The organism is Streptomyces sp. NPDC104814, assembly GCF_055583185.1.
On record NZ_JBVJOL010000003.1, the window covers coordinates 56,302 to 169,139 of the forward strand.

Sequence of the window (112,838 nt, forward strand, 5' to 3'; positions counted from 1 at the left end):
CGCCGCTGATGGGCGAGGAAGGCCCGGGTGAGCACGGTCTGGGCGTAGGCGGCCGGGTTGTCGGCGCGGCTGACGCGTCCCCAGCGCACGTAGATCCGCCCGAGCGTCTCCTGGACCAGGTCCTCGGCGAGGTGGGTGTCCCCGGCGGTGAACAGACACGCGGACCGGTACAGATGACCGGCCCGTACCGCCGCGAACTCCGCGTACTCCTCGGCGCGGGCCTGTCTCATCTGCTCCCCCTGGTCCTGGCGTCACTCGTGACGAGGCGTGTGCCGTGCCGGCGCCTCCACCTCATCGATGCGGTGGGGGACGGAAATGTTTCACCCCGTTTCCGGTTTCGTGTGGAGAACCTCGCGGGCCTGCTCCGCGGCGCGGGCGATGGCCTCGGAGACGAACTCGACGAAGCGGGCGATGTTCTCCAGTCGCGTGGCCGCGGGAGTGCCCCGGCCGAGGATGCCGACGCCCTGGCGGGCGGTGTCGGCGAGCTGGGCGGTGCCGCGGGCGCTGGCCATCATCGACTGGTAGAAGACGTCGTCGTCGACGACGTAACGCTCGCGGCGGCCCTCCCGGCGCTCGCGGCGGACGAGGCCCTGCTCCTCGAGGAACGCGACCGCCTTCGACACGGACGCCGGGCTGACCTGGAGGCCGCGGGCGAGTTCGGAGGCGGTGAGGCTGCCGGCGTCGGTGGTGTAGAGGCAGGTCAGCACGCGGGCCATCATCCTGGGCAGGCCCTGGGACATGAGGAGCGCCGTGAACATCTCCTCGTACGCGCGTACGGCCCCGGCGTCGCGGCCGTGGGTCACGGCAGGCGCCTGCGGCGCACGGGGCGGCGTCTGCCTGCGCCGGTGCGCGCGCTGCTCGGTCGCGCGGTGGGCCAGGTCGGCGCGGTAGGCGGTGGGTCCGCCGTTGCGCATCACCTCGCGGGTGACCGTCGAGGTCGGGCGGTCGAGGCGGCGGGCGATCTCCGCGTAGGCGAGACCGTCGGCCAGCCCCAACGCGATCCGCTGCCGTTCCTGCTGGGTGAGCCTGCCTCCCGGCATCGCGGCCTCCTTCGTGCTCCGGTGAGGGGCCCAGCGTAGCGTTCACCACCATCTCATTGCAACGGAATCTGACGGTCCGTTGCATTCTTGTCAGAACCGTTGCAACGAAATGACCACAGTGACCTGCATAAACCCGGGAAGCTGGCACTGAATCCGTTGCCGAAATCCTGAACGCAACGTAGCGTTTCCATCATCGGAAACAGCGAGTCCAAGGAGAGCACGATGCAGAAGTTCGACACCCCCGCCCCGGTCTCGGTCGTCCTCGACATCCCTGCCGGACGCATCCAGTTCATCGCCGCCGACCGGACCGACACGGTGGTCGAGGTGCTCCCCGCGAACGCCGCGAAGAGCCGCGACGTGAAGGCGGCGGAGGGCACCACCGTCGAATACGGCGACGGAGTGCTGCGGATCGCGGCCTCCCCGGCGCAGAACCGGATCCTCGGCCCGTCCGGGAACGTCGAGGTGACGGTCCGGCTGCCCGCCGGCTCCCGGGTCGAGGCCACGGCAGCCGCCGCCGACTTCCGGGGCGTCGGACGGCTCGGCGAGGTCGTCTTCGAGGGCGCGCAGGGCCCGGTCAAGCTCGACGAGGCCGCGAGCGCCCGCCTCGCCGTCGCCGCCGGCGACGTCTCGATCGGCCGGCTGAACGGCCCGGCGGAGATCGCCGTCCAGAAGGGAGGCATCCGTATCGCCGAGGCCGTACGCGGCACGGTCACCCTGCGCACGGAGTCCGGCGACATCACGGTCGACGCCGCCCGCGGCACCGCCGCCACCCTGGACGCCGGCACGGGCTACGGCCGGATCACCAACGCCCTGAAGAACACCGACGGCGCGGAGGCCACCGTGGACATCCACGCCACCACGGCGTACGGCGACATCACGGCACGCAGCCTGTGACAGGCGCACGCCCGAGCCCCGCCCGCGACGACGCGGACGGGGCTCGTGCGCGCAGCGACCTACGGCAGCGCGTGCACGTGCGCGCCCACCTGCGACGACCACGTGTTGCCCGCCGTCGCGTCCCAGTTGGTCGACCAGGTCATCGCACCCCGCAGGTCGGGGTACGTTTTCGACGGCTTGAAGGTGCCGCAGTTGGTCAGCTTCGTCAGGCAGTCCAGGGCGTTGTTCACCACGGTGGGGGAGACGTAGCCGCTGCCCGCCCCGCGGGTGGAGGCCGGGAGACCGAGGCCCACCTGGGAGGGTGACAGGCCGCCCTCGAGCTGGATGCAGGCCAGGGCCGTGAGGAAGTCGACCGTGCCCTGGCTGTAGACCTTGCCGTCGCAGCCGAGCATCGAACCGCTGTTGTAGTACTGCATGTTGACGACCGTGAGGATGTCCTTCACGTTCAGCGCCGTCTGGAAGTAGCCGGCGGACGTCGACTGCATGTCGATCGTCTGCGGGGCCATGGTGAGGATCAGGGACGGCCCGGCCTTCGCCGCGAGCGCCCGCAGCGCCTGCGTCATGTAGGTGGGGTTCAGTCCGTTCTCCAGGTCGATGTCCACGCCGTCGAAGCCGTACGTCTGCATCAGCGCGTACACGGAGTTGGCGAAGTTCGTCGCGGAGGCGGAGTCGCTGATCGACACCGTGCCGTTCTGGCCGCCGACCGAGACGATGACCTTCTTGCCGGCCGCCTGCTTGGCCCGGATGTCCGCCTTGAACTGGTCCACGGTGTAGCCGCCCAGGCCGGCGGAGTCCAGCGTGAAGCTCACGGCGCCCGGTGTGGTCGTCGCGTCCGCGAAGGCGACGGCGATGATGTCGTAGGCGGCGGGCACGTCCGACAGCTTCTGCACGGTCGCGCCGTTGTTGAAGTTCTGCCAGTACCCCGTCACCGCGTGCTTCGGCAGCCCCGTACCGCCTCCGCCTCCGCCGCCACCGGTGCCGGCGGTCGTCGCGGACACGGCCGCCGACTTCGCCGACTCACCGGCCGCGTTGGACGCCGTGACCTGGAAGGAGTACGACGTGGCGGCGGAGAGGCCGGAGACGGTGGCCGACGTGCCCGTCACCGACGCCGCCTTCGCGCCGTCGCGATAGACGGTGTAACTCGTCGCGCCCGACACGGCGTTCCAGGACAGGGAGACGGAGGAGGACGTCGTACCGGAGACGGACAGGCCGGCCGGGGCGGCGGGAACGGTCGGGGCCGGGCCGGAGCCTCCGCCACCGTCGGGGCCGTACACCTGCACGTCGTCGGCGTAGTACGCCGCCTGGCCGTACCAGCCGTGCAGATACAGCGTCACCGAGGTCGTCGAAGAACCCGTGGTGAACGTCGTCGTCAGCTGCTTCCACGTCGGCGAGTCCGGCGTCCAGGTCGAGACGTCGGTCGTACCCGTGCCCGTCACGCCCAGGTAGGCGTACCCGCCCTGGACCCACGCGCTCAGGCTGTACGTCGAGTTGGGCTTGACGGCGACGGTCTGGGCGCACCGGGCGTTGTCCTGCCCGGCGGGCGTGGCCTTCAGCGCGGCCGCACCGCTGTGCGCGGGCGAGGAGACGGTCGTCCCGCTGTTCGCGGAGCAGCTCCAGTTGCCGAGTCCGGCCTCGAAACCGGCGTTCTGGACGTTGTTGACGTCCGCTGCGGACGCCTGGCCCGCGCCGGCGAGACAGAGGGCGAGGGCGGCGGTGACGGCACCGGACCAGAGCCGGGCCGATCGGTTGTGTGGGGGCATGGACTTAAGTTGGTCCAGACCAATATGACTGTCAAGAGGTCCAGACCAAATCGGTGAAACGCGTGACTGATCGCGCAACCTGCCCCGTTTTGGCGTGACTTGTGCGACGGCAGTTCCCTCTCAGCTCCACAAACGCTGTTCTCCGGTCACAGAGGCGTGGTTACAGTGCTCACGTAGTCACGCAGTGAAGTCACGCCGGTGCGCTCACGTGACCGGTGGGACCGGCCGGTGTGGAGCGGGGACGTGAGGGGGGAGCTGCGCGTGCCAACTGCCGTCGCCGTGACCAGTGCCGAGCTGGCGCTGCCGGCGCAGGACGAGCGGACCCTGCCCGCCGCCGTCCTGCCGCACCTCGACCGGCAGCCGCTGGAGCAGGCGGTCCTGAGCCTGCACGCCCTCGTCGAACAGTACGGACATGTCGTCGTCGTGTACTCACGCGGCGCCCCGGCCGGCGTCGAGCAGCGGCTGCACACCGTCCGGTCCCTGCTCGAAAGCGACCGGATCGCGCTGTTCCGGCCGGAACTGCCGCCCCTCGGCGTCGCCGTCCTCGCCCGCCAGCTCCGCCAGCTCGCCTCCTGCGACCTCGCTCCCGGCGTCCTCGCCTCGGCCGGACGCCTGCTCACCCACTACCTCCACGCCGGCGCCCTGCTCGGCTCCGTCGCCCGCCTCGACCGCGTCCCCGTCGACCTCAAGGCACACGCCCGCTCCTGGCTGCCGGGCAGTCAGTTCGCCGTCCTCGCCCACCCCGAGCCGCAGCTGGTCCGGCTGGGGCCCGCGGCCGCCCTGAAGGGCCCGGAGTTCGCGACGCGCCTGGTGCACGCCAAGGGACAGCTCACCTCCGACTGGGTCACCGGCACCCTCGCCCCCGCCTGGAACGTCCAAGGCCTGCACGAGACGCCACTGCCCGCCGAGTCCGCCGCCTGGTGGGGCACCGGCAAACTCGTCGAGTTCTGCTCCTACCTGTCCGACCTGTCGGTGCTGTACCAGCTCGTCACCTCCGTACGGCAGAGCACCTGCCACTGGTGCGGCATCCACGTCATCGGGGACCGCTGCGTCTTCTGCTCCGCCGCGCCGCCGCCCGCCCACGACCTCCCGGTCCCCGCGGGCTGAGCCCGTGCGACCCTCCCCGCCACCCCCCTCGCCCACCATCCGATGAGGTTGCACGGTCCATGAACTCCCGTCAGCGCCGCGGCGTCATCCTCCTGCTCCTGTCGGTCCTGTGCGCCCTCGGCGCGTTCGCCGGCGTCCTCTCGGTCGTCGACGACGTGAAGTCCAAGGTCGGTCCCGAGGTCACCGCGTACGAGGTCAAGAGCGACGTGGCGCCCTACACCGCGCTCAGCCCCGGCCAGTTCACCCAGGTGCGGATGCCGAAGCGGTGGCTGTCGGACACCGCCGTCACCGACCTGTCCGCCCTGCGCGGCAAGATCGCCGTCACCACCCTGCGCGCGGGCTCCCTGCTGCAGCGCGACATGATCGTCGACCAGCCGGCCCTGCGGCCCGGGCAGCAGGAGGTCGCCATCATGATCGACGCGGCCACCGGGGTCGCCGGCCAGATCACCCCCGGCGCGTCCGTCAACGTCTACGCCACCTTCGAAGGACAGAAGCAGGGCGACCCGGACCAGTCCCGGGTCATCGTCACCGGCGCCAAGGTCCTCGACGTCGGCAAGCTGACCGCCCTCGAACCCGACGCCGACCGGCGCACCCGCGCCACCGAGGCCGTCCCCATCACCTTCGCGCTCTCCGCGCTCGACGCCCAGCGCATCACCTACGCCGAGTCGTTCGCCAAGCGGGTCCGCCTCGCCCTGGTGGCGCCCGGCGGCGACGCGAACGTGCCCCCGCAGGCCCGGACGTACGAACTCGCCAAGGACAAGTGAGAGGCCCGCATGCCCACGAGGATCCTCCCCGCGGTCGGCGACACCGACGCCGTCCGGTCCCTGACGACCCTGCTCAGCCAGCTGCCCGACGCCGAACCCGCCGCGCCCGTGGTCGACTCCACCCAGCTCGTCGACACCCTCGCCCGCCTCGCCGCCGAGTCCGTCGGCGAACTGCCCGAAGTCGTCGTCGTCCACGAACGCATCGGCCCCGTCCCCGCCCTGGAACTCATCCGCGAAGTCGCCCTGCGCTTCCCCTCGGTCGGCGTCATCCTGGTCACCACCGACGCCAGCCCCGTGCTCTTCTCCGCCGCCATGGACGCAGGAGCCCGCGGCCTGGTCGCGCTGCCCCTGTCCTACGAGGAGCTCGCCAGCCGCGTCCAGGCCGTCGCCCAGTGGTCGGTGGGCGTCCGGCGCCACCTCGGGCACGGCGGCGACGTGTTCACCGGCTCGGGCGGCACCGTCGTCACCGTCAGCGGGGCCAAGGGCGGTGTCGGCACCACCGTCACCGCAGTCCATCTCGCCCTCGCCGCGCAGGCCGCCGGGCGCGCCACCGCCCTGGTCGACCTGGACCTGCAGACCGGTGACATCGCCTCCTACCTCGACGTGCAGTTCCGCCGCTCCGTCGTCGACCTCGCCGCCATCACCGACATCACCCCGCGCGTCCTCGCCGACGCCGTCTTCAACCACGACACGGGACTGGCCCTGCTGCTCGCCCCGGCCGAGGGCGAACGCGCCGAGGACGTCACCGACCGCGCCGCCCGCCACCTCGTCAGCGCCCTGCGTTCCCGCTACGACGTCGTCGTGGTCGACTGCGGCGCACAACTGTCCGGCGCGGGGGCGACCGCCGTGGAGATGGCCGACACGGCCCTGCTGGTCACCACCCCCGACGTGGTCGCCGTCCGAGGCGCCAAGCGGGCCGTACGCCTGTGGGACCGGCTCCAGATCCGCAAGGCCGAGGAGACCACCGTCGTCGTCAACCGCCACACACGCGGTACCGAGATCCAGCCCGCCCTCATCCAGAAGATCACCGGCACCGCCCTCGCGGCCACCGCGGTCCCCGCCCACTTCAAGGAACTCCAGGCCGTCGTCGACGCCGGCCGGCTGCACGAGCTGGAGAACAAGTCGGCCGTGAAACAAGCGCTGTGGAGCCTCGCCGGCGAACTCGGCCTCGCCCGCCCGGCCGAGGGCGGACACCGGGCGGGCGGGCGCGGCGCGCTGGTGCTGCGCAGGCGGAGGGAGGGCGGGTGAAGCGCTGGAAGGACGGGGGACAGGTCACCGTCGAGTTCCTCGGCATGACCCCGCTGATCATCGTCACCCTGGTCGTGCTGTGGCAGTGCGTCCTCGTCGGCTACACGTTCAGCCTCGCCGGGAACGCCGCCGACGAGGCGGTGCGCGCGGGCACGGCGGCCGACCGGGGAGCGCGTGACGGGGCCTGCCGGCGGGCGGGCACGGACAAGCTGTCGGGCCCGTGGCGGGGCGCTGCGGAGGTCGGCTGCACCACGGCGGACGGCTATGTGAAGGCCCAGGTCTCCCTGGAGGTCCCCGTCCTCTTCCCGGGCGTGATCGGGTTCCCGCTGCGCGTCCACGGCACGGCGGGCGCGGTGGAGGAGGCGAAGGAATGACGCGGTACGTCGGTGGCGCCCGCGACCGGGGCCAGGTGGCGATCGAGTACCTCGGCTTCCTGCCGGTCCTCCTCCTCGTCGCCCTCGCCGGCATCCAGCTGGGCCTGATCGCCTACGCCGCCCAGCAGGCCGGCACCGCGGCCCGGGCGGGGGCGCGCAGCGCCTCGCTGGACGACGACTACCAGCGGGCCTGCCAGGACGCCGTCAGCGACGCCCTGGCAGACGGCACCAGCTGCGCGAAAGCCGACCTCGGCGAGGCCGTCCAGGTCACCGCCACCGTCCACATCCCCACCCTGGTCTGGGATTTCGGCAACGCCACCCGCACCGCGACCATGCCGCTCGACCACCGACCGAGGAGCACCTGAGATGAGCCTGCGGGCCCGCGTCAGCTCCCCCGAGGAGCACCGCAGCCGCGGCGAGGACGGCCACCTGGTCGCCTCCTACCGCGCCAAGCTGCTGGAGGAGATCGACCTCGCGGAGATGGGCGCGCTGGCCGCCGCCGACCGCCGGGCCCGCCTCGAACGCGTCCTCGGCCACATCATCAGCCGTGAGGGACCGGTCCTGTCCACGGTCGAACGCTCGCAGCTGATCCGCCGCGTGGTCGACGAGGCGCTCGGCCTCGGCATCCTCGAACCCCTCCTCGAGGACGCCTCCATCACGGAGATCATGGTCAACGGCCCCGACGCGATCTTCGTCGAGCGGGCCGGCCGCGTCGAACAGCTCCCGCTCCGCTTCGCCAGCGCCGACCAGCTGATGCAGACCATCGAGCGGATCGTCTCCACGGTCAACCGCCGCGTCGACGAGTCCAACCCGATGGTCGACGCCCGCCTCCCCTCCGGCGAACGCGTCAACGTCATCATCCCCCCGCTGTCCCTGACCGGCCCGACCCTCACCATCCGCCGCTTCCCGCGCTCCTTCACCCTGCACGAGCTGGTGGGCTTCGACTCCCTCGACGAGCACATGGTGTTCCTGCTGGCCGGCCTGGTGCAGGCCCGCTTCAACATCATCGTCTCCGGCGCCACCGGCACCGGGAAGACGACCCTGCTCAACGCGCTGTCCGGGCTGATCCCGGCGAACGAACGCATCATCACCATCGAGGACTCCGCCGAACTCCAGCTCCAGCAGTCCCACGTGATCCGCCTGGAGTCCCGCCCGCCCAACGTCGAGGGCAAGGGCCGCATCACCATCCGCGACCTCGTCCGCAACTCGCTGCGCATGCGGCCCGACCGGATCGTCGTCGGAGAGGTCCGCGGCGGAGAGTCCCTCGACATGCTCCAGGCCATGTCCACCGGTCACGACGGCTCCCTGGCCACCGTGCACGCCAACAGCGCCGAGGACGCCCTCACCCGGCTGCAGACCCTCGCCTCCATGTCCGACGTGGAGATCCCCTTCGCCGCCCTGCACGACCAGATCAACAGCGCCGTCGACGTCATCGTCCAGCTCACCCGCTTCCCCGACGGCGCCCGCCGCATCACAGAGATCGCCCTGCTCGACAGCCACGGCGGCGAGCCGTACCGGCTGGCCACCGCCGCCCGGTTCCAGGCCCAGCCGATGACCGGCGACGGCCGCGTGCACGGCACCTTCCAGTACTTCCCGCTGCCGCGCCGCACCGCCGACCGCCTCTACCTGGCCGGCCAGCCCATCCCCCAGGCCTACGGCGTCGCCCACAGCGCCGAACAGCTGGCCACCCGAGAGGCGAGGTAGCCCATGGACCTGAGCACACTGGTCTCGCTCACGACCGGCGTCACCCTGCTGACCTGCGTCCTCGCCGTCGTCGGCCTCCACCTGTACGCCCGCGGACGGGCCGAACGCGCCGCCCTCGTCGACCGCCTCACCCACACCGGCCGGCTCCCCGCAAGCGGCCGTACCCGCCACTTCCGGGGCCTGGACCGCCGCCTGCGCCGCACGAAACCCGGACGGAAGCTGGAGCTGCGGCTGGCCGCGACGGGTCTGGACGTGACCCCGGGCGAGTTCACCGCCGCGATGCTGGCGGCCGTCGCCGGTCTGTGGCTGCTGGGCCAGGCGGCCCTCGCGCCGTTCTTCGGTCCCCTCGCCGGTCTGCTCGGCGTCTGGGCGGCCCTGCAGTTCCTCACCTGGCAGCGGCAGAAACGCATCGAGAAGTTCATCAACCAGCTTCCCGAACTCGCCCGCATCCTGGCCAACGCCACCCAGGCCGGGCTCGCCCTGCGCACCGCGATCGGCATGGCGGCGGAGGAACTGGAGGCACCGGCCGGGGAGGAGCTGTCCAAGGTGGCCGACCAGCTGGCGGTGGGCGTGTCCTTGGACGACGCCCTGGGCGAACTCGCCGACCGCCTCCCCTCCCGCGAACTGGTCGTCCTCGTGACCACCCTCGTCCTGTCGAACCGGGCGGGCGGCCAGGTCGTCGGCGCCCTGCGCAACCTGACCGAGACGCTGGAGGAACGCAAGGAGACCCGGCGCGAGATCCGCACCCAGCTCTCCCAGGTCAGCATGACGTCGTACGCCGTCCCGGTCATGGGCATCGGCTCGCTGTTCCTCATGAACGGCGTCAAGGACGGTGCCCTGGACCGCATGACGGGCTCACCCGTCGGCCAGGCCTGCGTGATCATCGCGTTCGTGCTGTACGCGATCGGCTTCGTCCTCATCCGCCGTATGTCCCGCATCGACGTCTGAGGAGACACCGGCATGGCAATCGGACTTGCGCTGCTGATGGCGCTGAGCGTGGCGGGCATCTTCACCGGCATCCGCATGTACCGGGCGGAGGCCAAGCTCCCCGGCGACCTCGCCCTCGCCCTGGAGGTCGGCTCGACCCGCACCGGCGCGGTCGACTCCCTCATCGACCGCATGGGCATGCGGTACGCCCCTGCCGTACTGCGCCTGATGGGCCCCCGGCTCGTCGCGCGCTACCGCCGCAAGATCGACCTGGCCGGCAACCCCGGCGGCCTCACCCTGGACCGCTACGCGGCCCGCAGAGCCGTCTACGGCTTCCTCGGCGCCGTCGGCTTCCTGGTCTTCCTGCTGCGCGGCCAGTACCTGATCGCGCTCCTCCTGCTGGCGTTCGGCGCCTTCTGGACGGAGGTCGGCATCTGGGCGGCGATCCGCGTCCGCAAGGACGTCATCGAACGCACCCTGCCGGACTTCCTGGACGTCCTCGCCGTCGTCGTCAGCGCCGGCCTCGGCTTCCGCCAGGCCCTGGACCGGGTGGCGTCCCGCTACGAGGGCCCCTGGGCCGACGAGATCCGCATCACCCTGCGCCAGATGGACCTCGGCATGAGCCGCCGCGAGGCGTTCGCGGCACTGCGCCGCCGCAACGACTCCGAACAGGTCGCCATGTTCGTCACCGCCCTCCAACAGGGCGAGGAGCTGGGCGCGCCGATCGTCGACACGCTGGTCTCCCTCGCCAAGGACATGCGCCGCACCGACGCGCAGAACGCCCGGCGCAAGGCGGCACGGGCGGTCCCGCGGGCCACGCTCATGATCACGACGTTTATGGTCCCGGCGACGATGCTGCTGCTCGGAGCGGGCCTGCTGCTGGGCTCGGGCACCGACTTCGGGTCGATCACCGGGGATTAGAGGGGAGGGACGATGGCGCTGACGGAACACAGGAAGACGCACGTGGGGAAGGCCCCCCAGAGCGAGAAGGCCCCCACGCGGCCTTCCGCACCCACGCCCGCACCCGCAGCCGCGCCAGCGCCCGAACGCAACGCCCTGCAAGCCCTGTGCCGTCAGGTCTTCGGCTTCCGCCTGGCCATGATCGCCCTCGCCTCCCCCTCCGCTCTCCTCCACGCCGCCCCCGGCTGGGGCACCCGTCTGGTCGGCGCAGCGGTCGTCGTCACGTTCATGGCCTCCTACGCCCTCTTCCGCGACTGGGAACGCTTCGGCCCCCTCCTCCTGCGCCACCCCACCCTCCTCGCGGTCGACACCCTCTTCGGCTCGCTCCTGCTGATCTCCGCCGGCCCCGACACCACCCTCGCCTACGTCAGCGTCTGCACCCCCCTGCTCGCCGGCATCGTCTACAGCTGGCGCGGAGCGGCCTGCTTCGCCAGCCTTCAGTCGCTGATCCTGCTCCTGGTCCACGCCACGGCCCACGACCTGCACACCAACCCCGCCGAGGCGCTCCTGCTGCCCGGCCTGTGCGTGGTGACCGGGGCCCTCGGCTCCACCCTGCGCAACCTCCTCCTGCGCTTCGGTGCCGCGACACAGGCCCTCGCCCAGGCCCGCTCCCGGCTCGCCGCGCGCGAGGCGACGGACGCCGAACGGGCGCGCCTCGCCCGCGAGATGCACGACTCGGTGGCCAAGACCCTGCACGGTGTCGCGCTGGCCGCGGACGGCCTCGCGGCCTCGGCGAGCCGGCCGCACACGGACCCGGTGGTCGTCGCACAGCAGGCGGAGCTGATCGCACGCGCCGCCCGCAGGGCCGCCACGGAGACCCGCGCGCTGCTGAGGGACCTGCGCAGTGGGGTGGCCGCGGACACGGACCTGATCGGCGAACTGGACGCGCGCGTGCGCGACTTCACCAGCCGCACGGGCATTCCCGTGGAGTGCCGGGCCACCGCGCCGCCCCGACCGCCGGCGCTGCCGCCCGCGACGACGCACCACCTCCTGAAAATCTGCGACGAGGCGCTGGAGAACGCCCACCGCCACGCGAGTCCCGGCCGGATCGAGGTCCGCACGGATGTGTGCGAGGACCGCCTCCGCATGACCATCAGCGACGACGGGCCCGGCCTCCCCGCGGGCACGGCTCTCGAACACCTCCGCACCGCAGGCCACTTCGGCCTCCTGGGCATGGCCGAACGCGCCACCTCCATCGGAGCCAGCCTCGCCATCGGCCAAGGCGACCGGGCCCGGGGTACCCGCATCAGCGTGGAGGTCCCCCTGCACCCGACAGCCGGAGAAGCCTGATGTCACCGCCCGAGACGGCAGCCCTGCGCGTCCTGATCGCGGACGACAACCCGGTCGTCCGGGCCGGCCTGACCGCACTGCTGTCCGGCCACGAGGACATCACGGTCGTGGCGGAGGCGTCCGACGGCCGCCAGGCCCAGGACGCGGCACACCGGCACCGGCCCGACGTGATCCTGCTGGACGTCCACATGCCCGGCGTCGACGGCCTGACGGCCCTCCCGCACCTCACCCCGCTCGCCCCGGTCCTCATGCTCACCTACAGCGGCGAACCGGAGACCACGCTGGAAGCGCTGCGCAGGGGAGCGGCGGGATATCTGGTCCACGGCGAGTTCACGGTGGACCAGCTCCTGACGGCGGTACGGGACGCGAGCCGGGGCCGCCCACATGTGTCTCCGACGGCCACGGAGGCGCTGCTGGGGCATCTGCGGGGTGACGGCGCAAGTGCGACTGCACACGGCAACGCGGCGAACGTGGCGCAGAATCGCGGCACTTATTCCTCTACCCCTTCACAATTGCAACTCGATGTGGGACAGTCGACGCCGTTGGGTGCTCAACTCAGCGCGCGGGAAGCGGAGATCATGGACCTCATCGCCACGGGCCTGACGAACCAGCAGATCGCCGCGGCCTGCTTCATCAGCGAGAAGACGGTCAAGAACCACATCAACCGCATCTTCGCCAAGCTCCACAGCACCAGCCGCGCGGAGGCGACGGCCAAGTGGCTGGGCACGGCCCCCCGGGAGCAGAGGTGAACGCCTGGGCCCGCTTTTGGGCCCACGGACCCTCGGCCGACGCCCCGTCACGCCCCTACGCTCCCGGTGCCGACAGAGGGGAGCACCATGAGCAACTGGATCAACCGCACCGCCCGCGACGACAGGGGCCAGACGGCGGTGGAGTATCTGGGCATCATCGCGGTCGTGGTCGCCATCGTGTTGGCGATCACGGGCACGGACATCGGCAACACCATCTATACCGCCATCACGGACAAGATCAACGAGGTCATCGGCGGCTGATGCCCCGCCGGCCGTACGGCGACGCAGGGCAGGCCTTTCCTGTCTACATCACGGTGATAGCGGGCCTGCTTCTGCTTGCGTTCGCGTATCTTGCGGTCGGCCAGGCCGCGGCCAGGAGGAGCGACGCCCAGACCGCGGCGGATGCGGCGGCTCTCGCAGCGGCCCAGGACACCAGGGACCAGCTGGTCGACCTGTGGGTGGAGAAGCTGCGCGATCCGACCACCTGGCCGGCCATCCTCGACGGAGACGTTCACACCGCCGACTCCTGCTCACGCGCATACGAACTCGCCGCACAGAACGACGCCTCCGTCGGCCTGTGCACGCCCGTAGAGCCACTGGGCTACGAAGTCGACGTCAAGACCGACAAACCCGTGGGCGACTCCGTCGTCCCTGGCACGGAGAACCGGTACGCGGTGGCTTCCGCAAGGGCCGCGGTCGAGCCGCTCTGCATCTTCAAGGCTGCGCAGAAGGACACCGTGAAGGGGGCGCTTCCTCACCTCATGTGCAAGGACCGCGACTGGGACATCGACCCCGAGGATCCGGAGGGTCTCCCGGAACCGAAGGACCTCTTCGACGTCCACCTGGTGTCGAACGAGTAGCGAACGACGAGTGGAGAAGGAAGCGGAGCGATGAGCATGCGCAGGGGGATGGCCGCACTGGCCGTGGCGGTCGGGCTGGCAGTCGGTGTGTCCGCCTGTGGCGGGGGAGGCGACGACAAGCCGAAGCCGAAGTCGTCAGCGTCTGCTTCGCAGAACGGCGACTCGAAGCCAACCGCTCAGGAGGGCCAGTCGGACGCCCCCATGGCCGAGATGAAGGGCCCGAACGGCCTGCTGCTCCAAGTCACCTCGGCCCAGCGGGACGCGGGCGGATTCGTCACCGTGAACGGGAACCTGAAGAACGACGGTGCCCAGCGTGTGACCGTCCCCGCCGGCGTGCGAGGGGACGAGACGGAGATCGTGCGACACGGCATGTCCCTCGGCGGCGCGACCTTGGTGGACAGCAAGGAGAAGAAGCGGTACTACGTGCTGCGTGACACCGACGGAAGGCCGCTCACCACCACCGGCTTCTCCTCGCTCAAGCCCGGGGAGACACTTGCCTTCTTCATTCAATTCCCCGCTCCACCGGCCGGCACCACAGAAGTGACCTTCCAACTGCCCATGTTCGCCAGTGGCGCGATCCAGATCTCGGGCTGAGGCACCCCCATGACTCTCACCCGGACCCTCTCCCTCACTGCCGCCGTCCTCCTTCTCACCGTGACCACGGCCTACGCCGACGGCGGGCCGAGCGTGCCGCCCGGTGCCGAGGCCACTGCCGCCGCCCCTGTGCAGGTGGACCCGCGCGACCCCGACCTCAAGCTGCCCGAAGGGGCCACGCTGGCCGCGCCCAAGGTGCTGGACATCAAGTCCGTCGTCGAGGACCAGTCGGGAGACGAGCGCCGTGAGGACACCAACGCGGATGTGAAGTTCGCCCTGCAGGCCGAGGTGCTGTTCGGCAAGGACAGCGCCAAGCTCGGCCCGGACGCGCGGGCGCGCATCGCCGCCATCGCCGGGGAGATCAAGAAGCAGCACGCCACCCGCATCCGCGTCTTCGGCTTCACCGACAACCTCGGCTCCGCCGCCCACGGCGACGTCCTGTCCCGGCAGCGCGCCAACGCCGTACAGGAAGCCCTGGACACAGACCTGAACGACCCGGGCGTCACCTTCGAGGTCAGGGGATACGGCGAGGACTACCCGATCGCCTCGAACGCCACGGAGGAGGGCCGCCGCAAGAACCGCCGCGTCGAGGTCAGTTTCCCGCGCTCGGAAAGCTGACCCGCACCCCCACCCGCACCCCCCACCGGGCCATCGCGCCCGCCTCCGCCTCCAGCACGTGCCGCGCCCGCAGCCGGGGCCTGCCCAGCCGCCCCGGCCGCATGGTGCGCACGGCGACGACGCGCAGGCGCCGGTCGAGGTAGGCGACGTCGATGGGCATCCGCATCCGGAAGGTGTGGACACTGTTCGCGGGGGAGAGCAGCATCGCCCCGTCCAGGGCGGTGCGCCCCAGCAACCCCTTCGTGCGGGCGCGATAGGAGGCCGCGATCTCCAGCGGTACCCGGACCGCCCCCGCGCCCTCGCCGACCGTCAGTACGCCCCGCCCGTCCCGCAGCTCCCGCCGCAGTCCCATGGCGCCCTCCCCGTAAAGCAGTTGTCCCCCCGGCCACCCCAGGATAAGAACCTTCCATGACTGCACTCGGCGTCGTCTTTCGTCCTCAGCTTCCGCCCGAGCGGTTGCGCGCCGTGGCCGGGGTCGCCGATGCGTGCGGGCTGGAGGAGTTGTGGTTGTGGGAGGACTGCTTCCTGGAGGGCGGGGTGTCCACGGCCGCGGCCGCGCTGGCCTGGACCGAGCGGGTGCGGGTCGGGATGGGACTGCTGCCCGTCCCGCTGCGCAACGTCGCCGTCACGGCCATGGAGGCCGCCGCGCTGGAGCGCATGTTCCCCGGCCGCTCGATCCTCACCGTCGGACACGGTGTGCAGGACTGGATGGCGCAGGTCGGGGCGCGCGCCGCGTCGCCGGTGACGCTGCTCGGCGAGTATCTGCGGGCCCTGCGCGCCCTGCTGGCCGGTGAGCGGCTGAGCACCGAGGGACGCTATGTCCGTCTCGACGACGTCGCGCTCGACTGGCCGCCGCCGGCGCCCGTGCCGGTGCTCGCCGGAGTCACCGGGCCGCGTTCCCTGCGGCTGTCCGGCGAGGCCGCCGACGGCACGCTGCTGACGATGAACAACTCGCCCGACGCCGTGCGGCGGGCGCGCCGCATCGTCGACGAGGGGCGTGCGGCGGCCGGGCGGCTCGGCGACCCGCACCGGATCGTCGTCTACCTCCTCGCCGCCACCGGAGCGGACGCCCGGGCCCGGCTGCGGGCCGAACTCGTGGCCGAGGGCGTCGCCGACGTCCCCGGTCTGGGGGTCGCCGGGGACGCCGTGACCGTCGCCGAGGCCGTCCGGGAGTTCGCCGCGGCCGACGCCGACACCGTCGTACTGCAGCCGACGGCGGACGAGCCCGACCCGGAGGGGTTCGTCCGGTTCGCCGCCGAACAGGTGAAGCCCCTGCTGGTCTGAAGGCGGCCGCCGGGGCCGCTCATCCCGCCGTGCCGTCCCCCGTCGCGCCGTCGATCAGCTCCCGCACGATGTCCATGTGGCCGGCGTGCCGTGCCGTCTCCTCGATCATGTGGACCAGCACCCAGCGCAGGGACACCTCGCGGTCCTTGTGCCACTCCGGGTGGCCCACCGCGTCCAGCGGCAGTTCGGTGATCGTGCGGTCGGCGGCGGTGCGGGCGCGGCCGTAGAAGGCGACGATCTGTTCCGCCGTCTCGTCGTCGGAGGCGTACATGTCCTCGTCCGAGTACGGGTCGAACCACAGCGGTTCCACCTCGCGGCCGAACGTGCCGACGAACCAGCCGTACTCCACCGAGGCCAGGTGTTTGACCAGCCCGAGCAGATTGGTGCCGGTGGGTGTCATGGGGCGGCGCAGCCGCTCCTCGTCCAGTCCCCGCAGCTTGCCGAGCACCGCGTCCCGGTGCCGGTCCAGGCTCGCCCGGAGTGTCTCCTTCTCGCCGCCCGCGTAGGGCATGCCCGCGTCCGCGTCACTCACCTCGTCGTTCGCCATGCCGCCGAAATTAGCAGCGGCCACTGACAACGCCCTGCGATCATCGCCCGTATGAACGCACACCCGCACGGCCGTACCTTCGAAGACCTCGTCTCCGAGGCGGTCGCCGCGCCCACCGAGGGCTGGGACTTCTCCTGGTTCGAGGGGCGGGCCACCGAGGCACGGCCGTCCTGGGGGTACGCCACGTCGATGGCCGAGCGGCTCGGCTCGGCCACCGCCGTCCTCGACCTGCAGACCGGGGGAGGGGAAGTGCTCGACTTCGCCCTCGGGCGCGCGGCCGGCGCCCCCGCCCTCGTCGTCGCCACCGAGGGCTGGCCGCCGAACGTGGCCAAGGCGACCGCGCTGCTGCGGCCGCGCGGCGTCGCGGTGGTCGCCTCGCCGGACGAGGCGCCGCTGCCGTTCTCCGACGCCGCCTTCGACCTCGTCGTGAGCCGGCACCCGGTGCGGCCGCACTGGGCGGAGATCGCCCGCGTCCTGGAGCCCGGCGGCACGTACTTCGCGCAGCACGTCGGTCCGAGCAGCGTCTTCGAACTCGTCGAGTACTTCCTCGGGCCGCAGTCCCGGGAGATGCGCGGCGCCCGGGACCCGCGGAGCGAGCGCGCCGACGCGGAGGCGGCGGGGCTGGAGGTCGTGGACCTGCGGGCCGAGCGGCTGCGGATGGAGTTCCACGACATCGGGGCCGTGGTGCACTTCCTGCGGAAGGTGGTCTGGATGGTCCCCGGTTTCACCGTGGAGGCGTACGAGCCGCAGCTGCGCGCGCTGCACGAGCGGATCCAGGCCGAGGGGCCCTTCGTCGCGCACAGCAGCCGGCACCTCTTCGACGCGCGCAAGGCGAGTCACTGACGTCACTTGCCTCACACGGTTTCCACATCGTTATCGCGAGCGGCTCGCCTTCACCCGGCTGCCTCACATAGGTTCAGACCAAGGCGATTCGCGTGAGCAAAGCTGCGCGGGCGGTACCGCGCAGTGGAGGGGGCTGCGCGGTACCGGCGCCGTCAAGGACGCGGACCCGTCAACGATGCGGACCCTTCAACGATGCGGACCCTTCAAGGGCGCTGACCCGTAAATGGCGCTGACCCGGCAAGGGCGCCTGACCCGTCAAGGACGCTGACGCGCCGGGTCGCCCATCGGAGGGACGGCCGCAGGCATGTTCCCCCTCACCCCGAAAACCGCGCCCACCACGCCTTCTTCCCCCAGCGGGCTGTCGCCGGCCGGATTCGGAGAGTAGTTGTGGCACGCCGATGCACACACCTGCCCTTACGAAGGGTTATGGTGGAAACCCCCCCCTCGGGCCGGTCCGTCTCCCCCCCACGGACCGGCCCGTTTTCTTTTCCCCTCCGCGCCCGCTCCAGCAGGGCGCCCGGGGGCGCCGCCGCAGCCGCCGTACGCCGGACACCCGTTGGCGGCCACCCGGGCCGGCGGGGGTAGGCTTCGCCATCGGGGACCGCCATACGGACAGGTGCCGCGCCCGGCCGAGCCCGGCGCGCATGTCCGATCCGCACCGGAGGGGCTGACAATCACGTGAACCTGCGCGACAAGCTGCGCGGCCTGCTCGTCAAGCTGTACGCGCGGCGGGTGGAAGGCCACCTGGACCACGCTCAGGTGCCCAAGCACATCGGCGTCATCATGGACGGCAACCGGCGCTGGGCGAAGGCCGCGGGCTCGACCACCGAGCAGGGACACCAGGCCGGGGCCGACAAGATCGAGGAGTTCCTCGGCTGGTGCAGCGAGACCGACGTCGAGGTCGTCACCCTCTGGCTGCTGTCCACGGACAACCTCAGCCGCCCGGAGGACGAGCTGCGCCCGCTGCTCGGCATCATCGAGGGCGTCGTGCGCACCCTCGCCGCCGACGGCCGCTGGCGCGTGCACCACGTCGGCACCCCCGACATCCTCCCGGCCGGCATGCAGCGCACCCTGAAGGAGGCCGAGGAGTCCACCGCGCACGTCGAGGGGATAGTGGTCAACGTCGCCATCGGCTACGGCGGCCGCCAGGAGATCGCCGACGCCGTGCGCTCCATGCTGTTCGACGCCCACGAGCGGGGCATGGCGATGGACGACCTCGCCGAGCAGGTCGACGTCGACATGATCGGCCGTCACCTGTACACCAGCGCCCAGCCCGACCCCGACCTCGTCATCCGCACCAGCGGAGAGCAGCGGCTGTCCGGTTTCATGCTGTGGCAGACCGCGCACTCGGAGTACTACTTCTGCGAGGTCTTCTGGCCGGCCTTCCGCAAGGTCGACTTCCTGCGTGCCCTGCGCGACTACGCGGCCCGCCACCGCCGTTACGGCGGCTGACACGGCGGCACGCCGCCGTCCCCCCGGGGAGAAATCCCCGTGTACCCCGTTTCGCGCGGAAGTAACACGGAGTTCACCGCTGCGCCGCCCTGCCCTGTGGCATGGCGGCGCATTTTCGAGGGCATAAGGCAAGCAGGTCGACACCCGAACCACGGGCGTCGTATCTCAGCGGACGGCACGGGGCCGTCCGCCCGGGAGGCCCTTTGCACCAGCCCGACCGTGCGGCCACCGCGCGGAAGCAGCCGCGGAGGGCCGGTTCACGGCCCGCCGCATGCGAGGGCGAGCCACCGGCCCAGCTCCACTTCGTCGCTCCCCGACCTCATCCGAGGGGGTACGTCCTTCCGTGGTGACCAGCACAAAGCGCCCCAAGCCAGACCGGCGCACCTACGTTCTCGACACCAGCGTCCTGCTGGCCGACCCGAACGCCTTGAGCCGCTTCGACGAGCACGAGGTCGTGCTCCCCATCGTCGTGGTCACGGAGCTGGAGGCCAAGCGGCACCATCCCGAACTCGGGTATTTCGCCCGGCAGGCCCTGCGTCTGCTCGACGACCTCCGGGTACGGCACGGCCGCCTCGATGCCCCCATTCCGACCGGGGACCTCGGCGGGACCGTACGGGTCGAGCTCAACCACTCGGACCCCAGCGTGCTGCCCAGTGGCTACCGGCTGGGGGACAACGACTCCCGCATCCTCGCGGTCGCACGCAACCTCCAGGCGGAGGGGTTCGACGTCACCGTCGTCTCGAAGGACCTCCCGCTCAGGATCAAGGCGTCCTCGGTGGGTCTGCTCGCCGAGGAGTACCGGGCCGAACTGGCCATCACGGAGAACTCCGGCTGGACCGGGATGAGCGAACTCACCCTGCCGGCCGAACAGGTGGACATCCTCTTCGAGGAAGGACACCTGTACGTCCCGCAGGCGGCCGACCTGCCCGTGCACACGGGGCTGACCATCCACTCCGAGCGCGGCAAGGCCCTCGGCCGTGTCACGCCGGACGGCAACGTCCGCCTGGTGCGCGGCGACCGGGAGGCGTTCGGCATCAAGGGCCGCAGCGCCGAGCAGCGCATCGCGCTGGACCTGCTGCTCGACCCGGACGTCGGGATCGTGTCCATGGGCGGCCGGGCCGGCACCGGCAAGTCGGCGCTCGCCCTGTGCGCCGGTCTGGAGGCGGTCCTGGAACGCCGCCAGCACCAGAAGGTGATGGTCTTCCGCCCGCTGTACGCGGTCGGCGGCCAGGAGCTGGGCTATCTGCCCGGCTCCGAGGCGGAGAAGATGAGCCCGTGGGCGCAGGCCGTCTTCGACACGCTCTCGGCGGTCACCTCGCGCGAGGTCATCGAGGAGGTCACCGCGCGCGGGATGCTGGAGGTCCTGCCGCTCACCCACATCCGCGGCCGCTCGCTGCACGACGCGTTCGTCATCGTCGACGAGGCCCAGTCGCTCGAACGCAACGTCCTGCTGACCGTGTTGTCCCGGATCGGGGCGAATTCCCGGGTCGTTCTGACCCATGACGTGGCCCAGCGGGACAATCTGCGCGTCGGGCGCTACGACGGTGTCGTCGCCGTCGTGGAAAAGCTGAAGGGGCATCCGCTCTTCGCGCACGTCACGCTCAACCGGTCCGAGAGGTCCCAGATCGCGGCGCTTGTGACCGAAATGCTGGAGGACAGCAGCATCTGATCCGGAATTCCCGGAGGTTGGCGCCGTCCCGCAAAGGTGGAGAGCCTAGCGGGGCGGCGCCGCCGTATGTGGGAGTTCGATGAAATCCCCGGGCTCAAACGGGATGTGAGCTTTCACACGCGACTCGGAATTGCGGTGCGGCGCCGGGTTACGGCTAGAGTCTCACTCCTGTCAGGCCCCGCATACGACACACTTGTACCCCCAGCGGTACGGCACCACAGCAGGAACCCAACTCCATAGCAGCCGTCGTATGCCGCCCGAGCACCACGCGGCGCTCCCCAGCAGGGAGTTGCCCACCGGGCCCGCGCCTCCCGTGACCCCGCAGTTGGGGAGGCCAGTGTTCAGGGGCACGATTGCGTCCGCCAGGGTCACCGAAGCGGGCGATGCTGGAAGGAAACCGTGTGAGCCGGATTTCGGTCCGGGGATTCGCAGTGGCCTCCGCCACCGCGGTCACCGCTGTCGGAAGCGTCGTCGGCGTTGCCTCGGGCAGCACCGCGCAGCCCAACGACGCCGAGGCGACGGCATCCGAGGTCACGCTCCTCGCGGACATACCCGCGGGTCAGCAGGCCCAGGTGCAGACCGCGTCCCTCGCGCAGCAGGCCGACGCACAGGCCATCGCCGCGGACGCGAGCGCCAAGAAGACCGCCGAGGAAGCGGCCCGCAAGGCGGCCGCCGAGACCGCGATCGCGAAGAAGGAAGCCGCCGAGAAGGCGGCCAAGGAAGCCAAGGAGCGCGAGGAGGCCAAGAAGGCCGCCAGCCGCAGCGCCGTCCGGGACGCCTCCACCTTCGCCGTCCAGAGCTCCTACACGGTCTCGCAGATCCAGGCGATGGCGCGTCAGATGGTCGGCGGCGGCCAGTTCCAGTGCTTCAGCAACATCGTGGACCACGAGTCCAGCTGGAACTACCAGGCCGTCAACGCCTCCTCCGGCGCCTACGGTCTCTTCCAGGCTCTGCCCGGCTCCAAGATGTCCTCCGTCGGCGCCGACTGGCAGACCAATCCGGCCACCCAGATCAAGTGGGGCCTGAACTACATGAACAGCCGGTACGGCAGCCCGTGCGACGCCTGGTCGTTCTGGCAGGCCAACCACTGGTACTAGGTCCGCCCGGCCCGGTACACCCTTTCGCTCAACCTCGCGCAGCCCCTCCCCGTCCTAGGGGGAGGGGCTTTCGCCCTGTACGGTCGTACGCGACGGCTCCGGGGGGAGTGGTGAGGGCAGACGGGGGAAGAGGACGGATCATGTCGCGAGTGCCAGGGTGGCTCGGCCGGCTCGGCGCCGGACTGACCGGAATAAGCGAGCGGCTCGACGAGCGCCGCGCCGAGTTCGAGCGGGAGGACGACGACCACGAACCGGTCGCGCCCGCCGAGCACGTGCCCCCGCCCCCCGACTACGCGCCCACGGTCCCGGCCCGCCCGGACCCCGCGCAGGCCGTCCCCTGGGGCGTCCGCGTCGCGGCCGAGGCCGGCTGGCGGCTGCTGATCCTGGCCGGCACGCTGTGGGTGCTGATGCGGGTCATCAGCGCCGTCCAGCTCGTCGTCCTCGCCTTCGTCACCGCGCTGCTCATCACCGCGCTGCTCCAGCCGTCGGTGGCGCGGCTGACCCGTATGGGCGTGCCGCGCGGCCTCGCCACGGCGATGACGGCGATCTTCGGCTTCGTCGTGATGGGGCTGATCGGCTGGTTCGTGAGCTGGCAGGTCATGGAGAACATCGACAACCTCTCCAGCCAGATCCAGGACGGCATCGACGAGCTGCGCAAATGGCTGCTCAACAGCCCGTTCCACGTCACCGACAAGCAGATCAACCAGATCGCGAAGAACCTGCGCGAGGCGATCGGCGCCAACACCGACCAGATCACCTCGGCCGGGCTTGAGGGCGTACAGGTCGTCGTGGAGGCCCTCACCGGCATCCTGCTGACCGTCTTCTCCACGCTCTTCCTGCTGTACGACGGCCGCCGCATCTGGGAATGGACCATGAAGCTGGTCCCGGCCGCCGCCCGCCCGGGCGTGGCCGGCGCCGGCCCGCGCGCCTGGCGCACCCTCACCGCGTACGTGCGCGGCACGGTGATCGTCGCGCTCATCGACGCGATCTTCATCGGCCTCGGCATCTACTTCCTCAATGTGCCGATGGCCGTGCCGCTCGCGGTGTTCATCTTCCTGTTCGCCTTCATCCCGCTCGTCGGCGCGGTCGTCTCGGGCGCGCTCGCGGTCGTGGTGGCGCTCGTGACGCAGGGCGTGTTCACGGCCGTGATGGTCCTGGTCGTGGTGCTCGCCGTGCAGCAGATCGAGGGGCACATCCTGCAGCCGTTCATCCTCGGCCGGGCCGTGCGGGTGCATCCGCTCGCGGTGGTGCTGTCGGTGGCGGCCGGCGGCATGATCGCCGGGATCGGCGGCGCGGTGGTGGCGGTGCCGCTCGTGGCGGTGACCAACTCGGTCGCCGGCTATCTGCGGGCGTACTCCCACGAGGCGGCGACCCGGCACACGCCGCGGCCGCGCGGCGCGACGGCGTCGGACGTGGCGGCGGCGAAGGCGGCCGCCGCGGAGCCGGCCGCCACGCCGGAGCCCGCAAGCGAGACGCCGCCGGCCTGAACCCCGGCCCGCGGCGCGGCGCGCTCGGCCGGCGACGGCGCTCGGCCCGAGGCTCGCGGCGGCGCTTGGCCGGAGGCTCACGGCGGCGCTCGGCCCGAGGCTCGCGGCCCGCGCTCGGTTTGAGCCGTACGTTCGGTGGGTCCCACGCAGACGAAGGCCCCGCCCACCCGATGGTGGACGGGGCCTTCGCGGCAGGCGCTGGCCCGGGCCCTACTCGGCCAGGACCGCCTCCGCCTCCAGCGTCACGCCGACGGCCTGGACGACCGAGGCGATCTTGAAGGCCTCCTGGACGACCTCGCGCTCGACGCCGGCCTTGCGCAGCACCTGCTCGTGCGAGTCCAGGCACATGCCGCAGCCGTTGATCGCGGAGACCGCGAAGGACCACAGCTCGAAGTCGGTCTTGTCGACACCGGGGTTGCCGATGACGTTCATCCGCAGGCCCGCGCGCAGGTTGCCGTACTCGTGGTCCGACAGCAGGTGGCGGGTGCGGTAGAAGACGTTGTTCATCGCCATGACGGCCGCGGCCGCCTTCGCGGCCTGGTACGCCTCAGGCGTCAGGTTCGCCTTCGCCTCCGGCTCCAGCTCGCGCAGCACGATCGGGGAGCGCGAGGCGATCGCGGTCGCCAGCACCGTGCCCCACAGCTGCTGCGCGGGCAGGTCGGAGTTGCCGATGACCGAGCCCAGGTTGAGCTTCAGGTCCTTGGCATAGTCCGGGACGCGGGACTTCAGGGAGTCGAGGGACATGCCTCACTCACCAGCCAGCAGCTTGACCGGGTCCAGGGTCTCGTCGCCCTTGCTCCAGTTGCACGGGCACAGCTCGTCGGTCTGCAGGGCGTCCAGGACCCGCAGGACCTCCTTCGGGTTCCGGCCGACGGAACCCGCGGTCACCATGGTGAACTGGATCTCGTTGTTCGGGTCGACGACGAACACGGCGCGCTGCGCGAAGCCGTCCTCGCCCTCGATGCCGAGCTCGCGCATCAGCTCGTGCTTGGAGTCCGCCATCATCGGGAACGGCAGGTCCGTCAGGTCCGGGTGGTCCTTGCGCCAGGCGTGGTGGACGAACTCGGAGTCACCGGAGAAGCCGAGGATCTGCGCGTCGCGGTCGGCGAACTCGTCGTTCAGCTTGCCGAAAGCGGCGATCTCGGTCGGGCACACGAAGGTGAAGTCCTTGGGCCACGCAAAGACGACCTTCCACTTGCCCTCGTAGGTCTTGTGGTTGATCGTGTCGAACTCCTTGCCCTTCTCCAGCGAGACGCAGGCGGTCAGTTCGAACTCGGGGAACTTGTCACCGACAGTGAGCACACGCTCTCCTTGCAGCGAAGAAACACCCCTTTTGAGGGTGTTTCCCATGGGTTGGACGCTGTTGATGTTGGCACACCGTGCATTGATTACGGAAATAGCTACACTCGGTCGAGTTGATCGGAGGGAGTTATCAGTGAGCGTCACGGGTGTGACCGGCGGGGCCGGCGGCAAACGGAAACAGCCCAGCCTGGCGCAGTTGCGGGCCTTCGCCGCGGTCGCCGAGCATCTGCACTTCCGCGATGCCGCGGCGGCGATCGGGATGAGCCAGCCGGCGCTCTCCGGCGCGGTGTCCGCGCTGGAGGAGACACTCGGTGTCACCCTCCTCGAGCGTACGACGCGCAAGGTGCTGCTGTCGCCGGCCGGTGAACGGCTCGCGGTGCGCGCCAGGGCCGTACTCGACGAGGTCGGGGCGCTGCTGGAGGAGGCCGAGGCGGTACGGGCGCCGTTCACCGGGGTGCTGCGGCTCGGGGTGATCCCGACGGTCGCGCCGTATCTGCTGCCGACGGTGCTGCGGCTGGTGCACGAGCGGTATCCGGCGCTGGATCTCCAGGTGCACGAGGAGCAGACGGCTTCCCTCGTGGAGGGGCTGAACTCCGGGCGGCTGGACCTGCTGCTGCTCGCGGTGCCGCTCGGGGTGCCCGGCGTGGTCGAACTCCCGCTGTTCGACGAGGACTTCGTGCTCGTCACGCCGCTGGACCACCGGCTCGGCGGGCGGGAGGGGATCCCCCGGGAGGCGCTGAAGGAACTGAATCTGCTGCTGCTGGACGAGGGTCACTGCCTGCGGGACCAGGCGCTCGACATCTGCCGCGAGGCGGGGCGCGAGGACGCGCCGGTGACGACCACGGCGGCCGGGCTGTCCACGCTGGTGCAGCTGGTCGCCGGGGGACTGGGCTGCACGCTGCTGCCGCGGACGGCGCTGAAACTGGAGACGGCGCGGAGCAGTCAGCTGCTCACGGGGTACTTCGCGCCGCCGGCGCCCACGCGGAGGGTGGGGTTGGCCATGCGGACCGGGGCCGCGCGTTCCGGGGAGTACGGGGAGTTGGCGGGGGCGTTGCGGGGGGCTCTGCGGTTGTTGCCGGTGCGGGTTGTCTCTGACGGGTAAGCATCTGCCGTTCAGTTGTCTGTCGTCTGCGGCTGCATCGTGGCTGGTCGCGGTTGCCTGCGGCGCCGGTTGCCTGCGGCGCCGGGTGCCTGCGGCGCCGGGTGCCTGCGGCGCTGGGTGCGTTGTTGTCTGCGGGTTTCGTTGTGGCTGGTCGCGGTTGCCTGCGGCGCCTGGTCGTGTTTCGTCTGCGGGTTTCGTTGTGGCTGGTCGCGCCGTTCCCCGCGCCCCTTTTTTGCCTGCGGCGGCCCCTCGCTGTCCGGTGGGTGGTTGCGGTCTTCGCCTCCGGCCGGTGGGTGAGTCGGGGACGGGGTGGGGGGTGTCCGTCCTCGGTCCGGCCGGCCGTTTCCGACGAGGGCGCCGTGTCACGGTGCCGGACGCTGCGGGCGGACACCCCCCACCCCGGCCCCTTCCCGCCGTACGCGGCTACTCCGTGCGCAGGCCTTCCGGGCGCATCAGTTTCAGCAGGGGCGGCAGGCTGAGGAGCGTCACGGCGAGGACGATCGCCGCGCCTACGCCGGACATCGACAGGACGCTCGGCCAGTCCACGTGGATCGGGGTGGCCGTCATCCTGAGCAGGACCGCGCCCAGGGTCATGCCCACCGCCGCGGCCAGCAGGAGGCCGAGGGCGATCGGGATCGCCGTCTGCCACAGGACCGACAGGCTCAGCGTGCGGCGCCGGGTGCCGAAGGCGACCAGGGACGACAGCAGTGTGCGGCGTTCGCGCAGCTGCTCCAGCTGGGAGACCAGCAGGCTCGCCCCGATCAGGGCCAGCACGCAGGTCGCGCCGACGAAGAGGCCGGTGCGGATCGCGGCGAACTTCGGGGACTGCAGGGTCGCCGACCACAGCATCGCGTCGGCCCTGGGGTCGATACGGGCCGCGGTGTTGCGGGCGTACTCGACGGCGTCCGGTACGGAGTGGTCGAAGCCGAGGAAGAGCTGCCCGGTCAGTGCCGGGGCCGCCCGAGGGGGCAGGGCGCTCGGCGTGAGCAGGAAGCCGGAGCGCTTGATGCCGTTGGGGTCCTTGATCGAGTCGGCCTGCCTCAGGTGCGCCGGCACATGCCAGGGGAGCTCCCGGCCGTGGTTGTCGCCGTAGGACGGGTCGATGAACAGCGTGCGGCCCGGGTGGGCGAGCTTCGCCGTCTGGCCGTCCTCGTACTCGCCGCCGCGCAGGGCGAAGACGTCGCCGTCGCGGCAGGACGGCAGTGCGGCCAGCTCCCGCAGGGCCGCGCAGTCGCCGACCATCAACTCGGTGCCCAGTTCGGGCTCCTTGCGGCCGTCGCCGACGGAGACCTGGGACAGCGCCGTCACCTGGCTCACGCCCCGGGTCCGCCGGAACTTCTGCGCCGCGTCCCCGAGCGCGTCGCCGGCGGGGAACGTCACCTGCATCTGAGCCCGTGTCACGTCCTTCCCGGAGGAGCGGGTGTAGTCGCCCTCGACGCCCGCGAACAGCATCTGCAGAGCGATCGCGCCGGCCACCGCCACCGCGATCCCGTTGACCATCCGGGCCGCGGTGCCGCTGCTCAACTGCAGGCGTCGCACGGCAAGTTGCCAGGCGATGCCGCCGGAGCCGAGGCGGGCGACGACCGTCTCCACCACCCACGGCAGCAGGGCGGTCACCCCGACCAGGAGCAGCAGCACACCGCCCGAGACCAGGTACTGGTTGAAGTTCCCGTTGCTGCGGCCCTGGCCGACCATCGGGTAGAGCATCGCGAGGCCCGCCAGCGGCAGCAGCAGCCGCCACCACAGTCTGCGCCGCGCGGGCTTCGCCGTGCGGATCACGCCCAGCGGCTCGATGACGACCCCGCGCAGCGCGAACAAGGTGACGAGTACGGCTGCCGCGGGCACCGCCACGGCCACGAGCACGGCGAGCAGCGGGGTGGGGTTGAGAGAGCTGGGGAAGACGCTGATGTCCAGTACGTCGAAGGTCCCGGCCAGCTGCCGGCCGAGCACGAAGAACCCGCTGCCGAGGACCAGCCCGAGCAGGGCGCCGCCGAGCGCCTCACCGGCGGCGATACGCCGGGTCATGCCGCTGTCGGAGCCGACCAGCCGTAGCGCGGCCAGCCGGCGGTCGCGCTGCTCGCCGCCGAAGCGCACGGCCGCGGCGATGAACACCGCCACCGGCATCAGCAGGATGAGGAAGATGACGAGGACGAGCAGCAGCAGAACGGGGTCCATGCGCTCGGAGGTGGCGTTGGGGTTGCCGAAGTGTTCGAGGCGCGTCACCCGGCCGCCGTCGACCTGGGACGACAGCCCGTCCGCACCGCGGTAGAAGAGGAGTTCGGCCGGCCCGAGCAGCCCGCTCTCGCCGATGGTGCCGACGATCCGCTCCGGCAGCCGCTCCCGCAGCAGCCGGCCGTCGTCGGACTCGAGCAGCCTCTTCAGCGCGGGGGAGACCACCATCTCGCCCTTGGCGGGGAAGGCGTCCACGCCGGGCGGCAGCGGCGCGTGCGGGCCCTCCGGCTGCACCGCGCGCCCCAGCACGTCCTTGTCCCGGAACGACGTCCCCGCGTCCGCGACCACGAGGGAGCGGTCCGACTTCTTGACACCCTCACCGGTGTACAGGCTGGCGCGCGCCTCGCTGCGCTCGTGCCGTACCGCCAGCGCGCTCGGGATCGCGGTGGTGAGCAGCAGCAGCGCCACGCCCAGTCCCACTCCCACGGCCGTCAGCACGGCCCGGATCCATCCCTCGCGGCCGCCGCTGTAGGCGAACCGCACCCCCATGGCCAGGTCCCTGGCCCACTGCCGCAGGCTCATACCGCGCGCTCCATGTCCCGGGACTTGCCGTCGCGTACGACGACCTCGCGGTCGGAGTAGGCGGCCACCCGGGCCTCGTGCGTGACGAGGACGACGGCGGCGTTGGCGGAACGGGCCGCGTCGGTCAGCAGCTCCATCACGCGCTCGCCGTTGAGGGAGTCCAGGGCGCCGGTGGGCTCGTCGGCGAAGACGACACGGGGGTTGGTGACCAGCGCACGGGCGACGGCGACGCGCTGCCCCTGCCCGCCGGACACCTCACCGGGCCGCTTCTTCCTCAGATCGTCGACCTCGAGCCGCTCCATCCACCCGAGCGCGGCCCGCTCGGCCTCCTTGCGGGAGGTGCCGTTGAGCCGCAGCGGCAGGGCCACGTTCTCGACGCACGTCAGCTCGGGCACGAGCTGGCCGAACTGGAAGACGAACCCGAACTCGCTCCGGCGCAGCGCGCTGCGCTGGGCGTCGCTCATGGCCGACAGCTCGCGCCCGGCGTACCTGATGGTGCCGGCGTCGGGCGGGACGATACCGGCGAGGCAGTGCAGCAGCGTCGACTTGCCGGAGCCGGAGGGGCCCATGACGGCGACGACCTCACCGGGATGGATGGAGAACGAGGCGCCGTCCAGGGCGACGGTGGGCCCGTAGACCTTGCGCAGCTCATCGGCGGCGAGCAGGGAACCGGCGGGGGCGTTCACGGGGCCACCACCGCCTGACGCAGCTTGTCCAGACGGGCGGCGGTCAGCTCGAGCCAGCGCAGGTCGGCCTCCAGGTGGAACAGTGCGTGATCGCAGATCAACTGATCCGCCAGATCACCCTTGCGCTTGCGCTCGGTCAGGATGCGCATGCTGCGCAGATGCTCCGAACGCTGCGTGTCAAGAATGTCGGCGGCGTCGCGGCGGGTGAGCAGCGCGAGGACGACCTTGGTGTACAGCGTCGACTGCAGATACGGCTCGGGCTTCTCCGGCGTCGCGAGCCACCGCTCCACGTCGGTGATACCGGCCTCGGTGATCGCGTACCGCTTGCGCTCGGGGCCGCCGCCGGCCTCGATGCCGTCGACCTCGACGAGACCGTTCTTCAGCAGGCGGGACATCGTCGAGTAGACCTGGCCGTAGTGCAGCGGCCGGTCGTGACCGAACTTCTCGTCGAAGGCCCGCTTGAGGTCGTATCCGTGCCGCGGACCGGACTCCAGGAGCCCCAAAAGGGTGTGACCGATGGACATGACGACGACTGTACACACCGTGTATACGCCCCGTGTATACACGGAGTGCGGACCCCATGGCAGCGAGTGCGCCCCCGCAGGTCGGAGACGATTGTCACGGTTCAGAAACACGCCGGCGCGCAGCCGACGACGGCGGGCAGCCGCGTACGGCGGTGAGGGGACGGGGTGGGGGGTGTCCGCCCGCAGCGTCCGGCACCGTGACACCGAGCCCTAGTCGGAAACGGCCGGCCGGACCGAGGACGGACACCCCCCACCCCGGCCCCGACTCAGAAACCGGCCGCAGGCGCAGACAGCAACCGCCCACCGGACGGCAACGGGCCGCCGCAGGCACAAAAGGGGCGCGGGGAACGGCGCGACCAGCCCCCACGCACCCGCAGACAACAACGCACCCAGCGCCGCAGGCACCCGCGCCGCAGGCGCCACGCACCCGCAGACGAAACGAACCCCTCAGGACTGCCCCCGCGGCCGCCCCCGCCGAGGCATGGGCCCGGCGTCCCGCGGCAACCGCCCCGCCTCCAGCAACGCCTTCCGCAGCAGAAACTCGATCTGCGCGTTTGCCGACCGCAACTCGTCCGACGCCCACCGGGCGAGCGCGTCGTACACAGCCGGATCCAGCCGCAACAGCACCTGCTTGCGCTGCTGCGGCCGCCGCCGGCGAGAAGCCTCCGGCGGCTCCGGCGGCTCCGGCGTCCCCGAGGACTCGGAAGACGTCACTGGTAGAGCGTCCCGGTGTTCAGCACCGGCTGCGGCGCCCGGTCCCCGCACAGCACCACCATCAGGTTCGACACCATCGCCGCCTTCCGCTCCTCGTCCAGCTCCACGATGTCCTGCTCGGCGATCCGTGCGAGCGCCGCCTCCACCATGCCGACGGCCCCGTCGACGATCTCCCGCCGCGCCGCGACGACCGCGCCGGCCTGCTGCCGCTGGAGCATCGCGGAGGCGATCTCCGGAGCGTACGCGAGATGCGTGAACCGGGACTCGATGATCTCCACGCCGGCCGCGTCCACCCGCGCGTGCAGCTCCGCGGCCAGCTTCTCGGTGATTTCCTCGGCGTTGCCGCGCAGCGAGAGCCCGCCCTCGTCGTGGGCGTCGTAGGGGTACTCGATGGCGATGTGCCGCACGGCCGCCTCGGTCTGGGTGGCGACGAACTCCAGGTAGTTGTCGACCTCGAACGTCGCCTGCGCGGTGTCGTTCACCTTCCACACCACGACCGCGGCCAGCTCGATCGGGTTGCCGTAGGCGTCGTTGACCTTGAGGACGGCCGTCTCGTGGTTGCGCACCCGCGTCGAGATCTTCTGCCGCGAGGTGAACGGGTTCACCCAGCGCAGCCCGTCCTCGCGGATCGTGCCCCGGTAGCGCCCGAAGAGCTGCACCACCCGCGCCTCGCCCGGCGCGACCGTGTTCAGCCCGCACAGCGACAGGAAGGACGCGAGGCCGATCAGCACGCCCAGGGTGATCAGTACGCCTTTCACGGCCGCCGCCGTGGCGACCGCGCCGCCCCCGATCGCGCCGACGGCGACGAGCAGCCCCACCAGCCCGAGCAGCAGCGCGAACCCGCCCCCGATGCTGTGCGCGGCGAACTCCCGCACCCGAGGCGCGGGCATGTCCGGCATATCGGCCGAATCCACAGGCGTAGGTGTCGCGGACATGGAGTCCCCCCGTTTCTCGAAGCGGCGCTTCCGTGCCGCCGAAGCTTACGTACGTCTATCTAAGTGATATCACTTTTCCCCGCCGGGGCAACCCTCAACCGCCCCCGAGCGTCGGTTCCCCAGGCAGGGGTGCTCATTGTCACGTCCGTAAAAGACCGGATCGGACGCCCTTTGTCACAACCAGCGGTGTTAGCTTTCTGAGCTGACCTGAGCCCCCGGAACGAGCGGAGCGAGGAAGCACCCCATGGGACGAGCGGAAGAGAGACGAGCGCGGCAGCGTGCGGGACGCCGCGCGGCGCCGGGGCGCCGCCGTTCGTCGCGGACGGCCGGCAAGAGCGGTATACGCCGGCTGTTCACCTGGAAGAAGATCCTCGGCACGATCCTGGGTCTCCTCCTGCTCGGCATCGGCGCCTTCGTCGTGCTCTACATGATGATCGACATCCCCGAGGGGAACGCCGACGCCAAGAAGCAGAGCAACGTCTACAAGTACAGCGACGGCTCGATCATGACCCGCGACGGTGACGTGAACCGCGAGGTCGTCGACCTCGCGCGCGTCCCGAAGAAGGTGCAGCTCACCTTTGTCGCCGCCGAGAACAAGACCTTCTACAAGGACTCCGGCATCGACGTGCGGGGCACCGCGCGCGGCATCCTCAACACGCTCTCCGGCAAGGGCGCGCAGGGCGGCTCGACGATCACCCAGCAGTACGTCAAGAACTACTACCTGACCCAGGAACAGACCGTCAGCCGCAAGCTGAAGGAAATGGTCATCTCGCTGAAGCTGGACCGCGAGAAGTCCAAGGACTACATCCTGGCCGGGTACATCAACACCAGCTACTACGGCCGCAACGCCTACGGCATCCAGGCCGCCGCGCAGGCCTACTACGGCGTCGACGCCGACCAGCTCAGCGTCGAGCAGGGCGCCTACCTCGCCGCACTGCTCCAGGCGCCGAGCCAGTACGACTGGTCCTCCGCCACCGACACCGGCAAGAAGCTGGTGACGCAGCGCTGGAACTACGTGCTGGACAACATGGTCCAGGAGCACTGGCTGGACGCCTCCCAGCGCCAGGCGATGAAGTTCCCCGTCCCCAAGGACCCCAAGCCCTCGCCCGGCCTCAGCGGCCAGAAGGGCTACCTGGTGGCGGCCGCCAACAAGGAGCTGGAGAAGCGGCTCGTCGCCCAGGGCACCGCCGCGAACATGAAGGAGGCCGAGGACCTCGTCGGCCGCGGCGGCTGGACCCTGACCCTCAACATCAACAAGAAGAAGCAGGCGGCGCTGGAGAGTTCCGTCAAGGACGAGCTGACCAGCAAGCTGAAGCCGAAGACCCGCAAGGTCGACGGTGACGTCCAGGCCGGCGGGGTCTCGGTCGACCCCAAGACGGGCGCGGTCGTGGCGATGTACGGCGGCCTGGACTACTACAAGCACTACACGAACAACGCCACCCGCACGGACTACCAGCCCGCCTCCACCTTCAAGCCGGTCATCCTGGCCGCCGCGATCGACGAGGCCGCGACGACCCAGAAGGGCCAGGCGATCGCTGCCGACACGATCTACGACGGCACCAGCAAGCGCCCCGTCGTGGACCACGGCACCCCCGTCGGGTTCGCCCCGGAGAACGAGGACGACCAGGACTACGGTCCGATCAGCGTGCAGAACGCGATGAACCAGTCCGTGAACTCGGTCTTCGCGCAGATGGGTGTCGACGTCGGCATGCCGAAGGTGATGGAGGTCGCCGGCAAGCTCGGCATGGACACCAAGGACTTGCAGGCGGTGCCCGCGCAGACGCTCGGTTCGATGGGCGCGAGCCCGCTGCAGATGGCCGGCGTCTACGCCACCCTCGACAACCACGGCAAGAAGGTCACCCCGGCGCTGCTGAAGAAGGTCGAGTCCAGCGCCCACACGGTGAACCTGCCCGACCCGATCGGCGACCAGGTCATCAGCCGCAAGGCCGCCGACACGGTCACCTCGGTCCTCACCGGCGTGATCGACGACGGTACGGCCCGTACCTCGGTGCGGGAGAACCCGCTGCGCAACGGGCAGAAGGTGGCGGGCAAGACGGGTACCTCCGACGACAACAAGTCGGCCTGGTTCACCGGTTACACGCCGGACCTGGTCACCTCGGTGGGCCTGTTCGGCGAGTCCGTGGCGGAGAACGGCAAGCACGTCTCCATGCACGGCGCGGCCGGCCTGCCCCGCATCAACGGCGGCAAGTTCCCGGCGCTGATCTGGGCCGACTACACCTTCGGCGTCCAGAAGGAGGTCAGCGAGTTCGACCTGGACACCGACCAGGGCGCCGCGGTCGAGCCGTCGTTCACGCCGACCCCGTCCACGACGCCGACGACCCAGGCGCCCTCGCAGACGCCGACGACCGAGCCGCCGTCGCAGACACCGACGACGAGGGAGCCGTCGCACACGCCGACGACCCAGGAGCCGTCCCAGACGCCGACGACCGAGCCGCCCTCGCAGACGCCGTCCGGGACACCCAGCGGCCAGCCGGACAACCCGATCTTCGGCGGGTCCGGCACCGGCACCGGCGGCGGCAACACCCGCCCGTGACAGACGAAGAAGGGCGCCCGGTCCACACCGGGCGCCCTTCTTCGTCGTACGGAAGCGGTCAGCGGTTCAGCTCGAACCACACCACCTTGCCCGTGCTCAGCCGGGTCGCGCCCCAGCGGCGGGCCATGCGGTTCACCAGGTACAGCCCGCGGCCGCCCTCGTCCGTGGCGCGCGCCTGCCGCAGCCGGGGCAGCTGCGGCACGTCGTCGCCCACCTCGCAGCGCAGCACGTCGGTGCGCAGCAGCCGCAGCGTGACCGGGCGGGAGGCGTACCGCACGGCGTTCGTGACGACCTCGCTGACCAGGAGCTGCACCGAGTCGATGTGCTCCTCCAGGCCCCAGCGCTCCAGCTGGCGGCGGGCCAGACGGCGCGCCTTGCCGGGCGCGGCGTCCTCCGGCTCCAGGAACCAGTACGCCACGTCGCTCGGCGCGATCCCGTCGAAGCGGGCGGCGAGCAGCGCGATGTCGTCGTCCCGGTCGCCCGGGCCGAGCATGTCCAGCACCTCGTCGCACAGGGCTTCCAGCGGCGGCGGATGGTCCGGGCCGGTCAGCTGTGCGGTCGCGGCGAGCTTCTCCCGCAGCTGCTCTATGCCGGTCCACACGTCCCGCAGCCGCGACTCCACCAGCCCGTCGGTGTACAGCAGCAGCGTCGCCCCGGCGGGCGCGTCCAGCTCGACGGCCTCGAAGTCCACGCCGCCCACGCCGATCGGGGCGCCCGCGGGCACCCGCAGCACCTCCGCCTCCCCGCCCAGGTGCAGCAGGACGGGCGGCGGGTGGCCGGCGTTGGCGATGGTGATGCGGTGCGAGACCGGGTCGTAGACGGCGTACAGGCAGGTCGCCATGCGGTCGGTGCCCAGGCGCTGCGCCTGTTCGTCGAGGTGGTGCAGCACCTCCTGCGGCGGCAGGTCCAGCCCGGCCAGGGTCTGCGCGGTGGTGCGCAGCTGGCCCATGATGGCCGCGCTGGTCATGGAGTGGCCCATGACGTCGCCGACGACGAGGGCGACGCGGCTGCCGGGCAGCGGGATCGCGTCGTACCAGTCGCCGCCGACCCGCGCGGTCTCCGCGGCCGGCAGGTACCGGGACGCCAGCCGCACGCCCGTGGGCCGGGGCAGGGTCTCCGGGAGCATGGTGCGCTGCAGCTCGTCGGCGATGTACGCCTCCCGGCCGTACAGCACCGCCTTGTCGATGCCGAGGGCGCTGTGCGTGGCGAGCTGGGCCGCCACCAGCAGGTCGTCCGCCTCGAACGCGATGCGGTCCGGGCGGCGCAGGAACACCGCCGCGCCGATCACCCGCCGCCGCCCGCGCAGCGGCGCGAGGATCGCCCGCTGGCCGCTGGGGATGACGAGGTCGCCGCCGGCGCCGAGGAGTTCGGGCAGCGCGGCACGCGCGGCGGGCGCGTCGGCGAACACCGGGCGCACCCCGCGCAGCACCTCGGCGAGCGCGCCGCCGGGACGCACCTCGCACAGTTCGGCCGTCACCGACGCGAGGTCGGCGAGCTCCCACGGCTCCGGCTGCTGGGATTGCGGCAGGGGCGCGAAACCGCTCTCGGTGTCCCGGTCCTCCGGGATCCGGTCGGTACGGCGCAGCCGCAGCACGACGGGGCCCATGGGCCGTTCGTCGCCGACGGGCAGCGGATCGCGCAGGTACACCAGGATGGCGTCGCTGAACGTGGGCACGGTGGCCCGGCACAGCCCCATCACGATCTCGTCCAGGTCCAGGCCGCGGGCGATCCGCCGGGTCGCCGCACCCACGAACCGCAGGCGGTCGCCGTCCCGGCGCATCGGTGTGGGCCGGCCCGGCGCGGGACCCTGTCCGGTGCGCCGCTCCTGGCCGCCGTGCACGCCCTGTTCACCTCCCGGCTGCAGCGGTATCGCCTCCGGTACCGGGCGCGGCCGCAGCGTGTCCGGCTCGGGAGCCGCCGCGGGCTGCGCGTGTTCCGGGCCGGAGCCGGCCGGCCCCGTCCCGCTCGGCGTGGCCGTGCCGGGGGTGTCCCCGGCACGGGCCTGGGCGCCCCGCAGCGGTAAGGCCCCCGCGCCGGGCGTACGTGCCGGCGTGGAGGCACGCAGGAGCGCCCCGCGGGGATCCGCGGGGCCGGCGCCCTGCTGGGGGCGTTCGTAGGTGGGGTGCTCCGTCACGCGTGTCGCATCCATCCGTCCGGGGCTGCGCGCCGGGCACGCAGTTCCGCCCGCCGACATGCCGATACCCGCAATACGTGCCCCAGGAACGGAATTCCGGCGGCGCCCTGGTTGCCCTCGCTCACGTCCTGCCCGCCCCTCGGTGACGTCGGATCAGACTCGGTACACGCACCGGTGGTTGCCCCGCGCGCCCTTGCGGAGGACGATCCTACGTTTCCTGCCCGGGGGCGCATCAAGGGTCTCATGAGGACACATGCGCGGGCGTACGATCCCAGTCGTCCGGCAGCCGCGGCACCGGCCACGACGGATCGGGCCGCCAGTGCTGCCAGCCGTCCGAGAAGGGCGCCTGCCAGGCACGGATCGCCTCGACCGCGTCCCGGCCCGCCGCCCGGACCCGCTCGGCGAGTTCGGCACCCATCAGCCCGTCCCGCTGCGCCTGCGCGAACTCGTCCTCGTCCCGCCACTGCCAACGGCCGTCCGGTCCCACCTCGATGTCCAGGAAGTGGTCGGTGGAGTCCACCCCGCCCGCCCAACGGGCCAGCGGGTCCTCCAGGTTGACGTAGAAGTTCTTGAACCGCCAGCCCGGATCCCAGAACAGCCACACCGACCACGGCTCGCCCGGCCGGGCCAGCTTCAGCACCCCGGTGCCGAACCAGCGGTCGCGCAGCACCGTGCGCGGCTTGGTGTAGCGGGTCGCGAGCGGCTCGCGGTGCACGGGCGTGCCGTCGGCGAGGACCGGCTTGACGCACTCGGTGCCCGGCGCCATCCAGGCGGCGAGCACCTCTTCGTCGTCGCGGACGACGGTGACGGGCCGGGCGATGTGGAAGCCCTCGCCGCCGTTGACCCGATAGCGCCACAGGACCTGTGTCCCGGGCGCCCAGAAGCCCGCCGCAGCACCGCCGTCCCCGTCCGCGCGTCTCATCACATCACCGTCTGCCATGCACAGATATTAGGTGGCATGGCCATGTGACGCTGCGGTTCGCGTCACGGTTCGCCGTCCCGGCCCCGCATGTTACGGCCGTGTCATCCGCAGGACATCCAGCGCCTCGTCCAGTTGCTCCTCGGTGAGGTCGCCCCGCTCGACGTATCCGCTCTCCAGCACGACCTGCCGGATCGTCCTGCGTTCCGCCAGCGCCTTCTTGGCGACCTTGGCGGCCTCCTCGTAGCCGATGTACTTGTTCAGCGGGGTCACCACCGACGGGGAGGACTCGGCGTACTCCCGGGCGCGTTCGCGGTGCGCGACGATCCCGTCCACGGTGCGGTCGGCCAGCAGCCGGGAGACGCCTGCGAGGAGCCGGATCGACTCGAGGACGTTCTTGGCGATGACCGGCAGCATCACGTTCAGCTCGAAGTTGCCGGCGGCGCCCGCGGTGGCGACCGTGACGTCGTTGCCGATCACCTGCGCGGCGACCATCAGGACGGCCTCGGGGATGACCGGGTTGACCTTCCCCGGCATGATCGACGAACCGGGCTGCAGATCGGGCAGGGAGATCTCGGCGAGGCCGGTGCGCGGCCCCGAGGACATCCAGCGCAGATCGTTGGCGATCTTCGTCAGGCCGACCGCGATGGTCCGCAGCTGCCCGCTGGTCTCGACGATGCCGTCCCGCGCGCCCTGCGCCTCGAAGTGGTCGCGGGCCTCGGTCAGCGGCAGCCCGGTGGCGCGGGCGACCTCCTCGATGACGGCGGCGGAGAATCCGGGCGGGGTGTTGATGCCGGTACCGACGGCCGTGCCGCCCAGGGGGAGTTCGGCGAGCCGGGGCAGCGAGGCGTTCAGCCGCTCGACGCCGTAGCGCACTTGGGCCGCGTAGCCGCCGAACTCCTGGCCCAGGGTGACGGGCGTGGCGTCCATCAGGTGCGTGCGCCCGGACTTCACCACGTCCGCGAACTCCTCCGCCTTGCGGGTGAGCGCGGCGGCGAGATGGTCGAGGGCCGGGATCAGGTCCCGGGTGACGGCGGCGGTGGCAGCGATGTGGATCGAGGACGGGAAGACGTCGTTGGACGACTGCGACGCGTTCACATGGTCGTTGGGGTGCACGTCCCGGCCGAGCCGCTCGCCGGCGAGGGTGGCGATGACCTCGTTGGTGTTCATGTTGGACGAGGTGCCGGAGCCGGTCTGGAAGACGTCCACCGGGAAGTGGTCGTCCCACTGCCCGTCGGCGACCTCCCGGGCCGCCTCCTGGATCGCCTCCGCCACGTCCTTGTCCAGCACGCCGAGCGAGGCGTTCACCTTGGCCGCGGCGCCCTTGATCCGCGCCAGCGCCTCGATGTGGGCGCGCTCGATGCGCTGCCCGGAGATGGGGAAGTTCTCCACGGCCCGCTGCGTCTGCGCCCGCCACTTGGCGTGGGCGGGGACGCGCACCTCGCCCATGGAGTCGTGCTCGATGCGGTAGTCGGTGCCGCTGCTTCCGGTCGTCGTCATCGTCGTACCTCCACGAAGATCAGCAAGGGTCCGGGGACACCTATTCCCCGCTCGGGTACGGCGTTCCCGCCCCCGCCGCGTTCAGCAGTCCGTCGACCAGGGCGCGCAGGCCGGCGGCGTAGGTGTCCTCGGCGGTCAGCTCCGCCCAGCGCGCTCCGAGCGCGGCGAGGCGGGGCAGGGCGGACGGATCGAGGCCGGCGAACACCTGGTCACGGTAGGTCGGCCGCTCGTCGGTCGCACGCCGGCGGGCGGCGGTCGCGCGGACGATCAGCTCGCCTGCCGTGTAGTACCAGATCGACCGGTAGGCGTGCACGGCCTGCTCGGGGGTGAGTCCGCAGGCGATCGCCGCGTCCACGACCTGCTCGACGAACCACAGGGCGGAGGGCGCCAACAGGTCGTCGGCGGTGAGGACTTCGACCAGCCAGGGGCAGCGGGCCAGCAGGTCCCGCATGGCCGTCGCCGCGGCGAGCAGCCGCTCGCGCGGGCCGGCCGGCAGCGACGGCCGGGGCGCCTGCCCGGCGAAGTCCTCCAGCAGGAGCAGCAGCAGCTCCTCCTTGTCCCGCACGTGGTGGTAGAGGGCCATCGGGGTGCTGCCGATCTCCTTGGCCAGCCGCCGCATGGTGAGCTTCGCGACCCCCTCCTCGTCGATGATCCGGCGCGCCGCGGTGACGATCTCCGCGCGGGAGAGCCGGGGCGGTCTGCCGGGGCGGCCGGGGGGCGAGGGGGCGGTGGACATGGGCCCCATCATGGCGCACCGGCCGGCGGGGGCTGGACGGACGGGGGAGCGGAGGGCTAGTTTTCTTACGTGTACAAAAACTTACCGAGCCGACCGGAGGGACTCCCGTCATGACCACGCTCACCCCGATCGACCTCTTCACGGCCGCCGTCCACGTGGGACCCGGCGCCGGCGTCAGCGCCGGCGAGCGCCGGATGACCGAGGGCCGCCCCGGCTCCTGGCAGCTGGCGGCCTTCCATGCCGCGTCGGACGCCGACGTCCACGCCGACCACTGGGAAATGCACCCCGAGGCCGACGAACTGGTCTGCGTGCTCAGCGGCCGGGTGCGCTTCTTCCTCCGGCCGGACACCACGGACGAGCCGGAGCGGGCGACCACCCTGACCGGCGGCACGGCCGTCGTCGTCCCGCGCGGCAGGTGGCACCGTATGGAGGTCGATGGCCCGGTCCGGCTGCTGTCGCTGTCACCTCGGGAGGGGACGCGGCTGGAGCCGGTACGGCCCTGACCCCCCGAACGCGGAACGGCCCCCGCCGTGACCGGACGGGGACCGAACGCGGAACGGCCCCCACCCGTCGCCGGGCGGGGGCCGTTCCGGCCTGCTTCAGGAACGCGTCACGCGAGACCCGGCCCACGCACGGGGATCGAAGTGAACGTCGGCGCCGGGGCCGGGTCCTGGAAGAAGTCGTTGCCCTTGTCGTCCACGACGATGAACGCCGGGAAGTCCTCGACCTCGATCTTCCAGACCGCCTCCATGCCCAGCTCCTCGTACTCCAGGACCTCGACCTTCTTGATGCAGTCCTGGGCGAGGCGGGCGGCGGGGCCGCCGATGGAGCCGAGGTAGAAGCCGCCGTGGGCGTTGCACGCGTCGGTGACCTGCTTGGAGCGGTTGCCCTTGGCCAGCATCACCTTCGAGCCGCCCGCCGCCTGGAACTGCTCCACGTAGGAGTCCATGCGCCCGGCGGTCGTCGGGCCGAAGGAACCGGAGGCGTAGCCCTCGGGGGTCTTCGCGGGACCCGCGTAGTACACCGGGTGGTCCTTCAGGTACTGCGGCATCTCCTCGCCCGCGTCCAGCCGCTCCTTGATCTTGGCGTGCGCGATGTCACGGGCCACGACCAGCGGGCCGGTCAGCGACAGACGGGTCTTCACCGGGTACTTGCTCAGCTCGGCGAGGATCGTGTCCATCGGCTGGTTGAGGTCGATCTCGACGACGTCGCCGGCCTCGTCCAGGTGCTCGTCCGTGGTCTCCGGCAGGAAGCGCGCCGGGTCGGTCTCCAGCTGCTCCAGGAAGACGCCCTCGGCGGTGATCTTCGCGACGGCCTGGCGGTCGGCCGAGCAGGACACGGCGATGGCGACCGGGCAGGACGCGCCGTGCCGGGGGAGTCGGACCACGCGCACGTCGTGGCAGAAGTACTTGCCGCCGAACTGCGCGCCGATGCCGATCTTCTGCGTCAGCTCGAAGACCTTCTGCTCCAGCTCCTTGTCGCGGAAGCCGTGGCCGAGCTCCGAGCCCTCCGCCGGGATCTCGTCCAGGTAGTGCGCGGAGGCGTACTTCGCGGTCTTCAGCGCGTACTCGGCGCTGGTGCCGCCGACGACGATCGCCAGGTGGTACGGCGGGCAGGCGGCCGTGCCGAGCGACCGGATCTTCTCCTCCAGGAACTTCATCATGGAGGTCTCGTTCAGGACGGCCTTCGTCTCCTGGTACAGGAAGGACTTGTTGGCGCTGCCGCCGCCCTTCGCCATGAACAGGAACTTGTAGGCGCCGCCGTCGGTGGCGTACAGCTCGATCTGGGCGGGCAGATTGGAGCCGGTGTTCTTCTCCTCCCACATGGTGAGCGGAGCCATCTGCGAGTAGCGCAGGTTGAGCCGGGTGTAGGCGTCGTAGATGCCGCGGCTGAGCGCCTCCTCGTCGCGGCCCCGCGTGAGCACGTTCTGCCCGCGCTTGCCCATGACGATGGCGGTGCCGGTGTCCTGGCACATCGGCAGCACGCCGGCCGCCGCGATGTTCGCGTTCTTCAGCAGGTCCAGCGCGACGAACTTGTCGTTGCTCGACGCCTCGGGGTCGTCGATGATGCGGCGCAGCTGGGCGAGGTGGGCCGGGCGCAGGTAGTGCTGGATGTCGTGGATGGCCTCCTCGGCCAGCTTGCGCAGCGCCTCCGGCTCCACCTGGAGGAACGTCCGCCCGTCCGGTCCCTCGACCGTGGAGACGCCCTCGGAGGTCACCAGCCGGTACGGGGTGGTGTCCTCGCCCTGGGGGAGCAGATCGGTGTACGCGAACTCAGGCATCTCAGCCCATTCCTCACTCTACGGACGGCGGCCCGCCGACGCTGGCGGGCCCCACCAGCGTAGAACCTGCCGCCGGCGCGAAGCCTGTGAGGTAAGGCTCAGTTCGTCCCGGGCGGGCGGGGCCCGGTTCACCCCCAGCGGGGCTATCGCGATCTATCGTGTTTCGCTATGCTGCGGTCGTGGACCTTCAGAAGCAGGTGGACCCCCACGCGCAGACCGCCACTCCGGTCGCCGAGCTGCGCGCCTCCGACGCCGACCGCGACCGCATCGCCGACATCCTGCGGGACGCCCTCGCCGAGGGCCGGCTCACCGCCGAGGAGCACGCCGAGCGGGTCGAGGGCGTGCTCGCGGCGAAGACGGTGGGCGAGCTGGAGATCTACGTCCGCGACCTGCCCGCCGGCCGGCGTCCGGCCGCCCCGGCCCATGCCGCCGCCCCGCAGCGGCCGGCCCCGGGCGTCGTCCCGGTCGACCCGGACGAGAACCTGGTCGCCGTCTTCAGCAGTTCCGTCCGCCGGGGCCGCTGGCGCGCGGGCCGCCGGATCCACGCGTACGCGATCTTCGGCAGCGTCGAGATCGACCTGAGCGAGGCCCTGTTCGAATACCAGCAGGTCGTGATCAAGGCCTTCTCGGTCTTCGGCAGCGTCGAGGTGCGCGTCCCGGAGAACGTCTCGCTGCGCGGCACCGGCGGTGGCGTGCTCGGCAGCTTCGAGGTGGACACCCTCGACTCCGCCGACGCCGACGCCCCGGTCGTCTACGTCGACGGCTGGGCCGTGCTCGGCAGCATCGAGGCGCGCCCCAAGCGCGGCAAGCTCGTCGCGGACATCCTCGACAAGGTCCAGCGCAAGGTCGACCGGAGTGTGGGCAGGTACCTGGACCGCTGACGGGGGCGCGGCGGGGGCCGTCGCGGACCGGGCGGTTGGGAACTCAGTGCATAGGCGCGCGTACAGCGGGTAGGGCTTGCTGCATCGTCGCTCGCTCGCGAAGCCGTCGTCAGGAGTAGACCGTGCTGCAACCGCCGCATTCGTCTCTGCAGGTAGCTGCTGTTCCGGCCCAGCGGGGGCCGGCGCGAGACAGGGAACAAGACGCCCCCTGGCACACCGAGGCGGTGTGCCGGCGCGACGAGGCCGGCCTGTTCTTCGCACCGTCCAAGGAACCCACCGCGGCCCGGCTCTCCCGCGAGGAGGCCGCCAAGCGGGTCTGCGCCCGCTGCCCGGTCATGGTCGAGTGCCGCGAGCACGCCCTGCTCCAGCCCGAGCCGTACGGCGTCTGGGGCGGCCTGACGGCGGCCGAACGCCGCGTGGTCCTGGCCCGGCGCCGCCGCCGCGACATGGAACTGAAGAAGACGGCGACGACGACGGGCCGCATAGCCGCAGCGGGCTGAGCCGGCCCGGAAGCCGAGGAAGGGGCGCCCCTCCGCACAGGGGCGCCCCTTCTCGCATGCCGGGCAGGGCTCTCGAACGCCGGGCGGTCAGGGCCGCCCCGCGGCGCTACTTCGCCCGGTCGAAGTCGATCGCGCTGTACGCCCGCAGCTTGCGCAGCCGGTGCTCGGAGTCGATCTTCCGCACCGTCCCCGACTTCGACCGCATCACGATCGACTCGGTCAGCGCGGTGTCGGACCGGTAGCGCACACCCCGCAGCAGCTCACCGTCGGTGATGCCGGTCGCGACGAAGAACACGTTCTCCCCGGACACCAGGTCGTCGGTCGTCAGCACGCGGTCCAGGTCGTGCCCGGCGTCGATGGCGCGCCGGCGCTCCTCGTCGTCCTTGGGCCACAGCTTGCCCTGGATCGTGCCGCCCAGGCACTTCACGGCGCAGGCCGAGATGATGCCCTCCGGCGTGCCGCCGATGCCGAGCAGCAGGTCGACGCCGGTGCCCTCGCGCAGCGCGTAGACGGACCCCGCCACATCGCCGTCGGAGATCAGCTTGATGCGCGCCCCGGCCTCCCGGACCTCCTTGATCAGGCCCTCGTGGCGCGGCCGGTCGAGGATGACGACGGTGACGTCCTCGGGCGTGGCCCGCTTGGCCTTGGCGATCCGGCGGATGTTGACCGCGACGGGCGCGTCGATGTCGACGAAGTCCGCGGCCTCCGGGCCGGTGACCAGCTTGTCCATGTAGAAGACGGCGGACGGGTCGAACATGGCGCCGCGCTCGGCGGCGGCCAGCACCGCGATCGCGTTGGGCATGCCCTTCGCGGTCAGCGTGGTGCCGTCGATCGGGTCGACGGCGATGTCGACCTCGGGCCCGGTGCCGTCACCGACGCGCTCGCCGTTGAAGAGCATCGGCGCCTCGTCCTTCTCCCCCTCGCCGATGACGACGACGCCGTTCATCGACACGGTGGAGACGAGGGTGCGCATGGCGCGCACCGCGGCGCCGTCGGCGCCGTTCTTGTCGCCGCGTCCGACCCAGCGGCCGGCGGCCATGGCCGCGGCTTCGGTCACCCGGACGAGCTCCAGGGCGAGGTTGCGGTCGGGGGCCTCGGACGGGACGTCCAGCTCGGACGGCAAGTGATGATGCTCGGTCATCGGAGCGCACCTTTCTGATACGACGACGGCCGGATGAGGGTGTTCGGCCCCGACTCTATCGTCAGTCCGACAAAATGAGCAGGGGACCCCACGTATGAGCGGACCGGGCACCTGCGACGATAGGGGGCGTGGCAGGTTCGAACGGCAAACAGAAGACGGCCCGGGACATGATCCTCTCCCTGGCCGTGATCGGGATCGCGGCGTTGGCCGTCTACTTCTTCGCCATCCCGCACGACGATCACGCTCCCGAACTCAAGCGGGTCGACTACAGCGTCGAGCTGATCACGGCGCGCCGCGCGGCCTCGTACCCGGTGGCCGCGCCGGAGGGTCTGCCGGACACCTGGAAGGCGACGTCGGTCCGCTTCCGGGGCGACCAGGCCGACGCCTGGCACCTGGGCTTCAGTGCCCCCGACGGCCAGTATGTCGCCATCGAGCAGTCCACGCAGAAGCGCTCGGCGTTCATCGCCGAGGCCAGTCAGGGCGCGAAGGCCACGGCCGTCACCGAGCAGATCGCCGGCCGCACCTGGATCCGCTACACCGGCGGCCGCTACGACGCGCTGGTGCTGCGGGACACGCCCGGCGGCTCGACCACCGTGGTCGCGGGCACCGGTTCCTTCGCGCAGCTGACCGAGATGGTCAAGGCCCTGAAGCTGGCCTGAGCACGCGTTCGTCCCTGTGCATGCGAAGAGGCCCCCGGCGGTGCTGGGGGCCTCTTGTCGTGCAACGAGCGGCTCGGGCGCGGGTGACGCCTGGCCGGTCCCGCGGGTCAGACCGTGGTGACGACCTCGTCGTACGCCAGGCGCGGGGCGCGCGGGTAGGAGGCGTCCTCGCCCGGGTTGCCGATGTTGACGATCATCAGCGGGGTGTGGTCGTCGTCCAGGAACTCCTTGCGCACGCCCTCGGCGTCGAAGCCGGTCATCGGGCCGGCGGCCAGGCCGGCGGCGCGCACGCCGACGATGAAGTACGCGGCCTGGAGGGCGGCGTTGAGCAGCGCGGAGTTCTCGCGGACCGGGCGCTCGGCGAAGAAGACGTCCTTGGCCTGCGGGAACGCCGGGAACAGGGCCGGCAGTTCCTCGTGGAACTCGTTGTCCGCGGCGAGGATCGCGACCAGCGGGGCGGAGGCGGTCTTGGGCTGGTTGCCCTCGGCCATGTGCTGCACCAGGCGCTCGCGGGCCTCGGGGGAGCGGACCAGGGTGATGCGCAGCGGGGTCTGGTTGAAGGCGGTGGGGCCGTACTTGACCAGGTCGTAGATCGCCTGCACCTGCTCGTCGGTCACCGGCTCGTCGGTGAAGGCGTTCGCGGTGCGGGCCTCGCGGAAGAGCAGGTCCTGGGCGGCGGGGTCAAGAACGAGAGACATGCGTGAACTTTCTCTGGGGTGCGTCCGGATCCGGCGTGCCGGACCGTCTGACGTCTTCGACGGTACGCCAGAGAAGGTTCAAGTTTCAACAACAGTCGGCGTGAGGGCCTTCACACCCGCCGCCGGCTACTCCTCGCCGCCCTCTTCCTCCTCCGCCAGCGCCGCGTCCAGCCGCGCCCGGGCGCCCTCCAGCCAGCGCCGGCACACCTTCGCCAGCTCCTCCCCGCGCTCCCACAGGGCGAGGGACTCCTCCAGCGTCGTCCCGCCGGCCTCCAGCCGCCGTACGACGTCGATCAGCTCGTCCCGTGCCTGCTCGTACCCGAGCGCCTCATCCACCTTGCTGGTCATCCACCCAACCTAAACGTCGACTCGGACAGTGAACTCACCCTCGGCCACCCGCGCCCGCAGCGGCTCCTCGGCCGCCACCTCGCCGGGATCGCGGACCACATGCCCGTCGGCCTTCTGCAGCACCGCGTACCCGCGCTTCATCGTCGCCGCCGGGGACAGCGCCACCACACGCGCGTGCGTGTGCGCCAGCTCGGAGTCCGCGCGGTCCAGCAGATGCCCGAGGCACCGCCGGGACCGCTCCACCAGCGACTCCACCTGGTCGGTCCGCTCGTCCAGCATCCGGTGCGGATCCTGTATCACCGGCCGGGCCAGCGCGTGAGCGAGCCCGCGCTCCTCCCGCTCGAGATACGCCTGCACACACCGCCGGGCCCGCCCCCGCAGCATCCGCACCCGCTCCAGCTCCTCGCCGACGTCCGGCACGACCTTCTTCGCGGCGTCCGTCGGAGTGGAAGCACGCAGGTCGGCGACGTGGTCCAGCAGCGGGTTGTCCGGCTCGTGCCCGATCGCCGACACCACCGGCGTACGGCACGCCGCCACCGCGCGCACCAGCTGCTCGTCGGAGAACGGCAGCAGGTCCTCCACGCTGCCGCCGCCACGGGCCACGACGATCACGTCGACCTCGTCGAGCGCGTCCAGCTCCTTCACGGCCTGCACGACCTGCGGCACCGCGTGGACACCCTGCACGGCGACATTGCGGACCTCGAAACGCACCTGCGGCCAGCGGTGCCGGGCGTTCTCCAGCACGTCCCGCTCGGCGGCCGACGCCCGGCCGCACACCAGCCCGATCAGCTGCGGCAGGAACGGCAGCGGCTTCTTGCGCTCCGGCGCGAACAGCCCCTCGGCCGCCAGCGCCTTCTTCAGCTGCTCCAGCCGCGCCAGCAGCTCCCCGACGCCGACGGGCCGTATCTCGGCGGCCCGCAGGGACAGCTGCCCCCGCGGCGCGTACCACTCCGGCTTGGCCAGGACCACGACCCGGGCACCCTCGCCGACGACGTCCGCGACGGTGTCGAACACCTGCCGGTAACAGGTCACGCTCACCGAGACGTCGTACGACGGGTCGCGCAGCGTCAGGAACACCACGCCGGCGCCCGGGCGGCGCGACAGCTGGGTGATCTGCCCCTCGACCCACACCGCGCCGAGGCGGTCGATCCAGCCGCCGATCAGCCGGGACACCTCACCGACCGGGATCGGGGTTTCGGGGGACGTGGAGACAGCCATGCGCTCGAGAGTAACGGTCGCCACCGACACCGGGGCCGAACGGGCGAGGCGCCGCCGCGCTACAGCCGCGCCCGCGTCCGGCCCCGCTGCCCCACCAGCACCAGCAGGCCGACGACCAGCCACACCGCGCCCACCACCTGCGCGGCGCCCGACGCCTCCACGATCACCGCGACCGTGATCGCCGCACCCACCACCGGCACCATCACATGCCGCCACCAGCTCCGCTCACCCGCCCGGCGCCCGAAGTACCCCACCACGCTCGCGTGCAGCAGCGTGAACGCCGTCAGCGCGCCGATGTCGACCACCGACACCAGCTTGTCCAGCCCGTCGTCGCGCCGCGCCGCCCACCCCGCCGCGACCAGTGTGATCACCGCCGCGCACAGCAGCGCCACCCGCGGCACCCCGCCGTCCGTACGCGACAGCGCCTTCGGCAGCCGCCGCTCCCGGCCCATCGCGAACAGCAGCCGCCCGGCCGCCGCCTGCCCGGCCAGCGCCGCGAACGCCGCCCCGACGGCCTTGCTCACGGCCACCAGGTCGTGCAGCCAGCCGCCCACGGAGGAGTCCACCGCGTCGTAGAACGCCGACCCCTGCTTGGCCGGATCCGCGGCCAGCTGCGCGGACGTCATGGGCTCCAGCAGGGCGACCAGATAGGTCTGCGCGACGAAGAGCACACCGGCCAGCGCCAGGCAGAACAGCAGCGCCCGCGCCACCTTCGCCGAGCCCCCGGTGGTCTCCTCCGCGAATGTGGCGATCGCGTCGAAGCCCAGGTACGACAGCACCGCCACCGACACCGCCCCGACCACCGCCGACAGCGCGAACGCGCCCTGCGAGCCGTCCCCGGACAGCGGCGACAGCACGTCCCGCTGGGCGCCGTCCCGCACCAGGACCACGATCGCCGCCACCATGAACACCAGCAGCACGACGATCTCCATCGCCAGCACCAGGAAGCCCACCAGGGCCGCCGTGCGCACCCCCCACAGGTTCAGCAGCGTCGTGACGACCACCGCGAGCGCCGTCCACACCCACCGGGACACCTCGGGGACCAGCGAGTTCATCGCGATCCCGGAGAACAGATAGGCCACCGCCGGGATCAGCACATAGTCCAGCATCGCCATCCAGCCGGCCACGAACCCGGCGCCCTCGCCGAGCCCCGCGCGCGCGTAGGCGAACACCGAACCCGCGAGCGGGACGACCCGCACCATCTGCGCGTAGGAGAAGGCGGTGAACGCCATCGCGACCGTCGCCACCACGTACACCAGCGCCACCGCGCCGTGCGACTTGGCGTCCAGCGTGCCGAACACGCCGACGGGCGCCATCGGGGCGATGAAGAGCAGCCCGTAGACCACCAGATCGCGAAAACCCAGGCTGCGGGAGAGCCGGTCGTGCGCGCCGGCCGGGGAGGCCGTCGTCTCCGTGTCGGACATGTGAACCAGTTTTCCCCCGGCGGCCAGGGCGACGCGATCTCTGTGCGGCCGAACGCACCCTTACGATGGGACGCATGACTGCTTCGCCTGGCCGCCGTGTCCTGCTCGCCGCCCCCCGGGGCTACTGCGCGGGCGTGGACCGCGCCGTGATCGCCGTCGAGAAGGCCCTGGAGCAGTACGGGGCCCCGGTCTACGTCCGGCACGAGATCGTCCACAACAAGTACGTCGTGCAGACCCTGGAGAAGAAGGGCGCCGTCTTCGTCGAGCGCACGGAGGAGGTGCCGCCGGGCAACATCGTCATGTTCTCGGCGCACGGTGTGGCCCCGACGGTCCACGAGGAGGCCCGCCAGGGCCGGCTCGCCACCATCGACGCCACCTGCCCGCTGGTCACCAAGGTCCACAAGGAAGCCGTCCGGTTCGCGAACGAGGACTACGACATCCTCCTGATCGGCCACGAGGGCCACGAGGAGGTCATCGGCACCTCCGGCGAGGCCCCCGACCACATCCAGCTCGTCGACGGCCCCGGCGACGTGGACAAGGTCGAGGTCCGTGACCCGTCGAAGGTCGTCTGGCTGTCCCAGACCACGCTGTCCGTGGACGAGACCATGGAGACCGTCGACGCGCTGAAGACGAAGTTCCCCGGCCTGGTCTCCCCGCCCAGCGACGACATCTGCTACGCCACGCAGAACCGCCAGCAGGCCGTGAAGCAGATGGGTGCCGAGGCCGACCTCGTCATCGTCGTCGGCTCGCGCAACTCCTCCAACTCCAAGCGCCTGGTCGAGGTCGCCAAGCTGGCCGGCGCCCGCGCCGCGTACCTGGTGGACTTCGCCGACGAGATCGAGGAGGCGTGGCTGGACGGCGTGAGCACGGTCGGCGTCACCTCCGGTGCGTCCGTGCCCGAGGTGCTGGTCGAGCAGGTGCTCGCCTGGCTCGCCGAGCGCGGCTTCGAGGACGTGGAGATCGTCAAGGCCGCCGAGGAGTCCATCACCTTCTCCCTGCCCAAGGAACTGCGGCGCGACCTGCGCGAGGAGGCGGCCGCGCTGGCCGCCGAGCGCGGCGGAAGCGGTCCGGCGCAGGCGTGACCGTCAGTGGTCCGTCGTAACGTGGAGCCATGCAGATCTTCGGCGTGGACATCGGCGGATCCGGGATCAAGGGTGCCCCTGTCGACCTCGACAGGGGCGACCTCGCACAGGAGCGCTTCAAGGTCCTGACCCCGCACCCGGCGACACCGGACGGCGTGGCCGACGGCGTGAGAGAGGTCGTCGGCCACTTCGGCTGGAGCGGCCCGGTCGGCCTCACCTTCCCGGGCGTGGTCACCGGCGGGTCGACGGTGCGTACGGCGGCCAACGTCGACCCGGGATGGATCGACACCGACGCGCGCGCCCTGTTCGGCGAACGGCTCGGCGGCCTGCCGGTGACGGTGGTCAACGACGCGGACGCGGCGGGCCTCGCCGAGATGCGCTTCGGCGCCGGCAAGGACCGCCGGGGCACGGTGGTCGTGCTGACCTTCGGCACCGGCATCGGCAGCGCGGTCTTCACCGACGGCGCCCTGCTGGCCAACACCGAGCTGGGCCACCTGGAGCTGAAGGGCCACGACGCGGAGAAGCGGGCCTCCAGCAAGGCCAAGGAGGACCACGACCTGTCGTGGGAGCAGTGGGCCCACCGCGTGCAGAAGTATCTGGCGCACGTGGAGATGCTGTTCTCGCCGGAGCTGTTCATCATCGGCGGCGGCGTCAGCCGCAAGTCCCACAAGTTCCTGCACCTGATCGAGGGCATCCGGGCCGACATCGTCCCCGCCCAGCTGCAGAACAACGCGGGCATCGTGGGCGCGGCGATGCGCGCGGCGGCCCGCAGCTAGGGCCTGCAGCGTGCCGCGGCCTGCCGGCGTCGCTGGTGGGCCAGGCCCAGGCGGCGGGTGACGGCGATGACGCCGGCGACCAGGGTGCCGGCGTACAGCCAGCCGGCCTCGCCGGCCAGGGCGGTGACCCAGACCATCAGCCGGTTGCCCAGCCCGTCGCCCCCGTCGACCAGGGGCACCAGCCCCGCGGCGAACGCGATCGGCACCACCACGGGCGCGGTCAGCAGATCCCCCTTGCGCACCCACACCGCGGTGAGCACGCACACCGGCAGGAAGAGCACGCCGTACGCCGTCGGCGCGGGCCCGAACAGCATCCGCAGCGCCAGACCGAGCACGATCATCACGGCCGAGCAGAACAGCCCGCTGCCGAGCCCGGTGAGCCGCGGGCCGGGCAGCCGGCGCCCCGGCGGGGCGAGCGGGGGAGCGGGCCGCCGCACACTCACCGCGCGGCGCTGAGCGCCCCCGGCGTCCGGGCCGGCGTCGGCCCGGCGCGCGGCCCCCGAAGCGGGCCGCCCCGGTCGTGCGCCGTCCGGGCCGGGCCTGCCACGCCGCGCCTGCGGCGGCAGCGGTGACGGCGATGGCGACGGCGTGCGGCGGCGCGGTGCGGACTGGGCGGGTCGCGTCCTGTGCTGCTCCATTGGACCAACTTAGGTCGGTTCCGGTGCCCGCTCACACCTGTAACACGCCGTTCGGCGGACCCCGGCCGGCCGTTCGAGACGACCTCCGGTCCCGGGGCGCTCACCCCGTAGACTGGTGGATCGGCCCCGCCAAGGGACCCGCCGCCCTCCACCCTCACGTAACGGGAAGTCGCAACGTGTCGCTCACGATCGGAATCGTCGGTCTGCCCAATGTCGGCAAGTCGACCCTGTTCAACGCCCTGACCAAGAACGACGTGCTGGCGGCCAACTACCCGTTCGCCACGATCGAGCCGAACGTCGGCGTGGTCGGCGTGCCCGACCCCCGTCTGGCGAAACTGGCCGAGATCTTCTCCTCCGAGCGGATCCTGCCCGCCACCGTCGACTTCGTCGACATCGCCGGCATCGTGCGTGGCGCGTCCGAGGGTGAGGGCCTGGGCAACAAGTTCCTCGCGAACATCCGTGAGTCCGACGCGATCTGCCAGGTCATCCGCGCCTTCAAGGACGAGAACGTCGTCCACGTCGACGGCAAGGTCTCGCCGAAGGACGACATCGAGACGATCAACACCGAGCTGATCCTCGCCGACCTCCAGACGATCGAGAAGGTCCTCCCGCGCCTCCAGAAGGAGTCCCGGATCAAGAAGGACGTGGCGCCGAAGGTCAAGGCGGTCGAGGAGGCCAAGGAGATCCTGGAGAAGGGCGACACGCTGTTCTCCCAGGGCATCGTCCAGGGCACCGAGCGCGCGGAGCTCCTCCACGATCTGCACCTGCTGACCACGAAGCCCTTCCTGTACGTCTTCAACGTCGACGAGGACGAACTGGTCGACGAGGACTTCAAGAACGAGCAGCGCGCCCTGGTCGCCCCCGCCGAGGCGATCTTCCTCAACGCCAAGCTGGAGGCGGACCTCGCCGAGCTGGACGAGGAGGAGGCGCTGGAACTGCTGGAGTCCGTCGGCCAGCACGAGCCAGGCCTCGCCACGCTCGCCCGCGTCGGCTTCAACACCCTCGGCCTGCAGACCTATCTGACGGCCGGCCCCAAGGAATCCCGCGCCTGGACGATCAAGAAGGGCGCCACCGCCCCCGAGGCCGCCGGTGTGATCCACACCGACTTCCAGAAGGGCTTCATCAAGGCCGAGGTCATCTCCTTCGACGACCTGGTCGCGACCGGCTCGGTCGCCGAGGCCCGAGCGAAGGGCAAGGCCCGCATGGAGGGCAAGGAGTACGTGATGCAGGACGGGGACGTGGTGGAGTTCCGCTTCAACGTCTGACGACTAGTCAATGATTCTGCCCGACCCGCCTGTTGGAGGGTCGGGCATGAGCTTCTGTCCGCAAGGAGTTCTCGCCCCGTGATGAGGGGCAGTGGCAGGTCTGGTCCGCGTGGTAGTGGCAGTGACACTGCCTCAGACCTTGATGATCTCCACGGATGGGCCGCCCAGGAGTGTCAGATCCTCGGGGTCGGACGTGAGGACGGTGACTGGCCGGGGTGCGTTGCGGGCGATGACGGCGAAGGCGGCATCGATGGCGTACTTGTGGCCGTGGAGGTGATGGGCGCGCAGAAGCGCGGCGGCCTGGTCGGTGATCTCCTTGGTGACGTCGTGAACGTCGACGCGGGAGAGGACCCACTTGATGCGGGCCGGGTGGATACGCTCGTAGTCGGCCTCAAGAGTGGTCATGGCGCTGGTGGCGACGCGGATGCCCTCCTCCGACGCCGCTTGGACCAGAGTCACGACGGTACGGTCCTTGCGGTAGAGCTTCGAGAGGCCTTCGCTGTCGAGGAGGAGGGTGCCGGGCATCAGGCGGCGGCCCCGCCGGTCTGCCGGTGGTCGTGGCGCAGCAGCGCCCGGGCGGCCTCGACCTCCTCGCGGGTGAGAGCTTCGTTGTCGGTCTCGAAGTCGGCGACGATCTCCCGGAGCTTGTCCATGGCGACCCGCTGTTCGAGGGCCTCGGCGACGTAGGCGGAGAAGCCGCCGGGGCCGACGTGGGCGCGTACGGCCTCGGCGAGGTCCTCGGGCAGACTGATGGAGTACTTCCTGCTACCGCTCATGGTGCTGATCCTACCGGTGGTCGTAAGTCTTCGGTGGTGAACCTGCGGGTCCGACTGATCCGCACTGGCCTCTCCCGCATCCGGGCGATCGTACGCAGGGGGCCTCTGGCCTGCGGCAGCGCAGGTCGGTGCCCCCGTCCGAAGGGCCATCGGCATCTTGTGCGGACTGGCCGGGCACCGTCCAGGGCCGGAGTGGGTGATGGGAGGATGCGGGGACTGCGATAGAGGGGCGGGACGCGTGGGGCGTGGTGAGCGGGACGCGGTCGCGAGGGGAGCGCGACTGTACGAGGCAGCGCAGGCAGTGGCCGGTGACCACGGTAGGGCGGTCGAGGCGGTGCGGGCGGCGCTGAAGCCGATTCACGACGCGGCGGTCATGCGGGAGCTCGACGCCATCCCCGTCGCCCGGCTGCAGGACGTTACTGAAGGACGCCTGCGGTTGGGGAACGTCGAGAAGAACGGCCTCGGCACGGTGGGCCGTGTTCTCGAAGCGGGCCCCTATCGGTTGCGGCAGATTCCCGGTGTCGGGCAGCGCACGGTCGACCAGATCCTTGCCGCTGCTCGCCGCCTTTCCGAAGCGGTGCACGAGACGGTGGCCGTCCACATCGACATGGACCGGCCGGAGCCGAGCGCCACCGCGCTCGTCATGGCCCTGCACGTACTGGTGGAAGCCGGCCCGGACGCCCGGCGCGCGGTGGACCGAGCCGCAGCCCTGTCGGAACGGCTCGGCCCGTTGCTGGTCGGCGCGAGGCCCGCCGCCGGGCGTTTCAGGATGCTGCTGGCCCGACAGGAGAAGAAGGCACGTGCCCTGGCGGCGGCCGCCGAGATCCGCTCACTGGTGGACGAAGCGGAGCAGGGCGACCTGCCTGAGCTGCTCGCCCAAGCCTCGGTGGACCTGCTACGTGGACCTACGTCCGACATCGCGGCATGGGTGGACTTTGAACTCCGTTCGGCGGAGTACTACAGCCTGCTCGCCGAGATCTCCGGGCGGCTGCCGGACGCCGCAGCCGCCGAAGGGTTCCTGCCGGAGGAGATCGCCGAGCGGGTACGGATGCAACAGCTCGACGACTCGCACCGGCGGGTCTCCCTGCGCGGTTACCAGGCGTTCGGCGCGCGATTCGTCCTTGCGCAGCGCAAGGTGATACTCGGCGACGAGATGGGTCTCGGGAAGACCATCCAAGCGATTGCCGTGCTGGCACACCTGGCCGCCGAGGGGCAGAGCCATTTCATGGTCGTCTGCCCGGCGAGCGTTCTCGTGAACTGGACTCGGGAGATCGAGGTCCGCAGCGCCCTTCGCGTCATGGTGCTCCACGGCCCCGACCGGCACTACGCGTTCGCCGACTGGAAGGGACGAGGCGGGGTGGGGGTGACCACGTTCGATGCACTACGCGGATTTCCGGCGCCGGGCGGCGGGGAGGTCGGACTGCTCGTCGTCGACGAAGCACACTCCGTGAAGAACCCGAAGACCAAGCGGTCCCAGTCGGTCGCCCTGTGGACGGAGCGTTGTGAGCGCAGCCTCTTCATGACCGGAACCCCGATGGAGAACCGGGTTGTGGAGTTCCGCAACTTGGTCCAGATCCTCGATGGAGGGGTGGCGGACTCCCTCGGCGAGCGGGACGCCTTGGCAGGATCGGTCGCCTTCCGCAAGGCCGTCGCCCCGGTCTACCTGAGGCGCAACCAGGAAGACGTGCTGACGGAACTCCCGAGTCTTCAGCAGACCGACGAGTGGGAGGAGCTGAGCGCGTCGGACGAGGAGGCGTACCGCGAAGCCGTGCGCGCAGGCAACTTCATGGCGATGCGCAGGGCCGCGTACATGCGCCCCGAGAAGTCGGCCAAGCTGGACCGGCTCCGCGAGATCGTTCAGGAGGCCGGCGAGAACGGGCAGAAGGCAGTGGTCTTCTCCAATTTCAAGGACGTGCTGGGCGTGACGAAGGCGACGCTCGCTGAGGGTCCCACTGCCGATATCCCGATGCTCGGTCCGCTCACCGGCAGCGTCCCGCCCGGGCGACGGCAGCAGATCGTCGACGACTTCGCCGGGGTCTCGGGACCAGCGGTGCTCCTGGCACAGATCCAGGCGGCCGGCGTCGGCCTCAATATGCAGGCTGCCTCCGTCGTCATCATCTGCGAACCGCAGATCAAGCCGACCATCGAGCACCAGGCAGTGGCCCGGGCCCACCGCATGGGCCAGGTCAGGCCGGTTCACGTGCATCGTCTTCTCACCATCGGGGGAGTGGACGAACGCATGGTGAAGATGCTGGAGGAGAAGACCCGCCTGTTCGATGCCTATGCCCGCCGTAGCGCCGTGGCCGAAGCCACCCCGGACGCGGTCGACGTGTCGGACACCGAACTGGCCCGCCGGATCGTCGAGGAGGAGCAGGCGCGTCTGGGCATGACGGACGGGAGGACCACGGCATCCGAGTGAGGGAGGTCTTCCAGTCCGCAGGACATCCGTAAACGACTGTCGGGAGCCAACGCATGCCAACGAGGAAATCCCAGGTCAGAGCCCTGAATGGAGCTCCGTCGCAGGTCAAGATCGGGCCTCAGGCATTCCGCTTCAACGTCTGAGTGCTGCAGAAGGGGCCGGACTTCGCGGAGTCCGGCCCCTTCTGTCTTCCCGTGCTGGCGGCCGCTATGTGCTCCCCCGCGGGGTGAGCTTGTCGAGGTCGAGGCTGATCTCGAACGGCACCGGACGCTTCAGGGTGCCGCGGAAGATGCCCGCGGGCGCGTAGACGCCGGTCGGTTCGTCACGTTCGTAGACGTGGACGACGGGGGTGCCGTCCTCGTCCTCGATGCACCAGTAGTGCGGGATGGCGGCCTCCGCGTACTTGTGCAGCTTCACCGTGCGGTCACGGTGGGCCGACTCCGGTGAGACGACCTCCACGACGAGCTGTACCTCATCCGGCGCGTACCACGTGCGGTCCGGATCATAGGGAGCCGTCGTCACGAGCAGGTCCGGCTCCGGCCGGTTGCGGTCGTCGAGGCGGATCGTCATTTCCCGCTCGACTTCGAAACCGGCGGGTGCAGTCGCCATGAGCGTGGTGGTGAGGAAGGTGACGAGGCGGCCGTGCCAGGACCGCTGGGGCGCCACCCTGAAGACGAGTGCTCCGTCGATCAGCTCGGTGTGGCGGGGTGCCTCGGGGAGGCGGTCCAGGTCCTCCGCGAACCAGCCTTCCTCGCGCGGCGGGCGCATCCAGTCGGGCAGTGCGGTCATGGCTGAACGGTAGCGACTCGGCGAGATCCGGGCCACGAGATCGTCAACGAGCCACCGGGGTGCTCCGTGCCCGCGCCGCCTCCCGGGCGTACGCGCGGACCAGGGGCCGGTCCGCGTCCGCCCGCCGCCATGCCAGCGCGTACCGGCTGGGGGACAGACCCCGTACCGGGCGGGTGGTCACACCGCCCAGGGTGATCAGGGGGGCGTTGCCCGCCGCGACCAGGCAGATGCCGAGGCCGGCGACCAGGGCCTCGTAGGTCTCCTCCGTGCCGGCGATCTCCGCTCCGACGCGGGGCGGGCGGCCGGCGCGTTCGGTCAGGGCCAGCCAGTGGTCGCGCAGCACGCCGGCGCTCGGCGGCAGGGCGAGGAACGGCTCGTCCGCCAGGTCCGCGAAGTCGATCTCGGGGCGTCCGGCGAGCGGATGGGTGTCCGGGAGGGCGACCAGGCGAGGTTCCTCCGCGAGCACCGTCCAGTCGTAGCGGCTCTCGTCGGGCAGCGGAAGCCACACGAAGGCCACGTCCGCCGTGCCGTCCGCGAGGCCCGCCGTCGGGTCCTCCCAGCCGACCTGCCGCAGCCGCAGGGTGACCTGCGGGTGGGCCGCGGTGAACCGGGAGCGGATCGCGGGGAGCAGGCCCCCGCGGCCCGGACTCGTGCTCATGCCCACGACCAGCGTGCTGCGCTGCACGGCCCTGGCCGCTTCCAGCGCGGCCGAGCCCTCCTCCCACGCGGCCAGCACGTCCCGGGCGTGCGGCAGCAGGGCCTCGCCCGCGGGCGTCAGGGCCACCCGGTGATGGTCGCGGTCAAGAAGCCGCACACCCACCTGCCGCTCCAGCGCCCGGATCTGCTTGCTCAGCGCGGGCTGCGACACATAGAGCCGCTCGGCGGCACGCGTGAAGTGCAGCTCCTCGGCGACGGCCACGAAAGAGCGCAGGTCCCGCACATGAACGTCCATGGTCATGCCCATCGGTTGTCACCAAAGGTCTTGGACGGACAACTCCCCGCACGGGCAGGCTGGTTCCCGTCAGGACGACAACGGCGACAACGAGGTGGGGTCATGAAAGGCGGGGTCATGAACAAGGTGTGGCTGGTGACCGGGGCGAGCAGCGGTTTCGGACGGGCGATCACCGAGGCGGCCGTCGCGGCCGGCGATGTGGTCGTGGGCGCCGTGCGGCGCCCCGAGGTGCTGGACGACCTCGTCGCCGCACACCCCGACCAGGTGGAGGCGCTGCGCCTGGACGTCACCGACACCTCGGCCGCCGGCGCGGCCGTACGGGACGTCATCGCCCGGCACGGGCGCATCGACGTACTGGTGAACAACGCGGGCCGCACGCACGTCGGCGCCTTCGAGGAGACCGGCGAGGCCGAGCTGCGCGAACTGTTCGAGGTGCACGTCTTCGGGCCGGCGGCCCTGACCCGCGCGGTGCTGCCGCACATGCGCGAGCGGCGCTCGGGCGCGATCGTGCAGATGAGCAGCATGGGCGGGCAGATGTCCTTCGCGGGTTTCTCGGCGTACAGCGGAACGAAGTTCGCCCTGGAGGGCCTGTCGGAGGGGCTCGCCGACGAGGTACGGGACTTCGGCATCAAGGTGCTGATCGTGGAGCCGGGTGCCTTCCGCACCGCGCTGTTCGCCCCGGGCCGCGCGGGCGTCAGTGCCGACAGCGGGCTCTACCCGAAGGTGAGCGCGACCCGCGCCCTCATCGAGGGCGGTGACGGCACCCAGCCGGGCGACCCGGCCAAGGCCGCCGCGGTCGTCCTGGACGCCCTGGACGCCGAGCAGACCCCCCTGCGTCTGCCGCTCGGCGACGACGGCGTCGAGGCGGTCCTCACCCATCTCGACCAGGTCCGCGCCGACATCACCGCCTGGGAGAAGCGCTCCCGGGCCACGGCGTACGAGGCGTAGCGGGCCCGGGGCAGCAACGGGCCGCCGCAGGCACACCGGGGGGGCCGTACTCGACATGCGGCTGCGCCGCACGGGCGCGACCAGCCACCACGATGCGGCTGGGCGTGCTGGCGCGACCAGCCACCAGGATGCGGCTGGGCCGTGCTGGCGCGACCAGCCACCCGATGCGGCCGCACCGCGTGGGCCTGACCGGCCACCACGCGACCCGGACGACACCGCACCGGCTCCGCGGGCACCCCCGGCCCCCGCCCCTGCCCGCCCCATGCCACTATCCGACTCACACCCGCTCGCACCGTCACAGCAGGAGCACGGCACCCGTGTCCATACCGCCCCCGCCCCCCGGCCCCCAGCAGCCTCCGTCCGCGCCGGGGCCCTACCCGGCGCCGGGCGGCTACCCGCCGCAGGGCCCGTACCCCGCCCAGGGCGGCTACCCGTACCAGCCCTGGGGCCAGGGCTACACCCCGTTCAACCGCCCCGCGCCCGTCAACGGCGTGGCCATCGCCGCCCTCGTGCTCGGCGCGCTGTGCTTCCTGCCCGCGGTCGGCCTCGTCCTCGGCGTCATCGCGCTGGTGCAGATCCGCAGGCGGGGCGAGCGGGGAAAGGGGCTGGCGATCGGCGGCGCGGTCCTGTCGACGATCGGGCTCGCCCTGTGGGTGCTGGTCCTCGCCACCGGTGGCGTCGGCGAGTTCTGGCAGGGCATGAAGGACGGCGCCCGCGACAACGCCGCCTTCTCGCTGCACAAGGGCCAGTGCTTCGACGAACCCGGCGCGCTGGGCGGCGCCGCCTACGACGTCGACGAGGTCCCCTGCGCGGGCCGGCACGACGGCGAGGTGTTCGGCACCTTCAACCTCCCGGCCGGCTCCGGCTACCCGGGCGAGCGCGCCGTCGACACCGCGGCGGAGGGCCGCTGCTACCCCCTCGCGCAGGCCTACGCCATGGACAGCTGGGCGTGGCCCCACGACGTCGACGTCTACTACTTCAGCCCCAGCAAGAACAGTTGGGCGCTCGGCGACCGCGAGGTGGCCTGCGTCTTCGGCAACACCGACGAGAGCGGCACGCTCACCGGCTCGCTGCGCGCCGACGCCACCACCCTCGACGCGGACCAGGTCGCGTTCCTGACGGCCGCCCAGCAGGTCGAGAACGCGCTGGCCGACGAGCCCGAGGACCTGGCCGAGGACGACCTCGAGGGCAACAAGAAGTGGGCCGGCGAGATGAAGAGCGCGCTGGGCGCGCAGATCTCCCAGCTGGGGTCCTTCTCCTGGGCGGCCGGGCACCGGCCGCAGGTCGCCGCCTACGTCGCGGAGCTCCGGACGGCCCGCGGACAGTGGGCGAAGGCCGAGAGGGCCACGGACCCGGAGTCCTTCGACGCGTCCTACGCCGCGGGGTTCAGGGCCGTCGACGGCGCCCCGGCGGTGGCGGTCCGCAAGGCGCTGAGGCTCGCCACGACGCCGCCCTCGGACGGGTACGACGGCTCCGGCGGGACCGGCGGCTCCGGTGACCCCGGCGGCACCGGGGGCGGTGGCGGGGTCGATGTGTGATCCCGGCCGGAGCGGGGAGAAAGTGCCTGCGTGACGCCTCGGTAAGGCCTTGCGCCGTGCCCGGCCCGGCGTCTCCCCACGCCCCTTTTCATCACTTCGAGTGATTCTCTGGCCTTTGCTTGCACGGGCCAACCCACGGTTGCCACGCTGTTGCTGTCTGTACAAGCTGATGGGAGCGGCCAGTGACATTCGGTGAGCAGCCGGCGTACCTGCGCGTCGCGGGTGATCTCCGCAAGAAGATCGTCGACGGCTCGCTGCCACCGCACACCCGGCTGCCCTCCCAGGCCCGCATCCGCGAGGAGTACGGCGTCTCCGACACCGTCGCGCTGGAGGCCCGCAAGGTCCTGATGGCCGAGGGGCTGGTCGAGGGCCGCTCCGGCTCCGGGACGTATGTGCGCGAGAGGCCGGTGCCGCGCCGCATCGCGCGCTCCGGCTTCCGGCCGGACAGGGGCGCGACCCCGTTCCGGCAGGAGCAGTCGGACGCCGAGGCGCGCGGCACCTGGGAGTCCAGCAGCGAGCAGACGGAGGCGAGCCGGGCCGTGGCCGCGCGGCTGGACATCGAACCCGGGGACCGCGTGATGCGCACGCGGTACCTCTTCCGGGAGTCCGGCGAGCCGATGATGCTGTCCACCTCCTGGGAGCCGCTCGCCGTCACCGGCCGCACGCCCGTGATGCTGCCCGAGGAGGGGCCGCTCGGCGGGATGGGCGTGGTGGAGCGGATGCGCGCCATCGACGTCATCGTGGACAACGTCACCGAGGAGGTCGGCGCCCGCCCCGGCCTCGCCGAGGAGCTGCAGGCGCTCGGCGGTGTGCCCGGCCATGTCGTCCTCGTCGTGCAGCGCACCTACTACGCCTCCGGCCGCCCGGTGGAGACTGCCGACGTCGTCATCCCGGCCGACCGCTACCGGGTCGCGTACCACCTGCCGGTGAGGTAGCGCACATCCTTGCGTATGCGCCCCGGCCGCCCCGCCGGGGCCCGGTATGAGCGGTCGGTGTTCCGCCGGCGCGGCCGGTGTGCGCCGTAGCGTTTCGGTCGTCTTCGCAGGTCGTTCCGCTTGTGCTCCGGCGGGCCCGGCAGCACGCCGAGCGGGCGTGTCGTGCCGCGCGCACGGCGCATTCGTCCTCGTGCGCCCCTTCCGTACTGGCCGGTTGCCTACCTCTTCGTGAAAACCCGTGTTCGCTGCGTAAAGGTTGGGCGTAGGCTCGGGCATATGCGGATTGCGGTTTCCTTATCGGGCGGGGACCGGTTCGCGCCGCGTACGGGGCGCGGACGAGCCGGGGCGGGAAGGAGCGGTGGGGCGCGATGAACGAGAGCACGGTCTCCCTTCCCTGGCTCGTCATACGGCAGGACGACAACGGCAACCGCTACCGCGTGGGCCGGTACGCGACCCGGGCGGAGGCCCAGCGGATCGCCGACGGCCTCGACGCCAGCGGCCACAAGCAGCTCTACTGGGTCGAGCGGATCGGCCAGCACGCCCAGAGCGCCGACGGCACCCGGAACTGACCCCGGCGCGTACGGCGCCCGCAGTCGGCCCGGCGCGTACCGCACCCGGAACCGGCTTCGGGCGCCTGGCATAGGCTCCGGCGCATGACGGAACGGATCGTGGTCGTCGGCGCGGCCCTGCTCGACGGCGGCCGGCTGCTCGCCGCGCGCCGCAGTGCGCCCCCTGAGCTGGCCGGACGCTGGGAGCTGCCCGGCGGCAAGGTGGAGAAGGGCGAGGCGCCCGAGGCAGCGCTGGTGCGCGAACTGCGCGAGGAACTCGGCGTCGACGTGGAGACGGTCGAGCGGGTGCCGGGGGAGTGGCCGCTCAGGGAGCCGTACGTCTTGCGGGTGTGGACGGCCCGCCTGCTGCCCGGCTCGCCGGCGCCCCAGCCGCTTCAGGACCACGACGCGCTGCGCTGGCTCGGGCCGGGTGAGATCTGGGACGTCGACTGGCTGGACCAGGACGTCCCGGCGGTCCGGGCGACCCTGTCCGCCCTGGACACGGAAGTGCGCTGACAGCGGACGCACCTCGGCGCGCACCCGTCGGCGCCCCGGCACACGCCGACGGAAGCCGAAGCCGCACCCCGTCGGCGCCCCGACGGAAGCCGAAGCCCCGCCCCGGCGCACCACCGTCGACCCCCCAAAACACCCCTGCCTCCCCCCGAAGCCCCCACCTCACACCCCCGCCGACGCACCCCCCGCGTCCTCCCCCGAGCGCCTCTTACGCCGTTTGTGCCACAGTGCGCCTGTGCGGGCGGTACCGGGTACTGGATATCGGGTATGTGCCCATTAACCCCACGAAACCGGACAGGGTGGGAGACCCGCTGGCCTGGGAAGTGATCGGCGTGATCGACACCGAAGGCGACTGCGCCGAGTGGACGTTCCCGGCTGAGCCGGGTGCCGTGCGCGCCGCCCGCTCCGTGGTGCGCGCGAGGCTGCACACCTGGGAGCTGGACAGCCTCGGCGACACCGCGGCCCTGCTGGTCAGCGAACTCGTCACCAACGCCCTCCGGCACGCCACCGGCCCGATCGGCGTCCGTCTGGTGCGGCTCAGGGGGCGCGACGGCCAGGGCGTGCTGCGCGCGGAGGTCTCCGACCCGCTGCCCGACCCGCCGCGCGAGCGCACCCCGCACCCCGACGACGAGAGCGGCCGCGGTCTGCAGCTGGTCGCATCGGCTTCCCGTCGCTGGGGCACCCGGCCCGGTGAGGGCGGCAAGACCGTGTGGTTCGAACTGGCGCTCCCCGAGTGAACCCCGAAGGCCGCGCGACCGGTGCGCGGCCGGTGCCGGGACCGCAGCGGTCGCGACCAATGCCGAACTGCGGGATTCGATGACCTGCCGCCCGGTTAGAAGACTGGAAGTGTTGTCGCAGGACGGACCAAAAAGGACCTGGACCGTGCTGTGATCGTGAACACCGTGTCGTGCGGCGCCGTAGTGCTGGATACTGCGGGCAGCCGCTGCCGGTGACCGATGCCGGACGCGGTGAGCTGGAGGGGACGGTTCGCGTGAGCGAGATACCAGCGAAGGCCACGGAGTCCGAGGACCCGTCGGACGGCGCGAGGGCGACAGCCGCGGGCGCGCTCGCCTCCGATACGGAGCGGACCGGTGACTCGCTGTGGCAGAGCAGCCCGCCCGGCTCGATCTACGACTACATCAAGGTCGCGTCCTTCTCCATCGGCGCCGACGGCCTCGTCGACCAGTGGAGTCTGCGCGCCGAGCAGGTCTTCGGCATCCCCGCCGAGCGCGCCGTCGGCATGGACCCCATCGAGGCGTTCGTCGACCCCGACCTGCGTGACCGGAGCCAGCGCAAGATGGCCGAGATCCTCGACGGCCGCGAGTGGACCGGTGTGGTGCCCTTCCGAGTGCCCCGCGGCGAGGACGGGGCGCCCGAGGAGGCGGCCCGGCGCCGCGGAGCCGACGGGCTCGCCGAGGTGTACGTCATGCCGACGCGCACCAAGGAGGGCGAAAAGGCCGCCGTCTGCATCGTCGTGGACGTGCGCACCCTGCGCAGCATCGAGACCGACCTCGCCGCCTCGCAGGCCATATTCGGCCAGTCTCCGTTCGGGTTCCTGCTCATCGACACCGAGCTGAAGGTGCGCCGCGCCAATCAGCGGTTCGCGTCCATCTTCGGCGGCACCCCCGACGACCACCGCGGCAAGGGGGTGCACGACTATCTGCCCCGGCCGGAGGCGGACCGGGTCACGGCGACGCTGCGCCGGGTCCTGCAGACCGGCGACTCCATCACGGACATGCACGTCACCGGGTATGTGCCCGGCTCCGACGAGCGCCGTCACTGGTCCGTCAACCTCTACCGCGTGCACAGCGGTTCCGGCCGGCCCATCGGTGTCGCCTGGCTCGGCACCGACATCACCGCCCGCCGCGCCGCCGCCCGCGAGGCCGCCGCCGCGCGGCGCAACCTCGCCCTCCTGAACGAGGCGGGCGCCCGCATAGGAAACTCCCTGGATCTGGAGACGACCGCCCGCGAACTCCTCGACGTCGTCGTCCCCGGCTTCTGCGACCTCGCCACCGTCGACCTCTACCAGGGTCTGCTGGCCGGCGACGAGACCCCGCCCGGCCTCGCCGACGGCAGCGCGGAGATGCGCCGTGTCGCCTACGCCAGCGCCGTTGCCGACACCCCGTTCCGGGGCGGCACCGGCGAGGGCGTCGAGGTCGGCGCGGTCCACCACTACCCGTTCAACTCCGCCTGCGCCGAAGCCCTGCGCACCGCCCGCCCGCAGCGTGTGCCGGGCGAGGAGGGCGGCCTGGTGCAGTCCGTGCTCGCCGTGCCGATGGTGGCCCACGACACCGTCGTGGGGCTCGCGCTGTTCGCGCGGACCAAGGGCAGTGAGCCGTTCGGCGACCGGGACCGGGACCTCGCGGTCGAGCTGGCCGCGCGGGCCGCGGTCTGTATCGACAACGCCCGCCTGTACCGGCGTGAGCACGAGCGGGCGCTGATACTGCAACGGTCCCTGCTGCCGCCCGGCGACCCCGTGGCCTCCGGCCTGGACATCGCCTGCCGCTATCTGCCCGGCAACGCCTCCACCGGGCGGCCCAGCGAGGTCGGCGGCGACTGGTTCGACGTCATCGAACTGCCCGGCCACCGCACGGCGCTGGTGGTGGGCGACGTCATGGGACGGGGGCTGCGCGCCGCCGTCGCCATGGGTGAACTCCGCACCGCCGTACGCACCCTGGCCCTGCTCGACCTCGAACCCGCCGAAGTCCTCTCCGCGTTGGACGAGATCGCCCGCGGCCTCGGCACCCCCGGCGGCGTCCAGCAGGCCACCCGGGCCGCCCGGCGCCCGCGCGAGGCGGACCTGTCCGAGGTGTACCTCGCGACCTGCGTGTACGCCGTCTACGACTCCGTCACCCGGCGCTGCACCTTCGCCAACGCCGGCCATCTGCCGCCGGTGCTGGTCGAACCCGGCGAGCCGGCGCTGATGCTCGACGTGCCGCCCGGGATGCCGCTCGGCGTCGGCGGGGAGCCGTTCGAGGAGGTCGAGGTCGAGCTGCCCGAGGGCGCGCTGCTCGCCCTGTACACCGACGGGCTCGTGGAGTCCCGCGACCATCCCCTGGACGAGGGCCTGCAGGCGTTCGTCGGCGCGCTGACCGACCCCGCGCGGCCCCTGGAGGACGTCTGCGACCAGGTCCTCAACACCCTGGACACCCATCACGGCGAGGACGACATCGCCCTGCTGATGGCCCGGGTCCAGGGCCTGCCCGCCGAGTCCGTCGGCGACTGGACCCTGCCGCGCGAGCCGCGCAGCGTGGGCCGGGCCCGTGAGTACGCGCGCGCCCAGCTGCTCGCCTGGGACCTGGAGCCGCTGGTCGACACCACCGAGCTGCTGGTCAGCGAGCTGGTCACCAACGCGCTGAGATACGGCGAGGGCGAGATCCGGCTTCGGCTGCTGCTGGACCGGACCCTGGTCTGCGAGGTGTGGGACTCCGGTCTGGTCCAGCCGCGCCGCCGCCGCGCCCGCGACACCGACGAGGGCGGCCGCGGCCTGCAACTCGTCGGCCTGCTGTCCGCGTCGTGGGGCTCGCGCCGCACCCCGCGCGGCAAGACGGTCTGGTTCGAACTGGGCCTGCCCGACGGCGAGTCCGGCCCGGTGGACCCGGCCGAGGCTCTGCTCAGCCTGTTCTGAGACCCGGGCGCGGGCCTGCCTGCCGCGAGGCCAGGGCCTGTCGTTCGGATCATCCCGGCGTCGGCAGGCCCTGACCGGCGCCGTCGAGGCGGTGACGCGTCGCGGGGCCGCCGTAGGCCGACGGCTCCGGCTCCCGCGGCGGGCCGTGCACGAGGACGTCCTGTTCGGCGTGGTCGCGGGCCGCCGCGGCCAGCGCGTCGGCGGCCACGAGTTCAGGCAGCGTGCCCGATACGAGGGCCCGGGCCGCCGCCAGCCGGGTGCGGGCCTCGGCGCCCACCACGCCCCGGTGCGTGGCGACGAAACCGTCCGCCGCGGCCACCGCGCTGCTCGTGGTCAGCCGCGCGGCGGCCGGCAGCACCCCGGCCCGCCCCGTCGCCACCGGCGCCAGCGCCCGCACGATCCGCCGCAGCTCCGCCAGCGGATCGTAGGGCCGCCCACCGGTCACCTCCAGACGTACGGAGGCCAGCACGGCGTCCGCGTGCGCGATACGGGAGCGCAGCTCCCCGGGCGGCACATCCGCCGGGGCGGTCCGCCGCGCCGCCGCGAGTTCCGCCTCCGCGCCGGTCAGGGCCGCCGGGAGCATCGCCCGGGCCGCCGTCAGCTCGTGTGCCAGCCGGTCCACGGCGGTGATGAAGACCTCCGCCTGCGCCACGGCCCCCTCACCGGACCGCAGCCGTGCCGCCGCGCGGCCGCTCTCGCCCCGGTCGGCGGCCTGCCGGGCCTCGTTGAGCCGGGTCGTGGCGGTCACCAGACGGTCCTTGGCCAGCTCCACATAGCCGGTGACGGGGTCGAGCGCACCGGCCGCGAACGCGCCGTGCAGGTCCGTGACCGTGGCCTCCGCCTGTCCCGTCCGGGCGGCCAGTGCCCGGAACCGGGCCTCCGCGACCGCGAGCGCGCCACCCCCTGCGGTGTCCACAGCGCGCAGGTCGTCGAAGGCGGCCGCGGTCGCGTCCAGGACGCGCCCCGCCTCCGCGCACCGGCCGACGATCCCGGCGAGTGTGTGCCGCCGCGCCGGTTCGTCACCCCGCGGCAGGCCCTCGTCGTCCCGCTGCCGCAGCGCGAACGCCGCGTCCAGCTCGCCCTCCGCCTCCCGCAGCGCCCGTGTGAACGGCTCCAGGCGCGGTGCGTCGTACAGCTCCCGGGCGAAGTCCAGTTCCTCCCGGCTGGTGCGCACACAGTCGTCGGCCTCGACCAGTGCCGCCCGGGCCTGACGGTCGAGTTCGCCGGGGGTCGGTGAGTACGGGTGGGACGGCAGGGCGCCCACGGAAGCGGCCGGGGGCGTGGTGCGCGTGCCGGACGCGGGCGTCACAGGGGTGCGGGTGCGGCGGGTGCGGCGGACGTAGACGTAGCCGGCGAGCAGTCCGGCCGCCGTCACGGCGGCCACCGGAAGGACGAGGTCCGTCGGGGACGTCTCGTCCTGGCGCGGCCGCGCCGCCGCCGTGGTCGGCGCCGATGCGGGGCGGGCGATCGCAACCGGCGGCTCGTTCACCGCCGTCATTCCCGGCAACAGCAGCCACACCACGCCCGCGGTGGCGCCCAGCAGCGCGTGCGCCACCCGCACCGATATGTGCGAGGTGGCGTGCCGTGGCCGGCCCCGAGGCGAGGATGACGTCACGTTTCGGAGCGTATGGCCCGGTATGAGGGGCCGCGAGCCGGGCGCGTCCGGTGGGGCGGACGGACGAGGGAGGGGGGACGGCGATGGAACAGCCGCAGCGTACGGAGGAACCCGAGGCGATATCCGGGGAGCGCGGCGAGCCGGAGCCGGCGGCGCCCCGCCCCGCGCGACGCCGCCGGCGCACCGCCCGGCGTATCGCCCTCGCCGTCGTACTGGTCCTGCTGCTGCCGGTGCTCGCCACGCAGGTCGCCCTGCGCCTGAACTACACCGGCGATCTCGCCGACGGCACCCGTACCCGCGACCGGGACGCCCTGTGGCTCGGGCACGCCTGGGCCGACGGCCGCAAGAAGGACGCCGACGTCACCGCCCTCGCCCGCCGGCTCGCCGGCACCGGCATCCGGGACCTGTATGTGCACGCCGGTCCGCTGGAGCACGACGGGACGCTGCCCGCGTCCGCGTACCCGAGGGCGGCGTGGCTGGTCGCGGCGGTGCACCGGGAGCTGCCCGGGGTGCGGGTGCAGGCGTGGCTCGGTGACGTGCTGGCCACGGAGGAGCCGGACGGACTGCGCCTGGAGCGGGCCGCGACCCGGGCGGCGATCGTCCGCTCCACCCGCGCGGTCCTCGACGCCGGTTTCGACGGCGCCCACTTCGACCTGGAACCGCTGCACTCCGGCGACCGCGACTACCTCGGCCTCCTCGACGCCCTGCACCGCGAGACGGCCGCCCGCGGGGCGGTGCTGTCCGTGGCCGCCCACCAGATCGATCCGCTGCCGGGGCTGCACTCCGCCGTCGGCGCGGTCACCGGGCACCCCAAGTGGTGGTCGCAGGAGTTCTTCGGCCAGGTCGCGCACCGCGTCGACCAGATCGCCGTCATGTCGTACGACACGATGCAGCAGTGGCAGAGCACCTACGGCGGTTACGTCGCCCAGCAGACCGCTCTCGCGCTGGAGGTGACCCCGCCGGGCACCGACCTGCTGATGGGCCTGCCCTTCTACCACGAGAACCGCTTCGGCCACCGCGGCGCGGCGGAGACGGTCCCCGCGGCCGTACGCGGCGTGCGCCTGGGCCTGTCCCGCACGGACGCGGACCGCGCCGCGTTCGGCGTCGCCCTGTACGTGGACTTCGCGGCGACGGAGGACGACTGGCAGGCGTACCGTGAGGGCTGGAACAACTGAACGAAGGGGTGGGGGAGATGCAGTACGTGATGGGGGTGGCCGTGCTGGTCGACGCGCTGCTCGCGGCGCTCGGTGTGATGTCACTGACGACCGGGTGGGTGGCGCCCTGGCTGCGGAGCACCGTCGTCCGGCCCGCGCTCTGGGGCGCGGGGGCGCTGCTGCTCGCGACGGGCATCGCGACGGGGATGTGCATGCCGTTCGTGGACGGTTCGGTGGCCCTGGCCAACGGACTGATGGCCGCCGTCGTCGCACAGTCCGTGGCGGGATGTCTGCTCCAGCGCCGCGCCCAGCGCCCCCGCCCCGCTACGAGGACCGCCTCCTGATCTTCGAGCCCAGCCACACCAGCGGGTCGTACTTGCGGTCCACGGCCCGCTCCTTCAGCGGGATCAGGGCGTTGTCCGTGATCTTGATGCCCTCGGGGCAGACCTCCGTGCAGCACTTGGTGATGTTGCAGTAGCCGAGGCCGTGCTCGTCCTGTGCCGTGCGTTTGCGGTCCAGGCCGGTCTCGGCGGCGGCGTCCAGGGGGTGCATGTCGAGTTCGGCGATGCGCATCAGGAAGCGGGGGCCGGCGAACGCCGTCTTGTTCTCCTCGTGGTCGCGCACGACATGGCAGGTGTCCTGGCACAGGAAGCACTCGATGCACTTGCGGAACTCCTGCGAGCGGTCCACGTCCTCCTGCATCATCCGGTACTCGCCGGGGCCGAGGCCGGGCGGTGGGACGAAGGCCGGGACCTCGCGGGCCTTGGCGTAGTTGAAGCCGACGTCCGTCACCAGGTCCCGGACGACCGGGAAGGTGCGCAGGGGCGTGACGGTGATCGTCTCCTCCTGGCCGAACACCGACATCCGGGTCATGCACATCAGCCGGGGCCGGCCGTTGATCTCCGCCGAGCACGAACCGCACTTGCCGGCCTTGCAGTTCCAGCGCACCGCGAGGTCGGGCGCCTGCGTGGCCTGGAGCCGGTGGATGATGTCGAGGACGACCTCGCCCTCGTTGACCTCGACGGTGAAGTCCTCCAGACCACCGCCGGCCGAGTCCCCCCGCCACACCCTGAACCGTGCCTGGTAGCCGCTCATTCGTACAGCTCCTCTTCGGCGAGGTACTTGACCAGCTCCTCCTTCTCGAACAGGGCGAGCAGGTCGGGGCGGATGGGGTCGGTGGTCTCCCGGGCCAGGGTGATCTGGCCGCGGGCGGGGTCCGACGCCGCGAGGGAGCCGGTGGGATCGGTCAGCCGGCACACCAGGTTCATCCGGCGCCAGGTGCGGTCCATCGACGGGAAGTCCTCCCGGGTGTGGCCGCCGCGCGACTCGGTGCGCTCCAGCGCCGCCCGGGCCACGCACTCGCTGACCAGCAGCATGTTCCGCAGGTCCAGCGCGAGGTGCCAGCCCGGGTTGAACTGCCGGTGGCCCTCCACCCCGGCCCGCCGGGCCCGTACCCGCAGCTCGGCGAGCTTGCGCAGCGCCTGCTCCATCTCGCCCTCGCGGCGGATGATGCCGACCAGGTCGTTCATGGTCTGCTGAAGCTCCTGGTGGAGGGCGTACGGGTTCTCCGGCGGCCCCTCCTCGCCCTCGGTCTCCGCGGAGAACGGCCGCAGCGCCTCCGCCGCCGCCGTATTGACCTGGGCGTCGTCGACCGCCGGCCGCTGGTACGCCGCCCCTTGCGCGTACTCGGCGGCGTGCAGTCCCGCGCGGCGGCCGAACACCAGCAGGTCGGACAGGGAGTTGCCGCCGAGCCGGTTCGAGCCGTGCATGCCGCCGGCCACCTCACCGGCCGCGTACAGTCCGGGCACCCCGCGCGCGGCGGCCGTGTCGGAGTCGACGGCGATGCCGCCCATGACGTAGTGGCAGGTCGGCCCGACCTCCATCGGTTCCGCGGTGATGTCGACGTCGGCCAGCTCCTTGAACTGGTGGTACATCGAGGGCAGCCGCCGCTTGACGACCTCCGCCGGCATCCGTGTCGACACGTCCAGGAAGACCCCGCCGTGGGGGGAGCCGCGGCCCTCCTTCACCTCGGAGTTGATCGCGCGGGCGACCTCGTCACGGGGGAGGAGCTCCGGGGGACGCCGGTTGTGGTCCGGGTCGTCGTACCAGCGGTCGGCCTCCTCCTCCGTCTCGGCGTACTTCTCCTTGAAGACGTCCGGGATGTAGTCGAACATGAACCGGTTGCCCTCGGCGTTGCGCAGCACCCCGCCGTCGCCGCGCACCGACTCGGTGACCAGGAGGCCCTTCACCGACGGCGGCCAGATCATGCCGGTCGGATGGAACTGCACGAACTCCATGTTCAGCAGCGGCGCTCCGGCGAGCAGGGCGAGGGCGTGGCCGTCGCCGGTGTACTCCCACGAGTTCGACGTGACCTTGAACGACTTGCCGATGCCACCGGTGGCGATCACGACGGCCGGCGCCTCCAGCACGAAGAAGCGCCCGCTCTCGCGTGCGTAGCCGAAGACCCCCGACACCCGGTCGCCGTCCTTGAGGACCCTGGTGACCGTGCACTCCTGGAAGACCTTCAGCCGGGACTCGTAGTCGCCGGTCTCCCGGTGGTCGGCCTGCTGGAGTGCGACGATCTTCTGCTGGAGGGTGCGGATCAGCTCCAGGCCGGTGCGGTCGCCGACGTGCGCCAGGCGCGGGTACTCGTGGCCGCCGAAGTTGCGCTGGGAGATCCGGCCGTCCTTCGTCCGGTCGAACAGCGCGCCCCAGGTCTCCAGCTCCCAGACGCGGTCCGGGGCCTCCTTGGCGTGCAGCTCGGCCATGCGCCACTGGTTGAGGAACTTCCCGCCGCGCATCGTGTCGCGGAAGTGGACCTGCCAGTTGTCGTGCTCGTTAGCGTTGGCCATCGCCGCCGCGATGCCGCCCTCGGCCATCACGGTGTGCGCCTTGCCGAAGAGCGACTTGCAGATCACCGCCGTACGGGCGCCCCGCTCGCGCGCCTCGATCGCGGCCCGCAGCCCGGCGCCGCCGGCACCGACCACGACGACGTCCCACTCCTGCCGGTCGACCACGGACATCGGTCAGTCCTCACTTGAGTCGCTGGAAGGCTCGAGCCACTAGAAGAAGCGCGGATCGGCGAAGACCCCGGACGCCACGAGGTACACGTAGAAGTCGGCGAGGGCCACGCTCAGCAGGGATGCCCAGGCGAGCTGCATGTGCCGGGCGTTGAGCCGGCCCACGAACCGCCACATGCCGTAGCGCACGGGATGCTTCGAGAAGTGCTTGAGCTTCCCGCCGACGATGTGCCGGCAGGAGTGGCAGGACAGGGTGTACGCCCAGATCAGCACGATGTTGGCGAGGAACACCAGGGTGCCGAGACCCATGTGTCCCCAGCGGTAGTGGGTGTCGCGGAAGGCGAGCACGGTGTCGTACGTCAGCACGCCCGCGACCAGCAGCGCCGCGTAGAAGAAGTAGCGGTGGACGTTCTGCAGGATGAGCGGGAAACGGGTCTCGCCGGTGTACTTGGCGTGCGGCTCGGGCACCGCGCAGGCCGGCGGGGACGCCCAGAAACCGCGGTAGTAGGCCTTGCGGTAGTAGTAGCAGGTCAGCCGGAAGCCCAGCGGGAAGATCAGGATGATGATCGCCGGCGAGATGCCCCACCAGCTGCCGAAGAGGTCCGCGTTGGGTCCGGCGTGCATCGTGCGGCAGTTCTGCGCCAGGCACGGCGAGTAGAACGGCGACACATAGGGCGCCGCGTAGTAGTGGGCGCCTGCGAAGGCCCGCCAGGTCGAGTAGACGACGAAGGCGAGCAGACCGGCCGCGGTGGCGGCGGGGGCCAGCCACCAGCGGTCGGTGCGCAGGTGCGCGGCGCCGATCGCGGCGCGGGTCGTCGACCGCACACCGCCGCCGCTGCTGCCGGGACGGGGTTCCGTACCAGTGGCCACCGTTTACGGCTCCCGTCCGGTCAGGGGGCGTGCCGGTCGCGGGCGCCGAGGCCCTCGTCGTCGGAGTCGGTCCACAGGGACCCGTCGTAGGGGGTGTCGGGGATGCCGACCACCTCCGGCCGGGCGGCCTGCACGGGTGTGATCGCCGAGCGCAGCAGCGAGACGCTCTCGCGCAGATGGTCGGCGTCCATCCGGGCCCGGCGCATCTCCAGGCCGCCGCTGCCGAGCTGTTTCTCCAGGCGCCCGAGCGACCGGTACAGGTCGTCGAGGCTGCGCTGGACCGATGTGAGTTCGTCGTGGACGGACATGACATGCCCTCGCTTCCGGGGGGTCTTCCAGGCCCTGGGCGGCACCGTTCATGCGCCTGCGAGTGTCGCGCGTCACACCACACGCTGTGAAGGGACGTGCACCGATCGGCGGAGGCGTACGGGTGCATCGCGGGTCGCGTTGCTCCGCACGGGTGGCCTTACGGACCGTCGCCGTCGTGTCGCCGGCAGTGTCCGGATCCTTTCCTCTTCAGTGGCTGCATCAAATCTGCATACGTGTGATCAGCTCCATATACCGCCAAACGTGATCATAACGCCCGCGGCTTTCCGGAGGTACTCCAGAGATGTCCCACGACGTCGTCGGACCGCGCGCCGTCATGCGCTCGGTCGCCTTCCTCACCGCGGGCGCGCTCGCGGTGACCGTGCTCACCGGCTGCAGTTCCGAGGACGAGGCCGGCAAGCCCCTCGCCGGGCAGGACATCGCCCGCGCCGCCCGCGCCCAGATCTCCGACGGCGGCACGCTGCGCTGGGCCGTGGACGCCGTGCCCGAGACGCTGAACACCTTCCAGTCCGACGCCGACGCCACCACCACGCGGGTGGCGCAGGCCGTGCTGCCGTCGATGTACCGGCTGGACGCGCAGGGGCGGCCGCAGCGCAACGCCGACTACCTGGAGTCCGCGAAGGTCGTCGAGACCGAGCCCAAGCAGGTCGTGCTGTACAAGCTGAACCAGCAGGCCGTGTGGAGCGACGGGCGGGAGATCGGCGCCGCCGACTTCGCCGCGCAGTGGCGCGCCCTGTCCGGCAAGGACTCCGCCTACTGGACCGCCCGCAACGCCGGGTACGACCGCATCGAGAAGATCGAGCGCGGCGACAACGACCTCGAGGTCAAGGTCACCTTCGCCAAGCCCTACGCCGACTGGCGCTCGCTGTTCTCCCCGCTGTACCCGAAGGACGTCATGGGGACGCCGGACGCGTTCAACGACGGGGCGCGGCGCAAGCTGAAGGTCAGCGCCGGGCCGTTCGCGGTGCAGACCGTGGACACCAAGGCCAAGGACGTCGTTCTCACCCGCAATCCGCGCTGGTGGGGGCATCCGGCCAAGCTGACCCAGATCGTGCTGCAGGCCGTGCCGCGCGACAAGCGGGCGCAGGCGCTGGCCGCGGGCAGCATCGACATGGCCGAGATCGACCCGTCCGACGCCCAGCGCGTCACCGGCAGCGCCGGGGGCGCGGCCGGCCCGCTGCAGGGGCCCGGCGGCCGTACGGCGGTCAAGGCGCTGCGCACCTGGGCGGCGCAGCACGGCGCGGACGCCGAGCCCGGTGACGAGGAACTGCGGGCCTGGGAGAAGCTGACCAAGGCGGTCGCACAGGAACAGAAGGAGAAGGAGCAGCTGCGCGGATTCGAGGTGCGCAAGTCCTTCGAGGCGGCGTACACGCAGCTCGCGCTGAACGGCTCCGAGGGTCCGCTGGCCGACGAGCGGGTACGGCGCGCGGTGGCGCGGGCGCTGGACCGGGGGCAGCTGGCCAAGCTGGTGCTGAAGCCGCTGGGGCTGCCGGCGGTGCCGGTGGGCAGCCATCTGGCGCTGTCCGGGCAGCCGGCGTACGCCGACAACAGCGGGGCGCTCGGCGGTCAGGACACCGCGGAGGCGCAGGCGCTGCTCGCCGACGCCGGGTGGGTGCCGGGCGGACCGGTGGACGAGCAGAAGAAGGGGGAGAAGGCGGCCGGCGCGCAAGGGGACAAGGAGAAGGCGGCCGGGGGCAAGGCGGGGCACGCCACGTCCGACGGGGACGCGTCCGAGGGCGGCAAGGACGGCACGTACATCGTCGGCCAGGACGACAAGGCGGGCCGGCAGCCCGGGCACGGCGAGGACAGCCGGCCGCTCGCCGAGTGGCAGCTGCGGCAGGGCGGGGCGCCGGGGGCGTACGCGCCGAAGGGGACGGCGGCGCCGGCCGGGGCGGGGTCGCCGCAGGTGCTGGCGAAGGACGGCAAGCCGCTCACGCTCCGCTTCGTGCTGCCGTCGGGAGCGGGCTCGCAGACGCTGCGGCAGGTCGCGGACCGGATCTCCGCGATGCTGGCGAAGGTCGGCATCCGGACCGACATCACCAAGGTGCCGGACGACAGCTACTTCAAGGACCACATCGCCGCCGGCCAGTACGACCTGGCCCTGTACTCCTGGCCGGCCTCGGCCTTCCCGGCGACGGATGCCCGCCCGATCTACGCCAAGCCGGTACCGGCCGCCGACGGCTCGCTGACCGTGCAGCAGAACTACACCCGGGTCGGCACGGACCAGGTCGACCAGCTCTTCGACCAGGCGATCGCGACGCTGGACCAGGACCGCGAACGGGACCTGATCCGCAAGGCGGACTCCCGTATCTGGGCAGCTGCAGGATCGATTCCCCTCTTCCAGCGCCCGCAACTGGTGGCCACCCGAAAATCCCTCGCCAACGCGGGAGCCTTCGGCTTCCAGACCCCGGTGTACGAGGACATGGGCTACCTGAAAAAGGGCGAAAAGCCGTCGGCAAGCCCGTCGTCGTAGGGGGGCGGGCGGCGCGGGGGGCTCCGGCCCGGATGCCGGGGGTGTGCGTGAGGGTGCCCGTTCGGGCCGGGCTGCGCCCGGCTTGGGGGCTGCTCCCGGCCTCGGGGGCTGCGCCCGGCTTCAGGGCTGCGCCCGCCCTCGGGGGATTCGCGCGGCCCGGCGGCTGAGCCCGGCTTCAGAGTAGGGCTCGGCCCCGGCGGCTGCGCCCGGCGCCGGGCTGCGCCCGGCGCCGGGCTGCGCCCGGTCCCAGGGGTTGCGCGTGCGGCGCGGGGCTCCGGGGTCGGCTGGCTCGCGGCGCACGGGGCGTGGGCCCTGCCGGGGTCCGGGGCCCGGCGCCGGGCCCCGGACCCCGGGGTTGCGCGTGCGGCGCGGGGCTCCGGGGTCGGCCGGCTCGCGGCGCACGGGGCGCGGGCCCTGCCGGGGTCCGGGGCGGAGCCCCGTGGGGGTGGCTCTTGTGCAAGCGAGACGGGCGGGTGGTGGGAAACGCCCCGGGGTCCAGGGGCGGAGCCCCGGGCGGGGTCCGGGGCGGAGCCCCAGGACGGCGCCCCCGCCAACGCCACCCGGGCGGAGCCCACCGCAGAGCCCACTGAACCCGGGGCGGAGCCCGTCGGACGGGTCCCCCAGCCGACGCCACCGGGGCGGAGCCCACCGCGGAGCCCACCGCGGAGCCCACCGAACCCGGGGCGGAGCCCGTCGGACGGGTGCCCCAGCCGACGCCACCGGGGCGGAGCCCACCGCTGAGCTGGGCGGATGTGGGCCAAGGCGCCGCCCCGGCGCACGCCCCGTACCATGGGGTGAGGCCGTGGCATGTTCAGCCCGGCAGGGCCCGCGCAGCAGGGCTGTCCACAACTCCGGGAGATCGCCGCAATATGGCCACGCGCCACGACATCCGCAACGTCGCCATCGTCGCCCACGTCGACCACGGCAAGACCACCATCGTCGACGGCATGCTCAAGCAGGCCGGTGCCTTCGCCGCCCACCAGCTCGAGGGCGTCGACGACCGCATGATGGACTCGAACGACCTGGAGCGTGAGAAGGGCATCACGATCCTCGCCAAGAACACGGCGGTGAAGTACCACCCCAAGGACGGCGGGGACCCGATCACGATCAACATCATCGACACCCCCGGCCACGCCGACTTCGGCGGCGAGGTCGAGCGTGGCCTGTCGATGGTCGACGGTGTCGTGCTGCTCGTGGACGCTTCCGAGGGCCCGCTCCCGCAGACCCGCTTCGTGCTGCGCAAGGCCCTCCAGCAGCGCCTGCCCGTCATCCTGTGCATCAACAAGACGGACCGTCCGGACTCCCGGATCGACGAGGTCGTCAACGAGACCTACGACCTCTTCCTCGACCTGGACGCCGACGAAGAGCAGATCGAGTTCCCGATCGTCTACGCCTGCGGCCGTGACGGCATCGCCTCGCTGACCAAGCCGGACAACGGCACGGTCCCGGGCGACAGCAACAGCCTGGAGCCGTTCTTCTCCACCATCCTGGAGCACATTCCGGCCCCGACGTACGAGGAGGACGCGCCGCTCCAGGCCCACGTCACCAACCTCGACGCCGACAACTTCCTCGGCCGTATCGCGCTGCTCCGCGTCGAGCAGGGTGAACTGCGCAAGGGCCAAACGGTCGCCTGGATCAAGCGCGACGGTTCGATCAGCAACGTCCGCATCTCCGAGCTGATGATGACCGAGGCGCTCACCCGCAAGCCCGCCGAGGTGGCCGGCCCGGGTGACATCTGCGCCGTCGCCGGTATCCCCGACATCATGATCGGCGAGACGCTGGCCGACCCGGAGAACCCGGTCGCCCTGCCGCTGATCACGGTCGACGAGCCCGCGATCTCGATGACGATCGGCACGAACACCTCGCCGCTGGTCGGCCGCGGCGGCACCGGCAAGGGCGCCGACGCGAAGGCGGCAGTGAAGGACCGCAAGGTCACCGCCCGCCAGGTCAAGGACCGCCTGGACCGCGAGCTGATCGGTAACGTCTCGCTGCGCGTCCTCGACACCGAGCGCCCCGACGCCTGGGAGGTCCAGGGCCGTGGTGAGCTGGCGCTCGCCATCCTGGTCGAGCAGATGCGCCGCGAGGGCTACGAGCTGACCGTCGGCAAGCCGCAGGTCGTCACCAAGGAGGTCGACGGCAAGACCTACGAGCCGGTCGAGCGCATGACGATCGACGTGCCCGAGGAGCACATGGGCGCCGTCACGCAGCTCATGGGCGTCCGCAAGGGGCGGATGGACAACATGTCCAACCACGGCTCCGGCTGGGTCCGCATGGAGTTCGTCGTCCCCTCCCGCGGTCTCATCGGCTTCCGTACCGAGTTCCTGACCCAGACCCGCGGCACGGGTATCGGCCACTCCATCCACGAGGGCTTCGAGCCCTGGTTCGGCAACCTGACGACCCGCAACAACGGCTCGCTGGTCGCCGACCGCGCCGGTGCCGTCACCGCCTTCGCGATGACGAACCTGCAGGAGCGCGGCGTGCTGTTCGTGGAGCCGGGCACCGAGGTGTACGAGGGCATGATCGTCGGTGAGAACTCCCGCTCCGACGACATGGACGTGAACATCACCAAGGAGAAGAAGCTCACCAACATGCGCTCCTCCTCGGCCGACTCGTTCGAGGCGATCGTCCCGCCGCGCAAGCTGTCGCTGGAGCAGTCCCTGGAGTTCTGCCGCGACGACGAGTGCGTCGAGGTGACCCCGGAGGCCGTCCGTATCCGCAAGGTGAACCTGGACGCCCGCGAGCGCGCCCGCGCCGCGAGCCGCGCCAAGCACGGCTGACACACCGACAGCGACGAGCCGGGCCCCCGCGTTCAGCGGGGGCCCGGCTCGTCTGCGTTGCCGTCCGCATACCGTGCGTGGTGGGGGAATCCACCAGAGGGTAGGGAAAACCCTGCATCCTGGGCCCTAAGCCGCACAGGGTGGCCGATTTCTACTAGTCTGCTGTGCGGGTCGGCGCCGTCTGCCGTGGGGTCAAGTGCCCGGTGGGCCTTTGCCGTTCAGGCGCGGACGCCCCTCTTTCGGGCAGCGTGAAGCGCCCTGCACGGTGGCCACAGTAGCCGCAAGTGCTTTTCCCTACTTCTGCGTCCGGAATGCGGACAGTGATCACCGATAGATGTGTAACAAGTCCGTTTCGCAGCGATCTATCTGCAAACTGTTTGTCCGGATTTTGGAAGAAGTAGGCAGCAGGTGTGATCGAACCGAGACCTTAGGACTGTGGTTCGGCCGGTGGCCCATGGCAGATAGTTAGGCGCGTAGAGCTCGGATCCCGGGTCACGCCAGCTGCGGCGCCGACTCACGAGCGGGGGGACACCTCACCATCTGCGCCGTCCATGACGGTGGTGTGACGCGTGCCCCTCTATGCGGTGAACCAAAGGACTCATAAGGAGGAACCCATGCGCGGTGCGAAGAGCGCCAAGTGGGTCGCGATAGCCGCGGTTGTGGCGCTGGGCGCGACCGCCTGTGGTGGTGGCAGCGACAAGGGCGACAGCAAGGCCGCGATCGACCCGAACGGCAAGTTCTCGGTCGAGGTGGGCGAGCCGCAGAACCCGCTGCAGCCGGCCAACACCATGGAGTCCAACGGCAGCATCGTCATCAAGTCGCTGTTCTCCGGGCTCGTCGACTACGACAGCAGCGGCAAGATCGTCAACGTCAACGCGCAGTCGATCGACACGACGGACAACAAGACCTTCACGGTCAAGCTGAAGCCGGGCTGGACCTTCCACGACGGCACCCCGGTCACCGCCACGTCCTACGTCAAGGCGTGGAACTGGGCGGCCAACCCGGCCAACAAGCAGACCAACAGCGCCTGGTTCGCCGACATCCAGGGCTACAGCGACGTCGCCCCGGACAGCGGCAAGCCCAAGGCCACCGAGATGTCCGGCCTGAAGGTCGTCGACGACAACACCTTCACCATCACGCTGGCCAAGCCGATCCCGTACTTCGTGTACAAGCTCGGCTACGAGGTCTTCGACCCGCTGCCCGAGTCCTTCTACAAGGACCCGAAGGCCGCCGGCGAGCACCCGATCGGCAACGGTCCCTACAAGTTCGTCAAGTGGGACCACAAGAAGCTGATCGAGGTCGCCAAGTTCGACGGCTACAAGGGCCCGAACGCCGCCAAGAACGGCGGGGTGCTCTTCAAGAACTACGCCAAGCTCGAGACGGCCTACCAGGACCTCAAGTCCGGCAACCTCGACGTGATGCGCCAGGTCGCCCCGCGTGACCTCCCGGTCTACAAGGCCGACCTCGGCGACCGCGCCGTGGACCAGGCGTACTCGGCGATCCAGACCATCGCGGTGGCGTACTACTCCCCGCAGTGGAAGAACATCGACCCCCGCGTCCTGCAGGGTCTGTCGATGGCGATCGACCGGGACACCATCACCAAGACCGTTCTCCAGGGCACCCGTGAGCCGGCCACCGGCTGGGTCGCCAAGGGCGTCCTCGGCTACCAGCCGAACGCCGTGGGCGACATCACCAAGTACGACCCGGCCAAGGCCAAGGAGCTCATCAAGGCCGGCGGCGGCGTCCCGGGCAACAAGATCTCCATCCAGTTCAACGCGGACGGCGGTCACAAGGAGTGGGTGGAGGCCGTCTGCGGCTCCATCACCAAGGCGACCGGTGTCGCGTGCACCGGCGACTCCAAGCCCGACTTCCAGGCGGACACCAACGCGCGTGACGCCAAGCAGGTCAAGTCGCTGTACCGCTCCGGCTGGGTGCTCGACTACCCCTTCATCTCGAACTTCATCCGCGACCTGTTCGGCTCCAAGGCCGACGGCAACCAGGGTGACTTCAACAGCAAGCAGATCGACGAGATGATCGCCAAGGCCGACGCCGCCAAGACGCTGGAGGACTCGGAGAAGCAGTACCAGGCGATCGAGAAGGAACTGCCCAAGTACATGCCGAGCATCCCGCTCTGGTACTACAAGGTCAACGCGGGCTACTCGGAGAAGGTCTCCGGCGTCAAGTACGCCCAGGACGGTGACCCGATCCTGACCGGCGTTCAGGTCAAGAAGTAACCGCTGGCGAACAGCGTTGCCGTGCCGCACCCGGCGGGGTGCGGCACGGCGTCGGCCGACAACAGGCCGGGGGGCCCTTTTCACCGCACTCGCACGGACAAGCTCGGGGGAGCCGTTCGTGTGCGGTGGAAAGGGCCCGCCGCTGTGACTGACATGGAGGCACCATGGGGCGCTATGTCGCACGACGACTGCTCCAGATGATCCCGGTCTTCATCGGGACAACCCTGCTGATTTTCCTGATGGTCTACGCCCTGCCCGGCGATCCCGTGCGGGGGCTCTTCGGTGACAAGGGCACGAGCCCGGCGGTCCTTCGGGCGCTGCGGCACGAGTACGGCCTCGACAGGCCCGTTCTGGTCCAGTACTTCGACTACATGAAGGGCATCGTCCTGCACTTCGACTTCGGCAACCAGATCGCCAGCGGGCGTCCGGTCACCGAAATCCTGGGCGACGCCTTCCCCGTGACGCTGCGCCTGTCCGGCCTGGCCTTCGTCATCGAGGCGGTCCTCGGCATCGTCCTCGGTGTGGTCTCGGGCATGCGGGCCGGCAAGTGGGCCGACACCGTCATCCTGTTCGTGACGCTGCTGCTGATCTCGGTCCCGGTCTTCGTCCTGGGCTACATCCTGCAGACGGTGTTCGCCTTCCAGCTCGGCTGGCTGGAACCGGCGGTCAACGACGACACGAACCTCAACCAGCTGCTGCTGCCGGCCATCGTCCTGGCCAGCGCCTCACTGGCCTACGTGGCCCGGCTGACGCGGACCTCGATCGCGGAGAACCTGCGCGCCGACTACATCCGCACCGCCGTCGCCAAGGGCCTGCCCCGCCGCCGTATCGTCGGTGTGCACCTGATGCGCAACTCGCTCATCCCCGTCGTCACCTTCCTCGGCACCGACCTCGGTGCCCTGATGGGCGGCGCCGTCGTGACCGAGTCCATCTTCAACATCCACGGCGTCGGCGGCACCATCGCCGACTCGATCACCCGCCGTGAGGGCACCACGCTGGTCGGCCTGGTCACCATCCTGGTCCTCGTGTACCTCGTGACCAGCCTGATCGTCGACCTGCTGTACGCGGTTCTGGACCCGAGGATCCGTTATGCCTGAGCTGACCAAGACCGCAGACGAGCCCGTCGTCGCCGTCGCCGCAGGCGGCGCCCCCGCGGGCAAGCCGGAGAAGACCCGCAGCCTGTGGGGCGACGCCTGGCGGGACCTGCGCACCAACTGGGTGTTCATCGTCTCGGCGGTGCTCATCGTCCTGCTGATGGTGATGGCGGCCTGGCCGGGCCTGTTCACGGGCGCCGACCCGAACAACAAGGACCTGGCGGCCCACTACCTCCAGCACCCGCACTACGGCAAGGTCTTCGCCGAGGACTGGCTGGGCTACGACGCCCAGGGCCGCAGCGTGTACGCCCGTGCCATCTACGGCACCCGCGCCTCGCTGCTCGTCGGCGCGGGCACCACGCTGGTCGTCACCGTCTTCGGTGGTCTGGTGGGCATGCTCGCCGGCTACTTCGGCGGCTGGCTGGACGCCGTGCTGTCCCGCATCACGGACATGTTCTTCGGCATCCCGTTCCTGCTCGGCGCGATGGTGATGCTCAACTCCTTCACGGAGCGCAACATCCCCGTCGTCATCATGGCCCTGGCCTTCCTCGGCTGGACCCAGACGGCGCGTGTCATGCGTGGTTCGGTGATCACCGTCAAGGCCACGGACTACGTCCACGCGGCCAAGGCGCTCGGTGCCTCCACCAGCCGGATCCTGTTCCGCCATGTGCTGCCCAACGCGGTCGCGCCGGTGATCGTCGTCGCGACCATCTCGCTGGGTGTCTACATCGGCGCCGAGGCGACGCTGTCGTTCCTGGGCCTGGGCCTGAACGGCGTCTCGTGGGGCAACGACATCTCCGACGGCGGCAACCAGATCCGCGTCGCGCAGTACATCATGCTCTACCCGTCGATCATGCTCAGCATCACGGTGCTGGCGTTCATCATGCTCGGTGAGGCCGTCCGCAACGCCCTCGATCCGAAGTCGCGCTGAGGGAGGCGTACGTGACCATCATCGAAGACACCACTTCCGTGCCCTCGCCGCGCGGCGAGGGCGCCGACGGCGGGCCGCTGCTCGAAGTGCGTGACCTGCACGTCGAGTTCCACACCCGCGAGGGCGTGGTCAAGGCCGTCAACGGCGTCAACTACAGCGTCTCCGCGGGCGAGACCCTCGCCGTGCTCGGTGAGTCCGGCTCCGGCAAGTCGGTCACCGCGCAGGCCATCATGGGCATCCTCGACATGCCGCCGGCGCAGATCCCGCAGGGCGAGATCCTCTTCCGCGGCCAGGACATGCTGAAGATGTCCGCCGAGGACCGCCGCCAGATCCGCGGCCGCCGGATCGCGATGATCTTCCAGGACGCGCTCAGCTCGCTGAACCCGGTGCTCACCGTCGGCTACCAGCTCGCCGAGATGTTCCGCATCCACCAGGGTCTGTCCAAGAAGGACGCCAAGGCCAAGTCCATCGAGCTGATGGACAAGGTCAAGATCCCGGCCGCGGCCGCCCGCGTCAACGACTACCCGCACCAGTTCTCCGGCGGTATGCGCCAGCGCATCATGATCGCCATGGCACTGGCGCTGGAGCCGGACCTGATCATCGCCGACGAGCCGACCACGGCCCTCGACGTGACGGTCCAGGCCCAGGTCATGGACCTGCTCGCGGAGCTGCAGCGCGAGTACAACATGGGCCTGATCCTCATCACCCACGACCTCGGCGTCGTCGCCGACGTCGCGGACAAGATCGCGGTGATGTACGCGGGCCGGATCGTGGAGCGCGCCCCGGTCCACGAGCTGTACAAGCGCCCCGCGCACCCCTACACGCGGGGTCTGCTGGACTCCATCCCGCGCCTGGACCAGAAGGGCCAGGAGCTGTTCGCGATCAAGGGTCTGCCGCCCAACCTGCTGCGCATCCCGACCGGTTGCGCGTTCAACCCGCGCTGCCCCAAGGCCCAGGACATCTGCCGCGAGCAGGTCCCGCCGCTGGCGCCGGTCACCGAGCAGGACGGCACGGACCTGCCGGGCCGCGCGTCGGCCTGCCACTTCTGGAAGGAGACGCTCCATGGCTGAGCTCAGCAAGAACGACGAGCAGCAGGACGCCACGCCGAACGTCTCCGACGTGGACGTCGTCGACGCCCACTCCGAGGAGGAGGCGGTCGCCGCGATCGAGGCGCCCGTCTCGCGCGGCGAGCCGATCCTCCAGGTGCGTGACCTGAAGAAGCACTTCCCGCTGACCCAGGGCATCCTGTTCAAGAAGCAGATCGGCGCGGTCAAGGCCGTCGACGGTGTCTCCTTCGACCTGTACCAGGGCGAGACCCTCGGCATCGTGGGCGAGTCCGGCTGCGGCAAGTCCACGGTCGCCAAGCTCCTGATGCACCTGGAGCAGGCGACGGCCGGCGAGATCTTCTACAAGGGCCAGGACATCACCAAGCTGTCCGGGCGCGCGCTGAAGGCCGTCCGCCGCAACATCCAGATGGTGTTCCAGGACCCGTACACCTCGCTCAACCCGAGGATGACGGTCGGCGACATCATCGGTGAGCCCTTCGACATCCACCCCGAGGTGGCCCCGAAGGGCGACCGGCGCCGCAAGGTGCAGGAGCTGCTCGATGTCGTCGGTCTGAACCCGGAGTACATCAACCGCTACCCGCACCAGTTCTCCGGCGGTCAGCGCCAGCGCATCGGCATCGCCCGCGGCCTGGCCCTGAACCCCGAGATCATCATCTGCGACGAGCCGGTCTCCGCGCTGGACGTGTCCGTCCAGGCGCAGGTCGTCAACCTGATGGAGCGTCTGCAGGACGAGTTCAACCTGTCCTACATCTTCATCGCGCACGACCTGTCGATCGTCCGGCACATCTCGGACCGCGTCGGTGTGATGTACCTCGGCAAGATCGCCGAGATCGGCACGGACGAGCAGATCTACGACCACCCGACGCACCCCTACACCCAGGCGCTGCTGTCGGCGGTCCCGGTGCCGGACCCGGACGCCCGTGAGCACCGTGAGCGGATCATCCTCACCGGTGACGTGCCGTCGCCGGCCAACCCGCCGTCGGGCTGCCGCTTCCGCACCCGGTGCTGGAAGGCGCAGGACAAGTGCGCGCAGGAGGTGCCGATCCTGGCGATCCCCGAGCGGTTCAAGGGGGAGGACACGCCTGCGGCGCACGAGTCGGCGTGCCACTTCGCCGAGGAGAAGGACGTCGTCCACGCGGTGTGACTGCCGTCGGCTGAGCCGTTGTTCCCGGTGCCCGTTTGTTTTTGGGGTGCCGGGAACTTTGGTTTTTCGGTTGTTTTTCGGTTGTTTTTCGGGTGCGGGTGCGGGTGCGGGTGCGGGTGCGGGTGCGTTGTGGCTGGTCGCGCCCGCGCGGCGGTAGCCGCATATCGGCACAGCCCCGCGCCCCTTCAGGCCGGTACCGGCCCCCTTGCGGACAAGTGGCAGGCCGACTGGGGGGCCGTACCGGTGTTCAGGATGTCTGGGTCCTTTGTGCGGCAAGCCTCCGCCACCCCCGCTCGCTCCGCCTCTCCGCTCGCCAGGATCGGGCATCTGGCGTGGAAGCGGCAGCCGGTGGGGATGCGGGACGGGTCCGGGGGTTCGCCCGTCAGGATGAGCGGGGTGCCGGGGGCCTCGGGCAGGACCGAGAGCAGGGCCTGGGTGTAGGGGTGGCGGGGTGCCGTCAGGACCTCCTCCACCGTTCCCGTCTCCACGATCCGGCCGAGGTACATCACCGCCACCCGGTCGGCGATGTTCCAGGCCAGGCCCAGGTCGTGGGTGACCACCAGGGCCGCGAGGCCCAGTTCCGTGCGCAGGCGCAGCAGCAGCGCGAGGATCTCGCCGCGCACCGACGCGTCCAGGGAGGCCACCGGTTCGTCGGCCACCAGCAGACGGGGCTGAAGGACCAGCGCGCCCGCGATGACGACCCGTTGCCGCTGGCCGCCGGAGAGTTCGTGCGGGTAGCGCAGGAAGAAGCGCTCGGGGGGACGCAGGCCCGCGCGTGACAGGGCGTCGGCGACCGCCGCGCGTTCGTCCCCGGCGTGCCCGTGGATGCGCAGTCCCTCCGCGACCGCGTCGTACACCGTGTGCCGGGGGTTGAGGGAGCCGCTGGGGTCCTGCAGTACCAGCTGCACCTGGCGGCGGTAGGCGCGCAGGGCGCGGGCGGAGTAGGACAGTTCCTTTCCGTCGTACGAGATCTGTCCCGCCGTCGGTTTCACCAGGCCCAGCAGGGCTCGGGCCAGGGTCGACTTGCCGCAGCCGGACTCGCCGACGAGGGCGACGATCTCGCCGGGGCGGATGTCGAGCTCCACCCCGTCGACCGCGCGGGCGGGGCCCGCTCCCCGCCGGCCGGGGAAGGTCACGTGCAGGCCCTGGGCGGCGAGCAGCGGCGGTGTCGTCATGGGGTGCTCCTCGCGTTCTCGGACGGCAGGCCCCCGGCATCCGCGTCCGGGACGCCGCTCACGTGCACGCAGGCCGCAGCGCGGCCCGGACCGGCGTCCCGCAGGGGCTGGTCGTCGGCCGCGCACACCGGCAGGGCCACCGGGCAGCGGGCGTGGAAGGCACAGCCGGCGGGGAGGGCGGACGGGTCCGGCGGGTCGCCGGGCAGGCCCGCGGGGGCGAAGCGGGACGCGGGGTCGCCGATGCGGGGGAACGCCGCCGACAGGGCCTTCGCGTACGGGTGGCGGGCGTTGTCGTACACCGAGCGGGCCGGGCCCTCTTCGACCACCCGCCCGGCGTACATCACGGCCAGCCGGTCGCAGGTGTCGGCGAGGACGGCGAGGTCGTGGCTGATCATGATCAGGCCGAGGTCCTGGTCGGCGACCAGGTGCTCGATCAGCTTCAGGATCTGCGCCTGGATCATCACGTCCAGCGCGGTCGTCGGCTCGTCCGCGATGATCAGCCCGGGCTCGCAGGCCAGGGCCATGGCGATCATCACGCGCTGCCGCTGGCCGCCGGACAGTTCGTGCGGGAAGGCCGAGGCGCGCGCGGCCGGCAGCCCCACGTGCTCCAGCAGTTCCCCGGCCCGCTTGCGGGCGGCGGCGGGCGTGGCCCGGCCGTGCAGCAGGATCGGTTCGGCGATCTGGTCGCCGACCCGGTGCACGGGGTTCAGGGAGTGCATCGCGCCCTGGAACACGATCGACGCGCCCGCCCAGCGCACCGCGCGCAGCCGCCCCCAGCGCATGCCGAGCACATCCTCGCCGTCCAGCGCGATCCGGCCGGTGACCCGCGTGCCCGCGGGCAGCAGGCGCAGCAGCGCCAGGGCCAGCGTGGACTTGCCGCACCCCGACTCGCCCGCGATGCCGAGCTTCTGCCCTGCCTCCAGCGTGAGGTCCACGCCGCGCACGGCGGCCGCCCCGCCCTGGTACGTCACCGACAGGTCCCGCACCTCCAGCAGCGTCATCGCGCCACCCCCAGCCTGGGATTGAGGACGGCCTCCACGGCCCGTCCGCACAGCGTGAACGCCAGCGCCACCCCTGCGATCGCGATGCCGGGCGGCACCAGGTACCACCAGTCGCCGGAGCTGACCGCGCCCGCCTCCCGCGCCTCCTGGAGCATCCCGCCCCAGGACACCACGGTCGGGTCGCCGAGCCCGAGGAAGGCGAGGGTGGCCTCGGCGAGGATGGAGGAGGAGATCATCAGCGTCGTCTGCGCCAGCACCAGCGGCATCACATTGGGCAGCACGTGCCGGGTCATGATGTGCCAGTGCCCGCCGCCGAGCGCCTTCGCCCGTTCGATGTAAGGCCGTGACTCCACCGCGAGGGTCTGTGCCCGCACCAGCCGCGCGGTCGTGGGCCAGGTGGTGACGCCGATCGCCAGCACGACCGTGCCGAGCGAGCGGGACATCACGGTGGCCAGCGCGATGGCGAGCACCAGCGTCGGCATCACCAGGAACCAGTCCGTGACCCGCATCAGCACGGTGGCGTACGCGCCCCGGAAGTGCCCGGCGGTGATGCCCACGACCGCGCCGATCGCCACCGACAGCACCGCCGCCAGCAGGCCCACCAGCAGCGACACCCGCGAGCCCCACACCAGCAGGCCCAGCAGGTCGCGGCCGAAGCGGTCGGTGCCCAGCCAGAACTGGCCGCTCGGGCTCTCCAGCGGCCGGCCCGGCGCGCCGGTCACGCTCGCCACGTCCGGGCCGACCGTCAGCGGCGCGCTCAGCGCGAGCAGGGCGAGCATCGCGAGCGCCACGAGGCCCACCAGGCCCGCGCGGTGGGTGCGGTACTGGCGCCAGAAGCCCGCCGCGGCCCGCCGCCGGCGTTGCCAGGCGAGCCCGGTCACGGTGGATGCGCTCATGTCCGTCCCACTCTCGGGTCGAGCAGCGGATAGACCAGGTCGGCCAGGGTGTTCATGACGATCACCGCTGCGGCGAAGAACAGGAACAGGCCCTGCACCAGGGGCAGATCGGGCACGCTGAGCGCCTGGTAGAACAGGCCGCCCAGGCCGGGCCAGGAGAAGACGGTCTCGACCAGGATCACGCCGGCGACGGTCCGGCCGAGGTTGACGAAGACGAGCGTGACGGTCGGCAGCAGCGCGTTGGGCACCGCGTGCCGGCGCCGCACCAGGTCGTCGCGCAGCCCCTTGGCCCGCGCGGTCGTCAGATAGTCGCTGCCCATCTCGTCCAGCAGCGCCGAGCGGGTCACGAGCAGGGTCTGGCCGTACTCGACGGCGACCAGCGTGAGCACCGGCAGGATCAGATGGTGGGCGACGTCGAGGACGTAGGCGAAGCCCTCCTTGCCGCCGGTCTCCATGCCTCCGGTGGGGAAGAGCCCGGGGAGCGGGCCGATGCCGACCGACAGCACGATGATGAGCAGCAGGCCCAGCCAGAAGGACGGCACCGAGTACAGGGTCAGGGCCAGCCCGGTGTGGAAGCGGTCGCCGAGGCTGCCGCGCCGCCAGGCCGCCCGGGTGCCGAGGACGACGCCGAGCAGGGTGTAGAGGACGAACCCGGTGCCGGTGAGCAGCAGGGTGTTCGGCAGTGCCTCGGTGATCTTGTCCAGGACGGGGGCCCGGAACTGGTAGGAGGTGCCGAGATCGCCGGTGAGGGCCTTGCTGCAGTAGTCCGTGAACTGCTGCCAGAGCGGCAGGTCGAGTCCGAACTCGCGCCGGTAGGCGGCCAGTTGCTCGGCGGAGACCGGGCGGCCGCCGGTCATCGTGCGGACCGGGTCGCCCGGGATCAGCCGGAACAGGAAGAACCCGGTCACGAGCACGGCCAGCAGCGATACGGCGGCGCCGGCCAGCTTGCCGGCGCCGTAGCGCAGGTAGGGGACCGGGGACGGGCGGCGCCGGGTGCGCTCGCCCGCCGTGGCGAGGGTGGTGGCGGTCATGGGCTACTCGCGGTCCTCGGCGGTGGAGCGGCGGCGCAGCGCGAGGAAGCCGGCGGCCCCCACGAGGACGACGGCGCCCGCGACGATCCCGATGACGACGTCGGTCGAGCTGCCCGCGTCCGAGGAGCCGTCGGAGGCGGCGGGCCGGGCCGACCACCAGCTCCAGTAGCCGTCCTGGCCGTAGATGTTGCCCGCTGCCTTCGGCATCGTCTCGATCGAGGCGATCTGGTCGGTGCGGTAGGCCTCCATCGCGTTGGGGTACGCCATGACGTTCATGTACCCGGTGTCGTACAGCCGCGACTCCATCTGCTTGACCAGATCCGCCCGCTTGGCGGGGTCGTACTCGGCGAGCTGACGGGCGTACAGGTCGTCGAACTGCTTGTCGCAGATGAAGTTGTCGGTCGCGCCCGTCTTCTTGGGGTCGGCGGGCAGGGCGGCGCAGGTGTGGATGGACAGCACGAAGTCCGGGTCGGGGTTGACCGACCAGCCGTCGAAGGCGAGGTCGTAGGTGCCGGCCAGCCAGGGGTCGCTCACGTTGTCCAGGCAGTCGAGGCGCACGCCGATCCCGAGCTTGCCCCACCACTCCTTGAGGTACTGGCCGACGGCCTTGTCGTTGGGGTCGGTGGCGTGGCACAGCAGGCGGTAGGTGAGCGGCTTGCCGTCCTTGCCGACGCGCTGTCCGGAGCCGTTCTTCCGGTAGCCGGCCTGGTCCAGCAGCTGTGCGGCCTTCGCCGGGTCGTGGGCCAGCTCCTGCTCGCCGGACGGCTTCCAGAAGTAGGTCGAGAAGCGCGGCGGGATGTAACCGGCGCCCTCGACGGCGTGGCCCTGGAAGACCTTGTCGATGAGCGTGCTGCGGTCGACGGCGAGGAACAGTGCCTGCCGTACCCGCTGGTCCAGCAGCGAGGGGTTGCCGTCGCCGAAGCGGGTGCCGTCCTTGGCGCGGGCGCCGGGGTTGACGGCGAGGGCGTAGAAGCGGCGGCCGGGGGCGTCGTTGACCTTCACGTGCTGCTGGTTCTTCAGGGCGGCCGCCTGGGCGGGGGTGAGGTTGCCGACGAAGGACACCTCGCCCTTCTGCAGGGCGGCGACGGCCGCGTCACCGTCCTTGTAGTACTTGAAGACCAGCTCGTCGAACTTGGGGGCGCCGCGCCAGAACCGCTTGTTCGCCTTGAGCCGTACGTAGCTGTCGGGCTTGTAGTCGGCGAGCACGAACGGGCCGTCGCCGACGACGGGGAAGGTCTTGTCGTTGTTGAACTTGGAGAAGTCGCCGACCTTCTCCCAGATGTGCTTGGGCACGATCGGCACGTCGAGCGCCGTCATGGTGGCCTGCGGCTTCTTCAGCTCGATGACCAGCCGGGTCGGGCTCGGGGCGGTCACCTTGCGGAAGTTGGTGACGAAGCTGCCGTTGGCGGTGGCGGCGGACTCGTCGGTCATCATCTTGGTGAACGTCCAGGCCGCGTCCTCGGCGGTGACCTTCTGCCCGTCGGACCAGGTGGCGTCCGAGCGGATGGTGTAGGTCCAGGTGAGCTTGTCGGCCGAGGGCGCCCAGCGGGTGGCGAGGCCCGGGACCGCGTGCGCGTCGCCGGGGTCGTAGTCGGTGAGGTACTCGTACATCAGCCGGTTGATGCTCGTGGAGAGCAGCCGGGTGGCGAGGAAGGGGCTGAGCGAGTCGACGCTCTGCGCGACGGCGACGGTGAGCACCTTGGGGCCGCCGTCCGCCGCCGCGGCCTGCGTCGGCGCGGGGGCGAGCGGCGTGGCGAGGGCGGCGGTCAGGGCCAGCGCGGCGGTGCCGGCCGCGGCGGCGAGGCGGTGGGTGGTGGGGCGCGCTCCGCGAGCTGATCGGGCTCCCATTCCGTCCGGCGCTCTTACGGTTCCGTGCTGATCGTTCGTCTTCATGGAACGTGACCTCGCGTCGTCGCTCGCTGGGGAGACGGCAGTGTCCGGAAGTGGCCGCTCGCTCAGGGACAGCTGTGTCTGATCGTGGCCGCTCGCCCGGGGACGGCTGTGTCTATCAGTGGCTGTCTGCGCACGTCAACGGTCCGTCAAACCCCTTGCCGCCTGCGGAAACAGTGCGCGGCGGGCCCCCGGGGCACCCCATTGGCCTAGTCCACTGAAGCCCTCCAGGTGAAGCCCTGACGGTCCTTCGGGAGAACTCCCGGCACACATCGCGCGCTCTCGCCGGGCCCTCCGTCATGCCGCCGGACGGGCGACCCGTGCCCCGGACGGATGGCGTGAATGTGAGGTATGTGGCATTCAAGCGGATAGTGGCCGTAACGATCAGCGCCCCGGCGCCGGCGGCACCGCGTCGCCCGGTCAGGGACGCAGGGACGAGGAGGCACTCCATGCGCGGAGCCACGCACGCCACCTGGGCCGCCTGCGCGGCCGCGGTAGTCCTCGCGGCGACCGGCTGCGGAAGCGGGGGAGACAGCGGCAGCGGTGGCGGCAACGGCGGCGGCGTCCTCAGCGCGTCCTGGGGCGACCCGCAGAACCCGCTGGAGCCGTCCAACACCAACGAGGTGCAGGGCGGCAAGGTCCTCGACATGATCGTCCGCGGTCTGAAGCGGTACAACCCGCAGAACGGCAAGGCCGAGGACATGCTCGCCCAGTCGATCCAGACCTCCGACTCCCAGAACTTCAGGATCACCATCAAGCCCGGCTGGACGTTCTCCAACGGCGAGAAGGTCACCGCCAAGTCCTTCGTCGACGCCTGGAACTACGGCGCGAGCCTGAAGAACAACCAGAAGAACGCCTACTTCTTCGGCTACATCGACGGCTACGACAAGGTGCACCCCGACACCGGCAAGCAGAGCGCGGACACCCTGTCCGGGCTGAAGGTCGTCAACGACACGACCTTCACCGTCAAGCTCAGTCAGAAGTTCTCCACCTTCCCCGACACCCTCGGCTACCCGGCCTTCGCCCCGCTGCCGCAGGCGTTCTTCACCGACCACGCCGGATGGATCAAGAAGCCGATCGGCAACGGCCCGTACACCATCCAGTCGTACGCCAAGGGCTCGCAGATGTCCCTGCGCAAGTGGGACGGCTACCCGGGCCCGGACAAGGCGCAGAACGGCGGCGTCGACCTGAAGGTCTACACCGACAACAACACCGCCTACACCGACCTGATGGCCGGCAACCTCGACCTCGTCGACGACGTCCCGGCCGCCCAGCTGAAGAACGTCAAGAGCGACCTCGGCGACCGCTACCTCAACACCCCGGCCGGCATCATCCAGACCCTGTCGTTCCCGTTCTACGACGCGAAGTGGAACAAGCCGAACTCCGAAAAGCTCCGCCAGGGCCTGTCGATGGCCATCAATCGCAAGCAGATCACCGACACGATCTTCGCGAAGACCCGCACCCCCGCCACCGACTGGACCTCGCCCGTCCTCGGCGCGGCGGGCGGCTACAAGCCGGGCCTGTGCGGGAAGTTCTGCGACTACAACCCGGCCGAGGCCAAGAAGTACGTCCAGCAGGGCGGCGGCATCCCCGGCGGGCAGGTGAAGATCAGCTACAACGCCGACACCGGCTCCCACAAGCAGTGGGTCGACGCGGTGTGCAACTCCATCAACAACGCGCTCGGCAACACCAAGGCGTGCGTCGGCAACCCCGTCGGCACCTTCGCCGACTTCCGCAACCAGATCACACAGAAGAAGATGAGCGGCCCCTTCCGCGCCGGCTGGCAGATGGACTACCCGCTCATCCAGAACTTCCTGCAGCCGCTGTACTACACCAACGCCTCCTCCAACGACGGCCACTGGTCCAACAAGCAGTTCGACGGCCTGGTCGACAAGGCCAACCAGGAGACCGACACCGCCAAGGCCGTCGGCCTGTTCCAGCAGGCCGAGGGGGTCGTGCGGGACAACATGGCCGCGATCCCGCTGTGGTACCAGAACGGCAGCGCCGGCTGGTCGGACCGCCTGTCCAACGTGACGCTGAACCCGTTCAGCGTGCCCGTGTACAACGAGATCAAGGTCAGCTGACCGGTCATGGGACGCTACGTCCTCAGGCGCCTGCTCCAGATGATCCCGGTGTTCATCGGGGCGACGCTGCTGATCTTCCTGATGGTGAACGTGATGGGCGACCCCATCGCGGGGCTGTGCGGCGAGCGGCAGTGCGACCCGGCCACCGCCGCGCAGCTGAAGAAGGAGTTCGGCCTCGACAAGCCGGTGTGGCAGCAATACCTGACCTACATGTGGAACGTCTTCACCGGCGACTTCGGTACGGCGTTCAACGGCCAGAAGGTCACCGAGCTGATGGCCACGGCGTTCCCCGTCACCATCCGGCTCACCGTCGTCGCGATCATCTTCGAGATCGTCGTCGGCATCACCCTCGGTGTCGTCACCGGCCTGCGCCGCGGCCGGCCCGTCGACACCGGGGTGCTGCTCGGCACCCTGGTGGTGATCTCCGTGCCCACCTTCGTCACCGGTCTGCTGCTCCAGCTGCTGCTCGGCGTGAAGTGGGGCTGGATCCGCCCCTCGGTGTCCCCGGAGGCCCCCTTCAACGAACTCATCGTGCCCGGGCTGGTGCTGGCGTCGGTGTCCCTCGCCTACGTCACCCGGCTCACCCGCACCTCCATCGCGGAGAACCGGCGCTCCGACTACGTGCGCACCGCCATCGCCAAGGGACTGCCGCGGCGCCGGGTCGTCGTCCGGCACCTGCTGCGCAACTCCCTGATCCCCGTCGTCACCTTCATCGGCACCGACATCGGGGCGCTGATGGGCGGCGCGATCGTCACCGAGCGCATCTTCAACATCCACGGCGTCGGCTACCAGCTCTACCAGGGCATCCTGCGGCAGAACACCCAGACCGTCGTGGGGTTCGTGACCGTCCTCGTCCTGGTCTTCCTGGTCGCCAACCTGGTCGTCGACCTGCTCTACGCCGTACTCGACCCGAGGATCCGCTATGCCTGAGCAGCCGTACGAGCCCGAGGGCGCCATCGCCGGCACCGGCATGGGCGGCGCGATGGACCTCGGGGCCAGCGAGGCCACGACGCTGGAGCAGCGCTCATCAGCCGCCTCCGGCGGACGGGCCCCCGGCGGTCCCGAGGGCACCGGGCCGCAGGCCAAGCCCCGCTCCCTGTGGTCCGACGCCTGGCGTGACCTGCGCCGCAACCCGGTGTTCCTGATCTCCGGGCTCGTCATCCTCTTCCTGGTCTTCATCTCCCTGTGGCCGTCGGCCATCGCCTCCGGCTCTCCCCTCAAGTGCGACCTCGCCAAGGCCCAGCAGGGTTCCTCCGCCGGCCACCCCTTCGGCTTCGACGGCCAGGGCTGCGACGTGTACACCCGGACCGTCTACGGCGCCCGTACGTCGGTGACGGTCGGCGTGTGCGCCACGCTCGGCGTCGCCCTGCTCGGCAGCGTGCTGGGCGGGCTCGCCGGGTACTTCGGCGGTGTCTGGGACTCGATCCTGTCCCGGATCACCGACATCTTCTTCGCGATCCCGGTCGTGCTCGGCGGTCTGGTGCTGCTGTCCGTGGTCACCAGCAACACCGTCTGGCCGGTCGTCGGCTTCATCGTGCTGCTGGGCTGGCCGCAGATCTCCCGCATCGCGCGCGGCTCGGTCATCACCGCCCGACAGAACGACTACGTGCAGGCCGCCCGTGCGCTCGGCGCCTCCAGCTCCCGCATCCTGCTGCGGCACATCACCCCCAACGCGGTCGCCCCGGTGATCGTCGTGGCGACCATCGCGCTCGGCACCTACATCGCGCTGGAGGCCACCCTTTCCTTCCTCGGCGTCGGCCTGAAACCGCCGAGCGTCTCCTGGGGCATCGACATCTCCGCCGCCGCGCCCTACATCCGCAACGCCCCGCACGCCCTGCTGTGGCCCTCCGGCGCCCTGGCCGTCACGGTCCTGGCCTTCATCATGCTCGGCGACGCGGTCCGCGACGCCCTCGACCCGAAGCTGAGGTGAGCCGCCCGTGCTGCTCGAAGTGCGTGACCTGCACGTGGAGTTCCGGACGCGGGACGGGGTCGCCAAGGCCGTCAACGGCGTCACCTACGGGGTGGAGGCGGGCGAGACGCTCGCCGTGCTCGGCGAGTCCGGCTCCGGCAAGTCGGTCACCGCGCAGACCGTCATGGGCATCCTCGACATGCCGCCGGGCCGGATCACCGGCGGCGAGATCCTCTTCCAGGGCCAGGACCTGCTGAAGCTGAAGGAGGACGAGCGGCGCAAGATCCGCGGCGCCGGGATGGCGATGATCTTCCAGGACGCCCTCAGCTCCCTCAACCCGGTGATGACCGTCGGCGACCAGCTCGGCGAGATGTTCGTCGTGCACCGCGGGATGACCGCCAAGGACGCCCGCGCCAAGGCCGTGGAGCTGATGGAACGGGTGCGTATCCCGGCCGCCAAGGAGCGGGTGCGGCAGTACCCGCACCAGTTCTCCGGCGGTATGCGCCAGCGCATCATGATCGCCATGGCGCTGGCCCTGGAACCCGCGCTCATCATCGCCGACGAACCCACCACCGCCCTCGACGTGACCGTCCAGGCCCAGGTGATGGAACTGCTCGCCGACCTCCAGCGCGAGTACAACATGGGCCTGATCCTCATCACTCACGACCTCGGCGTGGTCGCCGACGTCGCCGACCGGATCGCCGTGATGTACGCCGGCCGCATCGTGGAGTCCGCGCCGGTGCACGACATCTACAAGGCACCCGCCCACCCCTACACCCGCGGCCTGCTGGACTCCATTCCGCGGCTGGACCAGAAGGGCCACGAGCTGTACGCCATCAAGGGCCTGCCGCCCAACCTCATGAACATCCCGCCCGGCTGCGCCTTCCACCCGCGCTGCCCCATGGCCCGGGACGTGTGCCGCACGGACGTGCCGCCGCTGTACGAGGTGTCCGAGGAGCGCGGCAGCGCCTGCCACTTCTGGAGGGAGTGCCTGCATGGCTGAGCCGATCCTCGAGGTCAGCGGGCTGGTCAAGCACTACCCGCTCACCCAGGGCATCCTGTTCAAGAAGCAGGTCGGCGCGGTGAAGGCCGTCGACGGCGTCGACTTCACGCTCGGCCGCGGCGAGACCCTCGGCATCGTGGGCGAGTCCGGCTGCGGCAAGTCCACGGTCGCCAAGATGCTGGTCAACCTGGAACGGCCGACCGCCGGGCGGATCCGCTACAAGGGCGAGGACGTCACCAAGCTGTCCGGGCGTGCGCTGAAGGCGGTCCGCCGCAACATCCAGATGGTGTTCCAGGACCCGTACACCTCGCTCAACCCCCGCATGACGGTCGGCGACATCATCGGTGAGCCCTTCGACATCCACCCCGAGGTGGCCCCGAAGGGCGACCGGCGCCGCAAGGTCCAGGAGCTGCTGGACGTCGTCGGTCTGAACCCGGAGTACATCAACCGCTACCCGCACCAGTTCTCCGGCGGTCAGCGCCAGCGCATCGGCATCGCCCGCGGCCTGGCGCTGCGCCCGGAGGTGATCGTCGCCGACGAGCCGGTCTCGGCGCTCGACGTGTCGGTGCAGGCACAGGTCATCAACCTGATGGACCGCCTGCAGAGCGAGTTCGACCTCTCCTACGTCTTCATCGCGCACGATTTGTCGATCGTCCGGCACATCTCGGACCGCGTCGGTGTGATGTACCTGGGCCGGATCGTCGAGATCGGCACGGACGAGGAGATCTACGACCACCCGACGCACCCCTACACCCAGGCGCTGCTCTCCGCCGTCCCGGTCCCCGACCCGGAGGCCCGCGAGCACCGCGAGCGCATCATCCTCGCCGGCGACGTCCCGTCCCCGACGAACATCCCCTCCGGCTGCCGCTTCCGCACCCGCTGCTTCAAGGCCCGCGAACGCTGCGCCCTGGAGGTCCCCCTCCTCACGATCCCGCCCCACCTGCCCGGCGGCCGGGCCGCCCACCCCTCGGCCTGCCACTTCGCCGAGGAGAAGCAGGTCGTCCCCGGGGAGGACCGCCCCGGCCGTCCGCCGGCGGTGCCCACCGAGCACCGCCCGCCGCAGCAAGGAGACGGGCCGGGGTGACATCGCTGCCACCCCGGCCGCTCACGGCACCCGCACGGCCGTACGCTGATCAGTCTCCCGCGTCCGTATATCGGTACCGCTTCCGCGAAGTTGCCGGTGTGTTAACGCAGTTGGCGGACGTCACGGTCTAGGCGAGCGTCCGTCGCAGGAAGTCGACCTGGAGCAGGAGCAGGTTTTCGGCGACCTGTTCCTGGGGGGTCATATGGGTCACTCCGGACAGCGGGAGCACCTCGTGCGGGCGGCCCGCGGCCAGCAGCGCCGAGGACAGGCGCAGCGAGTGGGCGACCACGACGTTGTCGTCGGCGAGGCCGTGGATCACCATCAGCGGGCGGTGCGGCTCGGCGGGGGAGACCAGACCGCCGTCGTCCACCAGGGAGCTGTGCGTGTACGGCGCCGGGTCCGCGCCCGGGTCGCCGAGGTAGCGCTCGGTGTAGTGCGTGTCGTACAGCCGCCAGTCGGTGACCGGGGCGCCCGCGATGCCGGCCCGGAAGACGTCCGGGCGGCGCAGCACGGCGAGCGCCGACAGGTAACCGCCGTAGGACCAGCCGCGGATGGCGACCCGGGTCAGGTCCAGCGGGAAGCGGCCGGCGAGGTCGTGCAGCGCCTCGATCTGATCGTCCAGGGTCACCGTGAAGTCGCGGTGGATCGCCTTCTCCCAGGCCGGCGAGCGCCCGGGTGTGCCGCGTCCGTCCGCCACCACGACGGCGAAGCCCTGGTCGGCGAACCACTGCGAGGTCAGATGCGCGTTGTGCGCGGCGACCACCCGCTGACCGTGCGGGCCACCATAGGGGTCGAGGAGCACCGGCAGGGGGGTGTCACCGGGGTGGTCCGCAGGCAGGAGCACGGCGCACGGAATCCTTCGTGCGCCCCCCTCGGTGAGCGTCACCCGCGGGGACAGTCCGGGATCTTCGGCGAACGAGGGGACCGTCGCCACCGGCTTGCCGTCCCTCAGCACCTGCACGCGCGTGCCCGGCCGGTCCGGAGTCGCCGAGACCAGGACGGTCACGCCGCCGGCGCGCACCGCCGAGTGCACGCCGGGCTCCTGCGAGACGCGCTCCCAGCCCAGCTCGTTCACCCGGTAGACGTGCACCTCGCCGGTCTCCGGGGCCTGAGCCTCCGCGCCCGCGGACGCGGAGACCAGGACGTCCTCGTCGGCGACGTCGAGTACCGCGCGGATGTGCAAGTGTCCGTTGGTCAGCGGCCGTTCGCCGACCGCGAGGACCCGTGCCCCGCCCTCGTCCGCGATGCGGACCAGCCGTCCGGAGGGCGACCAGCTCGGCACTCCGGCGAAAAGTTCCAGCCAAATCGGATCTTCATCCGCGTGCACCATCCGGGTCGCCCCGGTGTCCGGGTCCACCGCCAGGTACAGCTGGCTGCGCTGGTCGCGCGCCTGCACCAGCAGCAGCGGTGCCCCCGCCGCTGACCAGTGCACTCGCGCCAGATACGGGTAGCGCGCCCGGTCCCAGGAGACCTCCGTGCGCGTTCCGTCGAGGCCGATCACGAACAGCCGTACCTCGGCGTTCGCCGTCCCCGCCGCCGGATAGCCGACATGATGTGGCTCACGTTCCGGATGGGCGGGGTCGGCGATCCACCAGCGCCCCACCGGCGTGTCGTCCACGCGCGCCGCCAGCAGCCGGTCCGACTGCGGTGACCACCAGAAACCCCGCGAACGCGACATCTCCTCCGCGGCGATGAACTCGGCCAGCCCCCAGCTCACCCCCTCGGATTCCGCTTCCGCCAGCGCCCGGTCACCGTCGCCCTCCGCGCCGACCACCCGCAGCGCGCCGCCCGCGGCATAGGCGACATGGCGTCCGTCCGGGGAGGGGCGCGGGTCGACCACCGGCCCCGCCACGGGCAGTTCACGGGCCGTGCCGGCCCGCAGCTCGGCCGTGAAAAGCCGCCCCGACAGGGCGAAAGAGGCCAGCTCGACGGCCGCGTCCGTGGCGTAGCCGACGATGCCGGCACCGCCCTCGCGGCTGCGCTCGCGGCGCGCCCGCTCCTCGGGCGACAGGTCCTCCAGGGCCCCGCCGAGCAGGGCGTACGGGTCGGCCGCCAGGCGCTCGGCACCCTCGGCCACGTCGAGCACCCACAGCGCGCCGGCCCGGTCGGTACCGGAGGCCGACCGCAGGAACACGACACGGGAACCGTCGGGTGCGACGGTGAACGAACGCGGCGCGCCGAGGGTGAAGCGCTGGGTGCGGGCATGCCGCCGCGGGAAGGAGTCAGGCTCGCTCGTCATGCCCCGACCATATTGGCCATGAGCCCCCTTGTGCGCCCGTGCGCCGAGCCATGCACGAGTACGTAAAGCTATGATCACTAACGCTGCGTGGGTATGAACCTGTCGGCGAACGCATGGATTTACAAGGTGCCCTGCTCTGTCTGGAGGTGAACCGCCGTGGCACTCTCGATTTCGGCGGTGGTGCTGCTGGCGATCATCGTCTTTCTGCTGATCAAGAAGTCCGGGCTGAAGGCGGGGCACGCGATCGTCTGCATGCTGCTCGGCTTCTATCTCGCATCCTCGACGGTCGCGCCCACCATCAGCGACCTGACCTCGAACATCGCGGGAATGATCGGCAGCATCAAGTTCTGAGCCGCCGTACCACCCCTCCGGGCCGCCCGGCCCGGGGGTCGTCGCGGGCCGTCATGGGCCGCCCCCCTGGCAGGCCATAGGGTGGCCCCATGACCGCTCTGCCCTCCCGACGTCTGCTGCTGGTGCACGCGCACCCGGACGACGAGTCGATCAACAACGGCGCCACCATGGCCAAGTACGCCGCCGAGGGTGCCCGGGTCACGCTGGTGACCTGCACCCTCGGGGAGCGCGGCGAGGTCATCCCGCCCGAGCTGCGGCATCTGACCGGTGCCGCGCTGGGCCGGCACCGGCTGGACGAGCTGACCGCCGCCATGCGCGAACTCGGTGTCGAGGACCACCGGCTGCTCGGCGGCGCCGGACGCTACACCGACTCCGGGATGATGGGCCTGCCCGACAACGACGACCCCGCCTGCTTCTGGCAGGCCGACGTCGACGAGGCCGCCGGACACCTCGTTCAGGTGATCCTCGAGGTCCGGCCCCAGGTCCTCGTCACCTACGACGGCAACGGCGGCTACGGCCACCCCGACCACATCCAGGCCCACCGCGTCGCCATGCGCGCCGCCGAACTCGCCGCCGACGCCGGCTGGCGCATCCCCAAGATCTACTGGAACCGGGTGCCGCGCACGGTCGCCGACGACTCCTTCGCCCGCCTCCAGCAGGAGCTGTCGGGGCTGCCGTTCACCAAGACCGCCACGGTGGACGACGTACCCGGTGTCGTCGCCGACGACCGGGTGACCACCGCCGTCGACGGCAGCGCGCACTCCGCCGCCAAGGCCGCCGCGATGGCCGCGCACGCCACCCAGATCGAGGTCGCCCCCGGGCGGCCGTACTTCGTGCTCTCCAACGAACTGGCGCAGCCGCTGTTCACCACGGAGTACTACGAGTTGGTGCAGGGGGAGCGCGGGGACGCCCACGAGAGCGACCTGTTCGCCGGGGTCGGGGAGGCGTGATGGAGCAGCGTGGTGCCGGTTCCCCGCTCGCCCAGCCGCTGCGGCCGCCGACCCCGGGCCGGGCCGCCGCCTACCTGGGCCTGTTCGTGCTCGGCGGGGTCGTCGCCGTGGCCGGGGCACTGGTACAGGCCGGCTGGTTCCCGGGCGGGCTGCTGCTGGCGTTCGCCGGAGCCGCGGGCCTCTTCCTCGGCGGGGCGCGGGCCACGGGCAGCCGCGCCGGGGCCGTCGCGCCCGTCGCCGGCTGGATGGTCACCGTCATCCTGCTCACCACCAGCCGCCCGGAAGGCGACTTCATGTTCGGCGCCGGCGGCGGGTCGTACCTCTTCCTGCTCGGCGGGATGGCGGTGGCTGTGATCTGCGCCACCCTGGGTGTCGGGCGGCAACCCGGCGCCGACTCCGCCCGACTTGGCAAGTGACGTCCCCTTCGCCACAGCGTCCACGTGCGAGTCCCGTGTGGGTTTCCCCAGCGGTCGTGGGATACGGGTGAGAAGTGGCCAGTATGGTGGTGCGCGCCGCCGAGCCTCCCCCAAGCTCTTCCGAGCCGGGGGGACACCCCAGCGAAGGACGATGACGCGGGCGGCGGAGCCAACCGGGAGAACCTGCCTTGAGTCGTGAAACTGACACTCCGTCCTCCGGTCCCAAGGGGCGCGGCGGAGCCGCCTACCCCTCGGGGACTCCGCCGTACGGGACCCCGACGGCTTCCGGCGACGGTACGGATGCGGGCCGAACGGGCGCGCAGCCGGAGGAGAAGAAGACCGAGACGACGCTGACGACCCGGATCCGGATCAACATCCCCGGGTCCCGGCCGATTCCGCCGGTCGTCATGCGCACGCCCGTGGGCGACGGGGACGCCGCCGCCGAGGCCGAGAGCGCCGAGCCGCAGCCCGCGGCCGCCGCCCCGGCCCCGGGCAACGCCGAGGCGCCCGCCGACTCCGCGCCGCAGGCGGAGGAGAAGACGAGCGACTGGTTCGCGCCCCGCAAGTCCGCCGCGCCCAAGGGCGGCCAGGGCGCGCCCGCCGGCAACGCGGCGCCCGCACCCGGCGGTTCCGGCGCCCCCACGGGCCAGGGCGCGGGGCGCCCCGGTGGTGTGGTCGGCTCCATGAGCGTGCCCGGCGGCCCCGCCCGCAACGGCTCCGCCCGCCCCGGAGCCAACGGCTCCGCACGCCCCGGCGGCACCAACGGCTCCGGCCTGCCCGGCGCGGGCCGCCCCGGCTCGGGCTCCGGCATGTCCGGCGCCACCGGCGGCCCGGTCGCGCCCGGACACGGCGGCGGCACCGGCTCCTTCGACGTCACCGAGGCGCTCGCGGCGGGCCCGCTGGGCAGTTCGGCGCGCCCCGGCGCCGACGCGCCGACCCGCGACGACCTGCCGTACTTCGCCGAGCCCGGGGACGACCGTTCCGGCCGGGCCGGCTTCGACACCCCCGGCGGTCCCGGCGGCCCGGGCAGCGGTGTCGCCGGTCCCGGCGGCAGCACCGGCTTCGACGGCCCGGGCGGCCCCTCGGCCCCCGGCGGCCGTGGCCCGCAGGGCCCCTCGGGCCCGACCAGCGGCCCGGTCACCGGCGACGGCCCCGTCCTGCCGCCGGTTTCCGGCACGGCCGGTCCCGGTCCCGGTCCCACCCCGCCGGGGGTGCCCGGCGTCTGGGCGCCCGGAACCACCCCCGGCGTCGGGCTGAGCGACGACACCGCGATCCTCACCCCGCAGAAGCCCGCCCCCGAACCGCCCGAGGGCGGCTACGGCGGCCAGCACGACAACGTCTCCGGCCACACCGTCACCAGCGGCATCCCCGTGGTGCCGTCCGGCGACCGCGGCACCGGACCGTTCGGCGCGGGCCCCGACGGCCCGATGGCGCCCACCCCGCCCAAGCTGCCCGACCCCGTCGCGCAGAACGTGCCCGCCGCGCGCCCGTCGAAGAAGAAGGGCCGCAGGAAGCTCCCGCTGCTCGTCGGCGGCCTGGTCGTCGTGGCCGCCGGTCTCTACGGCGCCGGGCTGCTGATGAACCACTCCGACGTGCCCAAGGGCACCACCGTGCTCGGCGTCGACATCGGCGGCGGCACCCGCGACGAGGCCGTCAAGAAGCTCGACGAGGCGCTCGGCAAGGGGGTGAACGAGCCGCTGAAGCTGTCGGTCGACGGCTCCACGGTCACCCTGAAGCCGGACCAGGCGGGGCTCCACTTCGACGAGGACGCCACGGTCGGCGCGGCCGCGCGGAGCGACTACAACCCGGTCTCCGTCATCAGCTCCCTGTTCGGGCAGCAGCGCCAGGTCGACCCGGTCATGCCGGTCGACGAGGAGAAGCTCCAGGCCGCACTGGAGAACGCCGCGGGCGGCTCCGGCTCGATGACCGACGGCACCATCCGCTTCGAGGCCGGCAAGGCCGTCGCCGTCTACGGAAAGCCCGGCAAGGGCATCGACGTCGAGGGCTCCAAGCAGGCGGTCGAGCAGGCGTACCGCACGCAGGTGGAGACCGGCGTGGCCACGCCCGTGCGGGTGGCGACGACGAACCGGCAGCCCACGGTGTCCAACACCGAGGTCGACCGGATGATGAAGGAGTTCGCCGAGCCGGCCATGTCCGCCAAGGTCACCGTCATGACGGACGCCGCGCACAAGGTCGCCTTCAGCCCGCAGAAGTCGCTGTGGAAGTTCCTGAAGGTCAAGGCCGTCGACGGCAAGCTCGTCGACTCCTACGACGAGGCCGCCCTGAAGGAGCTGTACGGCAAGACCTTCGACGGGGTGCTGATCGCCCGGGCGAACGGCCAGAAGACCCCGGTCACCGTCCAGGACGTCTACGGCGCCCTGCGGCTGGCGCTGAAGAGCACGACGAACCGGGTCGCCGTCATCTCGACCAACCCCAGCTGACGGACCACCCCAAGGGGGGCGCACGGCACACCGCCGGGCGCCCCCTCGTCGTACGGCATGTGCCTGTCACCCGATCCGCATGACATCTGTCATCCGGCACTGCGGACGGCCGACACTGCCGGGGCCGCCGCCCGCACGGCGACGATGGGGGCATGACGACGACAGCGACGGCCACCGGCACACCGGTGGTGGGTTTCGACCAGGTGAGCAAGGCATACGGGGACGTACGGGCGGTGGACGGGCTGTCCCTCGCGCTGCACCCGGGCGAGACCGTGGCCCTGCTCGGCCCCAACGGCGCCGGCAAGTCGACCACCCTCGACCTGCTGCTCGGTCTCAAGCAGCCCGACACCGGCACGGTCCGTGTGTTCGGCACCAGCCCGCGCGACGCCATCGTCGCGGGCAAGGTCGGCGCCATGCTGCAGAGCGGCGGCCTGATGGACGAGGTCACCGTCGCCGAACTGGTCCGCCTCGCCTGCGACCTGCACCCGCGGCCGTACCGCGTCTCGGACGTGCTGGCCCGCGCCGGGGTCGCGAACATCGCCGACCGCAAGGTCAACAAGCTCTCCGGCGGCCAGGAGCAGCGGGTGCGCTTCGCCCTCGCCACCGCCGGCGACAGCGACCTGATCGTCCTGGACGAGCCGACCACCGGCATGGACGTCACCACCCGGCAGGCGTTCTGGGCGACCATGCGCGAACAGGCCGACCAGGGCCGCACGGTGCTGTTCGCCACGCACTACCTGGAGGAGGCCGACGCCATCGCCGACCGGGTGCTCGTGCTGCACCGCGGCCGGCTGCTGGCCGACGGCACCGCCGCCGAGATCAAGGCGAAGGCCGGCGCCCGCCGGGTCGCGTTCGACCTCGAGGGCCCCATCGACGAGGCCGCCCTGCGCGCGCTGCCCTTCCTCACGTCCGTCGACGTGTCCGGCTCCACCGTCCGCATCCAGTCCACCGACGCCGACGCCACCGTGCACGCCCTGTACGGCCTCGGCCTCTACCCCCGCAACCTCGAAGTCGCCGGGCTCGGCCTCGAGCAGGCCTTCGTCGCCATCACCGCCGCCGAGGAGGCGAAGACCCAGTGAACAGCCTGATCAAGCTGGAACTCACCCGCGCCCTGCGCAACCGCAAGTTCCTGTTCTTCTCCGTGCTCTACCCGTCGCTGCTGTTCCTGATCATCGCGGGCAGCGCCGACAGCACCACCAAGGTCGACGGCAGCGGGCTGACCCTGCCGACGTACATGATGGTGTCCATGGCCTCCTTCGGCGCCCTGACGGCCGTGCTGATGGGCAACAGCGAGCGCATCGCCAAGGAGCGCGAGAGCGGCTGGGTGCGGCAACTGCGGCTGACCACCCTGCCCGGGCGCGGCTACGTCCTCGCCAAGACGGCGAGCGCGGCCGTGGTGAGCCTGCCGTCCATCATCATCGTCTTCGTCGTCGCCGCGGTCGTGAAGGACGTCCGCCTCGACGCCTGGCAGTGGCTCGCCCTGACCGGAGCCATCTGGGCCGGCAGCCTGGTCTTCGCCGCGCTCGGCGTCGCCCTCGGCTACCTGGCCAGCGGGGACGCGGTGCGGCCGATCACGATGATCACCTACTTCGGTCTGTCCATGCTGGGCGGCCTGTGGATGCCCACGACCACCTTCCCGCAGTGGCTGCAGGACATCGCCAAGTGGCTGCCCACGCACGCGTACGCTGCTCTGGGCCGGTCCATCGAACAGAGCCAGGCCCCGCAGAGCCAGGACATCGCCATCCTCGCCGTCTTCTTCCTCCTCTTCGCGGGCGGAGCGGCGTGGCTGTACCGGAAGGACACGCTGAAGGCGTGAGCACCATGACGGCGGACCACAAGGACGGGCACGAGTCCGAACGCACGGTGCGGCTGGGCTGGCCCCCGCGCAACCGGCGCGAGATGTACGTCAAGATCATGTGGATCGGCGTCTGGCTGGTGTTCCTGGCGTCACCGGTCGGCGACCTGGTGGCCGGCCACCACTCCGCCGGGGCCACCGCCGCCGGTTCGGTGGGCCTCGCCGCCTTCGTCGCGACCTATCTGACCCTGGTCTTCCGGAACATGGGCCGCCCGTTCGCCGCACCGGTCGTCGTCTCGCTGACGGTGACCCTCGGCCTCCTCGCCCCCCTGCTGGCCTACACGCTCGGCAGCGCCTGGCTGGGCCTGTTCGTCTACGTGTCGGTCGCCTGCGGGGCCACCCTGCCGCTGCGCGCGGCGTACTGGGCGATCCCCGCCGTGGCCGTGGTCATGTACCTGGTGGGCCTGCACTCCGACGAGAAGGAGGCGCGCGGCCTGTTCCTGCTGGTGCTGCTCATCGGGTTCGCGATGAGCGGCGTCGGCCAACTCGTCCGCACCACCATCGAGTTGCGCAAGGCCCGGGCCACCGTCGCCCAGCTCGCCGCCAACGAGGAGCGGCTGCGCCTGGCCCGCGACCTGCACGACCTGCTGGGCCACTCGCTGTCCCTGATCACGCTCAAGAGCGAGCTGGCCGGCCGGATGCTCCCCGGACAGCCCGACAAGGCGGCCCAGCAGGTCGCCGACATCGAACAGGTCAGCCGTCAGGCGCTGGTGGACGTCCGCGAGGCCGTCACCGGATACCGCCGCCCGCGGCTGGCCGCAGAGATCGCCGGCGCGCAGGTCGCGCTGACGGCGGCCGGGGTGAGCGCCGAACTCCCCGCCGAACCCGACCTCACCGGGCTGCCCGAGGAGAGTGAGGCGGCGCTCGCCTGGGCGCTGCGCGAGGCGATCACCAACGTCGTCCGGCACAGCGGTGCCCGCCGCTGCGCGGTGGAACTGACCCGGCACCAGACCCTCGACGGGCCCGTCCTCCAGCTCACCGTCGAGGACAACGGCGCCGGCGGCTCCGGCGCGGGTCCCGGCAACGGACTCACCGGTCTGACGGAGCGTCTGCAGAAGGCCGGCGGCACACTGGACGCGGGCCGCTTCAAGCACGGATTCCGGCTCGTCGCCCGCGTACCGGCCGGTACCGCCCGGGACGTAGGATCCGGGGCATGAGCCCCACGATCAAGGTCCTGCTGGCGGAGGACCAGTCGATGGTCCGCGAGGCCCTGGCCGCGCTGCTCGGCCTGGAGGAGGACATCGAGGTCGTCGCGCAGGTCGCCCGGGGCGACGAGGTGCTCCCGGCCGCCCGTGAGCACGACCTCGACGTGGCCCTCCTCGACATCGAGATGCCCGGCATGACCGGCATCGAGGCGGCGGGCCTGCTGCACCGGGAGTTCCCGGCGCTCAAGCTGGTCGTCCTCACCACCTTCGGCCGCCCCGGCTATCTGCGCAGCGCGATGGAGGCCGGCGCCGACGCCTTCCTGGTCAAGGACGCGCCGGCCGCGCAACTCGCCGCCGCGGTGCGCAAGGTGCTGGCCGGTGAGCGGGTCATCGACCCGACGCTCGCGGCCGCCGCGCTCGCCGAGGGCGCGAACCCGCTGACCGACCGCGAACGCGAGGTGCTGCGCGCGGCGGCCGACGGCTCCACCAACGCCGAACTGGCCGCCGCCCTGCATCTGTCCCAGGGCACGGTCCGCAACTACCTCTCGACGGCGATCCAGAAACTGGCGGTCCGCAACAGGGCGGAGGCGGTACGGATCGCACGGGAGAAGGGCTGGCTGTAGCGCCTGCCGCGGCCGGTACTCGTCCGGACCGCTTCCGGGACGTGTGACACGGCGTCCGGCGGGCAGCAGACGATCACAGGTGGATAATGGCCCGAAATCGTCCCCCAAGTGGTGTTTGCGGTGATCTGATGCGTAACGGCTCTGCCCCGCCGCCCGACCGGAAGCGTCCCGTCCCCGGCCGTGGCGGCCACCCGGCCACGGACCGCATGCTGCGGACCCTGCTGCGCCGGCGCAAGCAGGTGCTGACCCCCTCCGACGTCACCGTCACCGACCGCCCGGCCGTGCGCCGCGCGGTCTCGGCGGCCGCGATGGGCAACATGATGGAGTGGTTCGACTTCGGCGTGTACGCCTACGTCGCCCCCGTCCTGGGCAAGGTCTTCTTCCCCTCCAGCTCACCCGGCGCCCAGGTGGTGTCGACCTTCGCCACCTTCGCCGCCGCCTTCGTGGTCCGCCCGCTCGGCGGCATCGTCTTCGGCCCGCTCGGCGACCGCATCGGCCGCCAGCGCGTGCTCGCGGCCACCATGGTGATGATGGCGATCAGCACGTTCGCGGTCGGCTTCCTCCCGTCGTACGCGGCCGTCGGCTTCGTGGCCCCCCTGTTGCTGCTGCTCTGCCGCCTGGTCCAGGGCTTCTCCACGGGAGGCGAGTACGCGGGCGCGACCACCTACATCGCCGAGTACGCGCCCGACACCCGGCGCGGCTTCCTCGGCAGCTGGCTCGACTTCGGCACCTTCGTCGGCTACGCCCTCGGCTCCGCCCTGGTCACCGGCCTCACCGCGGCCCTGGGCAGCGGCGGCATGCAGGACTACGGCTGGCGCATCCCGTTCCTGGTCGCCGGCCCCATCGGCGTGATCGGCCTGTACGTCCGGCTGAAGCTGGAGGAGACCCCCGCCTTCCAGCGCGAGGCCGAACTGGCGGACCAGGAACGGGCGGCCCACCGCGCCGCCGACGGCGAGGACCCCGTGGAGGAGGCCCGCCAGTCCGGCCACGGCCGTCTGAAGGACATCTTCGTCCACCACTGGCAGGCGGTCCTGATCTGCATGGGCCTGGTCCTGCTCTACAACGTCACCAACTACATGGTGACGTCCTACCTCCCGACCTACATGACGGCGACCCTCGGCCAGGACGAGAACACCGCGCAGCTCCTGGTCCTCGGCACCATGGTCGTCGTCGCCCTCACCATCACCACGGTCGGCCGCTCCACGGACCGCTGGGGCCGCCGCCCGGTCTTCATGGCCGGCAGCATCGCCCTGATCGCGTTGTCGATCCCGGCGTTCCTGCTCATCCGGCAGGGCGGCATCCTCGGCCCGGCGATCGGCTGCCTGATCCTCGGCCTGCTCCTGGTCTGCTTCGCCGGCACCTCGGCCGCGACGCTCCCCGCCCTCTTCCCGACCCGCATCCGCTACGGCGCCCTGTCGATCGCCTTCAACGTCTCGGTCTCCCTCTTCGGCGGCACGACGCCTCTGTTCGCCTCCGCCCTGGTGACCGGCCTGGACGACAAGATGATCCCGGCGTACTACCTGATGGGCGCGGGCGTCATCGGCCTGCTGTCGTCCCTGGTCCTGTACGAGACGGCCGGCCGCCCCCTGCGCGGCTCGGGCCCGATGGTCGAAACCCCGGAACAGGCCCGCCGCGTGGTGGCCACGAGCCGCACCGAGGCCGGCCGCTGGGCGAGGGACGTATGGGTACGGATCAGGCGGCGGCCCTAGTCGTCCCCGTACAGCGGCAGCCCCGCGGTGGAGACGGTCCACTCGGCGATGGTGACGTCCTCGCCGTAGACGAAGTCCTTGCGGGTGGCGTAACGCGGGCCGTCCGGGGTGGCGTGGATGTCGGTGAGCACGGTGCCGGTGCCGGTACGAGGGTCGAAGATCGCGTAGACGGGGACGCCCATCAAGGGGTAGTCGCGCATCTTGGTGACCCAGTCGTTGTCCGGGTTGGAGCGGGAGACGATTTCGACGGCGGCGACGAGCGATCGGGGATCGAAAGCACCGTCCCCTTCCATCTCCGCCTCGGCGATGACCATCACGTCCGGGCGGCGCATGATGCCCTCGGGTTCGTCCTCCACGTCGGGCTCGCCCGTGTGAGCCACGATCTCGTCCGGCATCACCTTCTCCAGGCGTTTCCGCACGCGCAGCACGGTGAGCTCGTGCGGCTTCATGGGCGACATCATGTCGAGGACGATTCCTTCCTTGGTGATCTCGAACTTGCCGGGGAGGTTGTCGTCCGCCGACTGAACGAAATCCCGCATGACCCGGTAGAGGTGGGAAGCGCCCTGCTGCGCGTTGTCCGGGGCAATGGTCATGGCGCTCGCTCCTCGTCGTCTGTGCCCAGGGGCAAGGATCGTCGCTTTCATGCTAGGCGGCCCCCTGGCGTTCGGTTCGGCAGTCGCGGCAGCGCCCGGGTTCGGGGGCGCGGAAGGCGCGGTCGCAGCCGTCGCACGTGTGGAGGGGGTGCCGTTCGGGCGGTGGCGGGGCGGCCGGGGCCCGGAACGGCGGCGGTGGTGGCAGCTGGGCGGTCAGGCGGTGCGCCAGCAGCGCCGCCGGGCGGCGCAGGGGCTCGGCGGGCAGATCCGCGGTCAGGGCATGGCGTACGGCCGCAGGGGTGACGTCCCGCTCCAGCCAGGCGGCAACACCGGGGGCGAGGTGGGCCGTGTCGCCGACGGAGAGCAGCAGGCGCGGATCATGGCGCCGCAGACCGGCAAGCAGATCGGTGGCCGCCTGGAGGAGGGCCGGGGAGGCGTACGCGGGCTTCGGTACCGGCGGCAGGGCCCTGCGGGCGCGGGGCGGTGTCGCGGAGGGGCGGGGTGGTGGTGCTTCGGCGTGCCGACGGCCCGGCTGGTTGCAGGAGACCGTGCGCGTGACGATGTGGCCGCCGCGGAGGCGTTGCCGCTCCCGGCGCAGATAGCCGTGCCGTTCCAGCTCCCGCAAAGCGCCCGCGATCCGGGTCGTGCCCTCGGGAAAGCGGGCGGCGAGCGACTTGATGTCGACCTGCGCACCCGACGGCAGTGACTGAAGATGCACCGACAGACCGATGGCCAGCAGCGACAACTCCGGGTGCTGGGCCAGGTGGTTGCCGACCACGGTGAAACGGGCGGTATGGCGGGCGTTGTCGTGCCGCAGACCGCCGACGCTTTCGTTTCGCCGATGTGGGTGCTTGTTCGCGGCAACACGGGACTGGGCGTGCGCGGGCACGCTAGGGTGCTCGGTATCCATCGGGAAGGTCCTGCTTCCTCGGTGGTCAGGCCCTCGATCGGGATCGCTAGTCCCGGCCGGGGGCCGTCGCATGTGTGCGGTTGTGTCGGCGCCGAGCGTAGAGCAGCCAAGTGGTGGCAAATCCAGTCCAGTTGGCGATGTTCACCCGCGAGGGTGAGATGCGTTCCGCGGGCGGGAGGGGTGGGGCTTGGTGAGGTCCTTTCCCCCGGTGGTCCTTGGGGGAGACCGCCCCCGGCACCGGAGCACGGATTCCCGTATGCCGGTGGCTGTGCGACCTTCCCGATTCCGGTCACTCAGCGTGGCCGGGGTTCGCTACCGTGATGAGTGACGAGCCGATCACGTGTGGTGACCGACGGGGAGGGTGGGGCATGACGGTGGACGTCGAGGTGGACGAACCGGGCTGGGAAGTGGACCCGGACGACGACTGGGCCCTGGCCGTCATCGCCACGGTGGGACGGCAGTTACGGCTGCGACGCGAGGCCGCCGGGATGAAGGCGGGCGAGTTCGCGACAGCCGTCGGCTACGGCGAGGACATGGTCTACAAGATCGAGCGCGGAGAGCGGATCCCCCGGCCCGAGTACCTGGACAAGGCGGACGGGGTGCTCGGCGCGGGTGGCCTGATCGCGGCGATGAAGGAGGACGTGAAGAGGGTCCGCTACCCGAAGAAGGTGCGGGACCTGGCTCAGATGGAGGCCCGCGCGGTCGAACTCCAGCTGTACGACCCGCTGAACGTCCACGGTCTGCTCCAGACACCGGAGTACGCCCGAGCCCTGCTGCGGATGCGGCGCCCCGCGTACACCGAGGACGAGATCGAACGCTTCATCGCGGCACGGGTGGCGCGCAAGGCGGTCTTCGAACGGGACCCGGCACCGGAACTCAGCTTCGTCCTGGAGGAGTGGACGCTGCGCCGCCCGCTGGGCGGCAGGCAGATCCTGCATCGCCAGCTCGAACACCTGGCAGCGACGGCGCAGTTGCGCAACGTCGAGCTCCAGGTGATGCCGATGGACCGAGAGGAACACGCGGGGCTGGCCGGCGGGATCGAGGTCCTGAAGTTCGCGGACGGAACGGCCGTGGGGCGGTCGCCGGTGGTGGCCAACGGCCGACCGGTGTCCGAGCCGAGGAAGCTCCGTATCCTTGAACTGAGGTACGGCATCATCCGGGCCCAGGCGCTCACCCCGCGTGAGTCGGCGGCCTTCATCGAGCATCTGCTGGGGGACACATGATCCGCGACACGTCGGCCGGTGACGCGACCGAGCTGAACTGGTTCAAGAGCAGCTACAGCAGCAGCAGCGAGGGCGACTCCTGCGTGGAGATGGCCACCACCCCCGGCACGGTCCACATCCGGGACTCCAAGCACACGGCCGGCCCCCGCCTCGCCTTCACGCCGGAGGCGTGGACCGGGTTCGTGTCCTTGGTCGGCTGAGCGGCAGTCATCGCTGCCCCACCGTCACCTCACCGGTGCGCTGCTGCGGCACATGCCGTCGGACGGGCCGGGAGAAGGCGGGCCTGCCGCGGCGGCCCTTGCCGAGGTCCTTCCACCGCAGGGCGGGGCGCTCCACGAAGTGCCAGGAGGCCGCCGCGAGCAGCAGGGTGAAGACCAGGGTGAGGGCGAGGTAGGCGCCGATGCCCCACCGGGTCCAGCCGAGCAGGGCGAGCGTCTGCTGCACGGGGAAACCGTAGATGTAGATGCCGTAGGAGTAGTCGTTGCGGGCGCCGATACGGCGGAAGGGTGCCGGGAGACGGACGGCGAGCCAGACCAGCAGGTAGGCGAAGGCCGGTATGCCCACGGTGAAGAGGTAGCCGTAGTGCAGGCTGCCGACCAGCACCAGCAGGGATGCGATGCCCAGGGGATCGCTGACGGGTATTCGGTGCCGGGCGACCTCGACGAGCGCGCCGAGACCGAAGGCGAAGCCGAGGTAGATCATGAAGCTCGGGTCGACCTGACCGACCAGAGGCAGCCGGAGGCTGTGCAGGTAGTGGGAGGCGTACTGGCCCGCCCACAGCGGGTCCCGGCTCGCGTGCCGCACGACCAGCCAGCCCAGCACCGCCGTCACGACGAGGACGGCACGGCGTGCACGGGCGAGGATGCCGGTGACGGCCAGGACGGCCACGCCGACGTAGCACATCACCTCGTAGTGCAGGCTCCACAGCGCGCCGTTGAAGGAGATGGCGTGGGTGCCCCCCGCTGAGCGCGCGTCGGTCATGATGCGGGAGATGTCCTGCTCGTCCGTCGACAGCCCCCAGTCGGCGCGCACGTAGTCCAGTGGTCCGTGGGGGCCGTTGATGCCACGGAGCGTGGAGTGCAGGTGCCAGTACAGAAACGGCGCCAGCACGAACGCGGTGAGGGCGAGGCAGACCCAGAAGCCCGGCAGGATGCGCAGCGCCCGGTGCCAGAGGAACCGGCCGGCGCTCAGCCTCGCCCCGCTGCGGGTGACGAGAATCCCGGACAGGACGAAGAAGCCGTAGACGGCGAGCTTGCCGAGGTCGGCCTGGCCGCCGCTGAAGTAGTGCAGGTACTCCTTGCCGCCGTACCCGAGAACCCGGGCGTGCGAGACGACGACCGCGAGGGCAAGCCCCAGCCTCAGCAGGCCGAGGCTGTTGTTGCGGCCGGTCAGGAGCTCCGCGACAGTGCCGTGCGACCACCGAGGCGCGAACGCGCGGTGCATGAGAGTCCCCGATGTGGTGATGATCAAACGGTCGATTACACGCTGCCGCCTGCTCTGGCCCTGCGTTCGAAGGCGGCGGCGGTGAGGAAGAGTGCCTCCTCACCGCCGCCGTTCCCTGACAGGGCTGACGGTGTGCTTGATCACGCCATGGCGGTCATCGGGCAACCTGGGCGGCCGGTGTACTGGTGGGCGACGTTCTCGGGGACCTTCGTGTTCCACGAGGGAACTGAGGCGACAGGCACACAGGAGCGCCCCGGACCGGGAGGTCCGGGGCGCCCGTGCGTGGGTCTCAGAACTTCACGCGAGTGGCCGCGGAAGACGCCCGTCAGTTCAGCAGCGCCCGCGCCACCCTCGCCTCGCTGCGGAGTTTTTCCGCCGCGCTCTCGTCGACCGCTGCCAGCAGCTCCGCGTACGCCTCCAGTTCCGCCGCACCCTCGCTGAACCGGCCGCGGCGGATGAGGGTTTCGGCGCGTTCCTGGCGCAGGCGGGCCGGGTGGGAGGGGAGGAGGAGGGAGAGGTCGACCGCCCACAGGGAGACGTCCGAGCGCTCCGGGCGGGCCGCCGCCCATGCGCGGATGTTGTTCAGGATGCGCAGGACGACGTCCAGGGGGTCGGCGGGGGTGAAGTGGGACGGGTCCGGTGTGGTGCCCGTCGCGCCGACGACCAGGAGTTCCGCGTCCGGGCCCGTCAGGACCCGCCCGTGGTCGAAGGGGTCGGCGAGGACCTGGTCCTCCTCCGGGCCGAAGCCGACCACGAAGTGACCCGGCAGGGCCACGCCGTACACCGGTGCCCCGGCGCGGCGTGCGACCTCCATCCACACCACCGACAGCAGGATGGGCAGGCCCCGGCGACGGCGCAGCACCTCGTGCAGCAACGACGACTCCAGGTGGTGGTAGTCACCGGGCGTGCCGTGGAAGGCGAGGCGCTCGCCGAGCACGCGGTGCAGGGCGGCGGCCCAGTCCGCGGGGCCGCCGGGGCGGAACGGCAGCTGCCCGGCCAGCTCGTCCAGTTCCATCTGCGCCGCGTCCATGCCCGCCTCGTCCAGCGAGCCGTCCGCCACCGCGCCGATCAGCAGA

The 112,838-nt window shown here is 71.4% G+C and carries 105 protein-coding genes (2 of these 105 only partly in view); 63 read left to right on the forward strand and 42 right to left on the reverse strand.

Annotated features, from left to right (window positions below):
• On the reverse strand, positions 1-230 hold the 5' portion of the coding sequence (locus tag ACZ64A_RS13335; RefSeq protein ID WP_469810265.1) for a SigE family RNA polymerase sigma factor. 277 nt of this gene lie to the left of the window's left edge; 230 of the gene's 507 nt are visible here — the first part of the coding sequence; the start codon lies at positions 228-230; its stop codon lies off the left edge, out of view.
• Positions 231-320: 90 nt separating this feature from the next.
• Positions 321-1,040 carry a helix-turn-helix domain-containing protein gene (locus ACZ64A_RS13340; protein WP_469810266.1) on the reverse strand — a complete coding sequence of 240 codons (720 nt, stop codon included), beginning with the start codon at positions 1,038-1,040 and terminating at the stop codon, positions 321-323.
• A gap of 222 nt (positions 1,041-1,262) precedes the next feature.
• On the opposite strand from ACZ64A_RS13340, the gene ACZ64A_RS13345 reads away from it, so the two are divergent.
• Entirely contained in the window at positions 1,263-1,934 is a 672-nt protein-coding gene (locus tag ACZ64A_RS13345; protein WP_469810267.1) for a DUF4097 family beta strand repeat-containing protein, read from the forward strand.
• A gap of 59 nt (positions 1,935-1,993) precedes the next feature.
• Here the strand turns inward: ACZ64A_RS13345 and ACZ64A_RS13350 are convergent, their stop codons facing one another.
• A complete protein-coding gene (locus ACZ64A_RS13350; protein ID WP_469810268.1) occupies positions 1,994-3,694 on the reverse strand; it encodes a chitinase in 1,701 nt (566 codons plus the stop codon).
• A 261-nt stretch (positions 3,695-3,955) separates the two neighbouring features.
• Here ACZ64A_RS13350 and ACZ64A_RS13355 point away from each other — a divergent pair, with 261 nt between their 5' ends.
• From ACZ64A_RS13355 to ACZ64A_RS13420, 14 genes are all read left to right on the forward strand, one after another.
• The gene (locus ACZ64A_RS13355) at positions 3,956-4,801 is read left to right on the forward strand and encodes a hypothetical protein (protein ID WP_469810269.1); all 846 of its coding nucleotides are present in this window, start codon (positions 3,956-3,958) and stop codon (positions 4,799-4,801) included.
• A 59-nt stretch (positions 4,802-4,860) separates the two neighbouring features.
• Positions 4,861-5,565, forward strand: a complete 705-nt coding sequence (gene cpaB / locus ACZ64A_RS13360) for a Flp pilus assembly protein CpaB (protein WP_469810270.1) — start codon at positions 4,861-4,863, stop codon at positions 5,563-5,565.
• Positions 5,566-5,574: 9 nt separating this feature from the next.
• Complete coding sequence (locus ACZ64A_RS13365) at positions 5,575-6,813, forward strand: AAA family ATPase (protein WP_469810272.1); 1,239 nt, start codon at positions 5,575-5,577, stop codon at positions 6,811-6,813.
• 44 nt (positions 6,814-6,857) lie between these two features.
• A complete protein-coding gene (locus ACZ64A_RS13370) occupies positions 6,858-7,187 on the forward strand; it encodes a pilus assembly protein (RefSeq protein ID WP_469810809.1) in 330 nt (109 codons plus the stop codon).
• On the forward strand, positions 7,184-7,552 hold the full coding sequence (locus ACZ64A_RS13375) for a TadE/TadG family type IV pilus assembly protein (protein ID WP_469810273.1): 369 nt from the start codon (positions 7,184-7,186) through the stop codon (positions 7,550-7,552). Before ACZ64A_RS13370 ends, ACZ64A_RS13375 begins: the two co-directional genes overlap by 4 nt.
• Position 7,553: 1 nt before the next feature.
• Positions 7,554-8,891, forward strand: a complete 1,338-nt coding sequence (locus ACZ64A_RS13380; protein ID WP_469810274.1) for a CpaF family protein — start codon at positions 7,554-7,556, stop codon at positions 8,889-8,891.
• Between the two features lie 3 nt (positions 8,892-8,894).
• Positions 8,895-9,839, forward strand: a complete 945-nt coding sequence (locus tag ACZ64A_RS13385) for a type II secretion system F family protein (RefSeq protein ID WP_469810275.1) — start codon at positions 8,895-8,897, stop codon at positions 9,837-9,839.
• 12 nt (positions 9,840-9,851) lie between these two features.
• The gene (locus ACZ64A_RS13390) at positions 9,852-10,739 is read left to right on the forward strand and encodes a DUF5936 domain-containing protein (protein ID WP_469810276.1); all 888 of its coding nucleotides are present in this window, start codon (positions 9,852-9,854) and stop codon (positions 10,737-10,739) included.
• Positions 10,740-10,781: 42 nt separating this feature from the next.
• A complete protein-coding gene (locus ACZ64A_RS13395; RefSeq protein WP_469810278.1) occupies positions 10,782-12,068 on the forward strand; it encodes a sensor histidine kinase in 1,287 nt (428 codons plus the stop codon).
• Positions 12,068-12,817 (forward strand): response regulator, encoded by a 750-nt coding sequence (locus ACZ64A_RS13400; RefSeq protein WP_469810279.1) that lies wholly within the window; start codon positions 12,068-12,070, stop codon positions 12,815-12,817. Before ACZ64A_RS13395 ends, ACZ64A_RS13400 begins: the two co-directional genes overlap by 1 nt.
• Positions 12,818-12,904: 87 nt before the next feature.
• Positions 12,905-13,078 (forward strand): Flp family type IVb pilin, encoded by a 174-nt coding sequence (locus ACZ64A_RS13405; protein ID WP_469810281.1) that lies wholly within the window; start codon positions 12,905-12,907, stop codon positions 13,076-13,078.
• Positions 13,078-13,677, forward strand: coding sequence for a pilus assembly protein TadG-related protein (locus ACZ64A_RS13410; protein WP_469810282.1), 600 nt, complete (start codon positions 13,078-13,080; stop codon positions 13,675-13,677). The genes ACZ64A_RS13405 and ACZ64A_RS13410 overlap by 1 nt, the downstream gene beginning before the upstream one ends.
• Before the next feature lie 30 nt (positions 13,678-13,707).
• Positions 13,708-14,271: a hypothetical protein gene (locus ACZ64A_RS13415; RefSeq protein ID WP_469810283.1), complete on the forward strand. Its 564-nt coding sequence runs from the start codon at positions 13,708-13,710 to the stop codon at positions 14,269-14,271.
• Positions 14,272-14,280: 9 nt separating this feature from the next.
• Positions 14,281-14,889, forward strand: a complete 609-nt coding sequence (locus ACZ64A_RS13420; RefSeq protein WP_469810284.1) for an OmpA family protein — start codon at positions 14,281-14,283, stop codon at positions 14,887-14,889.
• Here ACZ64A_RS13420 and ACZ64A_RS13425 read toward each other — a convergent pair.
• Positions 14,864-15,241, reverse strand: a complete 378-nt coding sequence (locus ACZ64A_RS13425; protein ID WP_469810286.1) for a DUF192 domain-containing protein — start codon at positions 15,239-15,241, stop codon at positions 14,864-14,866. The genes ACZ64A_RS13420 and ACZ64A_RS13425 overlap by 26 nt on opposite strands.
• 56 nt (positions 15,242-15,297) lie before the next feature.
• On the opposite strand from ACZ64A_RS13425, the gene ACZ64A_RS13430 reads away from it, so the two are divergent.
• Positions 15,298-16,173 carry an LLM class flavin-dependent oxidoreductase gene (locus ACZ64A_RS13430; RefSeq protein ID WP_469810287.1) on the forward strand — a complete coding sequence of 292 codons (876 nt, stop codon included), beginning with the start codon at positions 15,298-15,300 and terminating at the stop codon, positions 16,171-16,173.
• Between the two features lie 19 nt (positions 16,174-16,192).
• Here the strand turns inward: ACZ64A_RS13430 and ACZ64A_RS13435 are convergent, their stop codons facing one another.
• A complete protein-coding gene (locus ACZ64A_RS13435; RefSeq protein WP_469810288.1) occupies positions 16,193-16,720 on the reverse strand; it encodes a DinB family protein in 528 nt (175 codons plus the stop codon).
• A 51-nt stretch (positions 16,721-16,771) separates the two neighbouring features.
• On the opposite strand from ACZ64A_RS13435, the gene ACZ64A_RS13440 reads away from it, so the two are divergent.
• From ACZ64A_RS13440 to ACZ64A_RS13460, 5 genes are all read left to right on the forward strand, one after another.
• Positions 16,772-17,563 carry a class I SAM-dependent methyltransferase gene (locus tag ACZ64A_RS13440; protein WP_469810289.1) on the forward strand — a complete coding sequence of 264 codons (792 nt, stop codon included), beginning with the start codon at positions 16,772-16,774 and terminating at the stop codon, positions 17,561-17,563.
• Between the two features lie 678 nt (positions 17,564-18,241).
• Positions 18,242-19,015: an isoprenyl transferase gene (locus tag ACZ64A_RS13445; RefSeq protein ID WP_469810290.1), complete on the forward strand. Its 774-nt coding sequence runs from the start codon at positions 18,242-18,244 to the stop codon at positions 19,013-19,015.
• A 343-nt stretch (positions 19,016-19,358) separates the two neighbouring features.
• Complete coding sequence (locus ACZ64A_RS13450; protein ID WP_469810291.1) at positions 19,359-20,684, forward strand: PhoH family protein; 1,326 nt, start codon at positions 19,359-19,361, stop codon at positions 20,682-20,684.
• Between the two features lie 383 nt (positions 20,685-21,067).
• A complete protein-coding gene (locus ACZ64A_RS13455; RefSeq protein WP_469810292.1) occupies positions 21,068-21,781 on the forward strand; it encodes an aggregation-promoting factor C-terminal-like domain-containing protein in 714 nt (237 codons plus the stop codon).
• A gap of 140 nt (positions 21,782-21,921) precedes the next feature.
• Positions 21,922-23,268, forward strand: a complete 1,347-nt coding sequence (locus ACZ64A_RS13460) for an AI-2E family transporter (RefSeq protein WP_469810293.1) — start codon at positions 21,922-21,924, stop codon at positions 23,266-23,268.
• A 210-nt stretch (positions 23,269-23,478) separates the two neighbouring features.
• Here ACZ64A_RS13460 and ACZ64A_RS13465 read toward each other — a convergent pair whose 3' ends face one another.
• Together ACZ64A_RS13465 and ACZ64A_RS13470 are read right to left on the reverse strand one after the other, a co-directional pair.
• Positions 23,479-24,012: an alkyl hydroperoxide reductase gene (locus tag ACZ64A_RS13465; RefSeq protein WP_469810294.1), complete on the reverse strand. Its 534-nt coding sequence runs from the start codon at positions 24,010-24,012 to the stop codon at positions 23,479-23,481.
• A gap of 3 nt (positions 24,013-24,015) precedes the next feature.
• Positions 24,016-24,570: a peroxiredoxin gene (locus ACZ64A_RS13470; protein ID WP_469810296.1), complete on the reverse strand. Its 555-nt coding sequence runs from the start codon at positions 24,568-24,570 to the stop codon at positions 24,016-24,018.
• A 133-nt stretch (positions 24,571-24,703) separates the two neighbouring features.
• Here ACZ64A_RS13470 and ACZ64A_RS13475 point away from each other — a divergent pair, with 133 nt between their 5' ends.
• The gene (locus tag ACZ64A_RS13475) at positions 24,704-25,672 is read left to right on the forward strand and encodes a LysR substrate-binding domain-containing protein (RefSeq protein WP_469810297.1); all 969 of its coding nucleotides are present in this window, start codon (positions 24,704-24,706) and stop codon (positions 25,670-25,672) included.
• Positions 25,673-26,095: 423 nt separating this feature from the next.
• On the opposite strand, the gene ACZ64A_RS13480 is transcribed toward ACZ64A_RS13475, so the two are convergent.
• The 5 genes from ACZ64A_RS13480 to ACZ64A_RS13500 form a co-directional block, all read right to left on the reverse strand.
• Entirely contained in the window at positions 26,096-28,426 is a 2,331-nt protein-coding gene (locus ACZ64A_RS13480) for an ABC transporter permease (RefSeq protein WP_469810299.1), read from the reverse strand.
• Entirely contained in the window at positions 28,423-29,112 is a 690-nt protein-coding gene (locus ACZ64A_RS13485) for an ABC transporter ATP-binding protein (protein ID WP_469810300.1), read from the reverse strand. The genes ACZ64A_RS13480 and ACZ64A_RS13485 overlap by 4 nt, the downstream gene beginning before the upstream one ends.
• Positions 29,109-29,636, reverse strand: a complete 528-nt coding sequence (locus ACZ64A_RS13490; protein WP_469810301.1) for a PadR family transcriptional regulator — start codon at positions 29,634-29,636, stop codon at positions 29,109-29,111. The genes ACZ64A_RS13485 and ACZ64A_RS13490 overlap by 4 nt, the downstream gene beginning before the upstream one ends.
• Positions 29,637-30,083: 447 nt before the next feature.
• Complete coding sequence (locus tag ACZ64A_RS13495) at positions 30,084-30,263, reverse strand: type II toxin-antitoxin system antitoxin (RefSeq protein ID WP_469810810.1); 180 nt, start codon at positions 30,261-30,263, stop codon at positions 30,084-30,086.
• 83 nt (positions 30,264-30,346) lie between these two features.
• Positions 30,347-31,285, reverse strand: a complete 939-nt coding sequence (locus tag ACZ64A_RS13500) for an SPFH domain-containing protein (protein WP_469810303.1) — start codon at positions 31,283-31,285, stop codon at positions 30,347-30,349.
• Between the two features lie 244 nt (positions 31,286-31,529).
• Between ACZ64A_RS13500 and ACZ64A_RS13505 the strand changes: the two genes are divergently transcribed.
• Positions 31,530-33,839, forward strand: coding sequence for a transglycosylase domain-containing protein (locus ACZ64A_RS13505; protein ID WP_469810304.1), 2,310 nt, complete (start codon positions 31,530-31,532; stop codon positions 33,837-33,839).
• A gap of 58 nt (positions 33,840-33,897) precedes the next feature.
• Here ACZ64A_RS13505 and ACZ64A_RS13510 read toward each other — a convergent pair whose 3' ends face one another.
• The 4 genes from ACZ64A_RS13510 to ACZ64A_RS13525 all read right to left on the reverse strand — a co-directional run bounded on the left by ACZ64A_RS13510 (position 33,898) and on the right by ACZ64A_RS13525 (position 39,128).
• Entirely contained in the window at positions 33,898-35,988 is a 2,091-nt protein-coding gene (locus tag ACZ64A_RS13510; protein ID WP_469810305.1) for an ATP-binding SpoIIE family protein phosphatase, read from the reverse strand.
• A 226-nt stretch (positions 35,989-36,214) separates the two neighbouring features.
• On the reverse strand, positions 36,215-36,913 hold the full coding sequence (fomD, locus tag ACZ64A_RS13515; protein ID WP_469810306.1) for a cytidylyl-2-hydroxypropylphosphonate hydrolase: 699 nt from the start codon (positions 36,911-36,913) through the stop codon (positions 36,215-36,217).
• 72 nt (positions 36,914-36,985) lie between these two features.
• The gene (locus tag ACZ64A_RS13520; protein ID WP_469810308.1) at positions 36,986-38,392 is read right to left on the reverse strand and encodes a class II fumarate hydratase; all 1,407 of its coding nucleotides are present in this window, start codon (positions 38,390-38,392) and stop codon (positions 36,986-36,988) included.
• A gap of 40 nt (positions 38,393-38,432) precedes the next feature.
• The gene (locus tag ACZ64A_RS13525; protein WP_469810309.1) at positions 38,433-39,128 is read right to left on the reverse strand and encodes a TetR/AcrR family transcriptional regulator; all 696 of its coding nucleotides are present in this window, start codon (positions 39,126-39,128) and stop codon (positions 38,433-38,435) included.
• Between the two features lie 110 nt (positions 39,129-39,238).
• Between ACZ64A_RS13525 and ACZ64A_RS13530 the strand changes: the two genes are divergently transcribed.
• The gene (locus ACZ64A_RS13530; protein ID WP_469810310.1) at positions 39,239-39,631 is read left to right on the forward strand and encodes a cupin domain-containing protein; all 393 of its coding nucleotides are present in this window, start codon (positions 39,239-39,241) and stop codon (positions 39,629-39,631) included.
• A 107-nt stretch (positions 39,632-39,738) separates the two neighbouring features.
• Here ACZ64A_RS13530 and ACZ64A_RS13535 read toward each other — a convergent pair whose 3' ends face one another.
• The gene (locus tag ACZ64A_RS13535; RefSeq protein ID WP_469810312.1) at positions 39,739-41,409 is read right to left on the reverse strand and encodes a fumarate hydratase; all 1,671 of its coding nucleotides are present in this window, start codon (positions 41,407-41,409) and stop codon (positions 39,739-39,741) included.
• Between the two features lie 179 nt (positions 41,410-41,588).
• Here ACZ64A_RS13535 and ACZ64A_RS13540 point away from each other — a divergent pair, with 179 nt between their 5' ends.
• Both ACZ64A_RS13540 and ACZ64A_RS13545 read left to right on the forward strand, forming a co-directional pair.
• Positions 41,589-42,290: a DUF1707 SHOCT-like domain-containing protein gene (locus tag ACZ64A_RS13540; RefSeq protein ID WP_469810313.1), complete on the forward strand. Its 702-nt coding sequence runs from the start codon at positions 41,589-41,591 to the stop codon at positions 42,288-42,290.
• Between the two features lie 122 nt (positions 42,291-42,412).
• Positions 42,413-42,790 (forward strand): WhiB family transcriptional regulator, encoded by a 378-nt coding sequence (locus ACZ64A_RS13545; protein WP_469810315.1) that lies wholly within the window; start codon positions 42,413-42,415, stop codon positions 42,788-42,790.
• A gap of 106 nt (positions 42,791-42,896) precedes the next feature.
• On the opposite strand, the gene glpX is transcribed toward ACZ64A_RS13545, so the two are convergent.
• Positions 42,897-43,931 carry a class II fructose-bisphosphatase gene (glpX, locus tag ACZ64A_RS13550; protein ID WP_469810316.1) on the reverse strand — a complete coding sequence of 345 codons (1,035 nt, stop codon included), beginning with the start codon at positions 43,929-43,931 and terminating at the stop codon, positions 42,897-42,899.
• Between the two features lie 128 nt (positions 43,932-44,059).
• Between glpX and ACZ64A_RS13555 the strand changes: the two genes are divergently transcribed.
• On the forward strand, positions 44,060-44,590 hold the full coding sequence (locus ACZ64A_RS13555; RefSeq protein ID WP_469810317.1) for a DUF4245 domain-containing protein: 531 nt from the start codon (positions 44,060-44,062) through the stop codon (positions 44,588-44,590).
• Positions 44,591-44,697: 107 nt separating this feature from the next.
• Here the strand turns inward: ACZ64A_RS13555 and ACZ64A_RS13560 are convergent, their stop codons facing one another.
• The 4 genes from ACZ64A_RS13560 to ACZ64A_RS13575 all read right to left on the reverse strand — a co-directional run bounded on the left by ACZ64A_RS13560 (position 44,698) and on the right by ACZ64A_RS13575 (position 48,278).
• Positions 44,698-45,288, reverse strand: coding sequence for a malonic semialdehyde reductase (locus ACZ64A_RS13560; RefSeq protein ID WP_469810318.1), 591 nt, complete (start codon positions 45,286-45,288; stop codon positions 44,698-44,700).
• A gap of 126 nt (positions 45,289-45,414) precedes the next feature.
• Complete coding sequence (locus ACZ64A_RS13565) at positions 45,415-45,636, reverse strand: exodeoxyribonuclease VII small subunit (protein ID WP_469810319.1); 222 nt, start codon at positions 45,634-45,636, stop codon at positions 45,415-45,417.
• Positions 45,637-45,645: 9 nt separating this feature from the next.
• Positions 45,646-46,854: an exodeoxyribonuclease VII large subunit gene (gene xseA, locus ACZ64A_RS13570; RefSeq protein WP_469810320.1), complete on the reverse strand. Its 1,209-nt coding sequence runs from the start codon at positions 46,852-46,854 to the stop codon at positions 45,646-45,648.
• Positions 46,855-46,913: 59 nt separating this feature from the next.
• On the reverse strand, positions 46,914-48,278 hold the full coding sequence (locus ACZ64A_RS13575; protein WP_469810321.1) for an APC family permease: 1,365 nt from the start codon (positions 48,276-48,278) through the stop codon (positions 46,914-46,916).
• Between the two features lie 65 nt (positions 48,279-48,343).
• Between ACZ64A_RS13575 and ACZ64A_RS13580 the strand changes: the two genes are divergently transcribed.
• Positions 48,344-49,360, forward strand: a complete 1,017-nt coding sequence (locus tag ACZ64A_RS13580) for a 4-hydroxy-3-methylbut-2-enyl diphosphate reductase (RefSeq protein ID WP_469810323.1) — start codon at positions 48,344-48,346, stop codon at positions 49,358-49,360.
• A 29-nt stretch (positions 49,361-49,389) separates the two neighbouring features.
• Positions 49,390-50,136, forward strand: a complete 747-nt coding sequence (gene ppgK / locus ACZ64A_RS13585) for a polyphosphate--glucose phosphotransferase (protein WP_469810324.1) — start codon at positions 49,390-49,392, stop codon at positions 50,134-50,136.
• On the opposite strand, the gene ACZ64A_RS13590 is transcribed toward ppgK, so the two are convergent.
• Complete coding sequence (locus ACZ64A_RS13590) at positions 50,133-50,579, reverse strand: DUF6542 domain-containing protein (RefSeq protein ID WP_469810326.1); 447 nt, start codon at positions 50,577-50,579, stop codon at positions 50,133-50,135. The genes ppgK and ACZ64A_RS13590 overlap by 4 nt on opposite strands.
• 371 nt (positions 50,580-50,950) lie before the next feature.
• Here ACZ64A_RS13590 and ychF point away from each other — a divergent pair, with 371 nt between their 5' ends.
• Positions 50,951-52,039, forward strand: a complete 1,089-nt coding sequence (gene ychF / locus ACZ64A_RS13595) for a redox-regulated ATPase YchF (RefSeq protein ID WP_469810327.1) — start codon at positions 50,951-50,953, stop codon at positions 52,037-52,039.
• 132 nt (positions 52,040-52,171) lie between these two features.
• On the opposite strand, the gene ACZ64A_RS13600 is transcribed toward ychF, so the two are convergent.
• Positions 52,172-52,564, reverse strand: a complete 393-nt coding sequence (locus tag ACZ64A_RS13600) for a DNA-binding protein (protein WP_469810328.1) — start codon at positions 52,562-52,564, stop codon at positions 52,172-52,174.
• Positions 52,564-52,815, reverse strand: coding sequence for a hypothetical protein (locus tag ACZ64A_RS13605; protein ID WP_017949230.1), 252 nt, complete (start codon positions 52,813-52,815; stop codon positions 52,564-52,566). Before ACZ64A_RS13605 ends, ACZ64A_RS13600 begins: the two co-directional genes overlap by 1 nt.
• A 199-nt stretch (positions 52,816-53,014) precedes the next feature.
• Between ACZ64A_RS13605 and ACZ64A_RS13610 the strand changes: the two genes are divergently transcribed.
• Positions 53,015-55,234 carry a DEAD/DEAH box helicase gene (locus tag ACZ64A_RS13610; protein WP_469810329.1) on the forward strand — a complete coding sequence of 740 codons (2,220 nt, stop codon included), beginning with the start codon at positions 53,015-53,017 and terminating at the stop codon, positions 55,232-55,234.
• Positions 55,235-55,441: 207 nt separating this feature from the next.
• Here the strand turns inward: ACZ64A_RS13610 and ACZ64A_RS13615 are convergent, their stop codons facing one another.
• Both ACZ64A_RS13615 and ACZ64A_RS13620 read right to left on the reverse strand, forming a co-directional pair.
• Positions 55,442-56,023 carry a Uma2 family endonuclease gene (locus ACZ64A_RS13615; RefSeq protein WP_469810330.1) on the reverse strand — a complete coding sequence of 194 codons (582 nt, stop codon included), beginning with the start codon at positions 56,021-56,023 and terminating at the stop codon, positions 55,442-55,444.
• A 43-nt stretch (positions 56,024-56,066) separates the two neighbouring features.
• The gene (locus tag ACZ64A_RS13620) at positions 56,067-56,987 is read right to left on the reverse strand and encodes a LysR family transcriptional regulator (RefSeq protein ID WP_469810332.1); all 921 of its coding nucleotides are present in this window, start codon (positions 56,985-56,987) and stop codon (positions 56,067-56,069) included.
• Positions 56,988-57,092: 105 nt separating this feature from the next.
• On the opposite strand from ACZ64A_RS13620, the gene ACZ64A_RS13625 reads away from it, so the two are divergent.
• The 7 genes from ACZ64A_RS13625 to ACZ64A_RS13655 all read left to right on the forward strand — a co-directional run bounded on the left by ACZ64A_RS13625 (position 57,093) and on the right by ACZ64A_RS13655 (position 65,085).
• Positions 57,093-57,923, forward strand: a complete 831-nt coding sequence (locus ACZ64A_RS13625) for an oxidoreductase (protein WP_469810812.1) — start codon at positions 57,093-57,095, stop codon at positions 57,921-57,923.
• A 317-nt stretch (positions 57,924-58,240) separates the two neighbouring features.
• Complete coding sequence (locus ACZ64A_RS13630; RefSeq protein ID WP_469810333.1) at positions 58,241-59,461, forward strand: DUF4190 domain-containing protein; 1,221 nt, start codon at positions 58,241-58,243, stop codon at positions 59,459-59,461.
• Between the two features lie 182 nt (positions 59,462-59,643).
• Positions 59,644-60,396 carry a GntR family transcriptional regulator gene (locus ACZ64A_RS13635; RefSeq protein ID WP_469810334.1) on the forward strand — a complete coding sequence of 251 codons (753 nt, stop codon included), beginning with the start codon at positions 59,644-59,646 and terminating at the stop codon, positions 60,394-60,396.
• Between the two features lie 368 nt (positions 60,397-60,764).
• Entirely contained in the window at positions 60,765-60,965 is a 201-nt protein-coding gene (locus ACZ64A_RS13640; RefSeq protein WP_469810335.1) for an SPOR domain-containing protein, read from the forward strand.
• Between the two features lie 84 nt (positions 60,966-61,049).
• Entirely contained in the window at positions 61,050-61,460 is a 411-nt protein-coding gene (locus ACZ64A_RS13645) for a (deoxy)nucleoside triphosphate pyrophosphohydrolase (RefSeq protein WP_469810336.1), read from the forward strand.
• Between the two features lie 266 nt (positions 61,461-61,726).
• Positions 61,727-62,194, forward strand: coding sequence for an ATP-binding protein (locus ACZ64A_RS13650; protein WP_469810338.1), 468 nt, complete (start codon positions 61,727-61,729; stop codon positions 62,192-62,194).
• Between the two features lie 254 nt (positions 62,195-62,448).
• Complete coding sequence (locus tag ACZ64A_RS13655) at positions 62,449-65,085, forward strand: SpoIIE family protein phosphatase (protein ID WP_469810339.1); 2,637 nt, start codon at positions 62,449-62,451, stop codon at positions 65,083-65,085.
• 49 nt (positions 65,086-65,134) lie between these two features.
• Here the strand turns inward: ACZ64A_RS13655 and ACZ64A_RS13660 are convergent, their stop codons facing one another.
• Positions 65,135-66,700 carry a hypothetical protein gene (locus ACZ64A_RS13660; RefSeq protein ID WP_469810341.1) on the reverse strand — a complete coding sequence of 522 codons (1,566 nt, stop codon included), beginning with the start codon at positions 66,698-66,700 and terminating at the stop codon, positions 65,135-65,137.
• An 83-nt stretch (positions 66,701-66,783) separates the two neighbouring features.
• Here ACZ64A_RS13660 and ACZ64A_RS13665 point away from each other — a divergent pair, with 83 nt between their 5' ends.
• Together ACZ64A_RS13665 and ACZ64A_RS13670 are read left to right on the forward strand one after the other, a co-directional pair.
• On the forward strand, positions 66,784-67,875 hold the full coding sequence (locus ACZ64A_RS13665) for a glycoside hydrolase family 18 protein (protein WP_469810342.1): 1,092 nt from the start codon (positions 66,784-66,786) through the stop codon (positions 67,873-67,875).
• Between the two features lie 17 nt (positions 67,876-67,892).
• Entirely contained in the window at positions 67,893-68,198 is a 306-nt protein-coding gene (locus ACZ64A_RS13670) for a hypothetical protein (protein ID WP_469810343.1), read from the forward strand.
• Here ACZ64A_RS13670 and ACZ64A_RS13675 read toward each other — a convergent pair.
• From ACZ64A_RS13675 to ACZ64A_RS13690, 4 genes are read right to left on the reverse strand one after another with little or no spacing between them, the layout of a single operon-like run.
• Positions 68,179-68,949, reverse strand: a complete 771-nt coding sequence (locus tag ACZ64A_RS13675; protein WP_469810345.1) for a succinate dehydrogenase/fumarate reductase iron-sulfur subunit — start codon at positions 68,947-68,949, stop codon at positions 68,179-68,181. The genes ACZ64A_RS13670 and ACZ64A_RS13675 overlap by 20 nt on opposite strands.
• A complete protein-coding gene (locus tag ACZ64A_RS13680; protein ID WP_469810346.1) occupies positions 68,946-70,877 on the reverse strand; it encodes a fumarate reductase/succinate dehydrogenase flavoprotein subunit in 1,932 nt (643 codons plus the stop codon). The genes ACZ64A_RS13675 and ACZ64A_RS13680 overlap by 4 nt, the downstream gene beginning before the upstream one ends.
• Positions 70,878-70,916: 39 nt before the next feature.
• Positions 70,917-71,744, reverse strand: a complete 828-nt coding sequence (locus tag ACZ64A_RS13685) for a hypothetical protein (RefSeq protein WP_469810347.1) — start codon at positions 71,742-71,744, stop codon at positions 70,917-70,919.
• Between the two features lie 20 nt (positions 71,745-71,764).
• Positions 71,765-72,052, reverse strand: a complete 288-nt coding sequence (locus tag ACZ64A_RS13690; protein WP_469810348.1) for a hypothetical protein — start codon at positions 72,050-72,052, stop codon at positions 71,765-71,767.
• Positions 72,053-72,354: 302 nt separating this feature from the next.
• On the opposite strand from ACZ64A_RS13690, the gene ACZ64A_RS13695 reads away from it, so the two are divergent.
• The 7 genes from ACZ64A_RS13695 (at position 72,355) to ACZ64A_RS13725 (ending at position 83,791) form a co-directional block, all read left to right on the forward strand.
• Positions 72,355-74,544 (forward strand): ABC transporter family substrate-binding protein, encoded by a 2,190-nt coding sequence (locus ACZ64A_RS13695; protein WP_469810349.1) that lies wholly within the window; start codon positions 72,355-72,357, stop codon positions 74,542-74,544.
• An 869-nt stretch (positions 74,545-75,413) separates the two neighbouring features.
• Complete coding sequence (typA, locus tag ACZ64A_RS13700) at positions 75,414-77,321, forward strand: translational GTPase TypA (protein WP_469810351.1); 1,908 nt, start codon at positions 75,414-75,416, stop codon at positions 77,319-77,321.
• A gap of 614 nt (positions 77,322-77,935) precedes the next feature.
• Complete coding sequence (locus ACZ64A_RS13705; protein WP_469810352.1) at positions 77,936-79,555, forward strand: peptide ABC transporter substrate-binding protein; 1,620 nt, start codon at positions 77,936-77,938, stop codon at positions 79,553-79,555.
• Positions 79,556-79,719: 164 nt separating this feature from the next.
• On the forward strand, positions 79,720-80,652 hold the full coding sequence (locus ACZ64A_RS13710) for an ABC transporter permease (RefSeq protein ID WP_469810353.1): 933 nt from the start codon (positions 79,720-79,722) through the stop codon (positions 80,650-80,652).
• Complete coding sequence (locus ACZ64A_RS13715) at positions 80,645-81,580, forward strand: ABC transporter permease (protein WP_469810354.1); 936 nt, start codon at positions 80,645-80,647, stop codon at positions 81,578-81,580. The genes ACZ64A_RS13710 and ACZ64A_RS13715 overlap by 8 nt, the downstream gene beginning before the upstream one ends.
• Before the next feature lie 11 nt (positions 81,581-81,591).
• Entirely contained in the window at positions 81,592-82,650 is a 1,059-nt protein-coding gene (locus ACZ64A_RS13720; protein WP_469810355.1) for an ABC transporter ATP-binding protein, read from the forward strand.
• Complete coding sequence (locus ACZ64A_RS13725; protein ID WP_469810356.1) at positions 82,643-83,791, forward strand: ABC transporter ATP-binding protein; 1,149 nt, start codon at positions 82,643-82,645, stop codon at positions 83,789-83,791. The genes ACZ64A_RS13720 and ACZ64A_RS13725 overlap by 8 nt, the downstream gene beginning before the upstream one ends.
• 185 nt (positions 83,792-83,976) lie before the next feature.
• Here ACZ64A_RS13725 and ACZ64A_RS13730 read toward each other — a convergent pair whose 3' ends face one another.
• From ACZ64A_RS13730 to ACZ64A_RS13750, 5 genes are read right to left on the reverse strand one after another with little or no spacing between them, the layout of a single operon-like run.
• Positions 83,977-84,966: an ABC transporter ATP-binding protein gene (locus ACZ64A_RS13730; protein ID WP_469810358.1), complete on the reverse strand. Its 990-nt coding sequence runs from the start codon at positions 84,964-84,966 to the stop codon at positions 83,977-83,979.
• Positions 84,963-85,967, reverse strand: a complete 1,005-nt coding sequence (locus ACZ64A_RS13735; RefSeq protein WP_469810359.1) for an ABC transporter ATP-binding protein — start codon at positions 85,965-85,967, stop codon at positions 84,963-84,965. Before ACZ64A_RS13735 ends, ACZ64A_RS13730 begins: the two co-directional genes overlap by 4 nt.
• Positions 85,964-86,863 (reverse strand): ABC transporter permease, encoded by a 900-nt coding sequence (locus tag ACZ64A_RS13740; protein WP_469810361.1) that lies wholly within the window; start codon positions 86,861-86,863, stop codon positions 85,964-85,966. The genes ACZ64A_RS13735 and ACZ64A_RS13740 overlap by 4 nt, the downstream gene beginning before the upstream one ends.
• Entirely contained in the window at positions 86,860-87,894 is a 1,035-nt protein-coding gene (locus ACZ64A_RS13745; protein WP_469810362.1) for an ABC transporter permease, read from the reverse strand. Before ACZ64A_RS13745 ends, ACZ64A_RS13740 begins: the two co-directional genes overlap by 4 nt.
• Before the next feature lie 3 nt (positions 87,895-87,897).
• The gene (locus ACZ64A_RS13750) at positions 87,898-89,787 is read right to left on the reverse strand and encodes an ABC transporter substrate-binding protein (RefSeq protein WP_469810363.1); all 1,890 of its coding nucleotides are present in this window, start codon (positions 89,785-89,787) and stop codon (positions 87,898-87,900) included.
• A 446-nt stretch (positions 89,788-90,233) separates the two neighbouring features.
• On the opposite strand from ACZ64A_RS13750, the gene ACZ64A_RS13755 reads away from it, so the two are divergent.
• Genes ACZ64A_RS13755 through ACZ64A_RS13775 form a run of 5 tightly spaced genes read left to right on the forward strand, consistent with a single transcriptional unit; the run spans position 90,234 to position 95,864 of the window.
• Positions 90,234-91,868, forward strand: a complete 1,635-nt coding sequence (locus ACZ64A_RS13755; RefSeq protein ID WP_469810365.1) for a peptide ABC transporter substrate-binding protein — start codon at positions 90,234-90,236, stop codon at positions 91,866-91,868.
• A gap of 6 nt (positions 91,869-91,874) precedes the next feature.
• A complete protein-coding gene (locus ACZ64A_RS13760; RefSeq protein ID WP_469810366.1) occupies positions 91,875-92,798 on the forward strand; it encodes an ABC transporter permease in 924 nt (307 codons plus the stop codon).
• Positions 92,791-93,798 (forward strand): ABC transporter permease, encoded by a 1,008-nt coding sequence (locus ACZ64A_RS13765; RefSeq protein ID WP_469810367.1) that lies wholly within the window; start codon positions 92,791-92,793, stop codon positions 93,796-93,798. The genes ACZ64A_RS13760 and ACZ64A_RS13765 overlap by 8 nt, the downstream gene beginning before the upstream one ends.
• Positions 93,799-93,805: 7 nt before the next feature.
• Positions 93,806-94,780 carry an ABC transporter ATP-binding protein gene (locus ACZ64A_RS13770; RefSeq protein ID WP_469810369.1) on the forward strand — a complete coding sequence of 325 codons (975 nt, stop codon included), beginning with the start codon at positions 93,806-93,808 and terminating at the stop codon, positions 94,778-94,780.
• Positions 94,773-95,864, forward strand: coding sequence for an ABC transporter ATP-binding protein (locus ACZ64A_RS13775; RefSeq protein ID WP_469810371.1), 1,092 nt, complete (start codon positions 94,773-94,775; stop codon positions 95,862-95,864). The genes ACZ64A_RS13770 and ACZ64A_RS13775 overlap by 8 nt, the downstream gene beginning before the upstream one ends.
• A gap of 127 nt (positions 95,865-95,991) precedes the next feature.
• Here the strand turns inward: ACZ64A_RS13775 and ACZ64A_RS13780 are convergent, their stop codons facing one another.
• Positions 95,992-98,103: a S9 family peptidase gene (locus tag ACZ64A_RS13780; protein WP_469810372.1), complete on the reverse strand. Its 2,112-nt coding sequence runs from the start codon at positions 98,101-98,103 to the stop codon at positions 95,992-95,994.
• A 156-nt stretch (positions 98,104-98,259) separates the two neighbouring features.
• Between ACZ64A_RS13780 and ACZ64A_RS13785 the strand changes: the two genes are divergently transcribed.
• The 9 genes from ACZ64A_RS13785 (at position 98,260) to ACZ64A_RS13825 (ending at position 107,593) form a co-directional block, all read left to right on the forward strand.
• Positions 98,260-98,454, forward strand: coding sequence for a hypothetical protein (locus tag ACZ64A_RS13785; protein ID WP_361628725.1), 195 nt, complete (start codon positions 98,260-98,262; stop codon positions 98,452-98,454).
• 89 nt (positions 98,455-98,543) lie between these two features.
• Complete coding sequence (gene mshB, locus ACZ64A_RS13790) at positions 98,544-99,404, forward strand: N-acetyl-1-D-myo-inositol-2-amino-2-deoxy-alpha-D-glucopyranoside deacetylase (RefSeq protein ID WP_469810374.1); 861 nt, start codon at positions 98,544-98,546, stop codon at positions 99,402-99,404.
• Positions 99,404-99,820, forward strand: coding sequence for a DUF6113 family protein (locus tag ACZ64A_RS13795; RefSeq protein ID WP_469810376.1), 417 nt, complete (start codon positions 99,404-99,406; stop codon positions 99,818-99,820). Before mshB ends, ACZ64A_RS13795 begins: the two co-directional genes overlap by 1 nt.
• A 188-nt stretch (positions 99,821-100,008) precedes the next feature.
• The gene (locus tag ACZ64A_RS13800) at positions 100,009-102,261 is read left to right on the forward strand and encodes a peptidoglycan binding domain-containing protein (RefSeq protein ID WP_469810377.1); all 2,253 of its coding nucleotides are present in this window, start codon (positions 100,009-100,011) and stop codon (positions 102,259-102,261) included.
• 152 nt (positions 102,262-102,413) lie between these two features.
• A complete protein-coding gene (locus ACZ64A_RS13805; protein WP_469810378.1) occupies positions 102,414-103,340 on the forward strand; it encodes an ABC transporter ATP-binding protein in 927 nt (308 codons plus the stop codon).
• A complete protein-coding gene (locus ACZ64A_RS13810) occupies positions 103,337-104,077 on the forward strand; it encodes an ABC transporter permease (RefSeq protein WP_469810379.1) in 741 nt (246 codons plus the stop codon). Before ACZ64A_RS13805 ends, ACZ64A_RS13810 begins: the two co-directional genes overlap by 4 nt.
• Before the next feature lie 5 nt (positions 104,078-104,082).
• Positions 104,083-105,273, forward strand: a complete 1,191-nt coding sequence (locus ACZ64A_RS13815; protein ID WP_469810813.1) for a sensor histidine kinase — start codon at positions 104,083-104,085, stop codon at positions 105,271-105,273.
• Positions 105,270-105,884: a response regulator transcription factor gene (locus tag ACZ64A_RS13820; RefSeq protein WP_363262704.1), complete on the forward strand. Its 615-nt coding sequence runs from the start codon at positions 105,270-105,272 to the stop codon at positions 105,882-105,884. The genes ACZ64A_RS13815 and ACZ64A_RS13820 overlap by 4 nt, the downstream gene beginning before the upstream one ends.
• Before the next feature lie 206 nt (positions 105,885-106,090).
• Positions 106,091-107,593 (forward strand): MFS transporter, encoded by a 1,503-nt coding sequence (locus ACZ64A_RS13825; protein ID WP_469810814.1) that lies wholly within the window; start codon positions 106,091-106,093, stop codon positions 107,591-107,593.
• Here ACZ64A_RS13825 and ACZ64A_RS13830 read toward each other — a convergent pair.
• Entirely contained in the window at positions 107,590-108,186 is a 597-nt protein-coding gene (locus ACZ64A_RS13830; protein WP_469810380.1) for a Uma2 family endonuclease, read from the reverse strand. The two genes, ACZ64A_RS13825 and ACZ64A_RS13830, sit on opposite strands and share 4 nt — an antisense overlap.
• A gap of 52 nt (positions 108,187-108,238) precedes the next feature.
• Positions 108,239-109,096: a helix-turn-helix domain-containing protein gene (locus ACZ64A_RS13835; RefSeq protein ID WP_469810381.1), complete on the reverse strand. Its 858-nt coding sequence runs from the start codon at positions 109,094-109,096 to the stop codon at positions 108,239-108,241.
• Between the two features lie 368 nt (positions 109,097-109,464).
• Here ACZ64A_RS13835 and ACZ64A_RS13840 point away from each other — a divergent pair, with 368 nt between their 5' ends.
• Both ACZ64A_RS13840 and ACZ64A_RS13845 read left to right on the forward strand, forming a co-directional pair.
• Positions 109,465-110,319 carry a helix-turn-helix domain-containing protein gene (locus ACZ64A_RS13840; RefSeq protein WP_469810382.1) on the forward strand — a complete coding sequence of 285 codons (855 nt, stop codon included), beginning with the start codon at positions 109,465-109,467 and terminating at the stop codon, positions 110,317-110,319.
• Entirely contained in the window at positions 110,316-110,519 is a 204-nt protein-coding gene (locus ACZ64A_RS13845; protein ID WP_469810383.1) for a DUF397 domain-containing protein, read from the forward strand. The genes ACZ64A_RS13840 and ACZ64A_RS13845 overlap by 4 nt, the downstream gene beginning before the upstream one ends.
• Before the next feature lie 7 nt (positions 110,520-110,526).
• Here ACZ64A_RS13845 and ACZ64A_RS13850 read toward each other — a convergent pair whose 3' ends face one another.
• Both ACZ64A_RS13850 and ACZ64A_RS13855 read right to left on the reverse strand, forming a co-directional pair.
• Positions 110,527-111,789: an acyltransferase family protein gene (locus ACZ64A_RS13850; RefSeq protein WP_469810384.1), complete on the reverse strand. Its 1,263-nt coding sequence runs from the start codon at positions 111,787-111,789 to the stop codon at positions 110,527-110,529.
• Positions 111,790-112,087: 298 nt separating this feature from the next.
• Positions 112,088-112,838: the 3' portion of a transglutaminase family protein gene (locus ACZ64A_RS13855; protein ID WP_469810385.1), read on the reverse strand. The gene runs 116 nt beyond the window's last position; only the last 751 of its 867 coding nucleotides appear in the window; the start codon falls outside the window, past its right edge — the gene reads right to left on this strand; its stop codon occupies positions 112,088-112,090.

Excerpts from the sequence above, each read along its gene's own strand:
- ACZ64A_RS13565 (WP_469810319.1), bottom strand. The coding sequence starts at position 45,636 with ATGACCAGCAAGGTGGATGAGGCGCTCGGGTACGAGCAGGCACGGGAC.
- ACZ64A_RS13615 (WP_469810330.1), bottom strand. The coding sequence starts at position 56,023 with ATGACCGCACTGCCCGACTGGATGCGCCCGCCGCGCGAGGAAGGCTGG.
- ACZ64A_RS13775 (WP_469810371.1), top strand. The coding sequence starts at position 94,773 with ATGGCTGAGCCGATCCTCGAGGTCAGCGGGCTGGTCAAGCACTACCCG.
- ACZ64A_RS13385 (WP_469810275.1), top strand. The coding sequence starts at position 8,895 with ATGGACCTGAGCACACTGGTCTCGCTCACGACCGGCGTCACCCTGCTG.
- ACZ64A_RS13420 (WP_469810284.1), top strand. The coding sequence starts at position 14,281 with ATGACTCTCACCCGGACCCTCTCCCTCACTGCCGCCGTCCTCCTTCTC.
- ACZ64A_RS13580 (WP_469810323.1), top strand. The coding sequence starts at position 48,344 with ATGGGACGCATGACTGCTTCGCCTGGCCGCCGTGTCCTGCTCGCCGCC.
- ACZ64A_RS13835 (WP_469810381.1), bottom strand. The coding sequence starts at position 109,096 with ATGGATACCGAGCACCCTAGCGTGCCCGCGCACGCCCAGTCCCGTGTT.
- ACZ64A_RS13600 (WP_469810328.1), bottom strand. The coding sequence starts at position 52,564 with ATGCCCGGCACCCTCCTCCTCGACAGCGAAGGCCTCTCGAAGCTCTAC.
- ACZ64A_RS13435 (WP_469810288.1), bottom strand. The coding sequence starts at position 16,720 with ATGGCGAACGACGAGGTGAGTGACGCGGACGCGGGCATGCCCTACGCG.
- ACZ64A_RS13390 (WP_469810276.1), top strand. The coding sequence starts at position 9,852 with ATGGCAATCGGACTTGCGCTGCTGATGGCGCTGAGCGTGGCGGGCATC.
- ACZ64A_RS13465 (WP_469810294.1), bottom strand. The coding sequence starts at position 24,012 with ATGTCCCTCGACTCCCTGAAGTCCCGCGTCCCGGACTATGCCAAGGAC.
- ACZ64A_RS13780 (WP_469810372.1), bottom strand. The coding sequence starts at position 98,103 with ATGACGAGCGAGCCTGACTCCTTCCCGCGGCGGCATGCCCGCACCCAG.
- ACZ64A_RS13560 (WP_469810318.1), bottom strand. The coding sequence starts at position 45,288 with ATGTCTCTCGTTCTTGACCCCGCCGCCCAGGACCTGCTCTTCCGCGAG.
- ACZ64A_RS13765 (WP_469810367.1), top strand. The coding sequence starts at position 92,791 with ATGCCTGAGCAGCCGTACGAGCCCGAGGGCGCCATCGCCGGCACCGGC.
- ACZ64A_RS13795 (WP_469810376.1), top strand. The coding sequence starts at position 99,404 with ATGGAGCAGCGTGGTGCCGGTTCCCCGCTCGCCCAGCCGCTGCGGCCG.
- ACZ64A_RS13670 (WP_469810343.1), top strand. The coding sequence starts at position 67,893 with ATGCAGTACGTGATGGGGGTGGCCGTGCTGGTCGACGCGCTGCTCGCG.
- ACZ64A_RS13480 (WP_469810299.1), bottom strand. The coding sequence starts at position 28,426 with ATGAGCCTGCGGCAGTGGGCCAGGGACCTGGCCATGGGGGTGCGGTTC.
- ACZ64A_RS13840 (WP_469810382.1), top strand. The coding sequence starts at position 109,465 with ATGACGGTGGACGTCGAGGTGGACGAACCGGGCTGGGAAGTGGACCCG.
- ACZ64A_RS13755 (WP_469810365.1), top strand. The coding sequence starts at position 90,234 with ATGCGCGGAGCCACGCACGCCACCTGGGCCGCCTGCGCGGCCGCGGTA.
- glpX (WP_469810316.1), bottom strand. The coding sequence starts at position 43,931 with ATGACCGAGCATCATCACTTGCCGTCCGAGCTGGACGTCCCGTCCGAG.
- xseA (WP_469810320.1), bottom strand. The coding sequence starts at position 46,854 with ATGGCTGTCTCCACGTCCCCCGAAACCCCGATCCCGGTCGGTGAGGTG.
- ACZ64A_RS13430 (WP_469810287.1), top strand. The coding sequence starts at position 15,298 with ATGACTGCACTCGGCGTCGTCTTTCGTCCTCAGCTTCCGCCCGAGCGG.
- cpaB (WP_469810270.1), top strand. The coding sequence starts at position 4,861 with ATGAACTCCCGTCAGCGCCGCGGCGTCATCCTCCTGCTCCTGTCGGTC.
- ACZ64A_RS13620 (WP_469810332.1), bottom strand. The coding sequence starts at position 56,987 with ATGGGCATGACCATGGACGTTCATGTGCGGGACCTGCGCTCTTTCGTG.
- ACZ64A_RS13410 (WP_469810282.1), top strand. The coding sequence starts at position 13,078 with ATGCCCCGCCGGCCGTACGGCGACGCAGGGCAGGCCTTTCCTGTCTAC.
- ACZ64A_RS13400 (WP_469810279.1), top strand. The coding sequence starts at position 12,068 with ATGTCACCGCCCGAGACGGCAGCCCTGCGCGTCCTGATCGCGGACGAC.
- ACZ64A_RS13815 (WP_469810813.1), top strand. The coding sequence starts at position 104,083 with ATGACGGCGGACCACAAGGACGGGCACGAGTCCGAACGCACGGTGCGG.
- ACZ64A_RS13365 (WP_469810272.1), top strand. The coding sequence starts at position 5,575 with ATGCCCACGAGGATCCTCCCCGCGGTCGGCGACACCGACGCCGTCCGG.
- ACZ64A_RS13730 (WP_469810358.1), bottom strand. The coding sequence starts at position 84,966 with ATGACGACACCGCCGCTGCTCGCCGCCCAGGGCCTGCACGTGACCTTC.
- ACZ64A_RS13805 (WP_469810378.1), top strand. The coding sequence starts at position 102,414 with ATGACGACGACAGCGACGGCCACCGGCACACCGGTGGTGGGTTTCGAC.
- ACZ64A_RS13415 (WP_469810283.1), top strand. The coding sequence starts at position 13,708 with ATGAGCATGCGCAGGGGGATGGCCGCACTGGCCGTGGCGGTCGGGCTG.
- ACZ64A_RS13680 (WP_469810346.1), bottom strand. The coding sequence starts at position 70,877 with ATGTCCGTGGTCGACCGGCAGGAGTGGGACGTCGTCGTGGTCGGTGCC.
- ACZ64A_RS13375 (WP_469810273.1), top strand. The coding sequence starts at position 7,184 with ATGACGCGGTACGTCGGTGGCGCCCGCGACCGGGGCCAGGTGGCGATC.
- ACZ64A_RS13405 (WP_469810281.1), top strand. The coding sequence starts at position 12,905 with ATGAGCAACTGGATCAACCGCACCGCCCGCGACGACAGGGGCCAGACG.
- ACZ64A_RS13705 (WP_469810352.1), top strand. The coding sequence starts at position 77,936 with ATGCGCGGTGCGAAGAGCGCCAAGTGGGTCGCGATAGCCGCGGTTGTG.
- ACZ64A_RS13605 (WP_017949230.1), bottom strand. The coding sequence starts at position 52,815 with ATGAGCGGTAGCAGGAAGTACTCCATCAGTCTGCCCGAGGACCTCGCC.
- ACZ64A_RS13640 (WP_469810335.1), top strand. The coding sequence starts at position 60,765 with ATGAACGAGAGCACGGTCTCCCTTCCCTGGCTCGTCATACGGCAGGAC.
- ACZ64A_RS13425 (WP_469810286.1), bottom strand. The coding sequence starts at position 15,241 with ATGGGACTGCGGCGGGAGCTGCGGGACGGGCGGGGCGTACTGACGGTC.
- ACZ64A_RS13350 (WP_469810268.1), bottom strand. The coding sequence starts at position 3,694 with ATGCCCCCACACAACCGATCGGCCCGGCTCTGGTCCGGTGCCGTCACC.
- ACZ64A_RS13825 (WP_469810814.1), top strand. The coding sequence starts at position 106,091 with ATGCTGCGGACCCTGCTGCGCCGGCGCAAGCAGGTGCTGACCCCCTCC.
- ACZ64A_RS13690 (WP_469810348.1), bottom strand. The coding sequence starts at position 72,052 with ATGTCCGTCCACGACGAACTCACATCGGTCCAGCGCAGCCTCGACGAC.
- ACZ64A_RS13525 (WP_469810309.1), bottom strand. The coding sequence starts at position 39,128 with ATGTCCACCGCCCCCTCGCCCCCCGGCCGCCCCGGCAGACCGCCCCGG.
- ACZ64A_RS13510 (WP_469810305.1), bottom strand. The coding sequence starts at position 35,988 with ATGGATGCGACACGCGTGACGGAGCACCCCACCTACGAACGCCCCCAG.
- ACZ64A_RS13820 (WP_363262704.1), top strand. The coding sequence starts at position 105,270 with ATGAGCCCCACGATCAAGGTCCTGCTGGCGGAGGACCAGTCGATGGTC.
- ACZ64A_RS13500 (WP_469810303.1), bottom strand. The coding sequence starts at position 31,285 with ATGTCCGCGACACCTACGCCTGTGGATTCGGCCGATATGCCGGACATG.
- ACZ64A_RS13520 (WP_469810308.1), bottom strand. The coding sequence starts at position 38,392 with ATGACGACGACCGGAAGCAGCGGCACCGACTACCGCATCGAGCACGAC.
- ACZ64A_RS13490 (WP_469810301.1), bottom strand. The coding sequence starts at position 29,636 with ATGTCCATCGGTCACACCCTTTTGGGGCTCCTGGAGTCCGGTCCGCGG.
- ACZ64A_RS13735 (WP_469810359.1), bottom strand. The coding sequence starts at position 85,967 with ATGACGCTGCTGGAGGTGCGGGACCTGTCGGTGACGTACCAGGGCGGG.
- ACZ64A_RS13460 (WP_469810293.1), top strand. The coding sequence starts at position 21,922 with ATGTCGCGAGTGCCAGGGTGGCTCGGCCGGCTCGGCGCCGGACTGACC.
- ACZ64A_RS13845 (WP_469810383.1), top strand. The coding sequence starts at position 110,316 with ATGATCCGCGACACGTCGGCCGGTGACGCGACCGAGCTGAACTGGTTC.
- ACZ64A_RS13370 (WP_469810809.1), top strand. The coding sequence starts at position 6,858 with ATGACCCCGCTGATCATCGTCACCCTGGTCGTGCTGTGGCAGTGCGTC.
- ACZ64A_RS13625 (WP_469810812.1), top strand. The coding sequence starts at position 57,093 with ATGAACAAGGTGTGGCTGGTGACCGGGGCGAGCAGCGGTTTCGGACGG.
- ACZ64A_RS13715 (WP_469810354.1), top strand. The coding sequence starts at position 80,645 with ATGCCTGAGCTGACCAAGACCGCAGACGAGCCCGTCGTCGCCGTCGCC.
- mshB (WP_469810374.1), top strand. The coding sequence starts at position 98,544 with ATGACCGCTCTGCCCTCCCGACGTCTGCTGCTGGTGCACGCGCACCCG.
- ACZ64A_RS13830 (WP_469810380.1), bottom strand. The coding sequence starts at position 108,186 with ATGACCATTGCCCCGGACAACGCGCAGCAGGGCGCTTCCCACCTCTAC.
- ACZ64A_RS13750 (WP_469810363.1), bottom strand. The coding sequence starts at position 89,787 with ATGAAGACGAACGATCAGCACGGAACCGTAAGAGCGCCGGACGGAATG.
- typA (WP_469810351.1), top strand. The coding sequence starts at position 75,414 with ATGGCCACGCGCCACGACATCCGCAACGTCGCCATCGTCGCCCACGTC.
- ACZ64A_RS13760 (WP_469810366.1), top strand. The coding sequence starts at position 91,875 with ATGGGACGCTACGTCCTCAGGCGCCTGCTCCAGATGATCCCGGTGTTC.
- ACZ64A_RS13440 (WP_469810289.1), top strand. The coding sequence starts at position 16,772 with ATGAACGCACACCCGCACGGCCGTACCTTCGAAGACCTCGTCTCCGAG.
- ACZ64A_RS13745 (WP_469810362.1), bottom strand. The coding sequence starts at position 87,894 with ATGACCGCCACCACCCTCGCCACGGCGGGCGAGCGCACCCGGCGCCGC.
- ACZ64A_RS13575 (WP_469810321.1), bottom strand. The coding sequence starts at position 48,278 with ATGTCCGACACGGAGACGACGGCCTCCCCGGCCGGCGCGCACGACCGG.
- ACZ64A_RS13610 (WP_469810329.1), top strand. The coding sequence starts at position 53,015 with ATGGGAGGATGCGGGGACTGCGATAGAGGGGCGGGACGCGTGGGGCGT.
- ACZ64A_RS13535 (WP_469810312.1), bottom strand. The coding sequence starts at position 41,409 with ATGCCTGAGTTCGCGTACACCGATCTGCTCCCCCAGGGCGAGGACACC.
- ACZ64A_RS13710 (WP_469810353.1), top strand. The coding sequence starts at position 79,720 with ATGGGGCGCTATGTCGCACGACGACTGCTCCAGATGATCCCGGTCTTC.
- ACZ64A_RS13340 (WP_469810266.1), bottom strand. The coding sequence starts at position 1,040 with ATGCCGGGAGGCAGGCTCACCCAGCAGGAACGGCAGCGGATCGCGTTG.
- ACZ64A_RS13505 (WP_469810304.1), top strand. The coding sequence starts at position 31,530 with ATGGGACGAGCGGAAGAGAGACGAGCGCGGCAGCGTGCGGGACGCCGC.
- ACZ64A_RS13740 (WP_469810361.1), bottom strand. The coding sequence starts at position 86,863 with ATGAGCGCATCCACCGTGACCGGGCTCGCCTGGCAACGCCGGCGGCGG.
- ACZ64A_RS13380 (WP_469810274.1), top strand. The coding sequence starts at position 7,554 with ATGAGCCTGCGGGCCCGCGTCAGCTCCCCCGAGGAGCACCGCAGCCGC.
- ACZ64A_RS13665 (WP_469810342.1), top strand. The coding sequence starts at position 66,784 with ATGGAACAGCCGCAGCGTACGGAGGAACCCGAGGCGATATCCGGGGAG.
- ACZ64A_RS13725 (WP_469810356.1), top strand. The coding sequence starts at position 82,643 with ATGGCTGAGCTCAGCAAGAACGACGAGCAGCAGGACGCCACGCCGAAC.
- ACZ64A_RS13695 (WP_469810349.1), top strand. The coding sequence starts at position 72,355 with ATGTCCCACGACGTCGTCGGACCGCGCGCCGTCATGCGCTCGGTCGCC.
- fomD (WP_469810306.1), bottom strand. The coding sequence starts at position 36,913 with ATGGCAGACGGTGATGTGATGAGACGCGCGGACGGGGACGGCGGTGCT.
- ACZ64A_RS13530 (WP_469810310.1), top strand. The coding sequence starts at position 39,239 with ATGACCACGCTCACCCCGATCGACCTCTTCACGGCCGCCGTCCACGTG.
- ACZ64A_RS13645 (WP_469810336.1), top strand. The coding sequence starts at position 61,050 with ATGACGGAACGGATCGTGGTCGTCGGCGCGGCCCTGCTCGACGGCGGC.
- ACZ64A_RS13675 (WP_469810345.1), bottom strand. The coding sequence starts at position 68,949 with ATGAGCGGCTACCAGGCACGGTTCAGGGTGTGGCGGGGGGACTCGGCC.
- ACZ64A_RS13455 (WP_469810292.1), top strand. The coding sequence starts at position 21,068 with ATGCTGGAAGGAAACCGTGTGAGCCGGATTTCGGTCCGGGGATTCGCA.
- ACZ64A_RS13345 (WP_469810267.1), top strand. The coding sequence starts at position 1,263 with ATGCAGAAGTTCGACACCCCCGCCCCGGTCTCGGTCGTCCTCGACATC.
- ppgK (WP_469810324.1), top strand. The coding sequence starts at position 49,390 with ATGCAGATCTTCGGCGTGGACATCGGCGGATCCGGGATCAAGGGTGCC.